At 61.7% G+C, this 114908-nt stretch carries 103 protein-coding genes, 15 pseudogenes and 1 CRISPR repeat array; of the genes and pseudogenes, 47 read left to right on the top strand and 71 right to left on the bottom strand.

The genetic code is table 11. The features are described from left to right. The first annotated feature begins 220 nt into the window (after nt 1-220). Together ACRY_RS18570 and tnpA (ACRY_RS01355) are read left to right on the top strand one after the other, a co-directional pair. Complete coding sequence (locus ACRY_RS18570; RefSeq protein ID WP_081432831.1) at nt 221-472, top strand: abortive infection family protein; 252 nt, start codon at nt 221-223, stop codon at nt 470-472. Nucleotides 473-825: 353 nt separating this feature from the next. After that, nucleotides 826-1098 (top strand): annotated as a pseudogene (gene tnpA, locus ACRY_RS01355) (IS66 family insertion sequence element accessory protein TnpA); the annotation flags it as partial. 240 nt (nt 1099-1338) lie between these two features. Here the strand turns inward: tnpA (ACRY_RS01355) and ACRY_RS01350 are convergent. Continuing rightward, nucleotides 1339-2388, bottom strand: a pseudogene (locus ACRY_RS01350) (IS110 family transposase). 72 nt (nt 2389-2460) lie between these two features. Between ACRY_RS01350 and ACRY_RS01345 the strand changes: the two are divergent. Beyond that, nucleotides 2461-3222, top strand: a pseudogene (locus ACRY_RS01345) (IS3 family transposase); the annotation flags it as partial. A 23-nt stretch (nt 3223-3245) separates the two neighbouring features. On the opposite strand, the gene ACRY_RS01340 reads toward ACRY_RS01345, so the two are convergent. Together ACRY_RS01340 and ACRY_RS01335 are read right to left on the bottom strand one after the other, a co-directional pair. Then, complete coding sequence (locus ACRY_RS01340; protein WP_043508908.1) at nt 3246-5318, bottom strand: recombinase family protein; 2073 nt, start codon at nt 5316-5318, stop codon at nt 3246-3248. After that, on the bottom strand, nt 5308-5502 hold the full coding sequence (locus ACRY_RS01335) for a hypothetical protein (protein WP_043508907.1): 195 nt from the start codon (nt 5500-5502) through the stop codon (nt 5308-5310). Before ACRY_RS01335 ends, ACRY_RS01340 begins: the two co-directional genes overlap by 11 nt. A 345-nt stretch (nt 5503-5847) precedes the next feature. On the opposite strand from ACRY_RS01335, the pseudogene ACRY_RS20535 reads away from it, so the two are divergent. Then, nucleotides 5848-5988, top strand: a pseudogene (locus tag ACRY_RS20535) (integrase core domain-containing protein); the annotation flags it as partial. 73 nt (nt 5989-6061) lie between these two features. Here ACRY_RS20535 and ACRY_RS01330 read toward each other — a convergent pair. Then, nucleotides 6062-7139, bottom strand: a pseudogene (locus tag ACRY_RS01330) (IS5 family transposase). Between the two features lie 339 nt (nt 7140-7478). On the opposite strand from ACRY_RS01330, the pseudogene ACRY_RS01325 reads away from it, so the two are divergent. From ACRY_RS01325 to ACRY_RS01315, 3 genes and pseudogenes are all read left to right on the top strand, one after another. Next, nucleotides 7479-8006, top strand: a pseudogene (locus ACRY_RS01325) (transposase); the annotation flags it as partial. A gap of 968 nt (nt 8007-8974) precedes the next feature. Next, nucleotides 8975-10198, top strand: a complete 1224-nt coding sequence (locus tag ACRY_RS01320; protein ID WP_011930658.1) for an IS256 family transposase — start codon at nt 8975-8977, stop codon at nt 10196-10198. Between the two features lie 40 nt (nt 10199-10238). After that, nucleotides 10239-10655: pseudogene (locus tag ACRY_RS01315) on the top strand (IS1634 family transposase); the annotation flags it as partial. A gap of 211 nt (nt 10656-10866) precedes the next feature. Here ACRY_RS01315 and ACRY_RS01310 read toward each other — a convergent pair. Beyond that, nucleotides 10867-11733 carry a MipA/OmpV family protein gene (locus ACRY_RS01310; RefSeq protein ID WP_011930660.1) on the bottom strand — a complete coding sequence of 289 codons (867 nt, stop codon included), beginning with the start codon at nt 11731-11733 and terminating at the stop codon, nt 10867-10869. Nucleotides 11734-12323: 590 nt separating this feature from the next. Here ACRY_RS01310 and ACRY_RS01305 point away from each other — a divergent pair. The 3 genes and pseudogenes from ACRY_RS01305 to ACRY_RS18545 all read left to right on the top strand — a co-directional run. Continuing rightward, nucleotides 12324-13952 carry an FMN-binding glutamate synthase family protein gene (locus ACRY_RS01305; RefSeq protein ID WP_011930661.1) on the top strand — a complete coding sequence of 543 codons (1629 nt, stop codon included), beginning with the start codon at nt 12324-12326 and terminating at the stop codon, nt 13950-13952. A gap of 13 nt (nt 13953-13965) precedes the next feature. Beyond that, nucleotides 13966-15681, top strand: a complete 1716-nt coding sequence (locus ACRY_RS01300; protein ID WP_011930662.1) for a ubiquinone-dependent pyruvate dehydrogenase — start codon at nt 13966-13968, stop codon at nt 15679-15681. A 169-nt stretch (nt 15682-15850) separates the two neighbouring features. Then, nucleotides 15851-16099, top strand: a pseudogene (locus tag ACRY_RS18545) (GDP-mannose 4,6-dehydratase); the annotation flags it as partial. A gap of 456 nt (nt 16100-16555) precedes the next feature. Here the strand turns inward: ACRY_RS18545 and ACRY_RS01290 are convergent. Next, entirely contained in the window at nt 16556-16939 is a 384-nt protein-coding gene (locus ACRY_RS01290; protein ID WP_043508904.1) for a hypothetical protein, read from the bottom strand. A 466-nt stretch (nt 16940-17405) separates the two neighbouring features. Between ACRY_RS01290 and ACRY_RS18540 the strand changes: the two genes are divergently transcribed. Beyond that, complete coding sequence (locus tag ACRY_RS18540; RefSeq protein ID WP_231295208.1) at nt 17406-17819, top strand: WGR domain-containing protein; 414 nt, start codon at nt 17406-17408, stop codon at nt 17817-17819. A 587-nt stretch (nt 17820-18406) separates the two neighbouring features. Here ACRY_RS18540 and ACRY_RS01280 read toward each other — a convergent pair. From ACRY_RS01280 to ACRY_RS19850, 5 genes and pseudogenes are all read right to left on the bottom strand, one after another. Continuing rightward, the gene (locus ACRY_RS01280; RefSeq protein WP_011930665.1) at nt 18407-20086 is read right to left on the bottom strand and encodes an IS1634 family transposase; all 1680 of its coding nucleotides are present in this window, start codon (nt 20084-20086) and stop codon (nt 18407-18409) included. A 275-nt stretch (nt 20087-20361) separates the two neighbouring features. After that, on the bottom strand, nt 20362-20955 hold the full coding sequence (locus tag ACRY_RS01275) for a DUF2867 domain-containing protein (RefSeq protein ID WP_081432826.1): 594 nt from the start codon (nt 20953-20955) through the stop codon (nt 20362-20364). Nucleotides 20956-21160: 205 nt separating this feature from the next. Beyond that, on the bottom strand, nt 21161-21553 hold the full coding sequence (locus ACRY_RS01270; RefSeq protein ID WP_011930667.1) for a TetR family transcriptional regulator: 393 nt from the start codon (nt 21551-21553) through the stop codon (nt 21161-21163). 210 nt (nt 21554-21763) lie between these two features. Next, nucleotides 21764-24208, bottom strand: a complete 2445-nt coding sequence (locus tag ACRY_RS01265; RefSeq protein ID WP_043508901.1) for a phosphoketolase — start codon at nt 24206-24208, stop codon at nt 21764-21766. 155 nt (nt 24209-24363) lie between these two features. Then, nucleotides 24364-24500, bottom strand: a pseudogene (locus tag ACRY_RS19850) (IS5/IS1182 family transposase); the annotation flags it as partial. 75 nt (nt 24501-24575) lie between these two features. On the opposite strand from ACRY_RS19850, the pseudogene ACRY_RS18530 reads away from it, so the two are divergent. Then, nucleotides 24576-24762, top strand: a pseudogene (locus tag ACRY_RS18530) (IS110 family transposase); the annotation flags it as partial. A 35-nt stretch (nt 24763-24797) separates the two neighbouring features. Here the strand turns inward: ACRY_RS18530 and ACRY_RS01260 are convergent. The 5 genes and pseudogenes from ACRY_RS01260 to ACRY_RS01245 form a co-directional block, all read right to left on the bottom strand. Further along, a pseudogene (locus tag ACRY_RS01260) lies at nt 24798-25041 on the bottom strand (IS3 family transposase); the annotation flags it as partial. 166 nt (nt 25042-25207) lie between these two features. After that, nucleotides 25208-25486, bottom strand: a pseudogene (locus ACRY_RS01255) (ATP-binding protein); the annotation flags it as partial. Further along, nucleotides 25462-25617: a hypothetical protein gene (locus ACRY_RS19460; protein WP_155856303.1), complete on the bottom strand. Its 156-nt coding sequence runs from the start codon at nt 25615-25617 to the stop codon at nt 25462-25464. The pseudogene ACRY_RS01255 and the gene ACRY_RS19460, both read right to left, overlap by 25 nt. A gap of 9 nt (nt 25618-25626) precedes the next feature. After that, a complete protein-coding gene (locus ACRY_RS01250) occupies nt 25627-26775 on the bottom strand; it encodes a type II toxin-antitoxin system HipA family toxin (RefSeq protein WP_011930671.1) in 1149 nt (382 codons plus the stop codon). Next, the gene (locus ACRY_RS01245; protein ID WP_011930672.1) at nt 26772-27038 is read right to left on the bottom strand and encodes a helix-turn-helix domain-containing protein; all 267 of its coding nucleotides are present in this window, start codon (nt 27036-27038) and stop codon (nt 26772-26774) included. The genes ACRY_RS01250 and ACRY_RS01245 overlap by 4 nt, the downstream gene beginning before the upstream one ends. A 276-nt stretch (nt 27039-27314) precedes the next feature. On the opposite strand from ACRY_RS01245, the gene ACRY_RS19455 reads away from it, so the two are divergent. After that, nucleotides 27315-27452 (top strand): hypothetical protein, encoded by a 138-nt coding sequence (locus ACRY_RS19455; protein ID WP_155856302.1) that lies wholly within the window; start codon nt 27315-27317, stop codon nt 27450-27452. Between the two features lie 644 nt (nt 27453-28096). Beyond that, a complete protein-coding gene (locus tag ACRY_RS01240; protein WP_043508900.1) occupies nt 28097-30721 on the top strand; it encodes a sigma factor-like helix-turn-helix DNA-binding protein in 2625 nt (874 codons plus the stop codon). 3 nt (nt 30722-30724) lie between these two features. Here the strand turns inward: ACRY_RS01240 and ACRY_RS01235 are convergent, their stop codons facing one another. The 7 genes from ACRY_RS01235 to ACRY_RS01210 all read right to left on the bottom strand — a co-directional run bounded on the left by ACRY_RS01235 (nt 30725) and on the right by ACRY_RS01210 (nt 37746). After that, nucleotides 30725-31246, bottom strand: coding sequence for an RES family NAD+ phosphorylase (locus ACRY_RS01235; protein WP_011930675.1), 522 nt, complete (start codon nt 31244-31246; stop codon nt 30725-30727). Then, nucleotides 31243-31596: an MbcA/ParS/Xre antitoxin family protein gene (locus ACRY_RS01230; RefSeq protein ID WP_011930676.1), complete on the bottom strand. Its 354-nt coding sequence runs from the start codon at nt 31594-31596 to the stop codon at nt 31243-31245. Before ACRY_RS01230 ends, ACRY_RS01235 begins: the two co-directional genes overlap by 4 nt. A gap of 153 nt (nt 31597-31749) precedes the next feature. Next, nucleotides 31750-33225, bottom strand: coding sequence for an AAA family ATPase (locus ACRY_RS01225; RefSeq protein WP_011930677.1), 1476 nt, complete (start codon nt 33223-33225; stop codon nt 31750-31752). Between the two features lie 380 nt (nt 33226-33605). Beyond that, nucleotides 33606-34706 carry a His-Xaa-Ser system radical SAM maturase HxsC gene (hxsC, locus tag ACRY_RS18520; RefSeq protein WP_231295215.1) on the bottom strand — a complete coding sequence of 367 codons (1101 nt, stop codon included), beginning with the start codon at nt 34704-34706 and terminating at the stop codon, nt 33606-33608. A 68-nt stretch (nt 34707-34774) separates the two neighbouring features. Continuing rightward, nucleotides 34775-36181: a His-Xaa-Ser system radical SAM maturase HxsB gene (gene hxsB, locus ACRY_RS01215; protein ID WP_155856313.1), complete on the bottom strand. Its 1407-nt coding sequence runs from the start codon at nt 36179-36181 to the stop codon at nt 34775-34777. A gap of 371 nt (nt 36182-36552) precedes the next feature. Next, nucleotides 36553-36843, bottom strand: coding sequence for a His-Xaa-Ser repeat protein HxsA2 (gene hxsA2 / locus ACRY_RS19450; protein ID WP_155856300.1), 291 nt, complete (start codon nt 36841-36843; stop codon nt 36553-36555). A 345-nt stretch (nt 36844-37188) separates the two neighbouring features. Then, nucleotides 37189-37746 (bottom strand): nucleoside 2-deoxyribosyltransferase, encoded by a 558-nt coding sequence (locus tag ACRY_RS01210; RefSeq protein ID WP_011930680.1) that lies wholly within the window; start codon nt 37744-37746, stop codon nt 37189-37191. A 240-nt stretch (nt 37747-37986) separates the two neighbouring features. Here ACRY_RS01210 and ACRY_RS18065 point away from each other — a divergent pair, with 240 nt between their 5' ends. Together ACRY_RS18065 and ACRY_RS18515 are read left to right on the top strand one after the other, a co-directional pair. Then, nucleotides 37987-38544, top strand: a complete 558-nt coding sequence (locus ACRY_RS18065; RefSeq protein ID WP_011930681.1) for a hypothetical protein — start codon at nt 37987-37989, stop codon at nt 38542-38544. Between the two features lie 161 nt (nt 38545-38705). Beyond that, a complete protein-coding gene (locus tag ACRY_RS18515) occupies nt 38706-39152 on the top strand; it encodes a hypothetical protein (RefSeq protein WP_011930682.1) in 447 nt (148 codons plus the stop codon). Nucleotides 39153-39205: 53 nt separating this feature from the next. Here ACRY_RS18515 and ACRY_RS01195 read toward each other — a convergent pair whose 3' ends face one another. Further along, nucleotides 39206-40369 carry a hypothetical protein gene (locus tag ACRY_RS01195; RefSeq protein ID WP_011930683.1) on the bottom strand — a complete coding sequence of 388 codons (1164 nt, stop codon included), beginning with the start codon at nt 40367-40369 and terminating at the stop codon, nt 39206-39208. A gap of 140 nt (nt 40370-40509) precedes the next feature. Here ACRY_RS01195 and ACRY_RS01190 point away from each other — a divergent pair, with 140 nt between their 5' ends. From ACRY_RS01190 to ACRY_RS18505, 8 genes are all read left to right on the top strand, one after another. Then, on the top strand, nt 40510-41616 hold the full coding sequence (locus ACRY_RS01190) for a hypothetical protein (RefSeq protein ID WP_011930684.1): 1107 nt from the start codon (nt 40510-40512) through the stop codon (nt 41614-41616). A 148-nt stretch (nt 41617-41764) separates the two neighbouring features. Then, nucleotides 41765-43006 carry a Fic family protein gene (locus ACRY_RS01185; RefSeq protein ID WP_011930685.1) on the top strand — a complete coding sequence of 414 codons (1242 nt, stop codon included), beginning with the start codon at nt 41765-41767 and terminating at the stop codon, nt 43004-43006. Between the two features lie 140 nt (nt 43007-43146). Then, entirely contained in the window at nt 43147-43794 is a 648-nt protein-coding gene (locus ACRY_RS19445) for a hypothetical protein (protein WP_043508896.1), read from the top strand. Nucleotides 43795-43992: 198 nt separating this feature from the next. Then, nucleotides 43993-44232, top strand: coding sequence for a hypothetical protein (locus ACRY_RS01175; RefSeq protein WP_011930687.1), 240 nt, complete (start codon nt 43993-43995; stop codon nt 44230-44232). A gap of 93 nt (nt 44233-44325) precedes the next feature. Then, complete coding sequence (locus tag ACRY_RS19440) at nt 44326-44490, top strand: hypothetical protein (RefSeq protein ID WP_155856299.1); 165 nt, start codon at nt 44326-44328, stop codon at nt 44488-44490. A gap of 108 nt (nt 44491-44598) precedes the next feature. Continuing rightward, a complete protein-coding gene (locus ACRY_RS01170; protein ID WP_043508894.1) occupies nt 44599-45348 on the top strand; it encodes a nucleotidyl transferase AbiEii/AbiGii toxin family protein in 750 nt (249 codons plus the stop codon). Continuing rightward, the gene (locus ACRY_RS01165) at nt 45345-46070 is read left to right on the top strand and encodes a hypothetical protein (RefSeq protein ID WP_043508892.1); all 726 of its coding nucleotides are present in this window, start codon (nt 45345-45347) and stop codon (nt 46068-46070) included. The genes ACRY_RS01170 and ACRY_RS01165 overlap by 4 nt, the downstream gene beginning before the upstream one ends. A 115-nt stretch (nt 46071-46185) precedes the next feature. Beyond that, nucleotides 46186-46587: a helix-turn-helix transcriptional regulator gene (locus ACRY_RS18505; RefSeq protein WP_011930690.1), complete on the top strand. Its 402-nt coding sequence runs from the start codon at nt 46186-46188 to the stop codon at nt 46585-46587. Between the two features lie 9 nt (nt 46588-46596). On the opposite strand, the gene ACRY_RS18055 is transcribed toward ACRY_RS18505, so the two are convergent. Then, a complete protein-coding gene (locus ACRY_RS18055; RefSeq protein ID WP_011930691.1) occupies nt 46597-47202 on the bottom strand; it encodes a restriction endonuclease in 606 nt (201 codons plus the stop codon). Between the two features lie 8 nt (nt 47203-47210). Further along, a complete protein-coding gene (locus tag ACRY_RS19845; protein WP_043508891.1) occupies nt 47211-47498 on the bottom strand; it encodes a hypothetical protein in 288 nt (95 codons plus the stop codon). A gap of 87 nt (nt 47499-47585) precedes the next feature. Between ACRY_RS19845 and ACRY_RS19435 the strand changes: the two are divergent. Then, nucleotides 47586-47723, top strand: a pseudogene (locus ACRY_RS19435) (IS256 family transposase); the annotation flags it as partial. 168 nt (nt 47724-47891) lie between these two features. Here the strand turns inward: ACRY_RS19435 and ACRY_RS01145 are convergent. The 6 genes and pseudogenes from ACRY_RS01145 to ACRY_RS01120 all read right to left on the bottom strand — a co-directional run bounded on the left by ACRY_RS01145 (nt 47892) and on the right by ACRY_RS01120 (nt 53902). After that, complete coding sequence (locus ACRY_RS01145; RefSeq protein ID WP_011930693.1) at nt 47892-49385, bottom strand: sodium:solute symporter family protein; 1494 nt, start codon at nt 49383-49385, stop codon at nt 47892-47894. Between the two features lie 10 nt (nt 49386-49395). Then, complete coding sequence (locus ACRY_RS01140; protein WP_043508890.1) at nt 49396-49605, bottom strand: hypothetical protein; 210 nt, start codon at nt 49603-49605, stop codon at nt 49396-49398. Continuing rightward, a pseudogene (locus tag ACRY_RS20530) lies at nt 49602-50766 on the bottom strand (ArgE/DapE family deacylase). The gene ACRY_RS01140 and the pseudogene ACRY_RS20530 overlap by 4 nt, the downstream one beginning before the upstream one ends. 248 nt (nt 50767-51014) lie before the next feature. Continuing rightward, nucleotides 51015-51764, bottom strand: a complete 750-nt coding sequence (locus tag ACRY_RS01130) for an NUDIX hydrolase (protein ID WP_011930694.1) — start codon at nt 51762-51764, stop codon at nt 51015-51017. Nucleotides 51765-51780: 16 nt separating this feature from the next. Beyond that, nucleotides 51781-53091, bottom strand: a complete 1311-nt coding sequence (locus ACRY_RS01125) for an ArgE/DapE family deacylase (protein ID WP_011930695.1) — start codon at nt 53089-53091, stop codon at nt 51781-51783. A 16-nt stretch (nt 53092-53107) separates the two neighbouring features. Beyond that, nucleotides 53108-53902, bottom strand: coding sequence for an ATP-binding cassette domain-containing protein (locus ACRY_RS01120; protein WP_050751067.1), 795 nt, complete (start codon nt 53900-53902; stop codon nt 53108-53110). Between the two features lie 261 nt (nt 53903-54163). Between ACRY_RS01120 and ACRY_RS01115 the strand changes: the two genes are divergently transcribed. Continuing rightward, on the top strand, nt 54164-54973 hold the full coding sequence (locus ACRY_RS01115) for an IclR family transcriptional regulator (protein ID WP_011930697.1): 810 nt from the start codon (nt 54164-54166) through the stop codon (nt 54971-54973). A 184-nt stretch (nt 54974-55157) separates the two neighbouring features. Here ACRY_RS01115 and ACRY_RS01110 read toward each other — a convergent pair whose 3' ends face one another. The 6 genes and pseudogenes from ACRY_RS01110 to ACRY_RS18495 form a co-directional block, all read right to left on the bottom strand. Beyond that, a complete protein-coding gene (locus ACRY_RS01110) occupies nt 55158-55424 on the bottom strand; it encodes a DUF4031 domain-containing protein (RefSeq protein WP_331271356.1) in 267 nt (88 codons plus the stop codon). 200 nt (nt 55425-55624) lie between these two features. Then, nucleotides 55625-56341, bottom strand: coding sequence for a metallophosphoesterase (locus tag ACRY_RS01105; RefSeq protein ID WP_011930699.1), 717 nt, complete (start codon nt 56339-56341; stop codon nt 55625-55627). Further along, on the bottom strand, nt 56338-57150 hold the full coding sequence (locus tag ACRY_RS01100) for a metallophosphoesterase (RefSeq protein ID WP_011930700.1): 813 nt from the start codon (nt 57148-57150) through the stop codon (nt 56338-56340). Before ACRY_RS01100 ends, ACRY_RS01105 begins: the two co-directional genes overlap by 4 nt. A 181-nt stretch (nt 57151-57331) precedes the next feature. Next, nucleotides 57332-57967 (bottom strand): nucleotidyl transferase AbiEii/AbiGii toxin family protein, encoded by a 636-nt coding sequence (locus ACRY_RS01095; protein WP_231295214.1) that lies wholly within the window; start codon nt 57965-57967, stop codon nt 57332-57334. A 56-nt stretch (nt 57968-58023) separates the two neighbouring features. Further along, a complete protein-coding gene (locus ACRY_RS01090) occupies nt 58024-58413 on the bottom strand; it encodes a hypothetical protein (protein ID WP_011930702.1) in 390 nt (129 codons plus the stop codon). A 35-nt stretch (nt 58414-58448) separates the two neighbouring features. Beyond that, nucleotides 58449-58970 (bottom strand): annotated as a pseudogene (locus ACRY_RS18495) (transposase); the annotation flags it as partial. 94 nt (nt 58971-59064) lie between these two features. Here ACRY_RS18495 and ACRY_RS01080 point away from each other — a divergent pair. After that, nucleotides 59065-59574: a recombinase family protein gene (locus ACRY_RS01080; RefSeq protein WP_043508886.1), complete on the top strand. Its 510-nt coding sequence runs from the start codon at nt 59065-59067 to the stop codon at nt 59572-59574. Nucleotides 59575-59677: 103 nt separating this feature from the next. Continuing rightward, nucleotides 59678-60523: a DMT family transporter gene (locus ACRY_RS01075; protein WP_011930705.1), complete on the top strand. Its 846-nt coding sequence runs from the start codon at nt 59678-59680 to the stop codon at nt 60521-60523. Nucleotides 60524-60529: 6 nt separating this feature from the next. On the opposite strand, the gene ACRY_RS01070 is transcribed toward ACRY_RS01075, so the two are convergent. Further along, nucleotides 60530-61138, bottom strand: coding sequence for a LysE family translocator (locus tag ACRY_RS01070; RefSeq protein ID WP_231295212.1), 609 nt, complete (start codon nt 61136-61138; stop codon nt 60530-60532). Nucleotides 61139-61336: 198 nt separating this feature from the next. Next, nucleotides 61337-61837 (bottom strand): hypothetical protein, encoded by a 501-nt coding sequence (locus ACRY_RS01065; protein ID WP_011930707.1) that lies wholly within the window; start codon nt 61835-61837, stop codon nt 61337-61339. Between the two features lie 702 nt (nt 61838-62539). Here ACRY_RS01065 and ACRY_RS18490 point away from each other — a divergent pair. Continuing rightward, a complete protein-coding gene (locus ACRY_RS18490; protein ID WP_011930708.1) occupies nt 62540-63505 on the top strand; it encodes a sensor domain-containing diguanylate cyclase in 966 nt (321 codons plus the stop codon). Between the two features lie 445 nt (nt 63506-63950). Here ACRY_RS18490 and ACRY_RS01055 read toward each other — a convergent pair whose 3' ends face one another. The 4 genes from ACRY_RS01055 to ACRY_RS01045 form a co-directional block, all read right to left on the bottom strand. Beyond that, nucleotides 63951-64967 carry an IS1595-like element ISAcr1 family transposase gene (locus tag ACRY_RS01055; RefSeq protein ID WP_007421341.1) on the bottom strand — a complete coding sequence of 339 codons (1017 nt, stop codon included), beginning with the start codon at nt 64965-64967 and terminating at the stop codon, nt 63951-63953. Nucleotides 64968-65203: 236 nt separating this feature from the next. Continuing rightward, nucleotides 65204-65446 (bottom strand): hypothetical protein, encoded by a 243-nt coding sequence (locus ACRY_RS19430; protein WP_155856297.1) that lies wholly within the window; start codon nt 65444-65446, stop codon nt 65204-65206. Nucleotides 65447-66017: 571 nt separating this feature from the next. Next, entirely contained in the window at nt 66018-66563 is a 546-nt protein-coding gene (locus ACRY_RS01050) for a cytochrome b (RefSeq protein WP_011930709.1), read from the bottom strand. Beyond that, complete coding sequence (locus ACRY_RS01045; RefSeq protein ID WP_231295211.1) at nt 66556-67149, bottom strand: YceI family protein; 594 nt, start codon at nt 67147-67149, stop codon at nt 66556-66558. Before ACRY_RS01045 ends, ACRY_RS01050 begins: the two co-directional genes overlap by 8 nt. Nucleotides 67150-67541: 392 nt before the next feature. Between ACRY_RS01045 and ACRY_RS19425 the strand changes: the two genes are divergently transcribed. The 3 genes from ACRY_RS19425 to ACRY_RS18475 are packed head-to-tail and all read left to right on the top strand — an operon-like array spanning nt 67542 to nt 68585. Continuing rightward, on the top strand, nt 67542-67931 hold the full coding sequence (locus ACRY_RS19425) for a hypothetical protein (RefSeq protein ID WP_155856296.1): 390 nt from the start codon (nt 67542-67544) through the stop codon (nt 67929-67931). 22 nt (nt 67932-67953) lie between these two features. Further along, entirely contained in the window at nt 67954-68241 is a 288-nt protein-coding gene (locus ACRY_RS19420) for a hypothetical protein (protein ID WP_043508881.1), read from the top strand. Nucleotides 68242-68252: 11 nt separating this feature from the next. Next, the gene (locus ACRY_RS18475) at nt 68253-68585 is read left to right on the top strand and encodes a hypothetical protein (protein WP_011930712.1); all 333 of its coding nucleotides are present in this window, start codon (nt 68253-68255) and stop codon (nt 68583-68585) included. 3 nt (nt 68586-68588) lie between these two features. On the opposite strand, the gene ACRY_RS18470 is transcribed toward ACRY_RS18475, so the two are convergent. The 7 genes from ACRY_RS18470 to ACRY_RS01010 all read right to left on the bottom strand — a co-directional run bounded on the left by ACRY_RS18470 (nt 68589) and on the right by ACRY_RS01010 (nt 73288). After that, nucleotides 68589-68735, bottom strand: a complete 147-nt coding sequence (locus ACRY_RS18470) for an MbcA/ParS/Xre antitoxin family protein (protein ID WP_331271359.1) — start codon at nt 68733-68735, stop codon at nt 68589-68591. A gap of 177 nt (nt 68736-68912) precedes the next feature. Beyond that, nucleotides 68913-69464 carry a hypothetical protein gene (locus tag ACRY_RS01035; protein ID WP_011930713.1) on the bottom strand — a complete coding sequence of 184 codons (552 nt, stop codon included), beginning with the start codon at nt 69462-69464 and terminating at the stop codon, nt 68913-68915. Further along, nucleotides 69464-70462 carry a Holliday junction branch migration DNA helicase RuvB gene (ruvB, locus tag ACRY_RS01030; RefSeq protein WP_081432825.1) on the bottom strand — a complete coding sequence of 333 codons (999 nt, stop codon included), beginning with the start codon at nt 70460-70462 and terminating at the stop codon, nt 69464-69466. The genes ACRY_RS01035 and ruvB overlap by 1 nt, the downstream gene beginning before the upstream one ends. Further along, the gene (gene ruvA / locus ACRY_RS01025) at nt 70459-71079 is read right to left on the bottom strand and encodes a Holliday junction branch migration protein RuvA (protein ID WP_011930715.1); all 621 of its coding nucleotides are present in this window, start codon (nt 71077-71079) and stop codon (nt 70459-70461) included. The genes ruvB and ruvA overlap by 4 nt, the downstream gene beginning before the upstream one ends. A 150-nt stretch (nt 71080-71229) precedes the next feature. Continuing rightward, a complete protein-coding gene (locus ACRY_RS01020) occupies nt 71230-71412 on the bottom strand; it encodes a hypothetical protein (RefSeq protein WP_043508880.1) in 183 nt (60 codons plus the stop codon). A gap of 53 nt (nt 71413-71465) precedes the next feature. Further along, complete coding sequence (locus ACRY_RS01015; RefSeq protein ID WP_011930716.1) at nt 71466-72665, bottom strand: RNA-guided endonuclease InsQ/TnpB family protein; 1200 nt, start codon at nt 72663-72665, stop codon at nt 71466-71468. Beyond that, a complete protein-coding gene (locus ACRY_RS01010) occupies nt 72659-73288 on the bottom strand; it encodes an IS607 family transposase (RefSeq protein ID WP_043508878.1) in 630 nt (209 codons plus the stop codon). Before ACRY_RS01010 ends, ACRY_RS01015 begins: the two co-directional genes overlap by 7 nt. Nucleotides 73289-73487: 199 nt before the next feature. On the opposite strand from ACRY_RS01010, the gene ACRY_RS01005 reads away from it, so the two are divergent. From ACRY_RS01005 to ACRY_RS00995, 3 genes are all read left to right on the top strand, one after another. Next, nucleotides 73488-73901 (top strand): hypothetical protein, encoded by a 414-nt coding sequence (locus ACRY_RS01005; RefSeq protein ID WP_011930718.1) that lies wholly within the window; start codon nt 73488-73490, stop codon nt 73899-73901. Further along, a complete protein-coding gene (locus tag ACRY_RS01000; protein ID WP_011930719.1) occupies nt 73898-74722 on the top strand; it encodes a hypothetical protein in 825 nt (274 codons plus the stop codon). The genes ACRY_RS01005 and ACRY_RS01000 overlap by 4 nt, the downstream gene beginning before the upstream one ends. Nucleotides 74723-74796: 74 nt before the next feature. Then, entirely contained in the window at nt 74797-76797 is a 2001-nt protein-coding gene (locus tag ACRY_RS00995; RefSeq protein ID WP_043508877.1) for a replication initiation protein, read from the top strand. Nucleotides 76798-77385: 588 nt separating this feature from the next. Beyond that, a CRISPR array of direct repeats spans nt 77386-79793; the repeat unit is 29 nt; unit sequence CGGTTCATCCCCGCGCCTGCGGGGAACAC. A 49-nt stretch (nt 79794-79842) separates the two neighbouring features. Here ACRY_RS00995 and cas2e read toward each other — a convergent pair. From cas2e to ACRY_RS00955, 9 genes are all read right to left on the bottom strand, one after another. Then, nucleotides 79843-80169, bottom strand: coding sequence for a type I-E CRISPR-associated endoribonuclease Cas2e (gene cas2e, locus ACRY_RS18465; protein WP_081432824.1), 327 nt, complete (start codon nt 80167-80169; stop codon nt 79843-79845). Then, nucleotides 80150-81112: a type I-E CRISPR-associated endonuclease Cas1e gene (cas1e, locus tag ACRY_RS18460; RefSeq protein WP_007424557.1), complete on the bottom strand. Its 963-nt coding sequence runs from the start codon at nt 81110-81112 to the stop codon at nt 80150-80152. Before cas1e ends, cas2e begins: the two co-directional genes overlap by 20 nt. After that, entirely contained in the window at nt 81105-81782 is a 678-nt protein-coding gene (gene cas6e, locus ACRY_RS00985; protein ID WP_011930721.1) for a type I-E CRISPR-associated protein Cas6/Cse3/CasE, read from the bottom strand. Before cas6e ends, cas1e begins: the two co-directional genes overlap by 8 nt. Nucleotides 81783-81787: 5 nt before the next feature. After that, the gene (gene cas5e, locus ACRY_RS00980) at nt 81788-82537 is read right to left on the bottom strand and encodes a type I-E CRISPR-associated protein Cas5/CasD (RefSeq protein WP_011930722.1); all 750 of its coding nucleotides are present in this window, start codon (nt 82535-82537) and stop codon (nt 81788-81790) included. Nucleotide 82538: 1 nt separating this feature from the next. Then, on the bottom strand, nt 82539-83651 hold the full coding sequence (gene cas7e, locus ACRY_RS00975) for a type I-E CRISPR-associated protein Cas7/Cse4/CasC (RefSeq protein WP_011930723.1): 1113 nt from the start codon (nt 83649-83651) through the stop codon (nt 82539-82541). Then, entirely contained in the window at nt 83651-84190 is a 540-nt protein-coding gene (gene casB / locus ACRY_RS00970) for a type I-E CRISPR-associated protein Cse2/CasB (protein WP_011930724.1), read from the bottom strand. Before casB ends, cas7e begins: the two co-directional genes overlap by 1 nt. After that, nucleotides 84187-85776: a type I-E CRISPR-associated protein Cse1/CasA gene (gene casA, locus ACRY_RS00965; RefSeq protein WP_011930725.1), complete on the bottom strand. Its 1590-nt coding sequence runs from the start codon at nt 85774-85776 to the stop codon at nt 84187-84189. Before casA ends, casB begins: the two co-directional genes overlap by 4 nt. Nucleotides 85777-86066: 290 nt before the next feature. Beyond that, nucleotides 86067-88745 (bottom strand): CRISPR-associated helicase/endonuclease Cas3, encoded by a 2679-nt coding sequence (locus ACRY_RS00960; protein WP_011930726.1) that lies wholly within the window; start codon nt 88743-88745, stop codon nt 86067-86069. Nucleotides 88746-88818: 73 nt separating this feature from the next. After that, entirely contained in the window at nt 88819-89142 is a 324-nt protein-coding gene (locus ACRY_RS00955) for a hypothetical protein (RefSeq protein WP_043508875.1), read from the bottom strand. Between the two features lie 171 nt (nt 89143-89313). Here ACRY_RS00955 and ACRY_RS00950 point away from each other — a divergent pair, with 171 nt between their 5' ends. Both ACRY_RS00950 and ACRY_RS20030 read left to right on the top strand, forming a co-directional pair. Then, on the top strand, nt 89314-89583 hold the full coding sequence (locus tag ACRY_RS00950) for a hypothetical protein (RefSeq protein WP_011930728.1): 270 nt from the start codon (nt 89314-89316) through the stop codon (nt 89581-89583). A 305-nt stretch (nt 89584-89888) separates the two neighbouring features. Next, nucleotides 89889-90278, top strand: coding sequence for a hypothetical protein (locus ACRY_RS20030; RefSeq protein ID WP_011930729.1), 390 nt, complete (start codon nt 89889-89891; stop codon nt 90276-90278). A gap of 384 nt (nt 90279-90662) precedes the next feature. Here the strand turns inward: ACRY_RS20030 and ACRY_RS00940 are convergent, their stop codons facing one another. Together ACRY_RS00940 and ACRY_RS00935 are read right to left on the bottom strand one after the other, a co-directional pair. Next, a complete protein-coding gene (locus ACRY_RS00940; RefSeq protein WP_011930730.1) occupies nt 90663-91715 on the bottom strand; it encodes an NAD(P)H-dependent flavin oxidoreductase in 1053 nt (350 codons plus the stop codon). Next, nucleotides 91712-92899: a YbfB/YjiJ family MFS transporter gene (locus tag ACRY_RS00935; RefSeq protein ID WP_011930731.1), complete on the bottom strand. Its 1188-nt coding sequence runs from the start codon at nt 92897-92899 to the stop codon at nt 91712-91714. Before ACRY_RS00935 ends, ACRY_RS00940 begins: the two co-directional genes overlap by 4 nt. A gap of 108 nt (nt 92900-93007) precedes the next feature. Here ACRY_RS00935 and ACRY_RS00930 point away from each other — a divergent pair, with 108 nt between their 5' ends. The 5 genes from ACRY_RS00930 to ACRY_RS00915 all read left to right on the top strand — a co-directional run bounded on the left by ACRY_RS00930 (nt 93008) and on the right by ACRY_RS00915 (nt 96882). Beyond that, on the top strand, nt 93008-93874 hold the full coding sequence (locus ACRY_RS00930; RefSeq protein WP_043508932.1) for a LysR family transcriptional regulator: 867 nt from the start codon (nt 93008-93010) through the stop codon (nt 93872-93874). A gap of 232 nt (nt 93875-94106) precedes the next feature. Next, nucleotides 94107-94319 carry a hypothetical protein gene (locus tag ACRY_RS18450; RefSeq protein ID WP_081432823.1) on the top strand — a complete coding sequence of 71 codons (213 nt, stop codon included), beginning with the start codon at nt 94107-94109 and terminating at the stop codon, nt 94317-94319. A 182-nt stretch (nt 94320-94501) separates the two neighbouring features. Next, the gene (gene repC, locus ACRY_RS00925; protein WP_011930733.1) at nt 94502-95893 is read left to right on the top strand and encodes a plasmid replication protein RepC; all 1392 of its coding nucleotides are present in this window, start codon (nt 94502-94504) and stop codon (nt 95891-95893) included. A gap of 401 nt (nt 95894-96294) precedes the next feature. Next, complete coding sequence (locus ACRY_RS00920; protein ID WP_043508872.1) at nt 96295-96534, top strand: hypothetical protein; 240 nt, start codon at nt 96295-96297, stop codon at nt 96532-96534. A 30-nt stretch (nt 96535-96564) separates the two neighbouring features. Next, nucleotides 96565-96882, top strand: a complete 318-nt coding sequence (locus ACRY_RS00915) for a hypothetical protein (protein WP_011930734.1) — start codon at nt 96565-96567, stop codon at nt 96880-96882. Nucleotides 96883-97199: 317 nt separating this feature from the next. On the opposite strand, the gene ACRY_RS00910 is transcribed toward ACRY_RS00915, so the two are convergent. The 5 genes from ACRY_RS00910 to tnpA (ACRY_RS00890) all read right to left on the bottom strand — a co-directional run bounded on the left by ACRY_RS00910 (nt 97200) and on the right by tnpA (ACRY_RS00890) (nt 102437). Continuing rightward, complete coding sequence (locus tag ACRY_RS00910) at nt 97200-97964, bottom strand: ABC transporter ATP-binding protein (RefSeq protein ID WP_011930735.1); 765 nt, start codon at nt 97962-97964, stop codon at nt 97200-97202. Then, complete coding sequence (locus ACRY_RS00905) at nt 97957-99099, bottom strand: ABC transporter permease (protein WP_011930736.1); 1143 nt, start codon at nt 99097-99099, stop codon at nt 97957-97959. Before ACRY_RS00905 ends, ACRY_RS00910 begins: the two co-directional genes overlap by 8 nt. Next, nucleotides 99096-100352, bottom strand: coding sequence for an efflux RND transporter periplasmic adaptor subunit (locus ACRY_RS00900; protein ID WP_011930737.1), 1257 nt, complete (start codon nt 100350-100352; stop codon nt 99096-99098). Before ACRY_RS00900 ends, ACRY_RS00905 begins: the two co-directional genes overlap by 4 nt. A gap of 293 nt (nt 100353-100645) precedes the next feature. Then, nucleotides 100646-101560: a hypothetical protein gene (locus ACRY_RS18445; RefSeq protein WP_155856295.1), complete on the bottom strand. Its 915-nt coding sequence runs from the start codon at nt 101558-101560 to the stop codon at nt 100646-100648. Nucleotides 101561-102020: 460 nt separating this feature from the next. Continuing rightward, nucleotides 102021-102437 (bottom strand): IS200/IS605 family transposase, encoded by a 417-nt coding sequence (gene tnpA, locus ACRY_RS00890; protein ID WP_011930739.1) that lies wholly within the window; start codon nt 102435-102437, stop codon nt 102021-102023. A gap of 35 nt (nt 102438-102472) precedes the next feature. Between tnpA (ACRY_RS00890) and ACRY_RS00885 the strand changes: the two genes are divergently transcribed. Beyond that, a complete protein-coding gene (locus ACRY_RS00885; RefSeq protein ID WP_043508870.1) occupies nt 102473-102820 on the top strand; it encodes a helix-turn-helix domain-containing protein in 348 nt (115 codons plus the stop codon). 62 nt (nt 102821-102882) lie between these two features. Here the strand turns inward: ACRY_RS00885 and istB are convergent, their stop codons facing one another. Both istB and istA read right to left on the bottom strand, forming a co-directional pair. Then, nucleotides 102883-103758, bottom strand: coding sequence for an IS21-like element helper ATPase IstB (istB, locus tag ACRY_RS00880; RefSeq protein ID WP_011930741.1), 876 nt, complete (start codon nt 103756-103758; stop codon nt 102883-102885). Then, complete coding sequence (gene istA / locus ACRY_RS00875; protein WP_013640087.1) at nt 103755-105257, bottom strand: IS21 family transposase; 1503 nt, start codon at nt 105255-105257, stop codon at nt 103755-103757. Before istA ends, istB begins: the two co-directional genes overlap by 4 nt. 150 nt (nt 105258-105407) lie before the next feature. Here istA and ACRY_RS00870 point away from each other — a divergent pair, with 150 nt between their 5' ends. Beyond that, nucleotides 105408-106331 carry an RNA-guided endonuclease InsQ/TnpB family protein gene (locus ACRY_RS00870; protein ID WP_011930743.1) on the top strand — a complete coding sequence of 308 codons (924 nt, stop codon included), beginning with the start codon at nt 105408-105410 and terminating at the stop codon, nt 106329-106331. Here the strand turns inward: ACRY_RS00870 and ACRY_RS18440 are convergent. Continuing rightward, a complete protein-coding gene (locus ACRY_RS18440; protein WP_011930744.1) occupies nt 106232-106966 on the bottom strand; it encodes an SOS response-associated peptidase in 735 nt (244 codons plus the stop codon). The genes ACRY_RS00870 and ACRY_RS18440 overlap by 100 nt on opposite strands. Further along, nucleotides 106959-109055, bottom strand: coding sequence for an ATP-dependent helicase (locus ACRY_RS00865; protein WP_043508926.1), 2097 nt, complete (start codon nt 109053-109055; stop codon nt 106959-106961). The genes ACRY_RS18440 and ACRY_RS00865 overlap by 8 nt, the downstream gene beginning before the upstream one ends. A gap of 349 nt (nt 109056-109404) precedes the next feature. Between ACRY_RS00865 and ACRY_RS18435 the strand changes: the two genes are divergently transcribed. Genes ACRY_RS18435 through ACRY_RS00850 form a run of 3 tightly spaced genes read left to right on the top strand, consistent with a single transcriptional unit; the run spans nt 109405 to nt 114867 of the window. Beyond that, the gene (locus ACRY_RS18435; RefSeq protein WP_231295219.1) at nt 109405-110184 is read left to right on the top strand and encodes an ImuA family protein; all 780 of its coding nucleotides are present in this window, start codon (nt 109405-109407) and stop codon (nt 110182-110184) included. Next, the gene (locus ACRY_RS00855) at nt 110159-111622 is read left to right on the top strand and encodes a Y-family DNA polymerase (RefSeq protein ID WP_419465240.1); all 1464 of its coding nucleotides are present in this window, start codon (nt 110159-110161) and stop codon (nt 111620-111622) included. The genes ACRY_RS18435 and ACRY_RS00855 overlap by 26 nt, the downstream gene beginning before the upstream one ends. Then, a complete protein-coding gene (locus ACRY_RS00850; protein ID WP_011930747.1) occupies nt 111619-114867 on the top strand; it encodes an error-prone DNA polymerase in 3249 nt (1082 codons plus the stop codon). The genes ACRY_RS00855 and ACRY_RS00850 overlap by 4 nt, the downstream gene beginning before the upstream one ends. The last annotated feature ends 41 nt before the right edge of the window (nt 114868-114908 follow it).

The following is a 114908-nucleotide window of genomic DNA, read 5'->3' as shown; positions in this document are numbered from 1 at the left end:
CGCCAGACACATTGAGTGTTTCTGATAGATTTGCCCTGCCGTGGTGCCAATACTTTCCGAGATGCGAATCCTGATCTGATTGGCTGCGGCGGTGGAGCTGTCCATCATTAAAGAGAGCCGCAGCGTACTCTATGTCGCTATGGCGTAGGAGTACCGTCCATCTTCGTCGTTCCCGACCCATAAGCGTATATTTTCTGCTTTTGGTTGGCGACTCCAGTAGATGCGTGCTCAGCTCTCGCGCCGCCGGTCGAGAACGTCGGGCTGCGCAGCGAGACGGACACTGGCGGAGCTCTGGAAGATAGCAACTGAGCAGATAGGGCTGCGACCTGTCGATTGGGACAATAAGGACCTGAAGAAGATCGCGTCTGGCTTGAACAACATCGTCGACGGCATCGCTCACTTACGCAATGCCAAAAGCGGCGCGCACGGCAAGTCGGAAGAACAAAGGCGAAGTATCACGATTAAGCCGTGACATGCCAGGCTAGCTATCCACTCCGTACACACCGTTTCAGCATACGTTCTGGAGCTAATTGAGTAATTGGCGGGCGCTGAGCCCACACCAGCTTGAACCTGCGAATGGCCGCTTAAGCGATGGGTAGTTCTGTCTCCAGATGACTTGGTTGGGTCGGTTTCTGCTGTCAACATTAGGGAGCTATTAAGCTTTTTAACGACCTGAAGAACCCGCTCCGCAGCCTGAAGGGGTAGGCATCAGCTTCGCCATTCTAATTTGCTACAGAAAGTCCATCACAAGGGTTGCGAATGGTCTGAGCCCGTGGATTTCCTCCAGGAATGAGTAGAGTCCGCCCCATCAGGGAGACGGACGAGATGAAGAGCAGTCGGTTTAGCGAGGAACAGATCATCGGCATCCTCAAAGAGCAGGAGTCGGGGATGTCGACGGCGGAGGTCTGCCGTCGACACGGGATCAGTTCGGCGACGTTTTACAAGTGGAAGGCCAAATTCGGCGGGTTGGAAGTCTCGGACGCCCGGCGGCTCAAACAGCTGGAAGACGAGAACGCTCGGCTCAAGCGGCTGTTGGCGGACGCCGTGCTGGACAACGCCATGCTCAAGGAAATTGCGTCAAAAACGTATGGCCCGCCCCGTCTGCAAGTGGTATTTTCGATGAACTGACCAGTCTGCGTCAACGTATCCGGCCTCGGAGCAAGCTCCCGGCCAAGATGGAGATCCGCGCGATCCGGTCCTCATAAAATTCACGGCATCAAGCGCGCCATTTTTTGAAGCAGGTTCCCGAAGCGCCGGTCGACTGTCAGGCCATCTTCATTCCACCACCCGCAAACATCATGACCGGCGATCAAGTTAGCGAGATCATTAGCCGGCTAATCATGCCATCCCTGATGCGGACTTGGCATCAAACGTGCCGCCGTTTCTCAGTACCGCCCAAGCGATCCGCGCCAGCTTGTTGGCCAGTGCGACAACCACTGCATTCTTGTGGACCCGAGCGGTGAGCCCGCGCAGCTAGCCGCCGAGCGGCGTTGAGCTGGTCAACAGACTGGGAAGAGCGGCGCGAGCACCATGGATCAGCAGCTTGCGCAGATACTTGTTGCCGCGCTTGCTGATCCCGACCAGCCGCGGTCGGCCTCCTGTCGTGATCTGCCGCGGCACCAGACCAAGCCAGGCAGCAAGATCGCGGCCCCGGCTGAACGTCTCACCGTTGCCGATCGCGGCAATCAGCGCGGTCGCGTTCATCACGCCGATCCCGGGAATGCTGATCAGCCGGCGTGCCGCTTCGTCCTCGCGCGTGCGAGCGACAAATTCGTCCTCAAAAGCGGTGATCCGCCGATCCAGCTCACGCCATTCGGCCCGCATGTCGGCAATCAGCGCCCGCAGCCGCGGCGTCAATGTCGCCGGTGGCTCGGCTTCATCGCCATCGAACATCTCGATCAGGGACCGCTCGAGCTTGCTCCGCCCCTGCGGCACCGTAACCCCGCGCTCCAACAGGATCGCTCGCAGCTGGTTGATCAGCGCCGTCCGTTCACCGACCAGCCGGTCACGCGCCCGATGCAGGGTCTGCATGTCAAGCTGCTCCTCCGTTTTCATGGACACAAAACGCATCGTCGGCCGTGTTGCCGCCTCCGCAATCGCCTCGGCATCGCGATCATCGTTCTTCTGCGCCTTCACATAAGGGCGCACGTATTCCGGCGACATCAGCCGGACGTCGTGTCCCTGCGCCGCGAGAAGACGGGCAAGATGATGAGCGCCGCAGCACGCCTCCATCGCTATCACGCAAGGCGGCAACTCCTTCGTGAACGTCACCACGGTCTCCGGTCGCATCCGCCGCCGTTTGATCACCGCACCAGTCCCATCCAGTCCCGCAAGGCTGCAGCTGTTCTTGCCCAGATCAATCCCTAAAACCGCGATCTCTGTCTTCATTGCCTGCCTCCCTTTCTTCCGTTGGCCCCCGGCAGATTACTCTACAAGGGGGAAAGGGGCGGGCCATTCCATAAAATTCTAGCGCCCAGCCATAAGCGGGAGGCGGTAGCTCATCTTCAGAGCCTGTTCGAGGTGAGCCAACGCCGGGCCTGCGATGCGCTGGGCGTGGATCGGACCACGGTGCGGTATCAAAGCCGCCGCCCGGATGATGCGGAGGCTCGCGAACGCATTCGCGTGCTTGCGGGCGAGCGCCGTCGATTTGGCTATCGGCGCCTGCACTGGCTGCTCAGCCGCGAAGGAATTTCCATGAACCACAAGAAGTTTCGGCGCCTTTACCGCGAAGAACGCCTTCAGGTTCGCCGTCGCGGCGGGCGAAAGCGGGCCTTGGGCACACGATCTCCGATGACCATTCCGCAGGGCTGCAATCAGCGCTGGTCGCTGGATTTCGTCTCCGACGCCCTGACATGTGGGCGCAGGTTTCGCATCTTCGCCGTCGTGGACGATTTCAGCCGCGAATGCGTTCGCTTGATCGCCGACACGTCAATTTCGGGCGCCCGGCTGGCACGCGAGTTGGATATGGCGATCACTGAGCGCGGGGCGCGCCCGCTCATGGTGGTCAGCGACGACGGCACTGAGCTCACCAGCATGTCGATCCTGCGCTGGTCGAAAGAGCGGAACGTGGAATGGCATTACATCGCGCCCGGCAAGCCCCAGCAAAACGGGTTCGTCGAGAGCTTCAACGCCCGGCTCCGGGACGAGTGTCTGAACGAGACCTTGTTCACGAGCCTGCCTCAAGCGAGGTCCGTGCTGGCCGCCTGGCGTCACGACTACAATCCTGTTTCATAAGACCCATTTGTCTATGTTGTTGAGAGGGATAGGTTTTTCTGATCGGGGTGTGATCCCGCGGGGTGTTTGGGGTTCTGCCGTGCGCGATGAGTGATCTGCGCGGCGGCTGGCTTGGCGAGTTCGGACCGGCGGAAGATCCACGGGCCGTCGGGCAAAGGGTGGTCGCCCTCGATCACTCCGGCCTCGGCGGCGAGCCTGAGGGTCTTGGGCGCCACGCCAAGGAGGCGTGCGGCATCGGTAAGGTTGAGCTGAGGTTCGATGCCGTCGGGCGCGGGGCGGAAGACCTGGATCTTGTGATGCGAACGGAGGGCTGTGACCCGCTCGCGGGTCCAGCGGTTGCCATGGCCGGTCAGCAGGCGGTTCCGATTGAGGATGCCAGCAATCAGGTCGTCGGAGGCGATGAGCGCGAGATGGCGCACCGCGGCGATGATCTCGGAGGCCGTGCTGTTGCGCTGTCCGCGGCGCCGCGTCGGCAGGCGAAGCTCTGTGTGGGCACCGCCAATCCAGTGGACCAGCAGAACGATCTCGGAGGCTGTGTCATCGATATCGGCAACCACTTCATGGATGACGGTGCGGACGATACGCTTCTTGAGCCGGGAATCCGTTGTCGGCGCCGCCCAGACCGCCCGAAGGTTCGTACCAAGCCTGGCGGCGTCGAGCACCGCCAGGGAAGACGAATTTGGGGCGGCGGCATCGTGCTCGGCAATCCTTGCCTCGACCTCGGCGGCCTGCGCGAGGGCGCGGTTCCATCGCGTCTCCAGCTCCGCGGCAACAAGCCGGTTCGCAGGATCAGCGGCGTCATATTGCCGGAATGCCCGATCGGCCTGGTAGCGGGCCGCTTCGAGATCGCGCACCAGAGCCTCGCGCACCTGGTCTCGCCGGCCGGCAGCTTGCGCCTCTGCGGCGGCGGCGGCGGCGATGGCGCCGGGTTCCACGACCCGCAGCAATGCCTCCTCGATGGCGTCGTCGACCCGCAGGCCGCCGAAAGCGATGCAGCGCGGCTCGCCATTGTCGAGCAGGCCCCGCCAGCAGGAATAGCGGGGGATATTGTGATTGGTCCCAGTATAACGGACCGTCAGCTTGCGGCCACAGCGCCGGCAACGCAGCAGGCCGGCCAGCAAAGCATCGCCATGCTTGGGCGCTCCGTGATGCCGGCTCGCAGGGATGTTGTCGCTGACCATCGTGCGGATCGCCTCTGCCCGTTCCCAACTAACATAGCCTTCATGCGCCCCTGGCTTCAGCGCCAGCCAGTCGCCGCGCCGCTTGCGACGACTGCTGGATCGCGGAACGATCGCGTCGTGCCGCGGCGTCACGCGAGTCTTACCATAGGCGTAGGCGCCGCCGTAGACCGGGTTCTCGATCATGCGGTGGATGGTGGCGTAGGTCGGCCTGCGCCAGACCACATCGCCATTGGCGCGTCGGGCCGGCAGATCCAGACTGTGCTCCAGGAACCAGAGCAGAGCCTGTCGGGCGCTGCCGAGCTCAGCCACCTTGTCGAAGACGAGAGTAATGGCCTCCTGCACGCGGCGATCGGGGTCCTTCTCCAGCCTGTCGCCGGCCTTCATGAAGCCGACCGGGGCAGCGACGAGCAACTCGCCGCGGCGGGCCTTCTCGTATCGGGCCGACAGCGAGCGCTGCCGCAGAAGATCGAGCTCGTACTCGTTGAGGCTGCCCTTCAGGCCGAGAAGCAAACGGTCGTTGCTCTGGCGTGGCGCATAGACCGTCTCCTGGTCGATCAGGACGGTGTCGACGACCCGGCACATCTCGATCAACTGCTGCCAGTCGCGGCTGTTGCGGGCGAAGCGGGAGACCTCGCGCGCCGCAACTGCACCGACTTTCCCCAGGCAAACCTCGGCCACCATCCGGTCGAAGCCGGCCCGTGTAACGCCGCCCGCCGCCGAGCGGCCAAGATCATCGTCGATGGTCTCGATGGAGGACCAGCCGAGCACCGTGAGCCGGTCGCGCATCGCATATTGCAGGGCGCTGCTCTCGCGGTTGTGCAGCACCTGATGCGCCGAGGATTGCCGCACATAGAGGAGCGCTTTGCGCTCCAGATGATGCGGTCCGATCTTCTCATGCATCATGTCCCGCGTCCTTCCGTTGGCGGGCCGCGTCGATGGCGTGGTCGAGGATCAAGCGGGCCATCAACTCGGTCAGCGTCAGCCGCACCTCGTCGGGCAAGCTCTGCCATTGCGGCGTCGGGAACCGCTCGGGATCCGATGGCGGGTCGAAGAGGTCGGGTTGCTGGGGTGTCGGTCGGCGCGGCATGGGTGTCTCCGGGAATCGCCTTTGGGGACTCCGATGCTGCGCCCGAATGTCTCGATCCCGATGACCCCCCACAAACCTCCGCCGCGTCGCTCAGCAATGCCGCCAAGGCTGCCAACGCCGCAGCCGACGCGATTGGGACAGGCCGGAGCCGCCAGGACTGACTGATGGCCCGGTCGAACATCCACGCCGGAACCTCCAGCCGCCGTTCGGAACCAATGCCCGTCAGGCTACAGCGAAACGCCGCCCAGCCGGCCTTCTCGATGACCTCGTGAACATGCACCTGTCGACCCGTCCAAGGGTGCCAACGATAGAGAAGTTCACGCTCTTCCGTCCTGTGGGCGTGCTGCGATCGAGTTGTATAATCATCACCGCCCCCATTCGAGCCTGGGCAACAAAACCCCGGCAGAGGTGGACACCCGTATTTACCCTTGCGGATTGAGCGGTTTGTTGGATCTGAATCTTGATGCGGCGCTCTGGGCCGTTTGAAGGGCCTTATTTGACCGTCGGCGTGGGTCGCGGAGGCCGCGATCGGGGCCGCAATCCCGAGGTCTGGACGGATTCATCCCATGGCTCGGCCGCGTTCATGGAAGATGAGCCGGTCGAAGTTGTAGGCGATATTGGCCAGGATGAGTTTCGCCTCGGCCCGCGCGATGCCGATGGTGCGGATGAACAGGCCGAACCTGTTCTTCTGGTGGGCGAAGACGTGTTCGACATGGGCACGGATCGACGATTTCGCGGCATTGGCCCGCGCGATATTGTGCGGCATCGGCTTGCCCGCCGGCTTGCGCCTGTGGATGCGGCTGACCAGCATCCTTGAAGCCAGCCATTTCTCATTCTTCTGCGAGCGATAGGCACTGTCGGCCCAGACCTCCGAGGAGGTGTTGTCCGTCGTCACCAACCGCGGCAGCACCCGGCCATCCGCATGGGATGCCGACGTCACCGCACTCTCCCGGATGAAGCCGAAGCGTCGGTCGATCGCGATGTGGGATTTGTAGCCGAACACCGGCAGCGCAATCTGGGGCAGTGGCGTGCCGTCCGGCCGATACCGGATCTTGCCGCCGATCTTGAGCGTCCACCGCGTCCGTGTCTTTTTGCGCTGCCTTGTGGGGCTCGTCCGGCCAGATCTCACGCGCTGTCTTGCCGGCCTTGATCGCTTCCTTCTCTGCGTCCGTGTTCCGCTGCTTCGGCGCCGGCACCAGCGACGCATCGACGATCTGGCCCGACATCGGGATGTAGCCCTTCTTCTGCAACTGCCAGTCGAACGCCTTCATCACCCGCTTCAGCGTGCCGGTCTCGGTCAGTTTGTTACGGAACAGCCGGATCGTGTTCTCATCCGGCGTCGGCCCGCCAAGATCAAAGCGCAGGAAGCGCATCCAGGACAGGCGGTCCCGGATCATGAACTCCATCCTGGCATCGCTCAGATTGTGCTGGGCCTGAAGGATCAGCGCCTTGAACATCGAAACAGGGTCGAAGGGCGGGCGGCCACCCCTGGCTCCGTCGCCATAGCCCAGCCCTTCAACCAGCCAGCCACGGAAATGCTCGAAATCGACCGTCGCTTCCAGAACCTCCAGCGGGTCCCCGGTCTTGCTCAGACGCTCAAGATGCTCCGAAAGCCCGAACAGCGACCACGCCTCCATCCACACGCCTCCAATTCACGACCGCCTCAGTGAATCACGAATTCAACAACACTCACAGGGTTAATGCGGGTGTCCAGGTGGCGGGAAAAATCATCGGCGCGCCGGGTTGGGGGTTAACCCCCAACCCGGCTGTTGCACCTACGCCCAATCGTGGGCATCACTTGGGGATGAGACTCTACTCGTGAATGGCGGGAACTTGGGGCTCAGACCAGCACACGCGCGCCGATCCTGTTCGAGACGCGGCTCAATGCCCGCTGGTCGCTTGACTTCGTGCACGACCAGTTCGCCTGCAGCTGTCGGTTCCGCGTGCTGAACATCGTCGAGCGCCGGGTCATGACCAGCACCACGGCGCGCGCGCAACAGGCTCCGGGAGAGAAAATCCGGCGGTTCAAAGAGTTCAATGATGGCGCAGCAAGCTGGGACCGCGTCGAGCGGATCATCGCCCGCGTCGAGGCCTGGCCGCTGGGGGGCGATACCCGCTTCATCGTCACCAGCCTGAAGGCTGGTTCCCCGCGCACCCTGTATCAAGAGATCTACTGCGCGCGCGGCCAGGCCGAGAACCATATCAAGGCGTGGAAGACCAATCTTGCGGCCGACCGGACCTCGTGCTCGCGGGCCAGCGCCAACCAGATGCGCCTGTTTCTGCATATCGGCGCCTACTGGCTGATGTGGAGTTTTCGCTCCCTGATGCCGCGTCGGTCGCGCTGGCGTGGTATCCAGTTCAATACCCTGCACCTGCGCCTGATCAAACTCGCCGTCCGCCTCGAAACCCTGAAACGCTCGATCCGCATGCATCTGCCGCGCTCAATGCCGGACCAGGCAATCCTCGGCTATGCCCCGGCCAGACTGCCCAGGCTGGTCAGCTGATCCCAGGGGCGTTTGCCCCGTCCGGTCCCGATCTCTGCCACATCCAACGCCAACACATCGTAGAGCCCACCAAAAACAGCCAGGTTCGGCCGGTAAGCCATCACGCCCGCACGATGTCAGGTTGCACAGCACGCCTGAGAAAAATCAGAGGAAATGCGCTCGCGAATAGTCCCGGTTAGTGCCGGGCAAACTGCCCATAAATGACATGATAAGAAGATATCTTGGATTATGGTGAATTATCAACATGATAGGGGCGTTACAGCGCGATAAAACCGACAACATTGAATGCTGTAAATCACCAATAATCCACCAAAAATTACCCAATATTTAACATGGGAATAGAGGCTGCCAGCCGTTCTGAGCCAGCAGCACTTTCGCAATAGCGTCATGCGATAAATCACCAATATTGGTGAAATATCGGCATAAAACAGGATTCAATGTGGGTTCAAATTGTCCTGCCGGACTAACGACATACAGAACAACACTATCTGTCGAAACTAGACGCAGTAACGGGGGTAAGGAGTGGTGAGGAATGGGTGGCGGAAGAGGTGGTGGGTTGGGTGGAAATGGGGTTGGTGTTGGTAGTGGGGTAAGCGGTGGTGTTGGAGCGGGGGTGGCGGGCGAGCGGGGTGGTGGGAAAGCGGCGGTGTTGGAGCGGGGTGGCGGGCGAGCGGGGTGGTGGGAAAACGGCGGTGTTGGAGCGGGGGTGGCGGGCGAGCGGGGTGGTGGGAAAGCGGCGGTGTTGGAGCGGGGTGGCGGGCGAGCGGGATGGTGGGAAAACGGCGGTGTTGGAGCGGGGGTGGCGGATGAGATCGCCGGGTGGCGGGCAAGCGGCTGGTCGGGCGCGGATGACGGATGAGATCGCCGGGTCGCGGGCAAGCGACGGTGGTCGGGCGCGGATGACGGATGAGAGGCAGTGTCCTGAATTTCGTGTGTGAGTGGCATAGCGGGTAGAAAGGAAGACCCATATGGCACGACGGACGGCACCGGCGATCCCGGACGATTTGCTGGACCAGCTTCTGGCTGGTGGTGACGCGGCGGCAGCGCTGAATTCTGGAGACCTGGTGAACGCGCTGAAGAAAGCCCTGGCGGAGCGGGTCTTGAGCGCGGAGATGGATTACCATCTGAGTGACGAAGCGGAGGCGGAGAACAGCCGCAACGGCTACGGCCGCAAGTCGGTGTTGACCGGCACGGGAAAGATCGAGATCGCGATCCCGCGAGACCGTGCGGGTAGCTTCGATCCGCAACTGATCGCCAAATACCAGCGCCGGTTTCCGGGCTTCGATGACAAGATCATCTCGATGTATGCGCGGGGGATGCGCATCCGGGAGATCGCGGAACATCTGCGCGAGATTTACGGCATGGATGCCTCGGCGGAACTGATCAGCACGATCACGGATGCCGTGCTGGACGAGGTGACGGCCTGGCAGCAGCGGCCGCTGGATCCGGTCTATCCGCTGGTATTCTTCGATGCCATCAGGGAGAAGATCCGCGACGAGGGCGTGGTCCGCAACAAGGCGATCCATATCGCGCTGGGGGTTATGGCCGACGGGACGAAGGTCGAACTCGGGATGTGGATCGAGCAGAACGAAGGCGCCAAATTCTGGCTGCGCGTGATGAACGAGCTGAAGAACCGCGGCGTCGAGGACATCCTGCTGGCGGTGGTCGATGGCCTCAAGGGGTTCCCGGAGGCGATCACGGCCGTCTTTCCCGAGACGATCGTGCAGACCTGCATCGTCCATCTGCTCCGGAATTCGATGGATTTCGTGTCCTACAAGGACCGCAAGGCGGTCGCCACCGCCCTCAAGGACATCTACCGGGCCGTTGATGCCAGGGCCGCCGAGGCCGCTTTCGCCGCCTTCGAGGCCGGTCCATGGGGCCAGAAATACCCCGCCATCGGCCAGAGCTGGCGCCGGGTATGGCAGGAAGTCATCCCTTTCTTCGGCTTTCCGGGCGACGTTCGTCGGATCATTTATACAACGAACGCCATAGAAGCTTTGAATTCCAAGCTGCGCCGTGCCATCCGCGCGCGCGGCCATTTCCCCAGCGATGAGGCCGCGGCCAGGCTGCTCTATCTGATCCTGAACCGATCCGAAAAAGAGTGGGTGATGCCACCTCGAGAATGGGCTATGGCAAAGGCTCAGTTCGCCGTCATCTTCGGCGACCGCTTTGTAAGGGCCCTGGCGGCCTGATGTTCAACCGCCGCCCATACACGGAATTCCTGACACTGCCGAGGCCCGCTTCGATGGCCTCAGCGTGCTCAGGACCAACGCAAGGGTCACGCCCCTGCAGGCCGTGATCCGGTATCGCGACCTGCTCGAGGTCGAGGCCCTGTTCCGCGCCGCCAAGGCCAGCTTCGATACAAGGCCGATCTTTCACCAGGCTGACGCCGCGATCCGCGGCCACGTTTTCTGTTCCTTCCTGGCCCTGACACTCGCCAAGGAACTGAACCGCCTGTGCGGCGCCAGGGGCTTCCAGCCCGAATGGCAGAAGTTGCTGAACGATCTCGACAGGCTCCAGCAGGCAACCATCGAAAAGGGCGGCAAGGTCATCACCACGAGGACCCACGTCACCGGCCAGGTCGGCAATGTCTTCAAGGCCGCCAGCATCGCGCTGCCCCACAACATCAGCGAACACCCCGCAGACTGAAGCCGCGGCCGCGCGCCGCCGACCCAACACCCCAAAAATGTAGTGGCAGCACCCGCTCACGGGCAAATAAACTATTGATATCGCCAGCCTTTATAAAACCCACTGTCCAAGTGGGGCCAGAATACTTCCGACATCTTCCAAGCCCTCCGAGGAGACTTGAATCAAAACCACCGTGGTCATGGCAATAGGTACGGAACCTAGGGAGCGTCGATCAGAACTTGTACAGCGCCGAAAGGGAGACGACGCCTTCGTTTACGGTCTGCGTGATCGGGCTCTTCGCCGCGCTGCCGAGCAGCCGCTCATAGGCTGCGTTGAGGTTGATGATGACATGCGGGGTGACGAAATAATTTGCCGATATCCCAATGCCCGCCGAGCGGAAGCCGCCATGGGCGTGGTAATAATGGTATTTCGAGCTTGCTGCTTGGGCGTGGCTGACGCCGAAATAGGTGTTCATGTAGCGCGCGTCGGCCAGGGTGACGGTGGGGCCGAGGAACCATGAAAATGTTTTCGAGCTGCCGGGCATCGGCATGTAGGCGCCGACATCACCGATATAGCCAAAGGATGCGCCGAATTGCTTACGGATGTCGACGCGGATGGTCAGCGGAAAGCCCTCCGTGAGTACCGTAGTCGCGAAAACCTTGAGCTCTGGCGCCGGATGGATGGTCCCGAGACCGTTCAGCGCCTCGCCGTCGACATGGGGGGAGCGGCCGAGATCGTAGGAAATCGCGGTGCCGAAGCTGATATGGCGGAAGCTGAATAGGTTCACGCCCAGCCCCTCCCCGGTGGAGAGGAAGAAGCGATTCTTGTAGCGGATATCGATGCCGGGGCCGCCCTGGATCCGGTAGCGATTAAGGCCGGGCGCGGCGGGGGCGAACTGTGTGCCCAGCCCGAGCTCGACCTGCCAGGTCGGGATTTTCGGCTCGAACAGGCGCTGGAGTTGGATGCCCGAGGAGTATTGCCATTCGGCGAGTGGCGAAGGCGTCTGCGCCCTCGCGGGGGTGGCACTGCATGTGACGGCAAAGGGAGCAAGGAGCCAGATAGGTTTCCGGGAACCGAGTAATTCTGAAAACCTGTTCATATGTTCTCCGCCTAGTTGTTGTCACAGGCCGAAGACATGGCGTTATGAATTATGCAATGCAATGACGAAAATCAATTTTCTGTGGAGTTTTACCCTGCGTGCGGCACCGGTTTTTGCGCCTATGCAACAAAACGAAAGCCACGTCATATTTATAATTGAGGCTCTATCATAAATAATTGTTATTGAACTGTTTTGATTGATTTTCTGATGTCCGGACCCTGAAATTTGTTGCTGAATTTCAAGGATGAGCAGGCCGCCAAACAACCGATTTCACTAATGTCTGGGTTCGGTGCCACACAGCTACCTGAACGAGCGGTTCCATATCGATGTCAGATCGTCCGGCTATGGAGTCTCGTTTAGCTCCGCAATCACTATCCCGCCCTTCTTCGGCGTCTATATGAATTTGCTGGCGCATATCATGGCGCTGCGAGCTATTCCGACCGTCCTGTCTTTCGTCCGTGCCATCACGTTTTCGGCAGCCTGCCAGATATCATGCCCCGACGCCGCGATGAGACCGGTCAATCCGCACCGCGCAACTTGAACGGGGACGACCGTCTTCCAATCCTTAATCCTAGACTCGGAAAGAATTCATGCTTGATCTGTTGAAGAGGGCGATCATTCCGCTGGCGGCGCTCGTACTGTCGGTGATCCTGTTGGTGAAATCGTGGATCTGGTTGGGCCTGCTGTGCCTCGCCATAGTCGCGCTCGGCATCCACGACTTCACGCAGCGCCGCTGGACGATAACGCGGAACTTCCCAGTTGCCGGTCGCATCCGCTGGCTGTTCTACCAGCTTCGCCCTTACCTACGTGCGTACATTGTCGAGGACGATCTGCACGGCACGCCGTATTCGTTCGAGGCGCGCAACCTCGTCCATCTACGGGCTCGGGGAGAAACCGATACCCACCCGTTCGGGACAGAGCGCGATGTCGGCGCCAAGGAACATCACTGGATCAGTCATTCGATCGCTCCAGAGTCCGAGCCAGACGAAAGTCCGAGGGTCCTGGTTGGTAACGAGCAGTGCAACCGCCCCTATTCCGCATCCGTCCTCAATATCAGCGCGATGAGCTTCGGCGCGCTGTCGGCGAACGCGGTGCGCGCTCTCAATCTCGGTGCAAAGCGTGGCGGCTTCTATCATGATACAGGCGAAGGCGGCCTCTCGGATTATCACCTCGAGCATGGCGGCGATCTGGTCTGGGAACTTGGCTCGGGCTATTTCGGCGCGCGCGATGCGAATGGCTGCTTCGATCCTGAAAAATTCCGCGATACCGCCGCGCATGACGCGGTGAAGATGACCGAGATCAAGTTGAGCCAAGGTGCGAAACCCGGCCATGGCGGCCTGCTGCCCGCCGCCAAGGTGACCTCAGAAATCGCTCGCGTGCGCCAGGTTCCCGAACATAAGGACTGCCTCTCGCCGCGCGGGCACTCGGCGTTCTCGACACCGATCGAAATGATGGAATTCGTCGCCCTCATGCGCGAGCTCTCGGGCGGCAAGCCGGTCGGCCTGAAGCTCTGCATCGGCCAGCCGCACGAGCCCTTTGCGATGGTGAAGGCGATGCTCGAAACCGGGATCAGGCCCGATTTCATCGTGGTCGACGGCGCCGAGGGCGGCACCGGCGCCGCCCCGCTGGAACTGTCGGACTGGGTGGGGATGCCGCTGCTCGAGGGACTGGTGCTGATGCGCAACGCGCTGGTGGGCGCCGGGCTGAAGGACGAGGTCCGGCTGGCTGCCAGCGGCAAGGTCTATTCCGGCATGGGCCTCGCCCGGAACATCTCCCTCGGTGCCGACTGGTGCAACGCTGCCCGCGCCTTCATGTTCTCTATCGGCTGCATCCAGGCCCAGCGCTGCCATCTCGGGACCTGCCCGACCGGCGTGACCAGCCAGAGCCCGGGACGCCAGCGCGGGCTGATCCCAGAGGTGCAGGGCGAACGCGCGGCCCGCTTCCACGCCCACACACTGAAGGCTCTGTCGGAAATCGTTGCGTCCGTCGGGTTCAAGCACCCGACCGATCTGCAGCCGCATCACATCATGCACCGCATCGGCCCCGAAAAGGCCGCACCGATCGACGAGATCCACACCTTCCTGCCGAAAGGCATCCTGCGCGATGCCCCGGACGAGACGATCTACGCGGACTGGTGGCGCGCGGCGCGGGCAGACAGTTTCCGCCCCGCCATCGACCTGATCAGGATCCGTGCCTCGGCGCGCGGCACGGCACACTAACCCGGGAGATTTCATGGCCAGCACCGTAGCGGAAATCATCGTCGATACGCTTTGCCAAGCCGGCGCCCGCCGCTGCTGGGGCATCGTCGGCGACACGATCAATCATTTCACCGATGCCGTCCGGAAATCGGACCTCCGCTGGGTCCATGTCCGCCACGAGGAAGCCGGCGCCCTCGCCGCCGGCGGCGAGGGCTACTTGACCGGCGAGCTCGCCGTCTGCGCTGGCACGTGCGGGCCCGGCAGCCTGCATTTCGTCAACGGCATCTTCGAATCCCACCGCAACGGCGCACCGGTCGTGCTGATCGCCTCCGACGTGGCCCGTGCCGAGGCGGGGCTGCGCTTTCCCCAGGAAGTTGACCAGCGGAAGATCTACGAACAGGCCAGCGTCTTCTGCGAATATGTGAGTCACCCGGACCAGGCGCGGCGGATCACGACGCTCGCGGCCCAGGCGGCGCTCACGCGGGGCGGGGTTGCCGTGGTGATCGTGAACGGCGACATGTTCACTGAAACGACGGATGACAGGCTTGAATGGCGAGTCCACCGGCCATCCTCCGTGCTGCGCCCGTCAGACGACGAGCTCGACGCCCTCGCCCGCGATCTCGACAGCGCGGCCCGCGTCACGATCTATGCCGGCATCGGCGCGCGCGGCGCGGCGGCCCGAGTCGTGCAGCTTGCCGGCCTACTGAAGGCGCCGATCGTCCATACCAGCCGCGCCAAGGAATTTATCGAGCCGAACAATCCGTTCAACATCGGCATGACCGGCATTCTCGGCAATCGCGCCGGCGTCGAAGCGATCGATGCGGCCGATATCATGCTCTGCCTCGGCACCGATTTCGCGTGGACGCAGTTCTATCCCGACGCCCGTTACGTGATCCAGATCGACAGCGACCCGACGCACCTCGGACGGCGCGCGCCGATCCGGACAGGGCTGGTCGGCGATGTCGGCGCGACGATCGAGGCCCTGCTGCCCCGGCTAAAGACGAGGAGCGACAGCGCTCATCTCGACAGGTCGCTTAAGCGCTGGGCCGCGGATCGCGAGGGTTACGCAAAATTGGCCTGCGCGCACGACGACGCGCTGATCCATCCGCAGACCGTCGCTCAGACGCTCGACACGCTGGCCGCGGACGACGCGATCTTCACCGCTGACGGCGGTTCCCCGATGGTATGGCTGCTCCGCCATGTCACCGCAAACGGCCGCCGTAGCTTCCTGACCAGCCTCCTGCATGGCACCATGGCGAACGCCTACCCGCAGGCGATGGGCATGGCGGCCGCCTTTCCAGGCCGCCAGGTCATCGCCATGTGCGGCGACGGCGGCATGACCATGCTGATGGGCGACCTGCTGACGCTGGTGCAGGAAAAGTTGCCAATCAAACTGCTGGTCTTCAACAATGGCTCGCTGGGTTTCGTCGAGATGGAGCAGAGGGTAGAAGGTCTAATCGATTCCTTCACGGAGTTGAAGAACCCGGATTTTGCGAAACTCGCGGAGGTTTGCGGCATCAGCGGCTGGCGCGTGGACACCGGCCCCGAGCTCGAGCCAGCGATGCGGCGCTGGCTGGCCGCCGAGGGCCCTGCCTTGCTTGATGTCCATGTGAACCGGGTCGAACTGGTCATGCCACCGAAAGTAGAGATCGGCCAGGTCGCCTCGACTGCCCTGTTCGGCGTAAGAGCGGTGCTCGACGGACGTTCGCGGGAAGTTGTTCAGCTACTGCGCGACAATTTTCTCCGCTGACAGATGGGCTGGCGCAGCTTGGAATTCGGGGGGGCTATGGTGTGGCGCAGATAATCCGCCGGACTTTACCGGTGAGGAAAAGAACTGGGTGACATCCTGCCGGACCCGACACCAGCTCTGGGCGACGGCGGGGTATTTCTGACCACATGGGCTGGCTTCGCAGGACGAACTGGGGCATCCGCGTCATCATCTGATCCGCGCCAACATCGCCGATGCCGCGGTGATGCGGACCGGCTTCGAGGCCCACCAACCCGACATCGTGATGCATCTCGCCGCCGAATCCCATGTCGACCGGACGATCGACGGGCCGCGCGATTTCATCGACACCAACATCACCGGCACCTTCGTCCTGATCGAGAAGAGCGTTGCCGTGATCGCCACGCGCGGTTGCGCGATGGCGCACCTGGTTACCGAGGAACGTGTGGCGGGGAAGGGGGGCTGCGCCTCGACAACGCATGAGCCCTGTACCCCGATCGAGTGCGGCTTCGCCTCGAGCCGGCGGCAGGCCGGGTGGTCTTTGTGCACGAGGAGGAATAGCGCCTTGCAAGGCTGGCGGCCGCGCTGCAAACGCGGCCTCCGTCCGGCCATGCTGCCACACCGCGCGACACCGTTCTGGCGCCCACCCCGATTGCGGAGACGGAGATACGGATGCCGGCCGCGCCATCAGCCATCGCAGCCGCCGATCGCTTGCCGGGACCTGATAGCGGCCGGCAAGCTGGACATTCCCGGCATCGGCCACTTTGCCGCCACCATCCACTCCAGTCGCGACAACCTGAGGGGCGAGCCCGAGGGCGTCCTGCTCGTCCATGGCTTCAGCGATGGTGCTTCATCCCGCCGCCTGGGCACCGCGGCCTCCAATTTCAGGACGTGGCACTCAGGCGATATCACTCGCGCCACCCGTCAGGCCGCCGGGCTTCGGTACTCTGGTCTTGACCAGGAGCTGGACGAGCGGCGGGCACGTGCCAAAGCCGCACAACAAAGCCGTATGGAGCGCCGGTGCGCCGCAATCTCGAGGATGGATCGCCGGCCAGTCCGGCTGCGCCTCGACGAGACGGCTGGGGCCGCCGATCGGATGAAACAGCAACGCCTCCAGCGCCGCGTCCGTCATCTCAGCCGCGAGCGGCCAGCTCAGCCCGGCATGCTCGACCGGCTTGAGATAATCGCTCGCCGTGCTCTGCCCGACGCCGAGGCTCGCGGCGATCTTCCGTGTCGACAATCCGCCGGCATGCAGCCGCTGCGCTTCTCTGATGTTCCGCATCGTAAGTCTCTTCATGGGGCAGCCCGCTCACCAAATTAGCGCTACGAAGTTCCATAAGATATATTCTGCGACTTCCATATTCGCATTGAATTTGTGAAATCTGAAGCCCGCAGCTCGAAGATGATTTTAAGCCGGCGAGCTTGCCAATACGGGCCACGTCCCTGATCCTCCGCCTATACGCGAGGCAGTTTCCCACACCTGCTGACGTAAAGCCCTGCAAAGTGCGTCTGCGTGGCTGGCGGTGCTATCTCGGTGGCGTAAGTTTTCAACACTGGTACGGCTTCGTGCCGACAGGCCGCGATCATCGGGCCGACAGTGAGGCCGTTCTCGAGCCGTCCGGCCGATGCCTTGGCCGGCCTCGGGTGACCCGGATCTCGCCATTAAATCTGGAGAGCGGATAGAATAAAATCCGTCTGCCGGTCGTTTACGGGATTCGCTTGAAAAGTGGTCGTGCTAGACTCTTTTCATGTCGATTTTGTCACGCCAGGAGATCCGGACGCAGCGGACACCATCTGCACCGGCCGTGCCACCGGTGGTCAAACGCCGCCCGCGCATGCCATCTGTACCCAGCCCTACCGCCGTTCAGCTTCCTTTGTTTCCCGACGTCGTTGACCTCGTGCGCATCCGGCCCGCGATGAATGAGCGCCGCTACTACAGAATCGAGGTTTTGACCGACCTGTTTGGTACAATCGGAATCCTGCGCTGTTGGGGGCGTATCGGCATCTCGTCGAGAAGCCGCTTCGATCCTGCGCCCGATCTCGGGACTGCTCTGGATCGCCTCGCCGATCTCGCTCGGGCGAAACGTGAGCGTGGTTATCAGGATCAGGTGGCCCGTCGCGCTATGCATATCGTTTCAAGAGATCCCGACTTTCCGGACTGATCAGCCAGATGCCAGGCCCGGCATGGCGCCAATCTCATGTGTGGCTGGCTGACGCACCCGGTTGCAGGCTAGGTTGGGCGCTTGAAGTGGCCGCGGGGGTCGCGTTGGGCAGGCAGACAGTCTGCTCTTGAGGGCAATCGCCGTCCACTCCGCCACCTCAGCTGGAGAACTAGGGCCGGCACGACTGTTGATTTCCGCAGAGACACGAGAGGGCAATTTTCCACACATGGCGTAATCGCGGGCGTTCTCCTGCCTTGGGGATGCTTTCTTTCTCTCGAAGCCGAAATTTTGGGAGCGGTATTGGCCAGTGCCGGGGCCGCAGTGCTGGCCAGGCTGCTGGTCTCCGACGATGTCGCGGCGGGGCGCATCGCTCTCGGAGGACCGCTGTCAGCGCCGCCAGCAGAACGCCGGGCACTGTAAAGCTCCCGCCGGCTTGTCGGGGCGAAGGTGCGCGCTTTCCCGGACGTCGTGGAGAAAACGTTCCCAGACCCCAGTTAAACAGCGGGTTTTCCTAAGCAATTGAAAAGGCGTGTGAAATCTGGCGTGCGCCGGAGCTGTGGCACTACAGGGCGGAATGCGCAGCCGGATCAGGTTACGGCTTGCTGGGGGGTCTGCAGACGGGGCGGCAGGGCGATGCGGGCGGCTTTGAAGGCTGTGGCCGCCGCAACGCCGGCTTCGGTGCGCAGCTGCCAGCGCTTGCCGTTCTGACTGATTTCGCCGTGCTGCAGTCTGTCGAGATCACGAAGGAGATCGGCCCATTCGACGCGCTTGCCGGCCCGGCGGAGTTTTTCGTCGAGCGCCTGGTGCAGGATCAGCGCGAGAAAAGAACAGAACACATGGCCGCGGATGGCGGCGGCGGAGGAATGGTAGATTGGCCGGGTGCGCATCGTCGCCTTCGCCACACGGAACAGCTGTTCGACATTCTGCAGGTCCCGGTAGCGGAGCACCGCCTGCAGCGGCGAGATCCTGGCATTGGAGCGCAGCACGAAGACGCCGTCGAAGCGGGCTTCCTCGGCGAGCTTGCCGGCGTCGATCTCGAACAGCTTGCTCTTGCGGCCGGGCTTTGCGTCGCTGACTGGGCGCAGGAAGCGGCGATAGGCGGAGTTGCCGATCAGCGCCTTGTCGCCTCGCGTCAGCTGACGATCGAGGGCGGCGACCACCTGGCGCCTGGTCTCGGCCTCTTCGATGGCCACCGCCTCGTTGCGGCAGACGATGTAATGCTTGCCCGCGACTTTGACCTCCTTGATGAAGAGCTGGGTCTCGTCGCCACCGGCGCGCTCGAGGCAGAGCGGGATGTAGGGGCGCTCATCGGCCAGCACCACCTCGCGGACGATGCGGTCGGTGCGTTCCCTTGCGCCGAGGACGTATTCCAGTCCGCGCTCCTCCAGCGCGGCGATCGTCGCGGCGCTGATCATGCCGCGATCGGCGACAACGCAGACCCGGGTGATGCCGAAGCGCGACCGCAGGCGGTCGATCACCGGCACCAGTACCGAGACATCGGCGGTGTTGCCCGGCCACATCTCGGTGCAGATCGGCCGGCCGTCCTGATCGATCACCACGCCCAGGATCATCTGCGCGAGCTGTGGGCGGTAATCCTTGGAGTGGCCCCGCGCGCCCAGCGTCTCGCCGTCGGCACCTTCGAAATACAGCGAGGTGGTGTCCATGAACACGACCGAGAGGTCGGTGAACAGATCATGCTGTCGGGCGAAGAGCCGCTCTTCCACCAGATCCTTCACCGTCCGCGGTGCAAAGGGCGTGGCATCCCCCTGTTCCTCGTCCGGCAGCTCTTCGCCGAGCCAGGCCATGGCGCGGTAGAGGTGATGCAGGCCGAGCTCCTCGGTGCCGGGAATGTCGTAATCCTCGAGCCATTTGTCGCAGGCGCGATCCGAGCCCGAGACCATGATCCGGTGGAGCACGGTGGCGAACACCGCGCGCTCGACCGGGAACTCGAACTGCCGCCCGGCCAGCAGCTCCTCGAACACCGCAGCGATCCCGCTCTCCTGCCACAGTCGGCCGAACAGCAATGGCGCGCCGAACCGGCGCATGCTCAGCGTGGTCGCCTCATTCTCGATGGCGGAGAGCAGCATCATCTGCTCGCAATGGCGGGCGCCGGAGGTGAGGAGCCTCGCGAGCTGGCCGCTTGCTTCGAGTTCGTCCATCCGGCCGATGGTCAGCCGCACAACCTGGCGGACCTTGCCATCGACCCGCTTGTTCTCGACGATCTGCAGGTAGCGACGGCCACCTGATGGTTTGATGCGGAAGAACATGACCCCGACTCCGGACACCACGCTACGGAGCCGATGCAAGCAAGATCAACACACAATCGCGCGATACGTGGCACTACGTTTTTGAAAACTCTTCAAACGGCTCCGAAAAAACCGTTATCTTCCAATCCTCTATCGTGCCATTACCGTATCGTTCCGGGTTCCACTGTTGAAGTCGGGCCAGACAGGGCATTTCTGCCGCCTGCGTGACGCGGGTGCGTCGGTTCCGACGCACATTCGGAAATAATCGCCGAGAAAATGCAACCGCCCCTGAAGGGTCAGCGTGCAAGAAAACGTTCGAGATTGCTGCGGACGACAAGGCGGTGGAACGGGGCGATCGTCATCAGATACACGCGGCCCGGCTGATTATGGCAGCGCACGGCCGTGGTCATGATAAGATCGCGCTTCCCCTCGTCCGTCGTGACCCGTATCAGGACCGAGGCTCTGAAATCGAGGTGCCGGTCGTCTTCCCCCAGCACAAGCTCCCGCTCCGAACGCGACAGGACCGGAAAGAACGCCACGGTCGCGAGACCTTCGGACTCGGCATCCTGCCGTATCCGCCGAGAGGACTTTACTCCACCCAACGAAACGATAGCGTCGCGGAGGCGGAGCAACGCCTGAAACCAGGCTGGTGGGTGTTCCAGCGCCTCGCGCGCTAAGGTGTCGATATCACTGGGAGCCCAATCGGAAAGCGTGATGGCATAGGCGTCGACCAGATCGGCACCGATAAACCAGTCCGCAATTGCGCTCTCAGAGGGAGGGCTGATGAGGTGTGCCTTCTTGCCAGGCGCTCGACGCAAGCCGGGCGCAGAAGGCAGATGCGAAGAAGATAGCACGGGAATCTCGCCAGGAATACTGAGGGCAGTGATCATATCAACTACACCCCTGCCCGACCGAGTTCTAACTCGGGCACACCGACGAGCGATGCCAGTATCTGCTAGATCGCGACAATTCTGGCCAGCCAACGCCATTGAACCGATGCCGAGCGTGCGACGGCCATTTTTCGATGTGGTTCCGCGACGAGTTTCGGGAACAGGTGGCTGCCACGCAGGCCCGTGCCCCCGGTGACAAGTACTCTCATTGTGATTGTACATTCGATTTGGATTTCAGGATGGACCGAAAGGCGCCCTGGCGCTTTTGCTCGAGGACGGCAGCGGTGGGCGTCGACAGCTTGCGGAGCGACGCGGTGCCACAAAGAAGCGATGCCGCTTTCGTCGACGTCCACATGATATCGGGAGCCGCATCGACTTTTTGCGTGAGGCTCCCTTCACCGGCAATTGCTGCAACACACGCAGTCAGGAGCGTGAAAGCCTCTTCAGCGGTAGGAATGTCGGCGCTGCCAATGTGATGGTAGAGTGTCGGTGCTGTCACCTTCGCGATCGCGCAGACATCGCGCGTCGAGAACTCTGGCTCGCCTTCCTCCTCCAGGACCTTCAAGGTTGCATTTGGCAGAGTGGCGCCGGCATTCATGCCGCATGAAATAGCATTGCTATACCTAAGTTTCTATAGCGACGCTATATTGCAGCTGAAGACTTGCGGAAGATCCGATGAGGCCAGCTATCAAGAGCCTTTAAACCGTTCCCGTAAGAACCAGACGCCCATAGGCGTTCGCCTCGGAATTGCCGCGATATCAACCGTGCGCCACTTTCGGGCAGCCGGAATCCCGAACACGGCACCCCATTAAGATCGTCCTTCGGAGTCTGCTTTCGGCCAAATCCAGTCGGAGATGTGTTTTGGATCGGTTCCGAATTCGTGAGCGTGCTGAACACAGGCTTGTCGCCGTTCCAGCAAGACCTCAAGTACATCGGAGGAGGAGTCACGGAAGCGTGGGATCCGGCTGATAGCGTCGATCGCCAGACTGAAGCGGTCAGTCCGATTGCGGATGGCGAGCTCGAGGGGTGTATCGATGTTGCCTTTTTCACCGTAACCGCAAACGTGGATGTTGTGTTGGGCGGGCCGGCGATAAGTCAGCCGGTGGATGAGCCACGGATAAGAATGAAAGTTGAAGATTACCGGCTTTGTCGCGGTGAACAGCTCCTCGAATTCACTGTCGGTCAGACCGTGTGGATGCTCCCAGTTCGGGACCAATCTGAACAAATCGACGCAATTTACAAACCTGATTTTGATGTCAGGTAGATGTGTACGCAGGAGGGCGGTCGCTGCCAGTGCCTCCACAGTCGGCACGTCACCGCAACTTGCCATCACGACATCTGGCTCTTGCCCGTGGTCGTTGCTTGCCCAATCCCAGATGCCCGCACCCTTGGCGCAATGGGCGATTGCGGCGTCCATGTTGAGATACTGGAGGTGTATCTGCTTGTCGGAGACGATGACATTGACATAATTCTGACTACGCAGACAGTGATCAGCCACAGATAACAGGCAGTTTGCATCCGGTGGCAGATAGATGCGAACAACATCTGGATTTTTGTTGGCCACGACATCAAGAAACCCAGGATCCTGATGGGTAAACCCGTTATGATCTTGCCGCCACACCAGTGCTGTGATTAGAATGTTGAGCGATGATATCGGCACTCGCCACGCTAGCTCGTTACATTTCTCGAGCCATTTGGCATGCTGGTTGAACATCGAGTCGATCACATGCACGAAGGGTTCGTAACTGTTGATCAGGCCGTGGCGCCCACTCAGCAGATAGCCTTCAAGCCAACCTTCGACGGTGTGCTCGCTGAGCATTTCCATGACCCGCCCAGCCACTGCAAGATTGCCTCCGTCCTCGTCTTCTGGAAAATGGGCGCCAAGCCAAGATTTCTTGCCGGCCGTATAGATCGAATCAAGCTTGTTCGACTGCGTCTCGTCGGGGCCAAATATGCGAAAATTATCATGATTTTCACGGATGATTTCACGCAGAAACGGACCGAGTGTCGGCACGTTGCCTGCTCTCCTCACTCCTGGATGATCAACATCAACTTGAAAGGAGCGAAAGTCAGGCAGATTGAGCGGACGCCGAATGGTCCCGCCATTGGCTGCTGGATTGGCGCTCATTCGCCGCAAACCCTTTGGGGCCAGTGCCCTCAACTCTGGAATGATCCGACCATCCCCGTCGAAGTGGATTTCCGGTCGATAACTGCGCATCCAGTCTTCCAGGAGCTTCAGATGGTCCGGATTACAGGGGACATCGGCTATCGGGATCTGATGGGCGCGCCAGGATCCTTCGAGGTAATGGTTGTCCACTAGCCGCGGCCCGGTCCAGCCCTTTGGGCTACGTAGCACGATGACCGGCCACCGTGGCCGGAATGCTTTGCCAGTCCGCCGCGCCTCGCCCTGCGCCGCGCGAATCTCGTGCACACAATGCTCCATTGTTGCCGCCATCGCCTGATGCATGCTGGCTCGATCGCTACCCTCGACGAAATAGGGGGTGTAGCCGTAGCCGACAAATAGCGCCTCCAGTTCCTCGTGGCTGATCCGAGCGAGGATCGTCGGATTGTTGATCTTGTATCCATTGAGATGTAGCACCGGCAGTACCGCTCCGTCTGTTATCGGGTTGAGGAACTTGTTGCCGTGCCAACTTGTCGCCAGGGGGCCGGTTTCCGCTTCACCATCACCGACCATTACCAGCGTGATCAGATCCGGATTGTCGAACACAGTGCCAAAGGCGTGCGATAGGCTGTAACCCAGTTCACCGCCTTCATGAATGCTTCCAGGTGTCTCGGGGGTCGCGTGGCTGCCAATTCCACCGGGAAACGAAAACTGGTTGAAGAAACGCCTCAGGCCGGCGAGATCTTCGCTGATCTCAGGATAAATCTCCGAATAGGTTCCTTCGAGATAGGCTTGCGACAGCACCGCCGGCGCTCCGTGCCCTGGTCCCGAAATATACATTGCGTCCAGGTCATATTTGCAGATCAGCCGATTGAAATGGATGTAAGTGAAACACTGCCCGGCGTCCGAGCCCCAATGGCCGAGCAGTCGCGCCTTCACGTGTTCGGGCTGGAGCGTTGTCCGTAACAGCGGATTGTCCCGCAGATACAGCATGCCGAGGCAGAGATAGAGACTGATATCCCAGTAGGCATCAAGTCTTTCGAGTTCGTCCGGGTTCAGTGGCGTACCGTGGATTGTCGCACGCGCCGGACCGTATGGCGAGATGGCCTCGATGTCGCCGTCCGTCAACATCGGATTTTTCAAGCGCATCGTTCTGAATCTCCCTTTGATTAAGTTAATATGACCTGAGGTGACCGGAACTTGTAGTCAAGGTGGGCCGAGGTAAACCTTGAAGTGAACAACATGATTCTGGTTGCTTCTTTTAGAGTCCATTTCGAATCGGATATTCAACGAGCGAGTAGTCTCAGCGGAGCACGCTGGAAGCGGCGTAGAGGAAGGCTTCAATGCTTACCGCGAAGTCTTTTGCCAGTAGCGTGTTAAGAGTCATCCACGCGAAGAGCCGCTCGACATGCGGCGATCGCGATCCGGCGGTTCGATCTGTCAAATTGGGTCGCGATGCGAGCGGGTTATCCGCTTGTTGGAGCTCAGGGAGGCAATCATGGCGCACTACGCAGGACTGGACGTTTCGGACAAAGACACCGCCATTCACGTTGTGGAGAATGGGAAGCTGGTCTGGCGGGGCAAGAGGGCCAGCGAGCCGGAGGTGCTTGCCGCGGGCCCTGCACCGGCATGCGCCCGAACTCGTCCGGGTCGGGCTCGAGATCAGACAGTTGGTGCCGTTGCTCTAACATTCGCTCAAGGATCTCGGTTTTCCGGTGATCTTGAGGGCGCGGGCTTCGCGGCGCAGGTCCTGCACCTCGCCGGTGGTCGCAGCACGGGCGGTGTCACCGGCCAGGCGCCGCTTGCCGGCTTCCATGAACTCTCCTTCGACCGGAGTAAGACAAGCTCTGGGCAATGCCTTCCTTGCGGCACTGCTCGGCAACACTGTCCTCGCCGCGCAGGCCATCCAGTACGATGCAGATTGTCAAACGGCACTGAATTGGGGCCCGGGATCGGCGTGGAATAGGGACCCACCTGTTGCTTGGTTTTGGGGCTTGTCCAGATAGCGAACAGGAGGGACCCGCGCGTGTTGCGGAGTGCCTTTGTGAGCGACGGAGCGACGCGCGCGGGAGGTTGCCTGTTTGCCCATCTGGGCAAGTCCCGGGGGTGGGGTCTGGGGAGGGAGTTTGATCAGGCGCGGTTTTTGAAGCGCCAGCTGTCGTTGCCGGTTTCGATGATTTCGCAGTGGTGCGTGAGGCGATCGAGGAGTGCGGTGGTCATCTTGGCATCGCCGAAGACGCTGGGCCACTCGCCGAAGGCGAGGTTGGTGGTGACGATGATCGAGGTGCGCTCGTAGAGGCGGCTGATAAGATGGAAGAGGAGCTGGCCGCCGGTCTGGGCGAAGGGGAGATAGCCGAGTTCGTCGAGGACGAGGAAGTAGAGCCTCATTGCGAAATCGGCGAGCCGTCCATGGTGCGGCCGAGCGCATCCGGCTCCGGGCGGGCTTCGTCCTCGGCATCCATATTGGCGATCACCGTCGCACAGCGACGTCGTATCGCTTTGGCTGCCACCCCGAGGATGAAATGATCTCCGGCCGGCATTGCCCGAACCTAATCAACCGCCTGATCGAGCATGGATGGAAGGGCCGTTGCCATCTGGATCACCCGCCGGACAACGGCGCCGGCGCTGAGACCTGATTCCTCCGCCATCCGACGCCAGTGCAAATGATTGATGTATTGGCCGCGGTTCTTGCCGCCGATGTCCTGAGGGAGATTCTGGGTAACCTCGGACCACGCATCGCCGGCCATCAGATCGTAAAGTGGCGAGAGCCGGGCACGCCCAGTCAACATGATCGAATAGTTCTTCGCATGGGAATCGACGTTCGTGATCAGCACGTTGAAGATAACCGCATCGAGAAGCCTGATCGTATCGCGCGCCGTCATGAAAGTCCTGACGGTCCGGAAGAGGTCGGCCAGTCCTGGCCCAAGGATACCCGTTCTGTTGTGCTGGTACTTCGACGCCGGAGGTAGCGACAGTGCCTGGCAGAAATCTTCCTGGTGTAGCCGGCGCCACACGCCGCCACGCTGGATCCGGTCATAGCGCTCAACCAGAAGATAGGAGCGCTTGCCGGCCTGGCCGGTGGTGACGTCGGCCACATCGAGCCCAACCCGTCGTGCCAGAACCATGCAGAGTGCCTCGTTCTGAACGCTGCCTGGCAGTCTTCGGTTGTTGGGCTTGATGATGTGGGTTGACGGCGCCCCGTTTAGCGGAAGCGCAATATCGTTGTCATTGAGAACGACGGGCAATTTCTCCTGCGCGCCGGGCAGGCTCATCGAGACGCCGTCATCTCCCGACAGCAACGGCCGGCGCGGTAAATCTTCGATGAGCCGCTCCAGCGCGTCCTGACCGGCGATCGTCATATAATGGCGCCCCTCGCGGCTGCGAGGCTGACCAATGCTCAACGCGCCCGCGGTGTCCCTGCCGACGACCATGAGGAGGCTGAGAATATCGCCGGTGGCTATTCCGGACCGCCTCGCGATCGTACTGATGGCATCGCCTTCTGGCAGCAGGTTTGCCAGCCATGGCATGATGACATGGTGCTCCACCGCTGGGCGGCCAAGCGGCATGGTGAGTGAGATCTGGAAGCTGCCTGTCCGTGACAGCCAGCTCTCGTCATAGGTGAAGCAAGAGCCCCTGGTGTCCGTATGGATCATACCAACCAGCAGGGTCTCATAGAAAACCGGCGTGTGGTCGCTCATAAGTCGACCTCAGGAAGGTCGAGCTCTTGCTCACCCCGCCGCTCTGTTGACGCGCCCCGCGCCCCAGTGTCGGCAAGCTCGATCCCCACGGCGTTGGCAGCGGCGAGTGCCTTGCCCAGCTGGCAGGTTGTCTTCCCGGCCTCGAGATCCACGATGAACCGCTCGCCGGAATTGATCGCCAGCGCCAACTGGCGCTGTGTCAGCCCCAGTGATTTCCTGCGTGCCTGGACCAGCGCACCAAAAGCTTGGGCGTCTTTGATCATTACATTAATCCGTCATACCGATCGGTAAGATAAATGACCTTGGAAGGGTGTTCAATCGCAATTCTGCCCGATCGGTATGAAATTCGACAAACCCGGGCAGGGCGGTTTTGCTTTTACCGTTCGGGAAGCCATAGGGTTAGGCGCGCGATGTTCCGGCGATGCGCCGCCGGAGCAGATCCGATCTGGTTCGTCCAAGCAATCGAGTAGGTTTTCCATCATCTCCGGGTCGTTACGCCGGTCGGACCAGTCGAAGATCCGTTGCTCCATCGGGCCTAGATGAGCCGCATCGAAGACAAGGTGCTCTGGGACGGCAACACGACCACCTCCGATTTTGAACACCAAGATCTGGGCGACAAAGCAGCGCGTCAAATCGATGAGTTCAATGCCAATGCCCGCGCGACTGGTCTGGACTGATGGCCATGATCGTGCGCCGGGCGGTTTTCGACACGCCGATCGGGTGCATGGTCGAGATGCAAGGGGGGCGGTGGTGAAAGCGGTGACCGATTCTTCGGTCGTCGGACCGTCGCGGGCTTCGCCGAAAGCGATCAGGCCGGGCTTTCGACGCATCGCGTCGGCGATGGAGGCTGCCCAATACTGTTGTCTTGCCTGAGCCGGTCGGATCAGAGTCCTATTAGTCTTGATCATAGATGATTCCACTGTATATGGCTTCGGAATCATGAAAAGTGTGAATTGAGCAGATAATTCTATATTTCCACCGCCGTTTCAAAATTATGTTGGCCACACAAACTGGTTTTATGATTCAAGGCATGCAGTACGTTTGTGTCTTAATTCGTCCCGCTTCGAACGTTTGAAGCATTGCATTCAGGAATTTCATAATTTCTTACGGGGATCAGAAAAGTATTTCTATAGAACATCGTGAACTAAGCCACCTAATATACTACCAAATCTAGATCGATATTGTATCGATTGTGAGTCATCTGAATTTCAATATTTAAATCAGATTTTCCGAAAATGCAGTCGCGTATTTGTTGATATAAATGCATTCTATATATATTCTATTTTTATCCCAACTCCAGAGGGTCAGCAGGCTGAAACACATGAACGCTTCCGGCACGACGCTTCGAGACGCCCTGGACGAGATCGAGCTGGCCCGACCGACCGCCCAGGCGGTTTCGGAGAATCCCGACAGTCCGCTGATGACCATGAGCGTCGCGAACGTACTCGACCTCAGAAACGCGCTGCTGAGCCGGGAGGTCTCCTTCAGAGGCTTCTCCGTGCCGATCCTCAAGCAGATCTTCAGCCACCTCGACGAGGCGGGTTACTCGCATGCCGGTGCGGCCCGGGCCCAGATGAATGCGCGCCAGCAAGACGACGCGCGCGTCGCGGCTCTCGCGGCGGTTTTCCGCGTGCTTGCCCTTGTTCCCTTCCCCGAAGCGCTGCTGGAGGCGGACCCCGCTATCCGGCTGCGCCGGATCCTCGAGGATTTCGTCGCGGCACGGGACAGCAAGGATGACTGGCGGGCTGGCGTCCACACGCTGGCCGACCTGCTCTCGGACTGGAAAGGGATCATGACCCGCCTCCAGCAAGCCGACAATTTCGGGGCCAAAAGCACGACAGACCTCAAGTTGCTGGTCGACGGCGCGCTCCTGCGCGCGACCGAGGCCGTGGCCAGCGTTGTCAGCAAGAAGGATGTCGCCACCGAACGGCTGAACCTTGCCGGCATCCTGGCCGGCGACATTCCGGTTCCGCTGCAGCACATGATCGGGCGCGCCGACCTCGACAAGGTCCGCGACGCGCTCCCAGCCTTCCTCGCTGAACCCGCGCATCACCTTCTCGGTGGCAGCCACGGGCGGAAGAACCGCGCAACCGAGCTTCCCGGCTTCCCCGGCGTCATCATGCGCAATGAGAAGCAGGCGCAGATCCTGGCCATGCGCTACGGCTTCTTCGACAAGCCGGCGACGCTCGATGTCGTGTCCAATACCGTCGGGATCACCAAGGAGCGCGTGCGCCAGATCGAGGTGGAGGCGGTCAAGCATCTCGGCCGCGAGCCTTCGCGGCAGAAGGTCGAGCCGATCATCGAGGCGCATCTGCCTCAACTGATCGAGATCCTGACCGACGGAACCGGCTACCTGCCCGATGAGGCATCCGGCGAGATCAACCGCAAGGCGATGATCGCCCACGGCGTGCCGGGAACCGTGGTACTGGGCCTCGAGGCCCTGTTCCCGAGCGCGTCGGACCTGGCCAACCGTTACGGCACCAGGCAAGGCAATGGCTGGCTGCTTGGCCTCGACGACAAGGCACGCGGGCGGGCCCAGGCGACCAGCAAGCTGCTGTCGACCAGGCTGCGCGGCCGGCGCAACGCCATCCTGGTGTCCGACGCCATGGAGGCGGCCGGCGCAACGACGAGCGAGATCAGTGCTGCCGTCGCCATGGTTCCCGGCGCCGCGATCGTCGGCCGCCACATCATCCGGGACATCGACCAGCTCAACGAGCGCCGCGCCTATCAGCTCTATGACCTCGCGATCAAGCTGGACGACGGCGCGCCGTTCGACCTGACGCGCCTGTGCGAGGCTTATGCGGCGGCCACGCCGGAAGAGAACAACATGCCCAACTGCGTCCCGCGCGCCATTGCCGGGGCGAAGGGCATGTTCCTCAATGTGATCGACCGGATCTGGTTCCCGCTACAGGAGAAGCTGCCTGAACGCCCGGCCGGGCACGCCCCCCTGCCCTACACGATCCGGCCGGACATGTCGCAGACCTCCATCTGGCGGCGGCCGTTCGGCGAGAACACGGTTGCCCATTTCCTGCATGGCCAGATCACCCGCCACGGCCCCATCCGCACGCTGGATCTCGCGGAACTCACCCTGCCCGAGAACTACGGCTCGCGCAGCGAGACGCTCAGCGGTGCCCAGCCGATCATGAAGATGAACCCGAACTTCGTGCACCTGTCGCCGGGGATCTACGGGCTCGTCGAGCAACTGCCGAAGCTGACCGACCCGCGGCGGGCACTTCCGGAGGTGCTCCTCGCCGACCGGATCGTCCGGGCATACACCGATGCCAGGCGCGTATCGCCGGCCGCGGCGCGGATCTACCCGATCTGGGACATGGCGTTCGAATACCGGCTGGCCCGCTGGGCGGCCGAACACGCCAACAAGAAGGTCGCGGGAGCCCTTTTCGACGTGGTCGATCCGCGGATGTGGCCGATCGCGGAGGACGAAATCACGCGGTGGCAGGCGGTCAAGGCCGAGATGTCCGATCGCAAGCAGCATCACCAGACCGAGCAGCCGGACGAATATGCCCTGCCGCCGGCGGACCGGTTCCTCGCCTCCATGATCACCCTATGGTGGATGGGGGAGATATCCTGGACGCTGATCGGACGGACCACCAACCAGCGCGATATGCACACGCCGGCCTCTCACCTGGCGCTCCTCGCGCGCTTCGGCCTGGCCCGCGCACCGAAGCACTGGCAGGACCGCCATCTGCCGACCGCCGACCTGCGGCCGACGCTGGAGGCAGTGATCCGCGATGCGGTGCACGCTGATGGCATCAGCTGGCGTAATCCGGAGATGCGAGCCCTGCTTTCGCGTGATGCGGGGCCCGGGGGCTGGGTCGACAACGATGCCGTGAGCCGTGCGCTTCAGCGGCCAGGTGACCCGCAGCTCTCGGTTTACGGCCGGACCAAGGTGCGACGGGGACGCGTGCTGCAGCCGGTTAACGGCTGACGGTCAGGCGGGAAGAGGGGGCACGGCGAGCCGTCCCTGGTCGTCAATCAACACAAGCCGAGACGGTGTTGATGAGCCCCACTTCCAAAGCACGAGGTTAAGGTCACTCGGTGTAGCCCCCGCCACGTAGCTTGGAACCAGCAGCGCGCAATAGTTCTTGGCAATCAGACGGCTCGCAAAGACCTGCGTTTGCGACTGCTTGCCGGCCTTCATCTCATCGCGCCATGTTTGAGAGGCAAGAGTCCCCGGCGAGAACCCCTCGGCTTCGACGGCAGATACATCACGAGCGTCGAAGACACGCTCGATCTCGGCGTCGTATGAAACGAGTGTGGTCGGCTGTAATGCACCGGCCTGGTTGGCTTCGCGCAAAGCCGTCATAACTGAAATGGAACAGTAAATCGCAGGAACGCCACGCGGATTGAATCTACCGCCGTAAAGACGCGCTCCTTCACCAGACATGGGGTCGGCTGCATAAATCGGATTGATTGCCCGGTAGAGAAGCCCTTTGTAGGAAGCGGCCGTCAAGCGTGAATACCGGCGTCCACGGCATCAAGATATTCGAGCACTTCATTGGCTCGGCCATGCATGACCAACTGCATTGGTGTTTGCCCCGAAAAGCCGGGAAGAGGCTGTGAGCGGTACCAGGCGTAGGCCATCAGGAGTGATCCGAACCGTGGTGTAGACTTGTTCAGGATCTCCACCATTTCACGCAGACGGCGCTGGGTTCTGTCAGATTGGACCCGATTGGCGCGCTGCACAGCATCACGTCCGAGACCCGCCGAGCGGGCGACGTCTTCGCTCGACGTTTTCAACTCCTTCGCAATCTTCTGCGGCGCGAAGTAGCCATGATCAGAGAACTGCAAGATATTGAACATGTGTCACCTAATCGACCGCGGGTTCTGACGCTAAATAGCGTCAATCGCCGTGGCTTTCAAGGCCGCAAACCTGCGTTCCGACCGCCAGCCGACTTGACGCCGAATGGTCGCGTGGTCGTTCTGTCAAAGCCAGGTTTTGAGCTGGTCAAACTCTCAATGCCGGCTGGCTGACCGGTCCCGCTGACGCAGCCAGTGCTCCAGCACCGTCTGGAGCTGCCGGACGGATCCACCGCCCCAGATCCCGGTGATCGCCTCGATCTCATCGAGGCCGAGAGGCTCGATCATCGCAGCTCCTGGACCGCGCTCGGCCACGACCTGCCGGAGCAGCGCCTTCACCAGGTGGGGACCGTGTTCGGCAGACGGATCGGCAATGCGGCTCACCATCCGGAACCGGTCACGGATCGCGGGCGGCAGGTCCTTCGTGGAGTTGGCCGTGGCCAGCCAGTTCACATGTCGCAGGTCGATCGGGGCCTCGACATGCGGGTCGTACCAGCCGGACGCCTGCTTGCGGTCCATCATGCCCAGCAGCACGTCGAGCAGGTTGCCGTTGTAGCGGCTGGTGCCGGCCTTCTCGATCTCGTCGAGGATGATCACCGGATTGGCGATCTGGTGCGAGGCGATCAGGCTCAGCGGCAGCGACGGCGAGGTGGTGGACCATTTCCGGGAGGCGCCGCGGAACGAGACGGAGTCGGTATCGCCGCCACACGGATATTTCAGGTAGGGGATCTCCAGCACCAGGCAGGCCGCCTCGACGAAGCTGGTCTTGCCGACCCCCGGGTTGCCGACCAGGATCCGGGGCGTCCATGCGACGTGATCGCGCGTCGTCAGGTCCCAGTAGAGATCGTCGATCGCGGTGGCGGCATGAGGGAAGTCGGCCACCATCCGCTCGCGGAACGTATCCAGGCGGTTCGAGCGGAACAGCGGAAGCGGCTTCTGCACCAGGCTGGTCACTGCCTTGTCCGCCCGCTTCGCGCTGTCATTGTCGCTGTTGCCGATCTCGCGCACAACGATGACGCCCGTGGCGACATCCCGCCTGGGGTCGGTCGCGCCTGCAGCCACCTCCGCCGGTGCGACTGCATCGTCGCTCGTGTCCAGCTCGGCGACGCGCTGGTTCCAGTGGAACGGCAGCGCTCGCCATATGTCCTCACCGAAGATCTCGAGGCCGACCTCCTCGGTGAGCCCCATCCACGCGAGCAACATCTCGAGCGTCTCGCAGCGGGTCTTCAGCGGCAGCGAGCGGAACTCCATGCCGAACAGTAGTTTGACCGCGCCGTGCAGGTTCAGGGCCCCCGGCGGCAGGCCGGCCGGGATCAGCCGGCGCACGGCGTCATGCACGCGCCCGGCCTGCTCGCGGTCGAGCCCGGTGGGCTGGATGATGGCAAGGATCGCGGGCGCGATGATGTTGCGGGCCGCCCAGTTCGAGACCCGGTCATTCATGCCGGGCGCCGGGACAATCGGTGGCGCGGGTGGATCTTCGAGCCCCCAGTCGCCGCGGGTGCCTGCCACCGGTGTACCGCCACGCCCGCGGCGCAGGGGCACATGAAGCTCGCCAGCGTCGTCGAAAACGCCAATACCATCTTCCAGCAAGCCGCTGATATCGTCGGTCGGATTGCCGGAAGCCTTGGTCATCTAATTCTGCCCGTCAGTTTTGATCGGGCGCATGCCGAATGCAGCGCCACGCCGCGAATCAAACAGACGGCCAAGGCGAAAGCAAGCGAACAAGCGGTCGCGCGCGCCCGTTGCCGGGGTATAGTGATGTCCCACTTGGGAACCACTTATGACAACAGGTAAGAGTCGCTGCCCCACCTAGATGCGCATGACGCTCAGATTCCGACCTCGGCAGCGGTTCACGGAAGAGCAGATTATTAGCGTTATCCAAATCGTGAGGAGCGGTCGGAACTAAGTGATCGTGTCGACGCATCTATTATTACAGCAAGGATTGAACCGCCGATCGGTGTTGAAATGAACTGGTTTAGAATCGCGTCCTATCGCCGGTGCAGGGTGCCAATTCACAATTTGATCGGCCGCACCTTACGCCCTACCGCTTTACGACCACTCGAAAAAAAGCCAGGGCAATCCCCACGCTTCGCACACTCTTCGCACTCCGGAAGAAATCCATTTTTCCAATCAGAAATCGACTGAACGGAAGCCGGCCAAACTGGTCGAGGAAGGAGGCATAATGGTAAATTGTAGACAGAGACGCGGATACCTGCGCTTTGTAAGATCAAGACCGCCTCGGCGAGTTGGGCGGCATATTCAGTTGGCTCGATCCAGAGTTGATCCTGATTGGCTATAGCAAAGCCTGTTTGTTCGAGTCCCATTAGCGCTACGTGATCTACGAACGGGAGATTCCGTCCCAGCCAGATTGCCGTCTCGACCAATCGAGGTACGCTAAGCGCATGCAGAACAACCCGCACCTCCACGCGCTGTCCCTGATCCTTGAGGCGAAGGATACCCATGACCGTCTCATCGAAGGCGCCCATACTTTGCACGATATAGTCATGGAGATGTCCGGCAGCCGCGTATATCGGGATGCCTGCGGTCAGGCTCGGATGCCGAAGGGCGGCCCAGGCTACGGCGATTGGGGGCTTTGCAAATGCCCGCCCATTTGTCAGTACGTGGAGTGCGACCGATGGAAGTTGATCTTTAGCCAAGGATAATAAGTTGATAAATCGCTCCCAATCGGTCATCGGCTCTCCCCCGGTGAACCCTAGAGACCGAGGTTGCGGGTTAAGGAGTGGGAAACACTCTGCAATTTCGTCGATGATCCAACCGTCTGAGACATTCCGTGGCGGCTGTGAGCACATCAAGCACCAGTGATTGCACCGCTCTGTTACAAGAAATGCATTATGCTGTGACGCTCTGCGATAAAGGGTGCGGATATGATTCGTATTTGGGTGGACGCGAAGGATGTCACCATCAGACAGATAATCGAAGCGGCCGTCGAGGAGTATGAGTTGGTCAAAGCCAGTCGCCTTATCGGTGGATAACCCAATGCCGACGGCTGACTTAAAACCGGACCTCTTTGCGTTTTCCGCATCATCAACCGAGCGAATTAACGCTGCATCGGCTGGACCTTGGGCGCAAGATGCAGGATCTTGTACCCTCACGATGAAGCGGTTAGCGGATACGTTACTCCAACATATTGTAATTGCCCGCCCGGCGAGAGCCAGTGGTGTCACGACGCCCACCCCCGCAATATCGCCGCATCATCTGGCGACTTTTCCAAGAGATTCGCCAGAAAGCCAATGATGCGCTTTTGGCGGCCGCAGAATTCCGAAAACCGCTTAATGCCAACCGGATCGCCCTGCGTGGCATGATGATAAACCGGATCGGCCCCACAGTGCGGCTCAAACGCGCAGGATGAACATTGTGGCGCAGACTGCGTTAAGGACCGACTCGCCAGATCAATCAACTTCTCGGACAGTGCCAATTTCGCGTAGTCGGCGGAGGCAAGATTGCCAAGCTTGAATGTTCTGTCGCCCATTTCCGCCAACATACGTCCCTCGTCGGACGCGAATACGTCTCCATCATAATTATATACCAAGGTGCCTAAGCCGGCCCCCATCGGGCTGCGTAGATCGACGTAGCCATCTGCGCGGTCAGTAAGCATACGTCGCAAGAGCAGCGACGCATAAAACTCTGGAAAGCGGCGGCCCGATTTATTGATTTCGAGGATGTATTTTAGCCCACGCACATAAAATCGAAACCAAGCCTCGCCGTCATATTTGGAGAACTGCCGGGTTTTCATAGCAAATCCATACGGGGAAAGTGGGCGCAAAAATATTCCCTCTAGTCCGAGTGCCAAATACTCATCGATTATCTCTTCAGCACGATCCAAGCTTGCTTCAGTCGTTGTCATCAGCGCGCCAACTCGGTCCCGTCCGAGCACGCCCTGTGCTCGCTGGATGTTACGCACGGCAAGCTCATGGCTATTCCCGCCGGGGCGGGGACGATTCCGATTGTGTAGATCCGCGGGACCATCGAGTGAAGTTGAAATTAGAACCGACCGCTGCTTGCAAAAGTCGAGGATGTCATCGTCTAGCATCGCAAGGTTCGACGCAATCACGAATTGCACGCTTTTGCCGAGGCTGACGGCCTCCTTGCTCGCCACGTCTACTACTCGCTGAATAAGATCGAAATTGAGTAAGGGTTCCCCTCCTTGGAATTCTATCTTGAGGCTGTCGCCTGGCGTCGACATAGCCACGTCGATCGCTCGCATCGCGGTTTCATCCGACATGTCAAACTGGTTTCGATCGGAACTCTGACGCGAGACCTGGCAGTACGGGCACGAGTGCTCGCAACGCAATGTCACGACAAAGATGTGTAGGGGCGTGGGGTTACGAAGAAAAGCCAAGCGACTCCGGAGGCGTAGGGCAAGGAGTTCGAGGGGCGCCCGTTCGCTCCCAACAGAAACAAGTAATTTTTCCCTAGCACGCTCGAACAGTCCATCTCCCGGCTTTAGATCGAGTGAAACTAACCGACTCATTTCATTATCTGTGGCAAACATAAGCTCGCCAACAAAATTCGAAATTATAACAACGTCATCCGAGATACGTTCAAACCGAAACGGCAGAAGCCGCATTGCCCGCGGATCTGGTTCAAAGGCTTCAGGCTTGAGAAAACTAGCCACAATATTTCTCTACCTACTTTTGTCCTGATTTCTTTGAATCGGCTATAGCGCCGAATGCGAGCGCCAAGATCAAATTGCGAACAGGCTCTGTCTCCCGCGAGATCTTAGCCCGAAGATTTTCGTCAGTGACAAGGTCCAAGAACCTTCGACGAATGAATTCACTGTCGTACGTCGTGTCAGGCGGGGATATTAAATGGCATTTATAAAGCCCAGCGTCTTGCTCTATCTTGCAGGAAGCAATTCCAATTAGTCGGTAGGCGGCTTCTTGGAGGGGACCCAACTCCTGTGTCGACGTGCTAAACGCGACAATTACGTCGGGCACTTCAATAGCTGCTTGAGTAATGCGATGCGTGTGAGCTATGCGACGAGTGAGAATAATGTTCTGCCATGACAATACGACCGTCAGGAGCACGATCAACAGTGAAGCTGAGAAGATCCTGTCCGACCGAGACGAAGGTATTCGGTTCGCCGGTTTGTACTCCCGGATTCACGTCATTTGCGTTGTCGCTGGGCAATGTATTCGACTTGGGTCCCGCGACAGCGCCCGGAATAACAGCCGTAATTGCCGCAAGGGCCGCGGCCAGACTCAAAATTTTCGGGGATCCAGCGCCCATCTTAGGTTAAACTCCATGCGCAAAGGTCAAAAGATATAAGCTCCCGGGAGAGGCTGGCGGCCCTCTCAATATTCCGAACATAGATTACCGAGTGCTCTATGCCAATATCGAATTGGCGTCGTTAAATCGAACAAATCAGGTGCTAATCGCCGTACGGAGTTGAAAGTTCCCCCTCACGCGAATGCCTGGACAACGCCTTTAGTTCGTTGAGTGCCAACCACGGACGCTTAGCATGCACCATTCGATGGCAGTTCGCAAAGAGCAGAGCAAGGTCCCCGCGCGCGCCCGTTGCCCACAATATATTGCGCATATCCAGAACAAGATGAGAACATGTGGTGATCTGTGTCAGGCGAGATGGGCGGCTGCCGCGCGGAGCGCGGAGAGGAAGTCGGGGTGAACGCGCTCGCCGACGACCGAGCAGGTGAGCATCAGGTTGTCGACCTCGCCGAAATCCTCGACCATCATGCCATCGCGGTCCCGGGTGATGCCGTCCTGCACCGAGAATGGTGCGCAATGCCAGTTCGAGATCTTCTCGCGGGTCGTCCTCAGGTCTGAGGTGTACGCGAAGACCGGGAGGCCGAGGCCATAGGCCATCCCCATCTCCCACGCTGTGCCGTTATCCGCGCCCGGGCTGCGGAAGGGGTCGATGTTCGCAAGCACCGCGTCGCAGGTGCGGAGGCGATCGGCATTCGCTCGAAAGATCGCCCGCGCGACCTCTGAAGGTGGCTGGCCGGCGCGCAGCATCGTGTCGATGCCGGCGACCATATCATTGTCCGCCGGGTAGACGCCCGTCACGCCGTGCGCGGCGCAGAGCTGGATGAGGTGCGCACCATGGGTGTCGGAATCGGCCCGGAAGACGTCAGGGCCGGCGAGATAGACGCGGGGCTTGTCGCTCCTCATCATGCCGCCTGCGCCTCGGCCACGGTCTCATGTGTGATGGCCTCCTCCCCGCTGACATGCTCGAAGGGGAGCCAGCCCCGGCTGAGGGGCTCGTGAGGGATGGCGAACGGCATTGCTTGGCACCTCTCCAGCGCAGGAGAACCGGGTGTCGGGCATTATGGGCGGCGGGCCGACAAAAATCAATCAGACATTGAAAAATAGCCGTTATTTTCTATAGCATGAAAAAGCCACCGGAGACCCATCATGCCCAACTATTACAGCACCGTCGCCGTTCATGAGCCGCTGCCGCTGGCTTTGCTTTCCACGTTGGAGCGCGAGATCCTGGGCGCCGCCTTTCAGGATGCACAGCCGGACGGTGAGTTGATTCATCTGTTTGCCAGCGAGACGGCCGGGGGTTTCCTGGAGATGCGTCTCTCGGAGTTGCGCAAGGCATTCGAGAACCTTCCGGACAGGGCCACCGGTGTCGGCCGCACCCTCGCCGCTCCACTGGAAGCCGCGGCGGCTGGGGGCAGCGGCGACGATGACATGGTCACGGTCGATATCGACGAGGACGCGTGGCTGTCGGTGCTGCAGGACATCTCCGCGCGCATGCCCCAGCAGATGATCCGGGTCACGGCGGCCTGGACCTGCAGCAAGCCTGAGCCGCAGGCCACTGGCGGCAGCGCGATGCTGGTCACGCCGAAGTCGATCTTCCGCGGCAGCACGGACAGCCTGATGGCGCAGTTCATTGACGAGGCCAGCCAGGAGATCGGACATCTTGACGAGGTCACGCCGGAGCCGGGGCCCGAGCCGCAGCCGTGACCCCGGCTTTCGCCCGGCCGCACCTCGCCCGTGCCATCGCCGCGGTGGCAGCGTCAGGGCGGGGCCCGTGGCAGACTGGTGCCCCTGCATTTCTGCTGGGTAGGCACGGGAGTCTCTCACGGCTCGAAATTGGCGAGGCGCACGCGGCCTCTGCGGAGCGGATGCTGCGGCCCCTTTTACGGCAGGTGGAAGATGCGAAGGTTCTCTCGTCGGATGCCTGCGGGGCGGAGGGGATTTCCATCTGCCTCACCGATGCTCGTGACACCGAGACAGGGGCACCCTTCATTGCATGCCGCTTAAACGAGGGGGGCGTCGTCGCCGTTTCAGGTTACGGCATGATTTTCGTCGCTCCTCCGTGGCGGGGCCTGGGTCTCGGCGCCGAACTCTCCCTCTATTCCAGGATGCTGGAGGATGATGACGGGCATGGAGCGCACCTCTACTCTCCGGGCGGCCTGGCTGCGGCCATCAGCGGCTATGAGCTCGGGTGCCGGATCGGCGCTGATCTCGGCTATCATGACCGGCTGGCCGATGTCATGATCGATGCTGGCCTGATGCGCAGGCGCTACGGGCTTGATCGGCCACGCGGATCGCCATCACCGGAGGCGTAGACGCCTCGGCTGCGACTGCATGAGGGGACAGGCCGGAGGGCCTGCGCGCCTTCTCACCCCGGAGATGGCCCGGGCCCCTGCGCATCTTCATCGGACGGCCCGCGTGTCGGGCCCGTCACAACCTCTTCAAGAGCGGCCACTCCGTCGAAATTCGGCGCCTCCCGGACGAAGTATCGCATCTCGTCATGGCGGAGCTCCAAAAGCGTGTCGCCAGCCCTCCCCCCGGCTGCCTCATCGGCGCGCTCAATGCCGTGGACGCCGGCAAAGCCGAAGAGCCCTGGCGCGGCATCGACCAGCCATCGGCCGCCATTTTCCTCGACGTCCGGATGCACTGCGGTGGCGAGCGAATGGTAGACCGCGCCGGGCAGGCGGGCGAGCTGGGCGCGAAGACGCTCCATGGTCGCCTCGTCGACCGTGAAGCCGGCATCCTCGAGGACCTTCCACGGCTGGCAGCCGCTGGCGATGTGGGTAGCCAGGAGCCGGTTGCCGTCCCACAGGCCATAGCTCCGTTCGGAGCGCATAAGCTGCCCGACGAGCCAGCCGGCTGCCTCGGGCGGGATCATCCGCCGATCGAGGTCGCCATGATCGAGGAGGAGCCCCACGACCGCGTCCTGCATCACCTCGGTCGCAATGCCGGGTCTTGGCAGCCGGCCGAAATGCAACTCCCGGCAGGGCGCGTTGGCCGGGATCTTCCAGAACTCCCACCCACGCGGCTGGATGAGCGAGGCGACGCGGTCGGGGGAGAGGATGCCGGGACTCTGGGCGGCTGGATCGAGGACATGGATTCCCCGAGCGTCCGCGTGGGTCGCGAGGATCCAGTGCTTCATGCCGAAGAAGAGGCACCTAAGCATGGCCATGTTGCCGGCCTTCAGCCAGCCGATCAGGTCTTCCATCCGGCCCGGCCCCGCACCGTCTGCGGTCGGCGGCATCCGCTCGTGCGGGATGCCATAGAGATCGAGGCCGCGCTTCATCTCGATCTCTGTCGTCCCGGTCCGGGGGCTGGTCCCCATCATGCCGGCGATGACCTCGGGATGGAGGCGCGGCGGATCGGGCTCGCCAGCAAGGAGGATGCTGGAAAGCATGCGCACGCAGGTCGATCCGCAGGTGAAGCCGTTCGGCTGCCGCATGTGGTGCCACACATAGTGCTCGCGATCGGCCGCTTCCGGGCGGGCCTGGCTGGTTTGGCCGGACTGGCCGGACTGACTTTGACCGCTCATTGATTCATCTCCGGGTTTCCCGGCCAGAATACATTCTGAATGTGCAAAAAACGAAGATGAAACTTCATAATTCCTCACCAAAATTGTATTGTAAGTGCGGTGAGCGCGCCGCTCTATCGAGTATGGTCGGGAGATGTCGAATGCTTCTGTGTGATCAGGTCGTCGCGATGAGAAACAGGATCCTCGCTGTCCCGGGAGCGCTGCAAGCGGCGACTTCCTCGATCCAGCGGATCGTCTCGGTCGCGGACACGCTGCCCTCGGCGCCGCGCTTCATCCTGGCCAACGACGTGACGGAGGCGTTGATCACCAGCTCGATCGACTACCCCGAGGCGCTCACCGGCTGCATCGATGCGATCCGGATTCCGTGGCGGTGCGCCTGGTTCGAGTGGGATGACGATTTTGCCCGGGATACCTGGCGGCGGGCGCATGTCCGCCAGCGGGTTCAGGATGACAATTTCATGCCGAAGCGGGTCGGCTTCATCGTCGAGACCGACGAAGGCGGTCGGAGAGGCGAGATTTCCGTGCTCTGGCCGGTGCCGGAGTCCGACGGCAAGGGCGGCCTGACAAGCAACTACGACGGCATGGTGATGTCGAACCTGCCCACGGTCCACTTCGACCTCGACCGGCAGGATCTCGACGCTCGGGTCATGGTCGGAGCCGCTTCCCTCGAGCGTGCAACCGGGATTCCCATCCCGGAGATCGGGTTCAACAATGAGCTTGAACCAGGGCGAGCTCGCTACCTCGACCGGATTCGAGCCACGATGATGATGGACTGGAGCAATTCCGGGGTCGCCAAGCTCATTACTCATCTGGGCCACTACAATCCGGTCGAATTCGTCTCGAACGCCGTCGCGGACATCTGGTCGGAGTACTGCATGCTGGTCCCCGCCGCGGCGATGATGAATGCCCGGCAGGCGGTGCGCACGGCCCCGGTCGACCGCACCCGGCTCAACAAGGCCCGGCTGAAGTCAGGCCGGAGTCCCCTGCTCGATCACCAGGTCGTGTCGATGAACGTCTCGCCGGAGGAGCGTGCCGAGCGCCGGCGGGTGGCCGCAGGTGGTGCGGCACGTCCGCGCGCGACGCACTGGGTGCGCGGCCATCTGGTCCATCGTGGCGGGACGATCTTCTGGCGCCGGCCACATATCCGCATGGGGGTTGGCGACGTACCGGTCGGGCGGACGGTCCGGGTGCACGGACAGCCGGAGATTCGACCCGAGGTGGACGACATGCCGGCGCCTGGCCAGTGAGCGTCCGAAATCGAGTGTCTGTTGCGGTCAAAAGTTCGGACATCTTAGCGGCCGAATTTATTCCAAAAAATAAAATATAATAGTAATATGCAGGGAATTATGATATCCAGTCTTGGACAATAGACCGGACATATTATGGGTCAAAAAGATGCGTGAATTTCCTGGTTCCCTGACCTTGATGCCGGAAGAGGGGCGCGCAGGTTATGGCCACCTGCTCGACCTGTCCTTCAGCCTCGCGGCGGAGTCGGCGGAGCTTGGCGGGATGATGCGGGCTCCGACAAGACGCGCCATCGCGCGGCTCGTTCGGGCGATGGACTGCTACTACAGCAACCTGATCGAGGGGCGTGAGGCGCGCCCGAAAGACATCCAGCGCGCACTGTCGGAGAATTACTCGTCTGATCCGGCCGTCCGGGACAAGCAGGTGGAGGCGCGTGCGCACATCAAGGTCCAGGAACGGATCGATGATGGAGCCTATGATCGCCTTGGTCTCGGCACGGAGTTGATCAGGTCGATCCACAAGGACTTCTACCTGCACATGCCGGAATCGTTCAGGTCAGTGGAGCTGAACGGAGTTCGGCACCGCGTCGTGCCGGGCGAGTTCCGGAACCTGTATGTGGTGGTGGGACGTCACGAGGCGGTCGCGCCGGAGATGGTGCCTGGGTTCATGGCACATTTCGAGGCCGGCTATAGAGGCGTCGGACCCGCCTTCTCCCTGATCGCCGCAGCGGCCTCACATCACCGGCTGGCCTGGATCCATCCCTTCCTCGACGGGAATGGCCGCACCGCGCGCCTCTACACCCATGCCTGGTTCAGGCGCTTCACGAAGGGAGCGGATCTCTGGTCGGTGTCGCGGGGCCTAGCCAGGACGCTCGGTGATTACCGCTCCAAGCTGGCGCGGGCCGACTATCCGCCACAGGGGGGCACCGATGGCCGCGGCACGCTATCCGCGTCTGGCCTCGCGGAGTTCTGCGCGTATTTCCTCGAGACTGCTCTCGATCAGGTCCGGTTCATGCGTGACATGCTGGCTCCGGACACCCTGCTTCCGCGGCTCAGGCTGTTCGTCCAGCATGAGGCCGAGGCCGGGCGCCTCGATCCCCGGGCGTTCGCCATTCTCGAGCTGGCCTATCTGCGTGGGCATGTGCCGAAGGGGGAAGTCGAGACCTTGCTTGGCGTGTCCGAACGGCACGCGCGCCGCATCGTCACGCCGCTGGTTGAGCAGGGCCTCCTTGAATCCGAAGGTCGATCGGCCCCCTTCACGATAGGCTTTCCGCTGGAGGAGGCAGATCTCGTCTTCCCGCGCCTGTTCCAGATGCCGGCAGCTGCTACTCAGGCCAAATTCCTTGATGCTGTCCGCTCGGATGATGCGGTGGATGACATGCCGGCGCCCTGAAGGCGCGCCGATCTTAATCTCGAATCAAGACATCGAGAGCACTTTCAAGCGAATGCCTCTGCCCCGGGGAGTCCCGTGGCCGGCTTGTTGGTTACGCGGTTGGTCAACAAGCTACGTGAAGCATTTGAAGGAGTGCCACGATGAATCTCGGCCAGATAATCGGCGGGCGGGACGACCGGCAGGCAATGCGCATCGGGGCCGCCGCAAGCGCCTTGTTCAGAGGAATGAACGCCGCCCCCGGCGATGCCGAATCCTTCATCCGTCGGATCCAGGAAAGGGATCCCGGCGGCAGATCGGATCAGGCTGTTGCTCGCAAGGTCGCCGCCCAGGTCATCCGTTCTCTTTTGCTGCCGATCTGCCGGCAGGAGGACTGGCTTGTCCGGGGAGCCCTTCTCGACATGGAGGCCGCGCTCGGGACAGGTGATCGGGACAGGATCGCTTGCGAGGGGGCGGCGTGCGCCGCAATCTCCGGAAAGCTCTGGACACACTGCGAAAATCCGACTCCTCGCGAAAGGTTGGCATTTCGGGCGCTGTCGATCGCCGCTCAGGCACGAGAGCCTGGCCTGACAGAGTTCATGGAGTCGGTCGGGCGTTTCGTCGTCGCCGCGGCCAGGATCCAGCGCGCGGTGACGGTTGACGAAGCGGGGCGTCTGCAACACAGGGCCTTCAAGCGCGCCGCGGGGATCTATCTCGAGGTTTTGCAACATCAGCCAGCCAGGAATGACCGCTCGGCGACGGCAGAGACGCGGGCGGTGGGCGATCCGGTCGAGGCTCCGTCCGCCCCCTGATTCAGGCGGAGACCGCGCCCCGGGTCCGAACGCCCGAAATGCCGGCGCCCCGAAGCTGCTGTCTCGGCGAGTCGATCCGCTCTGTCGGGCGGTGGCTGCACCTCTCAATTTTATTGAACTGATATGTCTGGGGTTGTATTGCTATATCAGGCATTCAATCGCCGCCGGCGACCACTGCGGTAGGCTCTGGAGCACATCATGCTGCAATTCGAGTTGCGCGCCTTTCCGAATGAGGCGATGGGCCCCGAGGACAGAACTTTCGTCCAGGCGCCAAGCGATCAGGCCATCCGGGCGCGGGCGGGCCGGCTCGCCGTCAGGATCAACGGACCAGTCGATATCGCGCGTGCTGGTGGGGCCGACTGGAACGACCGCTACCTGACCACCGCCAACCCCAGCGAATACCACGCCGCCGGCTATCGCTTCGAGCGGCTGACATAGAAACCGGACGGGCGACGGCAGCGGTCCGGCATCCCGCAGCTTGTTGGTTTCACATCGCGCCCACCAGAATCGGAACAACGAGCGGAGGCTACCGTGACCCTGAGACGATCGGGCTGGCTCGCGCCGGCCGAAATCTGGCTCCTGAAAAAGCTGATCCGGATCGATCGCCGCCTGCACGGTGCTGTCCGGATCGGGCTGACCCGCCGCGTTCGCCCCATCGCCGCTCCACCAGCCTCGGCCGTAGCCTCGGTTGATTAAGCTGAAAAGGGGCATAAAATGACTGTTTCCAGCTTAATCAGGGGTACCCCGAACGATGCCGACGTCGCGCGGGAACTGCTTCAATACGAGGTTGTGCGGAGCATATTCGTGAAATCGACCGAGCGGGAGATCGCGCTGAAAGGTGGATTTGCCATGCGCGCGCTGTTCGGGAGCGCACGGCACACCAAGGACATCGACCTGCAGCACGATGCGCGGCGGGCCAACCTGGCGCGCACCCAGACGCTGATCCGGTCGGCCATCCGCAACGCCGTAGCCACGGGCATTCTCGAAGACGTCCGGATCAGCGAGCCGAAGCAAACCGACACCGTGGCGCGGTGGAAGATCGGCGGCCGGACTGTCGGAGGTTCTCAGGTCGCGCTCACCATCGAAGTGTCGCGCCGGCCGATGCCGGGGGATGATTGCCTGACCAGGATGGAGATGCAGCCACCGGCCGAAATCGGCGGCGCCCTCGTGATGGTCGACACCTATTCCGCGGATGCCATGGCCGGAGCCAAGACAATCGCGCTGCTCAGCGAGAACCGGCTGGCGCCGCGTGACCTGTGGGACCTCGACATCCTCATCACCATGCGGGCGGAGCCACCGCCGCACATGATCGATCACCTGCGCACCGAGCGTGCCCGGCAGGCGCTGTTCGATAAGCTGGACACCATGAGCTGGAAGCTCTTCCGCGAGGAGGTGCTGCCGACCCTGCCGGCCGGCGTGGCGGAGGCGTTGGACCGGGATGCGTTCGAGGAGATGAAGGTCCGGGTCGCGCTCGCCGTCGAGAAATGGCTGGCCGACGGAGACCGGAGCCCCGATCGCCGGCCGGATAACCAGGAGCCAGGCCCGACACCATGAGCACGGTCATCCGCGCGATCGAGCTCCTCCGGGGGCTCGGGGTTCCGCGCGTCATCACGCGCCGCGGGCTCGAAGATCTCTTCGCGGGTGGTGGCATCATGCTGTCGACGAGCGGATACCGCCGGCTCGTGGGCGACCTTGCGGATGCCCGGTGCATCTGGCCAGTCAACCGCCGGCTCTACCTGAACCGCGAGGCATCCCCGGCGGCCGGGCCGGACGAGGCGGCCGAACACCTCGAGCCGGGGGCCATCGTGTCTCTGCAGCGCGTCCTCGGCGCGCACGGCATCCTGAACAACCCCTCCGCCTATGTCACCGCGGTCGTGCCGCTCAGGACCGGCCATCCGCCGCCAACCCTTGGGCACCGCGCGACCGAGGCCGGCGTGTTCGTCTTCAAGGGGATCCCCGCCGCGGTGCTCGCGGCTGGTGAGGAAGAGGACCGTCTGGAGGCCCTCAACCGGCCATTCCCCGGACGCATGCCGATCGCAACGCCCGAGAAGGCGCTCATCGACTGGATCTACCTCGGCAGCTCGCCCCGATCCGACATGCTCCTCCCGCCGATCCACGACATCGACCTCGAAACACTGGACCGGGAGCGGCTGGGCCGCCTGGCGAAGGCGGCCGGGCCGGCCGTCGAAGCCGCCGTGTCCGCGTGGATGGAGAAGGCAGACCAGCATGTCCACTACGACGACCGGGAGGATGACGGGCCAATACCGGGGTTCTGATTGCGGGGATTTCGGATCACAAGCATCCCGGCGCTTGTGATTGCATATACGTCGAGACGTATATCATATCATATACGTCTCGACGTATTTTCAGCCGTGAGATGGAGGCTGCGCGATGATCGACCAAGAGAGCTCTGCAGATCTACTGATCCACTTCGGGCAGCTGATCCGGAAAGTCCGCATCTCTTTCGGTGTCCGTCAAGCCGACCTGGCGGCCATGGTTGGAACACGCCAGGCAACAATATCCGAACTTGAGCGCGGCCGGCTGAACATCCACCTCGATCTGGCCCTGAACCTGATGCGGCATCTCGGCATCGAAATCAGGGAGCCGGAAGCGCACAGCGACGATGCGCAGATTACAGAGGAGGCCATGAGCGTGCCGGATATCGACAACATCATACCGCCGCCTTCGCGACGTACGCCGTGCAATCCAGAAGCTGGGCTGCCCACCTCTTCTGCACCCTCAGACCAGAATGGAGACCCGGCCGATGACCCGCCGGCCGAACCGGCGCCCTGATCCGGGCGCTCAGCGAAACGCGGCGGCGTCGTTCTCGCCCACCTGGACCAGGGTCGTCCCCGTCTTGCCGGCGAGTGCGTGCGCGGCGCGCGTGAATCCGCGGCAGGCCATGACCGCGGTGCGACCCGCGCCGTAGAACGACGCGGCGCTATGGGCCTCCTGCACCGCCTTCACGCCGACCGGCTGGGCGTAGCGCTTGCACTGGACGACCATGACCTCGCCGCCGCGGCGGGCGATGATGTCGGCCCCGAAATCCCCGGACGCCCGGGTCGTCTCGGTCTTCCAGCCATAGTGCTCGAGCAGGAAGGCACAGAAATGCTCGTACTGGACCGGCGATAGCGAGAGCGGGTCACTGCCGCCGATGCGCAGCATCGCCTCGCGGTAGGCGCGCCGCCGGCGCCGGCGGATCTGGAATGCCAGCACGAGCAGGCCGACGATGATGAGCAGCGCGACCATGGCGGGCAGTTCGAGCCCCCGGAGAACGGCACCAAACTGCTCACCATCATGCTGAATGGCAGCAAGCACCTTGCCGGCCATCGCCAGGGCGACAAGGCCGGCAAGGGCCGCGAACGGCTCGGATCCTGAACGGCGGCGACGGGAGCGCGATCTGGCCATGGCCCAACCTAGCCGGAGGCCATGTCGGGCGAAAGGAGCGCGGCCCTGCTCGATGACGCATCGATCGCGACGCCGTGCGGGAACTCCTCGATGAAGCGGATGACCGCTGCGGTCGGGATGACCAGCCGGTCCTGGCCGTCCGGGCAGAAGGCGTTCCGTCCGGTCGCGAGCAGCCAGGCATGGTCGCCGAATTCCGGCCAGTCCTCGGTGAAGAGGAGGCCGCGCGCGCGGGAAAGCCCGTCGATGTTCGTCAGCCAGAACCGGACCTGGCCGCCGCTCTCGCTCCTTACCGCCACCAGGTCGCCAGCCTCGCTCGCGGCCGTGAAGCGTCGGAAGCTCTCGAGGCTCTGCGCGGCGGACGGATCGGGGGGACGGGCAGACGGGCGAAACCAAAGCTGCTCTATCTGATCCTGAACCGCTCTGACAAAGAGTGGGTGATGCCGCCTCGAGAATGGGCTATGGCAAAGGCGCATTTCGCCGTCGTCTTTGGCGATCACATCGTAAGAGCTTTGGCGGCCTGACGTTCAACCACCACCCATACGCGGAATACCTGACACTGCCCTTGCTCCGAGGCCGGATAGGTTCACGCAGACTGCTCAGTGCCCGATAGGTCAAAACAGCTTGCAGTGGGGCGGGCCTACGTTCCACCAAATGCGCGCACACCACTGCTTTTGCTATTATTTCCCAGTCTATCTCACGTTAGCCGCAACGCTTACATCCTGGCCGGCCACATCCCCAAAGAGACCTCGCACGCGCCGCTCCTCTTCCGGCGTGTGCGGAAAGATGTAGGCGCAGGCGACATAAACCGCGAAATTGACGGCAAGGGCGACGAAGCCCGAGGTGAGCCCCCAGAGCGGTCCTACATAAGCCGGGTAGTGCAGCGTCAGCACCACCGCGAGCACGAAGCCGACGATCGTGCCAGCATAGGCACCGGCCCGGTTGCCGCGCAGCCAGAAGATACCGAGGAATTGCGGCACTGCGAGCTGGATGATGCCCTGGTATCCGATGACCGCGACGTTGAAGAGCTGCGGAATCTTCATCGTGGCGATCCAGGCCCCCAGCAAGGTGATCGCCACCATGCCGATCTTGGCGGCTAGCACCTTCTGCTTCTCGTCGAGATTCGTGAAATCTCCGATGATGTCATTGGCGATCTGCGCCCCGGTGGACTGGATGTTACCGTCGATATTGCCCATCGTTGAGGCCAGGATGATGATCCCGGCAATCGAGAGCAGCACCAGCCCGCCCGCCTGCTGGTTAACGATGAACCACACCGCGTCCGGCGCCTTCGCCACCGCGGGAATCGTGGAGGCAAGCATCGCGAGGATCAGCACCGCCGCGCCGAAGATCAGCGAGATCGGCGCCGAGATCGCCGCCGCCTTCTTCATCGCGCCGACACTGTCCGCCGTGAACAGCCGCACGAAAATCCCCGGCCAGCACCAGCCGCCCAGCGCGCTTGTGAAGATCAGCGCGAACACGTAGAGGGGCCCCTGCTTCGAGCCGAAGCCGGGAATTTCGAACAGATGGTCCGGCAGGGCGGCGAAGGAGGCATGGCGATCGATCATCAGCCAGCCGATCAGCCCGATTAGCAGCAGGCTGCCGCCGATATACGAGACCACGCCCTGCAGCATGTCCGAGATCACCACGCCGCGCATGCCCATTTGCACCGTCCAGAACTGGCGGATCACCATGAGTATGACGCCGAGAATCACCGCCACGTCGAAATCGATCTTCTTCAGCGCCATGTAGTAGAACATCATCCCCAGCGCCTTCATGCCGAGGATGATCCACGGAAACTGCGACACGATGCCGATGACGCCGATCATCAGCCGCAGGTTCTTGCTGTCATAGCGCAGCGCGAACAGGTCGGGCTGGGTATAGAGGTTGAACTCCTTGCCCCAGAGCCAGACCCGGTTCGAGATCACGTACATCACGACGATGGTCAGCAGGCTGTACATCAGCAGGTAGAAGCTGATCACGCCGGCCGTGGCCGCGAGGCCGCCGAACGCGATGAAGATCGCCCCCGGATACCAGGTGTTAAGGAACGACATCGACTGGAAGAACGCGCCGAACGAGCGACCGGCGACGGCATAATCGCCGAAATCGCGGTCGCGCCGGAACGAGATCTGCAGGTAGATGACGATGATTGCGAAAAAGAGGGCGAGCCCCCCGAATGTGATGAGCATGCGCCGGACCTCAGGCTTTCACGCGTTCGGCGGCGAGGATGCTGAGCGTGACGAACGCGCCGCAGAACACGAAATAGATGATCGAGAACGGCAGCCCGGGCGTCGCCCCGCGCCCGCTGAACGCAAGATAGATCGGCGGCGTGCAGCAAAGAATGAAGTCGAGCAGAAACCAGAGCTTGATGAAGCCTGGCATCGACCGTGCAAGTTCCTTGTCGTTCATGAGCCTTCCCGTTTTCCTGTTGAGCACACGATGCCGCGCCGGAGTTGGGCAGCCGTCTCCAGCCCGGGCCATCGGGCAATGAACAAAGCCATAGCCGTGGTGATGCGTTTCAGGGATGCGAGACTGACCGCCTCGTCTATGCCGTGAATGTCTCGCGATATCGGCCCGTAGCAGAGGGTCGGTATGCGGTCGTAGAGAGCGTAGGCCCGGGCATCGAGATACCCCGCGCTCATGAAGCTCTCCAGCCTCTCGCCTGTCGCGTCGTGATGCGATTCCGCGAGCATGTCCTCCGCCGCGCTCCCCGGCACCAGCTCGGCACCGACGAAGTCCAGTCCCTGCCCTCGATCTTGCTGAGATTTAGATTGATCGGATGCGCCTCGTCCTCGAAATGCCGGTGTTCGTCCGTGCGCGCGTTCCACTCGGCCTCGAGCGGCCGTACGTGACCGACCAGGCGATACGCCGTATCGATTGCGTTGGTGCCGGACGCCATCGCCCGCGCATGCGCCGGCATGCCCCTGATCTCGATTTCGAACCATAGCATGCCGACATTGGCGCACCAGCTTTTCGTCTTCCGGTTCGGGAATCAGAGCTCCGTCGGCTCTATAACTGCGAAGATGCCCCATTAATGCGCCATTGCCGGTCGATTCCTCTTCGACAGCGGACTGCAAGTAGATGGTCGCCGCCAGCTGGTATCCCTCGCGCCGTAGTGCGTCCAGCGCGAAGATGTTGGCCGCTTTGCCCACCTTCATGTCTGCGCTACCTCGCCCGAAAAACCAACCGTCGTGCACAACCGGCTCGAATGGCGGGTCTGCCCTCACGTCGATCGCCCCTGCCGGAACAACATCAACGCGCCCCTGAAGGATGAGCGACCGTCCGGCCACCTGCTGCGGACGATGAATGCCACGGCGATAAGGGCTTTAGCATGTCCTCGCTGAAGCGTCCGTCGTCGGGATGGCGAGCAACGGCGTCTTTATCGATGTTGAAACGCTCCATCGCATCTCCGCCATCTCGTAACTCTTGGAAGACAAAGTCCTGCACGCCGAGTTCTGCGCCGCGAGTGGACTGGAAGCGGATTAGGCCCGCAGTGAGAGCAAGCCGTCTTTGGAAGCCCGCATCTACGGCCTTAATGATGCGACTAGCGCCCTCTTTGTCGAGAGACATACCGCTGACGCCCTCCCTGTTCATCTTGTCACAATTCGGAAGATTGCGATCACTTTACCAGTCTGCTGACGATCCAATGAATTGGAGCCGGTGTCAATCGTTGATCTATTGTGTCATACCATGACACAACTTCAACCCACCTCCCTTCCGAACGTACCGATCGTTCATTCGGTCGTGCGCGTGGTTGATCGTGTCAATTGGCGTCAAATTGCTCGATCCCTCTTGGATTGGATCCAGCGTCGGGTCGTTTAGACCAAGTGACGGACGAAGCGGCTTCGATGCATGCGGTAGATGGGCGCGGGCACGCCCGGCTTGAGTTCGGGATCGTCGGCGAGACGTCTTTGCAGTTCGTCGAGCATGGTCAAGGTGATCGCGGGGACATCCGCCCTCTTCGCCTCATCGATTGGCAGCCAGACGAGCTCTTCGAGTTCGCCGCTCGGCCCGCCGCCGGGTAGCTCGACGACCACATCATGACGAAAAGCGGCAAGGAAGCGCGTGTCGAAGCGGCGCACCCGGCCCGGGGGCGTGATCGCGCGGCCCACGAACCGAAGCCGGTCGAGAGCGGGCTTCACCCCCTGCGCCGCGAAGTCCCTCCAAGCTGTGATCGCAGTCTGAAACACCTCGGCCCGCCCGAGCAGCATTCCCGCCTCCTCATAGGCTTCCCGTATAGCCGAGAGGGCGACGGCCTGGGCGAGCGCCGAGGTCGCCCTGTAGCCACTTCCGGCGATGCGACTTTCCTCCTGCGGATGGAGCGGAGCGGCGACAGCGACCCTCCCGTCACTGAGATCGGTCCGGCCGCCAGGGAAGACGAACTTCCCCGGCATAAAGGCATGGCCGCGATGACGGCGCCCGAGCAGGATCCGAGCCGTGCTGCCGTGACCGTCGAGCAGGATCAACGTCGCCGCATTTCGGGGGCGCAACGGGCCGATGCCCAAGGCGAAGTCCTTCGCCTCGATACGATCTACCTCCGCCCGGCTCATGCCATCCGAAAGCGCCATCTGCTCTACCTCCCGCTCAACCGCCATGGCATCGGGGCCATGTCTTGATCGGCTCCACGCCGCACCATTCGGCAACAAAAAGCGCCATGGTGCCGGTGATGCGCTTCAGCGAGGCGATACTGACGCGCTCATCGAAGCCGTGGATGTTTTCGGAGATCGGCCCATAGCAGAGGGCCGGAATCTTGTCGTAGAGCGCGTAGACGCGTGTATCGAGATATCCCGGCGTCATGAAGCTCTGCAGCGGCTTTCCTGTCGAACCTTCATGAGCGCGCGCAAGAACGGCTTCTGCCTCGGTCCCGGGGGCTTGGACATAGCCCTCGGCGTGGAAGCCGTTGAACGTGACGCTCGGCGGGTTGTTGCCCATGAATGCGTCGGAACGAGCGAAGGCCGCCACGCGGTCGCTGATCTCCTTGGACGCTTCGGCGGCATTCACGCCTGGGTAGAGACCGATGCGGCAATCGATCCGGCACCAGCACGGCACCGAGGACGCCCAATCGCCGCCTTCGATCTTGCCGATATTCAGGTTGATGGGATGTTCGACGTCGGCGAAGTGCTCGCGACCGGTCTTGGCGTCGTTCCATTCCTGCTCCAGCTTCCGCAGCTCACTGATGACGCGATAGGCCGCGTCGATAGCGTTGGCGCCGTTGCCCATCTCTCGGACGTGCACCGGCCGGCCGCGGACCTCGACCCGGAACCAAAGGACGCCGACATTGGCGCGCACCAGCATCTCTTCCTCTGGCTCGGGAATGAGCACGGCATCGGCCTTGTAGCCGCGCAGGTGCGTCATGAGCGCGCCGTTGCCTGTGGACTCCTCCTCAACCACCGACTGGACGTAGACCGTCGCAGCCGGCTGAAGGCCAATGCGCCGCAACGCGTCCAGGCAGAAGAAGTTGGCGGCATGGCCCGCCTTCATGTCGGCGCCACCGCGGCCATAGAGCCAGTCGCCCTCGACGACCGGGTTGAAGGCCCCGTTGGTCCACATCTCCGCGGGCCCGGGTGGCACGACGTCGACATGAGCCTGGAGGATCAGCGACTTACCTTTCTCCTCCTGGGGATAATGGATGCCAACGACGATCGGCGCATCGGAGTGCTGTTCCGACCACGGGCTGCCGCCAGGGTGGGCGGCGATCGCGTCACGATCCATCGCAAATCGATCCATGGCGAAGCCGCGCTCCCGCAGCGCGCGGAAGACGAAATCCTGGCACGCATGTTCGGCGCCGCGCACCGAGGCAAAGCGGATCAACTCCTCGGTAAAGGCGATCTGCTCTGCGAAACCGGACTCGACGGAGGCTAGGATCTTCTCGCGCAATGCAGGATCGAGGGACATGATGGTGATCTCCGGACTAGGGTTCTTGTTGGTCAGTTGCCGACGCGCCGTCCGCTGGGCACGGCGGCGAGCAATTCACGGGTGTATTCATGTTGGGAAGCGGCGAAGATTGAAACGCCTCCCCGGCTTCGACGACCTTGCCGGGGTGAATCACGACGATGCGGTCGCAAATCTCAGCGGCGACCCGCAGATCATCCGTGACGAGGAGGATCGTGAGGCTCTGCCGGCTCTGAATGTCCTTAATCAGCTTCAAAATTTGGGCTCGCACTGAGGCGTCGAGCGCTATGACGGTCTCATCCACCACCAGGACGTCGGGTTCAAGCGCGGGCGCGCGGGCGATGCCGACGCGCTGGCCTGCTGAGAGCTCGTTCCGGTAGCAGTCGATCGCTCGCCCGGGAAGGCCGACCGACGCCACCATCTCTCGCGCCTTTTGCAACGTAGTGTGCCGGGAAACGCTATGGGCGACCGGCCCGCCCGCAATAACGCGGGCGACAATCTGCCGTGGATTGTGCGAGGCGAATGGCTCCGGGAAAGCCATCTGGATGTGCTTGCGTTGCCGACGAACTTCCGAGGCACTGAGTACAGACAGAATCAAATCACCGAGCGCGATCCGACCACCATTGGGCTCGATCGACCGCATGCAGCAGCGCGCGGCGGTCGACTTGCCGGATCGGGACTCACTGACGATGCCCAGTGTCTCGCCGCGGCTCAGCGAGAAGGAAACGCCAGCGGCGGTGCGGACTTCGTGCTCGACTCCAAAAAAGCCGCGCTTCCGATAAACCTTCCGCAGTCCTTTGACGCTCAGAGCCACGACCTCGTCCGAGAGGAGCGGCAGTTTTTTAGCTCTTGAGAGCGAACGACCGTCGAAGACCACCCAAGTAGAAATGCTATGGCGGTCGAGCGTCGATTGAACATGGAATCCCCATTTTTGGTGCCGGTACTTCCGACTTGGGCGGGACTTTAAGAAAGCATTTCATGTGTGTCAACAGATGATATTTAGTATCATCACGTGACATTTTTGAATCCGCGATTTTCGGCTATGGCTCGCGTTCATTAGGCAGCGGGATCATCTATGGCCGAGGACATTGAGCGCGATTTGAAGCCGAAACCCGGCGTGCCGCTGGTGCGTGCGCTCGATCGCGGCATCGCGCTATTGAGAGCTTTTTCTCTGACGAAGCCAAGGCAGACCCTTACTGAGCTCACTAAGGCAGCCGAGCTGGACAAAGGCACGACGCGGCGCCTGCTTCAGACGTTGATTATTGCAGGTCTGGTCGACCATGATGAGAGAAGCGGCCTATACGCCCTCAGCGTAGGCGTTTTGGAGATCGCGTCGGCAGTCCACACCGGGAGGGAGCTTCGAGAGGTCGCGGCGCCATACCTGAGCGACATCGCAGAGCTGTGTCACATGACGACGTTCTTGTGGGTGCACCATGACGGAATGGCGGTTTGCACGGAGCGTGTCCGATCTGCACAGCCCAGCATCGATGCCCCTTGGTTCGGAGTTGGTGCACGCACGCCGCTCAACTGTGGCGCCGGACCGCGTGTTCTGCTCGCCAACATAACCCCTGAAGAGCGCGAAAGCGCGCTCCGCAAACCCTTGGTGGCACGGACCCCCGTCAGTCAAACCGATCCGGATGAACTCAGGCAGGCGGCGGAACGCATCCGGGCTGCAGGCTATGAACTCGCTGTCGACGACTTCGTCCCCGGCCTAGCCGCCATCGGTGTCCCGGTGTTCGATCGCTCAGGCGCCTTTGCAGGGTCGATCAGCATCACGAGCCTGACCAGTCAGATCGTCGACAACGGGAAACCGCGCTTCTTGGCGGAGCTGCAGAAGGCAGCGCTTGAGATTGGCCGCAAGCTGATCGAACCTCATCGCCTGTGACCGCCCTCCATTGAGTGGTCCGGAATCTGTTTTAGATTTGGGCCGGGGGGAGAACTGGAATGACGAGGAACGTATGGCCCGCCCCATCTGCGAGCTGATTTGCCTTTGCGACTTTAGGGAGTTTAGGGAGTTTAGGGCGGTTTAGACGTGTCTCCGGGCGAAGACTTAGACGGCGGTCAGATCATCAGACGTTGGCTGCTTGCCGCCAGGCCCTTTGGCGTATCGCCTCGATCGTCGCGAGCTTCGCCTGATCACCCCGCTGTCGTGCCACGTGCTCAACCGGGCCAAACCGGTCGGTCAGGATCGCATCGGCGGCGATTGCCTGGGCCTTCTTTCCGAGACTTATGTCGAAGTGGACCCAGGATGCCTTGGGCGGCTGCTGCAGCCACTTCCTCTGAACGCCTATACGGTCGGCCATGGCGAGCAGCTCATCGAGCGTGTCCGCCCACATGTGGCACATGACCATGCGGCCGAACGGGTGGCGGACATCGTCAACGAAAACGGCTATTCGGGCGTTCCTCAAGCTCCGCCATGGAAGTTGGCTTCAGAGCGCATATGTCAGATTACAAAAACAGTATCCTTGATACAATACAAATAGGAACGGCACCTATCTGGATAGATTCCGACGCTCAGGCCATCTCCAGTATGCGGTTATTCACCCTCCTTCCAGAGCCACGGCTCGGCGATGTCCAGCCCCCGGACGGGGATGCCGTCGGCCGTTTGCCCCACATAGCTGTGGTGGTGATGACCATGGACGACGAGGCCGGCGCCCATCTCGCGCGCGAGCTCGTCGATCGCTGCAAAGCCGTGCCGGTGAGAGGTCGGGGCGTCGTGTGTGGCCAGAATCGCGGCCCTGATACGCCGCAGCGCCTCATGGTCTTCCGGGAAGATGGTCGCCCTCGATGACCGCGGTACGCCCCCTTTGAACCGGTCGGCCCGTGCGGTCTGCTTGATCATCTCCTGCCTGGTCCGGAATTTCGGCGGATCGTCATGATCGCCACCGAATTTCGGGTACCAGACCTTTGCCGCGTAGACGCCACCAAGACCCGCGACGATCTCCCCGTCGAGCTCCGCCCATTTCCCGCCCAGGTCGCCATCCGGGTGGCTCTCCACCAGAAACTCGTATTCGGCGATGCTGTCGACGTCGTGGTTGCCGATGATCCAGCGCCATCTCGGGACCAGGTCCCAGACTGAGGCGAGCTTCTGGCGCAGCGGCACGTCCAGGCCGCAATCGCCGAGGATCACGACCGCGGCCGGCCGGTGTTCCAGGACCGCGCGAACCAGCGGACGCCACTCCCCGTGAGGATCGCCGTAAAACAGGATGCCGCCAAGGGGCGCCGCTTTGGTAGGCCCTGTCATGCGACTCATGGCGATTGCCCGACATCGATCGCCAGGGCCGGGTTGAATGACCGGTTCTCGAGCTCACCGCCATAAACATAGCCGTGCGGGTTGCAGATCACCCGCGTCCGGCCAGCCTGGTAATCGAAGCTGTCGTGGGTATGGCCGTGCACCCAGAGATCGGGGCCAAGATCCAGCAAGTCGTCGCAATTTGAGGCGAAGCACGGCGTCATCGGGTCGTTCAGGTAGCGCTGGGCGACCGACCGGATCGAAGGGCAGTGATGAGTGACAACGACCGTCGGCCCGTCGAGCCGCCTCCCAAGCTCCCGTTTGATGAAAGCGCGGGAGGCCGAGAACCAGCGCATCATGTCCACCGGCCTGATGGCGAACAGGGACGGGTCCTCGCTGATGATCTCGGTGAAGTCGGACAGGCCACGGCGGCCATATTCGGCATGGCGTCCAGGCTCGCAGAAAAGCCCGAAATCCACCCAGAGCGTCGCACCGATAAACCGGACTCGCTCTCCGCGAACGGGGATCTCCACGACGTCGTTCTCGAGCACAAAGGTGTTCCCGTCCTCGAGCGCGGCCTGCTTCATCAGTGAGATTCCCCGGGGCACGGTCTGCAGCGCTCCGTAGTGCTCATGGTTGCCGGCAACCATAACGATCGGCAGGTGGGCTCCGATCAAGCGGCGAGTCGTGGCCACCGCGTGCCTCGCGTGATCGACATCTCCCGCAATGACGGCGATATCGGCATGCTCCGGTGGCGTGAGCCCTCCGATCGGGGCCTTGCCCCGGCGGAACTCTGCATGGATGTCGGAAAAAATCCAGAGCCTGGCCACCTGAAGCCACCCCTATTCAATTCGCCACGCACCCTGCGGGCGCATCGCCAGATTACAATATCAGAACACGTTATTCAAATATTTTGCTATGTGCAAAAGGTGGTTGGCATAAATTTCTTCGACGCAGGTTTGATGAGAAGCCCGCGCGATCTTTGGTATCTATGGCGGGACCCGCCTCCGCTCATGGTCGGCCCGTCCGGGCGACATTCAAGGTTGGGCCCACCATGAGCTGGTTTTCTGCCCACGCGATAGCCTCTGTGAGTTTCGGCTTTGCACTGGTGATCAACGCATCCCAGACACCCAGCGCGGCTTTGGACCGCGATAGATTTTTCAGACCCGTTTCGACGCCGCTCACCTTTGAGCCAAGGAGAGACACGACCTGTGCCGCCGGAAAGACATCAGGAGTGGCGCTGGACACCGCCCACCAATCATAAAGATCCCGCGCCGTGAGTGAGGCGCCGCGGTAGAAGAGCTTCTTCGCCAGGACCTCGGCGACCGGCTCCAGGGCGAACGGTACCCCTGGGTACGACTCATCGGCAAGGCCCAGCAAAGACATCCCCACAATGAAGTCGATCTCACCCTCAGGAAGTTTGATCTTCAGGAAATTCGATGCCTCTTCGTATAGTGGGAACCTGCCTGCATCATCATGCAGCCGAGGCGTCAGAAAGCCGATCCACTGCGCGTCATGGATGAAAAGGTCGATGTCGTGGCTGATCCTGTGCTCATACGCGAGCATCAGTCGCGTCCCGCCACCGAGCAGGGGCTTCATTTCGACGCCTGCCCGTCGCTCGGCTCCAGCGACCAGTTCCGCAGCCACTCTGGCGAGTTCCCTCCAGGAGCCGCTTGCGCAGAAGGACCTGATATCGGCACCGCTCACAGGATTTCACGCATGAGATGCTCCCATCCGGGACAACAGGGCATGCCGTCCGCCAGGCTCTCCAGGTAGAGGGCATTGGCTGTAGCCGGGGTTCCACCGGCCTCGGACGTGGCGCGAAGGATCAGGTCTGGATCGTGCTCGCTGAAGACGCCGGCAACGAGTGCGCGGGCATGGCTGTCGCCGATCGCCGACAAATGACCTGTTTCCAAAGCCACAGCGATCTGGCCAGCACTCACCCGTGCCGCCGTCGAGACGCTCAGATGTCCGGACAGCATCGACAGGGCCGACATGTCGAATACCCCTTCAAAAAAAGCGCGCCGTCGCAAACGAACCGGCACCACGGGAGATTGTCTGCGCGGCCTGAACATAACACGAACGGTGCCCAAGACGGAACCTCCGTGCTGTGCATTGCCTGGTTGGTTCAGGCCACCTTTTGCGAATAGCCCACCATTTCAGGGTTCAGGCGACGGATCAACCGCATCTTGAGCTTCGGGCGCACCTTCTCGGAGCGGAACACCTGCTTCCCGCATGCGGTCGACCAGCCTGTTGCAGCGAGCCGCGACGGCGCGGGCATCCGCCGCGCGGAACAGATGTTCACGGCGGTGCCAGTCCGGATCCTCGGCGCCGTGACCACCGCTGGCGCCACCATGCCCTCGATCACCACCCGCGTACCGCCAGCCAGACGAACCTCGAGCCGACCCTGGTTGCGCGGCGCCGCAACAGACGCCCGATCCGTATCCTCAGGCCCCGCAATCATCGCAGCGGCCGACAACTCCGGCGACATACGAACCGGCAGGAATTGCGCAGGTGCCGAAGCCAAACTCAATTCGCCAGCACGCACCAGACGGCGCCAGTTCCATAGCTGACCACGTGATATGTCATGCCGCCGCGCAACTTCCGCAAACACCGCACCAGGCGCCTCCGCTTGCGCCACAGTCCGTAGCTTGTCCTCATCACGTCAGCGACGCCGGCGCTCAATTCCCGTGATGATCTCCATCCAAACTCCCGCTCATAGCGTCGCCCTTACAGGCGCATTTATGAGCGCATCACTCCATCATCGACAGGCGGCATTCGGCGGATGGTTACAGAAGGTCAGCGGGGCAAAGCGTGGCCGGCAAGAATTGGCACGCCTGCTCGATCACCTGCGTGCCGGTGACGTGGTGACGGTCACGCGCCTGGACCGGCTTGCCCGCTCCACGCGCGATCTGCTGGATATTGCCGAGCGTATCAAAGAGGCTGGCGCCAGCTTGCGCTCACTGGCCGAGCCGTGGGCCGATACCACGACGCCGGCCGGCCGCATGGTGCTCACCGTGTTCGCCGGCATGGCCGATTTCGAGCGGTCCCTTATTGTCGAACGCACCAGCACCGGCAGGATCGCAGCCAAGGCGCGCGGTGTGCGTTTTGGGCCGCAGCCTGCTCTCGCGACCGACCAGATCGCTCATGCCCGTCAGCTCATCGAGGCGGACGGCAAATCCGTGGCCGAGGTTGCCCGCTTGCTGGGCGTCCACCGGGCCACCCTCTACCGGGCCTTGGAGAAACGCCAATAGCGCGGCCGCCATCGCGGCACTCGATGCCGCCAGCGCCTAAACCCTCGACCCTGCGCCGATTCCATGGTGATGCTCCTCCGAACCAACGGAGCATCATCATGCCATGACGATCCCGCCCTGGGCGATAACGGCGGTCCTGGCGGGCGCCGCGCTGCACGCCGCCTGGAATGTCGCCATTCGCGGCGGCGCCGACCGCCGCAGCGCGACAATCGGTCTCATCCTGGGCGGCGCCGTCATTGCCGGTGCCACGCTGCCCTTCCTGCCACGGCCCCGCGCCGCCGCCTGGCCGCATCTGCTGGCGACGGCACTGCTGCACATCGTCTATTTCAACCTCGTCGCCGAAGCCTATGCGCGCGGCGCCGTCAGCCTCATCTATCCGGTAATGCGCGGCACCGCCCCGGCGCTGACCGCGCTGATCGCCACAATCTTCCTCGGCGAAACCCTCGGCGGCGCCGGCTGGTGCGGCCTGCTGCTCATCTCGGCAGGCGTCGGCCTGCTCGCCCGCCGGCGCGGCGAGGCGGGGGAAGGCCGCGCCCTGATGCTCGCCCTGGCGAATGCCATTATCATCGCCCTCTACACCGCCAATGATGGCGTCGGCGTCCGCCTTTCCGAAGCCCCCCTCGCCTATGCGCTATGGACCTTCGTGCTTCCCGCCATCCCGGCGATCCTCATCCTCGCCCGCTTCAGCCCCACCCGCCTGCGCGCGGCCCTGAAACCGGGCCCGCTTCTGCGCGGCTTCGGCGGCGGCGCCTGCTCCATCGCCTCCTACGCCCTGGCCCTCTGGGCAATGACCCAGGCCCCGATCGGCGCCATCGCCGCCCTGCGCGAAACCGCCCTGCTGTTCGGCGTGCTCTTCGCCTGGTGGTTCCTGCATGAACGCCCGGGAAGCCGCGGCCTCACCGCCATCGCCATCATCGCGGCGGGTGCCACCGTGCTCCGCCTGGGGTGAGCGCCCTCACACGCCCGATTTCACACTCGCGACGACGATATCCGCCCCGATCCCGAACAAAACCATCCCTACCACCCGCTCGATCCAAACGCCCGCCCGCCGATAAGCCACCTGCGCCCGAGGCCGCGAAAACAACATGGCCACCAGAATATACCAGGCCGCCTCCTGCGCGCCGACGATCGCCGTCGCCGCCAGCCGCACCCAGAGCGGCGCCGAGGCCGGCAGCAGCGCCACGAAAATACTGGTGAAGAAGACCACGATCTTCAGATTGCCCAGATTGAGCACCGCTCCGGTCAAAATCCCGCGCGTCAGCCCCGCCGGCCGCGCTGAAACTGCGCCCGTCTCGGCCGAACCCGGCTTGGCCCGCGACGCTCCGACCCCGAGCCAGATCAAATACAGCCCGCCGACGATCTGCATCGCCCGGTAAAGCGATGCATACCGTGCCATCGCCATCGCCAGCGCAATGCCGAAACACGCCGCCGCCGCCGCCCGGCTCACCATCAGAAACGCCGGCCCGGGGCATACGATCCCCACGAAATACGCCAGCGCCAACCCGGCTAAGGACAGGGCGCAGGACCGGGAGGGGCTGTTCGATTTTCGAAAATCTTCAATCACGAAACGTCGCGGGTTGAACGTCGCGCATGATAGAGGACGTTATCATGCGCAATATAGCGCAAGCGACAATCGGACGCATCTGCTCAATACCGATCAGATCGTGGCTATAAATCCGACCGTGAGTCGCCCGGCGTTGAAAAAAAAACGTGCTCTAGGTTAGTAAATTCGACGACGCTCTGCGCCGCGGTGCCGTGCAAATCAGTGAATCATACCCTTTGTCAGCTTGAGAAGCTCCATCAGAACTTCAAGAACGCGCTGCAGCCACTTTGGAAGTTTCTTGATTTGTCTCTCAATGCTTCCTTTCACCGTCTCGATGTCATCAACAGCGCCGGGCGCGGTCGGATCACCCTCCTGGACACCTGCAAATCGCTCTTCCACGCTCGCGACGACCTTGCGGCTCTCTTCAGGCAACAGGCGGCGATAACGGAAGGCCACATAAAGCATTTCTGTTTCAAGCACATCAAATGCCACCTTGCTCAGAAGGTCATCATCGTCAGGAATAAGGTCTTCCATCGTCGCCCATATTGGCCCCTGCTCCATGGCTGACCGAATTGCCTTGGCCGATTCAACAACCCACACCTGACGGAAATCTTCACCGCGCCAAGCCGCCACGGCGATCAGTGTGTCAAGGAATGCCCGAAGAGCCGAGGCAAAGCTCTGTGAGGGAGAAGGTAATGGAGGCGGCATAATGCCCGACATGGCGTCTTCTCTTGACTAAAATCTTCTCTTAAATTCGCCTTTCGAAACAAACAATATCGACATTTTGGATAACCTCAACCCTCATCCCTCACCATATCGCGCCGCCGGTAAGACGACTCACATGAACCCCGGGCGACCATAACGGACGCAAGATGGTGACCTGCCAGGATAATTTACTCCGTTTGGGATTAGTGTCCGGCCTTGGTTGAGGGACGGACAGATGAATCTGCCTGGCGTAATGCCGATGGACGTGGAGCCCCTGGATGGGAACAGAGCCGTTACAGGCTGACGCCGCTAAATGATTACCAGGTTACGGCTCAGCATCGGCCGGCCTTTTTTGAACCATTGATGAGTGCAAGGGTTTTGTCAGGCAGCCGGAAGCCATCTCTCGGGTGCCGGCAGCGCACAGGCGCTGGTCCGTTGGGCAGACATTTGCGCGAACCCATAGCCCGAACCTACGGTTGATTTTTGGATAACTCTTGACCTTACACGTGCATTTGGTAATCTTTCTTTACACAAATGTCATCTAGCAGCTCAGATACGTCCAATAGCCACACGTAATAACCTCCAAGAAGAGAATTTTCTTGGAATCGTGAAATGGCAAACAAAAAAGTAAACTGGTCTACGAATTGATATGAGCCTTAACGTGAAAAGTGATACTTCAATAAATTCTGAAGTATCGTCTAAATGTGGTAAAATACAATGGATATTACAAAAGTATTGGAAAATGTTGATAAAAATCAAATTCATAAAATAATAAATTATTTACCAATTCCAATTTTCATAATAGCTTCAAATTATCGATTCGTTTCTGTAAATAAACCTATGTGTAACTTTTTTGATTGTACAATCGAAGCGTTTCTCAGAAAAACTGATGATTTTATAATTCCCAAGAAGAATATCGACGCCTCCCGTAAGATTACGGATGAAATATTTTCGAGCGGCCAGCCGTATGAAGACGAGGAGATTTTAACCGATGGCAGGGGTGAGCAACATATTTTTTTGATCTACAAGCGATTGATTCACCTACAACAGGCTGGGTACGAAACTCCATTTGTCATCACTGTCTTGATGGATGTAACCCGGTTTCGTGAAGCCGAAAAAAATGCCACGCACCGCGCCCTCCATGACACGCTGACCGGCCTGGCCAACCGAAGCCATCTTAACCAGCGCCTTAAGGAGGCTGTCACCGTTTCCACTGCCAATGCGCAGGGGTTTGCGATCTTGCTTCTGGACCTCGATGGCTTCAAATCGATCAACGATAGGTTTGGTCATCAGGCCGGCGACCAAATCTTGTGTGTCGTTGCCAAAAGGCTGACGGACACCATTCGTAGAAACGACGTTGTGGCTCGGCTTGGCGGCGACGAATTTTGTATCGTCCAAGCCAACGTCGACCATCCTGACCAGGCACACGAATTGGCCGACCGTGTTGTACATGCGGTCAGCAGACCCATCCCGTTCGGCTCCATCGAACTTACTATCTCTGCATCTGTCGGGATCGCTCTTTTCCCGGAAGACGGTGATGGACCAGACGCACTGTTACGGAAGGCTGACCTAGGGCTTTATCAAGTGAAGGGGAATGGTCGAGCAGGCTATCTTCGGCACGCTTTAGACGCACGCTCATTGCAGTCCGACGGCAGGAACCACGCGACAAATGAGTGGAATTGAATGATGAAGGGCCATGGTTGAAAGAGGTGATGAGGTCTGAGAAGGCAGCGTTCTGGTGTGGATCGAGGCTCGGGCATCTGAGGCTGCGGCCCGGTAAGATAGAGGACGCTTCGCGTGGCCTGGCGCTGTGCAACTCGCTCGGAAAATATGCTACATACCGAGCGAGAAAGGAAAGCTGCCCGTAATGCTGGACCTGCCGATTCCAAACGACGCGACGAAGCTCTGGCTGCGATCCGGCTGGTCGCGGTTTAATCGTACTGATGGCTGTGAGATCACTCTCAATTGGACCAAAGTTGGCTTTCGCTGGCAGGCTATGGTGCCAAATTTCCATAATAGTAAAAGAAGTGGATGGATTATATTAAAAGATGAAAACGGCATTGTAGACTTTAAAAAATACTCACATGCAATGAGGCTTGTAGAGCAATATATCTTGCCTATCCGGTTGTTACCCACACCCACTAAATGTAGGGTGTGTCCATTCCCCGGAATAAAGCTCGTCAAAGGTTGGTGCGGCTGCCCTACCCGCGATTCCGAGCAGCGAGCGGAACGCGTTGAAGGGATAGAGGCGCCGGTTGAACCGAAACGTGAATTCATTGAGGTAGGCTTGTAGATGTTTGGCGCTGACCCCGTGATGGATGCCGTTGATCCAGGTCTTCAGGTTGGTAAAGACCAAGTGGACGATCGGCAGGAATTCTTCTGCCACCTCCGGGTCGCCGCATTCGGCGATTGCATGGTGGTCGAACCCGCGCCTTCCGAGACCGGCATAGCCGCTCCAGTCGTCGGTAACGATCAGCGATCCGGGAGCAACGGCGTTTTCGACGAATCCGCAGAGCGAATTGGCGCTACGGTCGGGGACAACAGCGAGACGAACGCGTCCCGCGTAGCGACCGTCTTTCCGATTGTCGAGCTTGGTTCCCGGTTTCCGGTGGCGCACCTCCACGGCACAGGCGACGAGAACCTTGTGATGGACACCCCGTCCATCGCCTCGGGTTCGTCCTCCAACCCACGTTTCATCCACTTCGACGTGTTCTTGCGGCGTGTCGCCAATCTTGTCGCGCTCGGGGCGCACCATCCCGGCGCGCAGCTTATGAAGGATGCCGAAGGCGGTCTCGTAGCGCGACAGGCCGAGTTGCCGCTGAAATTGGACGGCCGACATTCCGGGCGTCTGGCTGGCGATCAAGTAAGCCGCCCAGAACCAAGTCGACAGCGGCGTGTGACTGCGTTCCATAACGGTCCCAGCCATCAGGCTTACGTCTTTGCGACAGGCCCGGCAGCGCAGAACGCCCGGGCGCGCCTCGAAACGGAACGGCTCGCCAACGACGCCGCACCTTGGGCAGGCGAACCCTCCATTCCAGCGGGCGCTTTCGAGATAGGCGGCACAGGCCGCGTCGTTCGGGAAAATACGCTGGAATTCCGGCAGAGACTGCGGGAACGGCAGGTCTTCACGGGCCAGGACATCCATGCCCAACACTAGATCTAGTAGGTATGGGAGTCAACCGGATAGGCAAGCAATATATTTCAAAAAATGAGAAAAAATAAATTTATATCATGAAATATATAGATAGTAATATTTTTATTTATTTATATTTTTCAGAAATTATTTCAAATAGATATTGTTATGAGCAATTATCTATCGACAAGATTAAAAAAGATGGAAACTATATAGAATTATATAAATCCACAGTTTATGTGGCCAAATCAAACTTTCTTATGCAGCCGACGTCCGGCTAAAGAAGCTGATTTTCTGGATATATTTGGTCTATTTTCAATGATATTTGTAAGGTTATCGATTATCAAACTATCTTTTGTTTGATTTATACTTACCAGAAGCACTGCAGCTTGCCTCAAATATTCGACAGCCGTAATATATATACTTTTTTCATCGTGACCGAACTCGGACATCGACTTGCCCTCTGTTTGTGAATCTGCCGAATTAATCATTTTGGATTATCCCTATGAAATGACAAATTTCACGCTTACCCACGATATTGCTAAATATCTAAAATCTTTCATTTATGCAACCCATAGTAGCACATTCTTGGTTAGGATGCATTTTGCGAAATCTACAGATCGTAACAAAATATTGCGATATTCCATATTTATCTGATTTATATGGAGAGTTTTTTGCTTCAAACGGCGGGACTTTGGCGAATTTGCACAACCGTTGGCTGTGCCCCCTACTCCGGCTGTTCCTGGGTTTGAGCGAGACGATCTGCGTAGCCGCGGCAGGTATGTCAGCGACGGCAGCAGTCTTGCTCCCAGTGACACGTTCGACTGTATCGAAGACCCCGGCCCGGTAGACGGTTATCGTCTTGCGCAGAAGACACGGCATATGATGAATCGGGACGATCCGTACCTATAAGCATCGGTCGCGCCGGCGGCGCATATACCTCGATGATGATCGTCGCGGGTTTGATCGCGCCGACGAAGCTGGCGTGATGAGGGCCGCAGGTGCCTGCCAACCCCGATTTCACACGGGGGTAGGTGCATCGGGGCCAAGGACGTCGGCGAGTTAGCGGGGCGGCGCGCGCCACATCTGACGCAGGAGGAGGCGACCGCGGCGGTGGTGGCGGATCGCTTGCAGCGCGTGGCCAACAGCGAGCGCGATCAGGATGATTGCCGACCAGCGATGGATAGGCGCCAGAAGGTCGAAAAGATGCGGGTCAGGGCCGATCACCGAGGGAATCGGGATCACGCCGAGAAACAGGGTCGGGAAGCCCGATGGCGCGGAGCAGGCGGTCAGGTAGCCGAGGACCGGGACCGCCAGTAGCAAGCCATAGAGCAGGGCCTGCCCCGCTGCGGCGGCGCGACGCTCGGCGATGGACAGCCCGTCCGCTTCGGCTGGGCGGCCGTGGCGGTTGCGCAAGCCCAGGCGCCACACAACCAGGGCGAAGACGGTCAAGCCGATCGTCTTGTGCAACTGGAAGAGGAGGAACTTCACCAGCAGATCGCGCAGTGGTACTGCGACCATGATCCACGCAATGGCGAAGCCGGTGGCGACGAGGCCAGCGGTCCACCAGTGCAGCCGGCGCTGCGCGGGACGCCAGGCTTCAGCCATGCCCGGACGCCAGGACGAGGATGCGGGCGTGGATGACGATGTGGACCCTGTTATCGATGAAAACCGGGTCGGCGACGATGCCGAACGCCTTGCGGCGGACGGTGCCGGTAATTGTGAAATCATCGATCGTATCACCGGCCGTGGGGTCCGTTGCGGTTTTGACGAGGTGAGCCGCGAGGATCACGGGTCGCGTCACGTCCCGCAGCGTGAGCTGCCCATGGACCGCGTAGTGGCCCGGTGCCGTGGCCGTGACGTTTCCGCTGGTAAACCGGATCTTGCCGTAGCGCGCGACATCGAAGAAATCCGGAGACCGGATCATCGCACTTTCCTGCGCCCAAGGTGTCACGACAGAGGCCGTGGGGATGGTGACGCTCACCCTCGTGCTGGTCGGGTGTGCGGGATCGATCAGCAAGGTGGCATCGAACTGCGCGAAATGGCCACGGGCGCGGAAGAAGCCGAGCGTGCCTACGCTGAAGCGGATGGTGCTGTTCCTCTGGTTGAGGTGATAGAGTTCGGCGGCTCGGGCCGGTGTGAAGGCGCTGAGAGCGAGCAGGGTGACGGCAGTGAGTGAAGGCGCGCGATGCATTCGGCGTGGGCTTCCGTCAACAAATACACCTCTTAAATGAGCCGGATACGGCGCCTGTAAAGATGCGTGGCGGGACGCGCAGGCAAATCCGTCCGTCACGCTACACTCTGTCGGCATTGGGGGGGGATCGAAATAATTAGATAGCATAGCAAAGGATATTGACCAAGAATAGCCGAATAATATAATAACAATGGCAACGACAATTTAGCTATCATAATATGAGACACTTAAAAAATTATGAGAATGACAAGAAATGCAATAATAATATTTTGGCGATTTATAGTTAAATTTTCTTGATTTATGATAAAAAATTGGAAAACGGAGTTTTAATTATGCAAAAATGATAAAATATCAAAATGTTGATTTTTTGAAATAAATTAGGAGTTTTTGCGATGGAACAAATTGAATTGTGGCTGTTAACAACATCTATCGTCTATGTTGTAAACGAAAATTTTTTAAGCAAAAATCTTATTTTTGAAATTGTAAACTATTTTTACAAAAATGGAATTCCAGATATCATTATTATTGATAAATTTGGAAACAATTCAGAACTATGTACAAAGAACAAATATTTTAGATACTTTTCAAAAGATAATCCTATATCTGTAGATGATATTATAAAAACCCCAGAGAATTATTTTTGTATGAATAATATTGTTATTATTATGAATAATCATATATATTATCATTCAGGATATATAAACAGAGATTATTTAGATAATATCATATATGATATGACTAGAATTTTTCAAAGTGACGTTAAATATGTGGATATAGACTGATATCTCACCGACGTAGGGCTTTATGCCGCTGGTAAAGGGGCAGTTTCGGCTTGGGGCCCATACGTACGTCGAGGACCAGGATCCACTCCCGGTCGAACTCAACCATGCCGCCAAGGACGGTCAGCATCAGCCGGCCGTGCGGGGTGGTGGCGTCGGCCCCGCCGACCCCGAGGGATCTGAACCCGGTGCCCTTCTCGGCGAGGAGCCGAGCGCGCCGGCGCCGATATTCAGCATCGATTTCGAAGCGATGGCACAAAAGGAGCAGCCGACTGGCCGGCTGCTCGAATTCCCCGCCTTCGGCCCGGGTTGAGGGAGGGCATCATGAGCCGTTCGACCAGTCCGACCGCGGCACCCGCACTCCGCGGCGTGGGCCCCAACCTGATCCTGAATGGCAACGGCTTCTACGTGTCGTACAACGACTTCGACCGCGGCATTTATGGCGGCGACACAACGGCCCTGGTTCTCGGCCAGATGGAGCGCTTCTTCATTCTGAACGGCGACCACCGTGGCCAGTATGCCCCCCCTGATCGAGCGCGGCTTCGATGCCTGTCTCGCCTATTTCCGGGACAACATGGAGCTCATGAACTTCCGCAGCGACCTGCCGCCCTGCCCCGACACGGCTGGGGAGGCGACGCCGACCCCGTGAAGGGCTGAGCCTCAGATCGAAGCGCGGCGGGCGTCCAGGTAGGCGACGACATCCACGAGTCCCTGCACGGAGGCGAGAAGATCAATCGGGCGGGCCCCGAGGGCGGAGTTCGGCGCGGCTATCCAGTCACGGGCGGAGCGCTCGTCACCGCCGGCGATTGCATCCAGCGACCGGAAGGCCCGTGCCCACTCTCTCCGCTCACAGGCATGGCTTCAGATCCTCTCCGCAAATATTCAGGCTCGGAAAGGTGACGAGGCAAGCGATCGTGCCGAATATCCTTGCATATGCGAGCAAATGCCGCCGCATATTAAAGGTTTTGACGAGGGCAGCCACACTCAGAAGGGCGAGTGATGCTGGGCGACCAACGCCTGACCGGGGTACCGGCTCGCCTCTTCAGCCAATCCCGCCAGACGGCCAAGCCACCCCGACGACACCCTGAGCGCGGTCCGCCACTCGGCCGTCCCGGCTGCCTGGATCAGCAGGTGCACGAGCACCGTACCCGAAGCCTCGTTTGCGCCCCGGATAATCGCAAAGGGCGGGCGGTGGGCAACCAGGCCGGGGCTAGCCTTGAGATCCTGGCTGGCAATCCCATCGGGCATCTCGCGCGGCAAGGCACGGCGCCCCGAGCTGCGCATCATCGTCGCGATGCGCTTGTCGGCGGCATGGAAAACCACTGCGAGGTCGCTGAGGGCTGACGCCGGCATCGCGTCTGAGATCTGCCCGTAGAATTCATCATCGCCGGAAAACAGGATTGCCGCGCCGGCCGGGTGCGCTGGATCGCCCATGTCGATGCCGATCAGAAAGATGTCGTTCTGCACGGTCGTCGTGAACAGCGGCGCGAGCTGATCAACCGTCCCCATCAGCCGTTGGTCGCGACGGTGCTGCATCACCGTGCCTCCACCTCGTAAGCCTTGGGGGTGAGAACCCGGCCGCGGCTGGTCCGCGTGATGATCCCGGATGCCACCAGGAACGGCTCGATCACGTCCTCGATGGTCTCGCGGGCCTCCCCCAGTCCGGTAGCCAGGGTGTCGATCCCGACCGGCCCGCCGCCATGGACGGTGTCGATCCAGTCGATGTAGCGCCGATCCAGCTTGTCGAGGCCGCGCCGGTCGACCGCCAGGCTCGAGAGCGCCATGTCGGCGATCGTGTCCGTGATCGCCACGACGCCCGCCACCACGGCGAAATCGTGCACCCGGCGGAGCAGCCGGTTGGCAATACGCGGCGTGCCGCGCGACCGGCGGGCGATCTCCATGGCCCCCTCCGGCATCATCCCGATACCGAGCATGCCGGCCGAGCGGGTGACGATCCGCACGAGGTCCTCGGGCGAGTAGAATTCCAGCCCAAGATGAATGCCGAACCGGTCGCGCAGCGGCGCCGGCAGCGATCCCGACCGGGTGGTCGCCCCGATCAGGGTGAAGCGCGGCAGGTCGATCCGCACGCTGCGGGCCTGGGGCCCCTCCCCGATCAGGATGTCCAGCGTGAAATCCTCCATCGCGCCGTATAGGATCTCGGCGGCGGCCGGCTGCACCCGGTGAATCTCGTCGATGAACAGCACCTCGTTCGGCTGCATCGTCGTCAGCACCGCGGCGAGATCGGCCGCCCGCTGAACGGCGGGCCCGATGATCGTCTTCAGGTTGCAGTTCATCTCGTGGGCGATGATCTGGGCGATCGTCGTCTTGCCGAGGCCGGGCGGGCCGTTCAGCAGCACGTGATCGAGGCTGACACCGCGGATCAGCGCCGCCCGGATGAATGTGGCCAGGTTCCGCATCGTGTCCGCCTGGCCCACGAAATCGGCGAGCCCCTGCGGGCGGAGCGCCGGCGACATGTCGTCATCCTCCAGCGCGACGGGTGTCCGGACCGGAGTCCGTTCGATCGTGGAACTCATGCCGCCGCTCCCGTGGTCATGCCGGCTGCGGCCTGGAGTGCGCGGGCGACGAGTTCCTGCTCGGTGTCACCGGGCTTCGCGCCGTTGAGTGCGAACTGCGCGGCGGCGCGGGCTGCCGAGGGGGCGTGGCCGAGACGCTGCAGGGACTGGGCGAGCTGATCGGCACTGAGGCCGAGATCGAGGCGGGCGGCCGGGGCGGGCATCTCGGCCGCCAACTTCGCTGCGTGGCTCTCCAGCTCGGAGATCAGCCGCTTCGCCGCGGCCGGGCCGATCCCCTTCACCGCGGTCAACGCCTTCTGGTCTGCCTCGCGGATGGCCCGCCAGAGCTCCTCGGGAGCGAGCTGTGAGAGCAGGTTCAGCGCCGTCGCCGGTCCGACGCCCTGGACGCCGACCAGCTTGCGGAAGGTCTGCAGGTCCGCCGGGGTCGCAAAGCCGTAGAGCGAGATCTCGCTGTCGCTCATCCGGGTCTGGATCAGGATGGTGACCGGGCCCGCCTCGCCCTCGATCATGTCGAGCGTCGCGGACGGCACGTGCACGCCATAACCGACGCCATGCACGTCAATGACGCACTCCTGGTCGCCGATCCGCCGGGGAATTCCCGTAAGCTGGGTGATCATCGCGGTCTCCTTTGCAGCATAATAATATAATTTATGAAAAGTGTTTTCAATTTTATTCGTGCGTCCAGGAGGGGCGGAAACCCACCCCCTGAATACGCTCCTGGTGCTGACGTGCTTGGCGCGATGGTCGGGCGGTGATGTGGCTCAGGCTCAGGTGAATGTGAACTCAGGCTCCGCCTCCGGACGAGCCTGCAGAGCGCCTTCCCAGACCTCGATCTTCAGGTCATCCAAGATGGTGGACACCTCGAGGCTGTCCTCGGGGTCATCAGCCAGATTTTCCGAAATAGACTCCGCGGCTTCGCTTCCGGCGATCTCCGCTGTTTCTGCATCCATGACGGATGACCGCTCTCCAGAACCTACGCAAAACTTCGCATAGCTGATTAGACCTATGCAGCAAGTTTGCTGTCCGGTTCCTGCTTCATCGAGGCTCGTTTCACGCGGGGCTTGCGCACCGCGTCAGAGCGATCCTCTCCACAGGCTGACACCGCGAAGCTCGCGGCCATATTTTCAAGGTTGCGGGCCGCGTTGTGGTCCCGCCCGGCCTCATATCCACATTCATCGCAATGGAACAGTCGCTGCGACAGCGCCAGTTCGGCCTTAACCGAACCGCAGCAAGAACAGGTCTTGCTTGATGGAAACCAACGATCCGCGACGACTACGGCCGCACCATAAAATTTTGCCTTATACTCAAGCTGGCGGCGAAACTCGAAGAAGCCGCCATCCATGATCGAACGGGCGAGGTGGCGGTTTCTGGCCATGCCGCGCACGTTCAGAGCCTCGATGCCGATGCGACGATAGGTCTTGGCCAGCATCGTCGTGGCCTTGTGCGTGGCATCCTTGCGAATGGCCGAGATACGGGCGTGGAGCCGGGCCAGTTTGGCCTTGGCCTTACGCCGGTTGGATGAGCCCTTGCGCTTGCGCGTTAGCGCCCGGCTGGCGCGACGCAGACGCTGGAGCAGGGCCTTATGTGCCTTCGGGCCAGGAATGGCTTCTCCGCGGCTCAGAGTGGCCAGGGTGGTGACGCCCAGATCGACACCGACAGCGGGAAGGGGCTGCACCACGGGCTTGATGTCGTTTGTCTCCACCATGATCGAGGCATACCAACGGTCTGCCTCACGGCTGACGGTGACCCGCTTGAGCTTGCCGGTAAACCGCAGAGCCTCATGCAGCCGAACCCATCCCACTACCGGCAGCTTGATCTTCTCGCCATCGGTGCGGAATGTGCCAGCCTCATTGGCGGCGCAGAAGCTGTCACTAACGCCCTTCTTCTTGAACCTGGGATAGCGACCGCGCTTCTCGAAGAAATTACGGAATGCGCTTCCCAGGTCGATGATGGCCTCTTGTGCCGCGCATTTCGTCACGTCGAACATCCACGGGAATTCTTCCCGCTTTAGGCCGTTCAGCCTGCGCCGCAGGCTGGCATCCGACGGCGCGGGGAGACTTGGGTCATCTTTGCGGGCTGTGAATTGGCGCTGCCACTCCGCCAGAGCCCAATTCCACGCAAAGCGCGCCGTACCGGACGCACGGGCAAAATAGGTCCGCTGTGCGTTCGTCGGGTCCAGGGCGATGCGGTGGGCAATCAGCATGCCGCGGATTCTTCCACGGCACGCTTCACACCGTCCAGCAGCTTCTGGTTCTTGTGTGAGCGTGAGCCATAGAGCCGCGCTGAAAACACTGTGATGATCTCCAGCACGTCCTTGGCGAGGTCTTCCTCGAAGGTCGTATCCTCACCTTGGTTGAGGATCACCACCTCGACGTTTTTGGCCTCGCAGATGGCAAACACCAAATCCGCCCCGAATCGAAGCAGGCGGTCTTTATGAGCGATCACCAATCGGCCCACTGAGCCGTCGATGATGGCTCCAAGCAACTTCTTGAGGCCCTTCTTGCGGTAGTTCATGCCTGACCCAAGGTCGGCGACAATCTCGAATTTCCAGCCCTGACGAGCACAATAGAGTTCGAGCACCTGCTTCTGCCGTTCCAGATCATCCTTCTGGTCGTGGCTTGACACGCGGGCGTAGGCGATGGTGCGGCGGTCGGCCTCGTCTTCCGCATGGAATAGATCCGGCCGGAGTTTTGCGATGTCGTAGCGGCGATGGCCGCCCGCGGTGTGGTCGGCGACCAGCTTTCCTGCTGCCTCCCAGCGCCGCAGGGTTGTGATCGACACACCCAGCATCCGAGCAGCCTCGCCAATGCCAACCAATCCGTTCATTGTGATTAGTATAGTATATAATTGAATAGTATTCAAGAAAACTGTTCAACCCCCAGGTGGGGCGAAGGGCTTCGTCAAGCTCCTCCTGATCCAAGTTTATTCAAGCCACCTGTAATCGACCAACGGGTATTCGCCGCCGGGCGCACCGCAGGGCGCACTATCGCCTGTTGCTTACACATCGCGCACGTATGCTGACCCCATGTCTGCGCGCGCCCGCAAAACCGGTGGCCTTTTGCTCGGGATCCTTCGTGTCGAGGGAGCTCCGGCCCAGACGCGCTATGAACTGTTCCCCGACGAGCAGGGCCTGATCCGCTGGCGGCGCGCGATGCTGCGGCGGAACTGGCGCGAATGGGTCGCGCCGGCGATCGACTCGGCCATCGCGGAAGGTCAGCTTCATGACGTCCGCCTTCTCATCTCCGATCCGGAGATGCTGACCGACCGGCAGGTCGACGAAGTGTCGCTGCTATACAAAATTGCCGTGACTTTTGAAGCTATACCCAATATGACCGTTCTCCGGGATGAGCCTGTCGCCGTGCGTGACCAGCTCAGCCTGTTCGGTGACGAGAGCGAGGCGGTCGAGGCCGATCCGCTCATGGCCGGACCCTCACCATGATCGACGGTCAGGAGCACGACGTGGCGGCAGAGATCCGGATCCCCCTCATCGAGGGCGCCTTCTTCGCCGCGCGCGACCGGCTCGCCTCGGAACTGGCCACCTCCGGCTTTGATCCCCATGTCGCGGCCGCCGGCGCCAACCAGATCGGCGAGGCCATCCTCGAGAGTCCGACCCAGAACGAGGATGCAGCCTGGCTGATCGCCGCGATGGCGCCGGCCGGCATCGCCCGCCGGCTTGCCGGGACTGACGCGCGCAACACCCGTGCCGCCCTGATCCGGGACGGCATCGCGCCGGACATCGCCCGTGCCGTCGTCCAGATCGCCCCCGTCTCGCCGCGCGGCCCGCAGGCGGCCCTTCGTCAGCTCACCCGTGTTGCCGATGCCATGCGTGTCGGCATGGACGCGGTGGTCGAGGCGATGCGCGGCCGCCTGGTCGACAGCCTCGCCGCCCGCGGCATCGTTCCGAAAGTGGCCCGCGAGATTTCGGCAGCACTGCCCAAGGCGGCGATGCGCGCCGATCTGCACCTCTCCGAGGCGATCGCCAACCAGGCCGCCTATGTGCTGGAGACCCATCCGAAGCTGGGCGCCATGTCCGCGGTGCACGGCGTGATCGCCTATCGCCGTCTCGGCGAGTCCGCCGCCATGAACCAGCTGATCCACGACCTGCGCTACGCTCCCGCGGTCGCGGCGGCGCCCGAGCCGATGCCGGCCGGCGTCATGGAAGCGATCGAGCTGTCCCAGCGCGCCGTCGATGCCAATCTCGCCAACGCCAACCGGGTCTACGTCGAGGCACTCGACGACAGCCCGAAGCCGGGGAGCTGACGATGGTAAAGTCTGCCGTCGTCCAGATTGCCAGGCCAGCCCCGGCACGCCGTCGCTCAGGATTGCGCCTGAGGATGCTCGGTCGAACGATTGCCAACGAGTATTTCTACCGGGGTGGCAGCGCCGCGCGGCGCGGTCCGACCGGTGCGGATGTTGCGAGCCGGCGCATATCGCCGGACGAGTGGCACGACTACACCCTGGCCATCTCCTGCGCCCGCCGTGCCATGAGCAAGTTGAAGCGTGATGCGATCATGGCATCGCGTCGTCATGATCGGCCAGATGATGACGACCTGGTGGAGATGATCGAGAAGCGCCGCCACCTCCGCGCCGAGGTAAAAAAGCGCATCGGAGCCGGCTTGGTACTCGAGCCTGACATCTCGTGCGGCGCTTTCGTTGACGGCGTTAAGCTGCGTGGCTTCCGATCCAGTCTCGATCCGATCCTCAAGCTGTTTGTTTCGAAGCTCTGCAAGGGACGATACACGCGTCGGGGCAGCAGACTGCCGTCAATCTCGTCGAGTCGTGACAAGGCGAGCATCTTCCCGTGCCCGAGCAAGGCCCTCGCGCTCGACGACGAATATGTCACATTCAATCCCATGATGCGTGGCGTGTTCAGGGTCGATCTCGACAGGGATTTTGCTTCAACGGAAGAATGTCAGGAGAAAATCCGCGAACTGAGGCTTCCCGCGCCGAACATCATCACCGGGGTTTCCACCAGCGGTGGCAAGCTGCGCAGGCCGCACGTCTACTTCGTCGTAAAGCACAGCGTGTGCTTTACAGGAAATGGGCGGAATGGGGCGAAAGCCCTCTTCAAGCTGATCGGCACGATCCTGACCGAGCGCCTGGCCCCGCTTGGAGCCGACCGCTTCGCTACCAACACCCTGCGCGGCAAGAACCCGCTCTGTGAGAGATTGACGACTGCTGTCGTCTACAGTGAGCCGTATAGTCTCGGGTTCGATCCGCACGGTTGCGAGAGTCTCGCCGACCTGCTCGATCTCGGCCAATATCGAGGAAAGTTTTCGAATTTCGGCGCTGCCGAGGATATGCTCCTGCGCGATGGCCGCCGGGGCTCGAACGCGGTCTTCAGGACCGTAGGCCGGCTGTGCGCACGGCTCGTCCATGAATTTCATCCGGAATCCCCGCGCCGGTCGGCCCGCTACCGGGCAAATCTCGTCGGCACGGACCACGCCCTCGAGGACTTCGAGGATGCTGTCCTGCGCGGCGCGCAGCAGTACTTCGAAGACTGCGAGCAGCTGCGCAGACAGTGCGCCAAGAGTGCTCGCTACTTCTTCACCCGGTACGACGCGCGGATCGCATCGGCCAATCGCCGGCGTGGCGCCATGGCCGCCGAGCCGGAGTATCTCGCCGCGCTCTCCAAGCGCGAGAAGCAGCAGGCGGGGGGTCGCTACGCGGCGCTGAAGTGCAAGGAGGCGACCCTGATCCGGCTCGCCGTCGCCGCAGAGGAAATCGGCCACCTCGCCGAGGATATCGGAGTGTCTGAGCTCGCGCGCGCCTCCGGTGTCTCCAGGATGACAATCTACCGCCACAGGCACGAGCTCGAGAGAGGGCGTTATCTACTCGCGGAAATGCGGGAAAACGGGGCCGCGCAGGGTGATCACACGATACACGCAGGTCCCACATCCGACTGTAACATCCAGTGCTTGGATAAAAGGGATACGGGTAAATCGGGATCGCTAGAAGAAATGGGCACCCCGGGGGCGGAACATCCGGAGGGCGTCACCCAGTCCAGGCGTCAGTTCATAAAGCGTCGTGGCTCGCGATTTATGGGATCTAAAAGCGGAAAAGTCCGGGTTCATGCGCTAAATCCCGTATTTATCCTCGAAATTCCCGGTGGATCAGGCGCAAAGCGCCCTCGCATCGTCAGAATTCGTGACGACGTGGACGAACTCGCATATGAAGCCGCGGTCGAGCCCACAATTCGATTTATTGACGATTTCGGCCGCGAGCGTATGGGGAATGAGCCTGTGATTTACGCCCACAACGGCGCTGTCGCATGGAAAAATCCAGATTTTGCTGACAGGCGTAACCTGAATTCCGCCAACAGACGCAGTAGTTGATTTTTTCGGTGCCGTGCAATTTCGCAATCGCCTGCATCGCTGATGCGTGATAAATTCGAATTTCCTGGCAATTCGACGGCGCCGAGACCACTCGAGTCATAGTGACGAATTGATAGATTGGCACCGCATCGACGTTCAGCATGCGATCGACGCCAGAGACAACGAAGCCGTCGAATATCCACCTTATTTCATAATTTGCGACGCCATTATCGATCACATCGTTTATCGATCCGACCGTCCTGAAAATTCCGAATTTTGCGAGCGTGCTCTCTCGGAATCATGACGCTCGTCCGCATGGGAAATTCGGTTCTGGATCTGGATTATGAGCTGGCCCGGGCGGTATGGCTGAGGGGCTTGTCGCCGGGGTCAGGCTTGTCGTCGCCCGCGTCATTCGTGCGCCCGGCCGAGGCGCTCGTCCGCATGGGAAACGCGGTTCGGAAACTGAATTATGTGTGTGGCTCTGTCGTCGCGGCTGAGGGCAGTGTCGTTGCGGGTCAGGCTTGTCGTCGCCTCCGCCACTCTTGCGTCCGGCCCAGGCGATCGTCTGCGCGGAAACGCGGTTCGGCCGTAGAGCGACTGCAGGTCATACGGTTCATCCCCGCGCCTGCGGGGAACACGAAGCTTACCAAGCCTATCGAAGCCCCCGCGTCGGTTCATCCCCGCGCCTGCGGGGAACGCCTCACCGCGCAGGCGACGGGCGTTGTCACGTTCGGTTCATCCCCGCGCCTGCGGGGAACACGAGCGGCTGAGGGCCGTGTCGCCGGTGTCAGGCGGTTCATCCCCGCGCCTGCGGGGAACACGGCGTGAATGCCGGCGCGGAAACGATGCCGGATGGTTCATCCCCGCGCCTGCGGGGAACACCCCGTGAGTGTGCCCGTCTCGCTCACCCAGGACGGTTCATCCCCGCGCCTGCGGGGAACACTGCCCGTCTCGCCGCACCCAATACAACGTAAACGGTTCATCCCCGCGCCTGCGGGGAACACTACCCACGTTGCCGCCGCGAGCGATACGCTGACGGTTCATCCCCGCGCCTGCGGGGACCACGCGGCCACGTTCGGCCCGGTGCAGAACCGCACCGGTTCATCCCCGCGCCTGCGGGGAACACACAACCTTGTGGCCCGGCGGCGCTCGAAGCGCCGGTTCATCCCCGCGCCTGCGGGGAACACTTTATCAGACGCTCGGCGATTACCTGACAATCCGGTTCATCCCCGCGCCTGCGGGGAACACGTCATTTCGCGATCTACGATCCAGACGAACGGCGGTTCATCCCCGCGCCTGCGGGGAACACGCTGCCTGGATTGTCAACCACGATCTGCACGACGGTTCATCCCCGCGCCTGCGGGGAACACCAGGGGCCGGCTTTCTTCCACAGCCCGGCGAGCGGTTCATCCCCGCGCCTGCGGGGAACACTGCACAAGCACTGTGCGCCCGCGAACCGGCGTCGGTTCATCCCCGCGCCTGCGGAGAACACCACAAAGGCGATTTCGCGAGCGTCCGGCGTCGCGGTTCATCCCCGCGCCTGCGGGGAACACCGATCGAGCCAGGTCAGTAATAGCGGGTCCGCCGGTTCATCCCCGCGCCTGCGGGGAACACTAGACGAGAAACAAGACGCAACCGTTGGCGCCCGGTTCATCCCCGCGCCTGCGGGGAACACAACATCGTTGGCGGTGTCGTTAGATCGACGATCGGTTCATCCCCGCGCCTGCGGGGAACACCCTGTCGCGCTCTCTTGCCTCCTCTGGTCTGTCGGTTCATCCCCGCGCCTGCGGGGAACACATTGCGAGCGTGCGCCGTCTGGCAACGATATCCGGTTCATCCCCGCGCCTGCGGGGAACACAATTCGGTGCATCGCCTCTCTGCTGCCTCTGCCGGTTCATCCCCGCGCCTGCGGGGAACACGTGCCCGTGGCATGCGAGCCCGTCCCTTCCGGCGGTTCATCCCCGCGCCTGCGGGGAACACTGGGCTCTGCGAATGACAAACCATCTTCCACCCGGTTCATCCCCGCGCCTGCGGGGAACACGCCCAAATCTCCGACGCCAGGTGCTTGCGCTCCGGTTCATCCCCGCGCCTGCGGGGAACACGCTTTTGCGGCGCGGGGGGACGCCGCGCTTTACGGTTCATCCCCGCGCCTGCGGGGAACACACAACAGTGACCGGGCTCCATCGATTTGACGGCGGTTCATCCCCGCGCCTGCGGGGAACACCACACGCCCACTTTCTGCGCGAGCATCGGCCACGGTTCATCCCCGCGCCTGCGGGGAACACTACTCCAGCCCCCGCCGGTAGCACGTATACCCCGGTTCATCCCCGCGCCTGCGGGGAACACATGGCGGAGCGAGCCGACTCCGGATTGCGACACGGTTCATCCCCGCGCCTGCGGGGAACACGAGCGTATAGAACGCGGCGAATTCCTCATTCGCGGTTCATCCCCGCGCCTGCGGGGAACACAACTGTTCAATCAATTCCGGCTGTTCAAAAAACGGTTCATCCCCGCGCCTGCGGGGAACACCTCTGTGCTAGTTTTTAGATAGACAAGGAGATCGGTTCATCCCCGCGCCTGCGGGGAACACACCTCGCGCTGCATGTCGATCAGGGCGCGAAGCGGTTCATCCCCGCGCCTGCGGGGAACACCGGACGACGGCCACTGGCGACAGATCAATGACCGGTTCATCCCCGCGCCTGCGGGGAACACCTGTTGCCCTTGCGCTTGCGCGCCTTGCGCATCGGTTCATCCCCGCGCCTGCGGGGAACACTTCCAGACTCGGCCCGTCACTTGCCACCACATCGGTTCATCCCCGCGCCTGCGGGGAACACATTCGTCAGCGCCTCCCAGAACGCCATTTTCGCGGTTCATCCCCGCGCCTGCGGGGAACACGCTTTCACCGCTGCGTAGTATTGCGCCGCCGCCGGTTCATCCCCGCGCCTGCGGGGAACACATCAATCCAGCGCTCCATATCCTCCCAGGCGGCGGTTCATCCCCGCGCCTGCGGGGAACACTCTTCCTGTAAAGATCTGATTTAACTAAAGAATTCACAATGTCAAAGAACTACCGACGGTGGCGGGGCTCGCCTGTGTGTAAGGGAGGAGCAGTTTCCGCCTCCTCCGTAAAGGCTACAAGGCAAAATCCATCGAGATCGACAGGCACTCGGCGGTTCTTACCACAGGTGTCGAATTCGAACCCAGCATCGCTTGGAGAAGTCCAGGCGATAATGCCATTGCCGTCACCAATGGCGCCACGGACCTGTTCCCAAAGCATCTCGCGAACCTTGCGCCCATAGTTTCCTACATAAACGCCTGCTCGAACTTCCAAAAGCCAGACACCTAGTCGGCCTCGCAAACGCGGCGGCGCGTTCTCAACCACGATGACCAGCATCACCCGTCGGTTCCGGTGGTGGTATAGCAACGGGCATCGCTTCTTCGGGCGCCTCTGGCACTGCCAAGCCGCCGGCTGCCAACACATCCTCGATAGCGGGAATGATGCGTGCGAGTACATTTGTGCGGCGGAACGCATCGCGGCAGCGCCGCCGGACCGCGCCGACAGGTTCTCCGATCGCCATCCCATCAATCTGTCCACGTCCAGATTGCACTGCCGCCACTACCTTGAATGCCTCCGGCACGACCGTTTCGAACTTGAAGAGATCCGCAATGTCATAAACAAAGCTTTGCGGCTTGCCACTATGTAAAAAGCCGATCGCCGGCGCATACCCGGCGGCCAGGATTGCCGCCTCCGAGATCCCGTATAGGGCAGCTGTCGCAGCAGATAGACAACGATTGACAAGATCAGCACCACCCCAGTTCTGGGGGTCGTAACGCCGCCCGGCCCAGGAGACGCCATGGCGCTGGGCCATCAGCTTATAGAGCTCCCGCACGCGGACGCCCTCAATGCCGCGCAGTTGATCGACAGAGCGGCGTTGAGGCGGCTCCTCCTGAAAACGGATAGAATACATTCTTCGTACGACACGGAGACGAGCCTCATCATCGAGCGCAAGTCGTGCCTGATAGAGTAGCCGGTCGGACCGCGCACCACCCGGCTGGCCGGCAGCGTAGAGGCGCACACCAGCCTCTCCAACCCAGATGAGTAATGTGCCCGCTCGTGCAGCTAGGCAAACAGCGGCATGGCTTACACGTGTGCCTGGCTCCAGCATCAGGCATGTAATGCCGCCGACCGGAATTACGGTCCGAATGCCACGCTGGTCGACGACAACAAAGCTCCCATCGATTACGTCAAGCTGTCCGCGCTCGAGAAACAGGATAGATGAGCGTTCACGAATTGGAATGGGTCGCGGCGGCGGCAGACCCGGCGCCTGATCAGACACGGCGGATCAGCATGAGGCCACAGCCAAAGGCCCGCGCCCGCCCGAAGCCATGGCCAATGGCAGCGATGAAGCGCGCTGGATCGGTGACGCTTAAAACTCCCGCGAAATCAATCTGGCTGAAGGTCAGAGGCTTCTCACCCCTTCCACGCAACACCCGGATTGCCTCGTAGCCATCGCAGGCCGGCTGGCCTTCGATTACGAAACCGTGACGTTCACCCTGGCGGACAAGCCAGGCCGCTCCGGCCTCGGTGACCAGACCCAGGCGATGAGATGCACGCTCGCCCTTAGGATGATGACGAAGGACATCCATCACGACGTCATGACGCTTGCCCCGGCCGGAGCCGGGCTCTCCCCGGCTTACAACCGCGTTCGCACGCAGGGAAAAGCCAAGCCTGTCGCCGGCCGACAACGCCGGTGTGAATTCCTTGCTCTCGACCGTGCAGAGCCCGCCCCCGTCGCCTGGCCGGTCGGGCGAGAGGATAAGAAAATGGCCCGGACGCTCTTCACGCCACAGGAAGTCGCGCTTCCGATCCGCGTCTCCGGCAAAAAGTGACCAGACGAGATGATGCGTCGCCGCAACCCGGGCCGAGCCGTCTTCAGGCACCAGAACCGAAGCGAGGGCCGCGACCGCCTTCTGATCGTGGTTCAAGCGCGCCTTTGACAGCCACATCGTACTCATGACCGGTTCTCCGTTGGAGAAAATGCCTCGATGACCTCTGTGCGCAGGCCGAATTGCCATAGGGTGCGCGAGATCGGGGCATCCCGCCGCTCTTCGCTGCGGAGCAGGTTGTTCGCCCCCTCGTCTCCCACCCATCGGTCGCGCGCCACGAACAGATCCTGGATCGTGCCGGCGAGCGATGGACGGAATTCAGCCTCGGGGCCACTGGCCCATCGCCTGTCCAGGGCCGATGCCGGGCTGTCGGCATCGATGATCTGCGGCGCGAGGGGGAGGCCGAGCGGGCATGCGCGTCGCCCGAGGTAGGGTGTGAAGGCTGGCTGCTTCATCGCGTCGGCTAGATCCTCAAGCGCCCAGCGGGGATCCACCACTGACCGTACCCAGAGTGCTGCAAGATGCCAGGCGCTCACACGGTAGTCACGCCGTGTGAGAATCGTGTCGACGGTATTCGAGTTAAGCTCCTCAGCCCGCGTGCGGAACGTCTGACCACGGGCTGGGCGGCCGACCTGGAGCGTGTGAAAATCGGCAAGCGGGCCCCCTGACGTGCCGCAGAGCAAGGCAAAGCCAAAGTCACGCTCGAGGGCAGCTTGCTCTTCCGCATCTTCCCGCTCAATGCCCAAACATGCTCCCACGAGACCGAGCACGGCCGATCGTGCGGGGCGCGACCAGCTCTCGCGCCGCTCCCCCACGGCAATAGCGCCAAAGGAGGCGATGGGGGCGAACAGGGTGAACGTGAGGAAGCGCTTCACCTCACACTCCTTCGCGGGCGAAGACAATGATGTCAGCCAGAGAGCCCTCGCCACCAACACGCATGACCTTTGTCGCATCGGCCGTCGGCCCGTAAGCCTTGTCGATCGCTTCCCGGAATTCCTCGAGCCGGCCAATCGACGCGTCCATGATATCGCCCCCTTCGACGGGTTTGGCGAAGGCACCCGCAAGAGTTCGCGGCTGCGCCTTTCCGCGCTCGGCGAGGATGTATCCGGCCCGCCCGTGGGCGGCGAAGCTGTTCTGCTTGCCGCTCGGTGCGGTGGTGGCTGCCGCCTCGACAAGAGCAGCAATGGCGGTGGCAGCCAGGTCTCGTGCCTGATCACCGCCGCCCAAGTTCCGGATCAGGAGGTCGATATTGATCGACATGTACGTGTAGAAGACTCCACTGCCGAAGCCGGTCTCTCCGATGAACCCAGCGCCGGCGTCCTCGGACGGTCGCTTCAGATCATCGACAGCCGTGTAGTAGTCGTCGTCCACGCTGATGCGATGGGTGGTGATGGCATGTGCCACCTGTGCGGCGGCTTCACGGTTGAAGGCCGGCTTGTCGGCCAGCATGCGGCCGAAAAGGGCAATATCGGCTGCGGTATCGCTTTCGCGGAGCAGCAGGATTTCGGGCGCTTCCACCTCTTCCTCGCCCTCGGTCTTATTCGCCTTGCCCCTCTTGCCCTTGGCCTTTTCGGGAAGAGGAAGCTCACCGGCAGCATATCGCCGGGCCAGGTCGAAGGCAGCCTTGCGCTCATCGGGCGAAATAAACGCAAGCTGCTGGATGCGCGCCGGCGTTTCGTCCTCGTTCAGCTTGCCGAACTGGCCGGCAACGGCGCGGGCGACGGCGAGCGCCTGAACCTCGGAAACCCCCTCGGCCTGCAGGGTTTTGAGAATCTCCTCCCCGAGGCGCTGCGTGCGCTCTCCCATGTATCCTTTGAGGGCCTCGGAGAATATCGTGGACGTGCGCCAGGCGCGCTTGAGCGCCTGGGAGGACAGGCGAAGGCGCATTGCCCCGCCGACCATGGCGGTTTTCGGGCGCCCAGTGTCATCGCGGTTCATGTTCGAAGGCGGGAAGAAGGTCAGGAGATGGACCTGCAAAAACTGGGTCATCACACGGGCTCCTCGGGGGTATCGGTTGTAGGGGTGGAGGCGATTTCGCTTGCGTTCCAGTAATCGAACACCCAGCGGCGGCGGCGGGTTTCCGACCAGTCCAGCAGGGCGTCAGCCAGGTCACGAACAGGAAGGGACCCGCGTGCTATGGCAACCATCCGGCGAAAGGCGATCAGCTGCTCTTCCGGTTCGTCTACAGCCAGCAGGCGCTTGAAGCGAAGCGGCGAGAGGATGGCCGTTGAAACGTCGTCTGTCTTTTGCGGCCCAAGAACGCGCGCGACCGACCGGGGGGCATTGGGGCCGTCGGGCTCCTTGCTCACGCGGGCCAGTATGGCCGCGGCGAGTGCCACACGGGGAAGATCTTCAGCCGATGTCGCCCCGACGCGGCGGAAGAGCGCGATAGATGCTTCTTCCGTGATTGCTTCGCTGATGGTCGACGCGCGGCGAAGCTTGGCGACCGCAGCACGGTCACCGGGGTAGCCTGCCCGCGGAACGAGATCCCGCCACCAGTCATGGGCGGCCGATCGATAACGGATCATGAAGCCTTTCCTTTCGACTTTTTTTCCTGGGCTGGCAGGGGCATTTCCAGGATCTGGAAAAAGGACTGGCCGTCTTTGCCGTAGCCACTAAGGCCGAGCCCGAGGAAAAAGCGCGCTCTGACCTGCCGAACATTGTTCCTGTCCAGTGGATCAATCGGCACGGTGTCGTCGAAGATGCGCAGCGCGAGACCTCTAAGGCGCGCCTGCCATGCGACCCGTTCTGGCGCCGTATCGTCAAGGCTCATCGCGCGGTGCAAAGCACTGAAGAACGCGCTCTCCGTCTCCAGCCAAACGCGGTCCCCCAGAAGCGCGATCCCATGAGCCGTGGCTTTGACCTTCGCGCCTGGATGATACAGTGCCTGTTGCACAGCCTTGCGGAGCTGGTAGCTGGCCCGCTCGCTGGCACGGACAAGCGATGTGGCTAATGCGTCCAGACGTTCCTGCACCTCCTTCGAGCTCGCCAGGACCAGCGGGACCTCGGTCTCCATGAAGCCTCGCGCCTTCATGTTGTCCGTGTCATAGCCGCCAGCGATAAGGCGGGCACCTTTGGCTTCTTCCGTGCCGCGGTAGCGGTCATTCCGCCAGGTAGAGACGATGGGTGCCGGCCGGCGCAGGCCGTCCGGGCTGCGGAGAACGAGACCAATCCAGTTTCGGTAACCGACTCCACCAGGGTTAGGGTGGACCGATAAAATCTCTTCTCCAGCCTTGTTCTGATAGGTTGGTGTGAGGGGATGTCTCGTTCCCCACCCGACATACTGTGGCCCGTGGGGGCGCTGCCGCCATCCGGTGACAACGCTCGAGTCCAAAGCACCTGTCAGGTCGCAAGGGGCAGGTGAAGGCAGCTGAACGAAGCTGAGCCTGATACGCCGCGGCATACCCCACCAGACTTGCAGGGGGTGGGCGACATCATCTGGCGTTACGACCTCATCGTTCACGGATGTGATCGTTGGCGAGAGCCAAGGAAAGATACGAGGAAAGTCTACCGGCTCGGGCTTTCGTCCGAGCGGCACATTGGCCCAGATGTGGTGCCAGAGAGATCGATGCCGGCCTGGCGCCACCATGGTGACCATCGGTCCCCCTCCCCGCAAGCCTGTACGGTTGCCCCTCCCGCCGGAGGGCGACCATGATTGCAGCGTGTAAAGGGAGATTGCTGCCGCCGGCCTGCCCATCCGCTTGGTGCGTCCCGGATGAACGAGGGGACCGGAATTACCGGCCACCTCGATTAGCAGATTTTCCACGGGCTCTTCATCAGCGTCGAGATCCGCAAGATCTTGCATGAAGCGGGGCCCAGGGCCGTCGAAGCTGAATGCATGGGACAATGGCGCTAAGGCACCGTCCAACTTTTCAGGCGAAGGAGGAGCTTCCCAGGCGTCGAGCCAATCATCCTCATCTGCCGGAGGGCAGGCCGTGGCGATTAGGCCAGCCAGCAATTCCATCGTGGCGAGACGAAAATCGGCGCGCGGCCAGTCGACGGCAATGACTGGGTTCGCGGAAATATCCTCCGTGATGCCCCGAGGGGCGATGACACTTTTCGTCCCGTCCTGACGGACAATGGGGAGCCATGGATTAGTCAAGAGGTTAAACATGAAAGCTTAGACCTCGCGTTTTATTATGTACAAAAGCAAGAATGTATTTCACGGCCACAGGATCACGTCACTGAATATGCCGCGCTATCCGGTATCTCCGTCTCATTCGGTCGCTACGAAAAATAGCTTTTAATGTCGTCTTACACGGCTCGGCCGCTTCGACACAACGGAAATGAAAGATCTTCACACTTTCGTGGTGGTCGAGCAGAAGTTGGCTTTCGCCAACAAAGCCGCCCCGCGCTTGCAGGGAACATTTCTGTGCGAAGACCAATGACAGGTCTTCACGCGGGTCATCCCGCGGATGCGGGAAGCAGTCTCAGGCCATCAACAGCATCGTAGATTGCCGAAACGGGATGGCCATCCGGCTTTTCGCCCTTCAGCATAAGCTGGCCCTCCTGCTTCGTCACCTCGAGAATGGCGAGCAGCATGTGGGGGCTCTCGCGTTCCCAGCGCCCCCATTGGCTCCGCGCCTCGTTCGCCGCTTCGGAATATCCCGCCGGTGGTGGGCAGGCTGCTATCCGATACCGCTGGACCCTCACTTCGGATAACGTCCACGCCTGCCGCAAGTCTCCCGCAAGCCCAGCATAGGGCACCACCTTTCCATCCTTGACGCGAGCCAGGCGAAGCGTTGCCTGCTCGCGCTCCTCAAGTCGGGTCGGTGTCCGGGTTTCCCTGTCCCAGGCACCGGATTGGAGCGTATACCCCTCGTCGAAATCCAGCACGGCGCCGGCCGCAAACGCACGGTGGCTCAGATGCTTTGCCCATGCTCCGTCCGCCGCCATCTTGAGGCCCGGAGGCGTATCCGCCACGTTATCCGCCGCCTCGATCAGGGGGCGCATATCACCGGGTGTGACGAGGTCGGATTTGGCGAATAGCGCCCGGGCGCCGCGCCAGAGCAGCGCCGGATTTCGGTAGACGTTGTTGGTCCGCGGCAGCAGCGGATCAAGCCAGCCCGCGTCGGCATCCATTGATGGCTCAGGCGAGAGGACAACCATTTCAGGGCGGCCGACGACGCGCGTCCCGCGATTGTGGCGCCAAAGCCGCCCAGCTCTCTGGATGAGGCTGTCCACCGGTGCCAGGTCCGTCACCAGCAGGTCGAAATCCAGATCCAGGGACTGCTCGACGACCTGGGTGGCGATCAGGACGCCGGCGCGCGCTTGCCCGACACTCTCCTTGCCGAACCGGCGCAATACCTCCAGCTCTATCGACTGCCGGTCGCAGTGAGCAAAACGGGCGTGAAAGACGATCGGATCAATGTTCTGCATGCGCACCGCCGCGGCGGCTTCGAGCGCATCATCAACGCTGTTTCGGATCCACACTACGGCAGCGCCTAGCCTTGCGGCGTCCACAACCCGGGAAAGGGCCTCCGCCTCGGTGCCTACCCGCGTAATGGTGACTGAACGGGGGAGGCCCGCCCGGACGCCCAGCGAATACTCGGTATGGGCTTCAGACCCCACCATGGTGGCGAGCGGGTAGTGCATCGATGTAACCTGGCGAGGGGCTTCCTGGCCGGCGCCACGGCGGAACGCGTCAGTCAGCGATTGCCGCATCCTCAGCGGGAGAGTGGCGGAAAGCAGTATCGCCGACCCACCCAGTGCGGCATGAAACTCGAGCAGCGCCTGCAATTCGCGATCCATATAGGAATCGAATGCATGTACCTCGTCCACGACAAGAACCTTGCCCTGCAAGCCATGCAGCCGGAGCGGCGCGTGGCGTACGGGCAAGACGGCGAGGAGAGCCTGATCGATGGTGCCTATGCCGACATCGGCAAAGAGGGAACGCCTCCGATCTTCCGCGAGCCAGGCTGCGCACTCCGCCTCTGACGGAATCGCCTCCCCCTCCCGTGGCTCTGAAGCCGAGGAGGGGGAGGCTGATATCAGCGCACGGAAACGAGGATCCAGACCGGCCTTCCCGTGCGTCAGTGCGATCGATGGCCGCGAGCCCTTTTCAAACAGGCGCAGGTAGGTGTCGGTCAGCCTCTGGAACATGGAATTGGCGGTCGCCATGCTCGGCAGGGCAAAGAAGATACCCTTTGCCTCTCCCGATGCCATTATACGGCTGGCAAGCGTAAGGGCCGCCTCGGTTTTCCCGCTGCCGGTCAGGTCTTCGATGATTGCGAGCACTGCCCCCTCCGGCAGCGGCACTGTCTCGGCCCATGATTGTGCCGGAGACGGTGTGTCGACCTTCGGGAACAGTGCGGAGAAGCCAGTGAAAGTGCGCGCCTTGGAGGGGGTCAGTCCGGCGTCCGCACCAGCTTGGGCGGCGCGCGGCAGCGCTACTTCTCGGAAATAATCGTGCGGATCGAGATCGCTGTGGGTCCCATCGCGCGGGAACCAGATTTCGTTTGAGCCAATCCAATCGGCGAGAGTGAGGAAGCCGGCAATTTGCCATTGCATCCGTGCACTGGCCCGCCGGCTTTGAGGTGGTGGCAAGGGAGACGGCTGGAAAAGATCGAGCATCGCCTGAACGAACTCCCGGGCGGCGTCCAGGCATTGGCGGCAAACCGCGGGCTCCAGGTGGTCAGGCACATCGATGGGACGCCCATGATGCCCGGCAATCGTTCGAATGAGACCAGATCGCTTGCTGGGGTGCCACCCGCTCCCTCGCCGACCAAGTGGGAATACCGGGTCAAGCAAACCTTCGTCCGCGAACACCTCAAGGAGTGCCGCAGTCAGTGCATCGTGTCGCGGGCCCGCAACACGACCGGGCCATGGCCCCAGAACCCGGCTCGGCCAAAGATCGGATTCCTGAGCCTGGAACGGGCGGGAGAATTTGCCGATATCGTGGAGCGACAGCAGGAAGTAAACCGTGCGCTTATCGAATTCCTTTAATGGCATTGGCAGGTGTGAACCTGCCGCAGCAACATCAAGTGAGTGCGCCACAATCGGATAAGCAAATAACTTATCCTCACGAGTGTATGATTTGCCCCAAAATGCCAATACATTTTGCCAACTATTAGGCAGTAACACTGTTTCATTTACCCAAGAGTATAAATCACTATTCCATAATAGCTAATATTCTGCTTGGGCTCCAGCGTCATTCTCACCTTTCTCGCCCACCCAACGCCAGCACCCTCTGTGGCGCCGGCCGCGCCTGAACCTGGGGACGCGGGGCGGCCGGCACGACCGGCTCAGGCGCGGCCCGCTTCGAGAAGCTCGACGGTGGAGGTGGCGTCGGAGCGGATGCAAGCCGGCGCCGGGCTTCGAGCGCGGCGTACTCATGCTTCAGCGCCGCCGCGATCACCTCGGCATACGTCGACAGGCCCAGCCGGCATCGCAGATCGTCCAGCTTCCTCAGCGTCGCGATCGAGGTGTCGACCTGCAATCGAATATTCGGAATATCGTCGGTCTGGATGGATTTTTGCATCGAGTGTCCCGCGAAGATCGCTGGTCCGGCATATCGCGCCGGAGGCGAGTAAATCAATAATTTTCACGGCGTGCGTCCGCTCTTGACGCAGAATTTTGTTGAAAATCGAATTTCTTCTTCTAGCTCCGTTCACCGCATTAATTCGTCATTTTTTGTCTCGAAATCACAAATATGTCTGATGAACGACCGCCCCTTTCGCCCACCGAAAAAATTCGCGACCAGCTCAGGGAGGCGCTCGCCGCTGTCAACGGGCTCGAGCTGGAGCACAGCTTTGGGAAGCTGCTCGATGCGCTGCATGAGGCCGCGGTCAACGGCGTTCAGCTGACCGAGGCGCATAACCAGATCATCGGGCTGATCAGGCGGCGGGTCGAGACAACGTGGCCCGAGACCGTGTTTGGCTATCGCGGTGAACTTGAGGCCCCGCCGGATGACGAAGTCTGATGAGCCCGGGCGCTGGCCGCGTTGCTTACGCGCCCACCCGCTAGAGTCACAGGGTGATGACGCGCCCGACTGCGCAATGAACGGCTGAAGGAGGATCCGAGATGGCATACTGGCGACAGCCAAAGGAGTGGGCGGCGCGGATCGTTGAGGTCACGCTCGATGACCTGGCGCGTTACAGCATCCGCCCGCTCACACCGGCATCCTGGGCCCAGCACGGCGAGCACCTGGAGGCGTAGTGAAGGGCTCGGTCTGGCGGATGTTCAGAGGCAAGCCGCGCCGGCGCGGCCACGACATCTGGAGGTCGGATGGCCGATATATGGCCGTCGGTGAGCACAAGCGGGACATCGTGGGTCCGTGGCCGGAGGAGAGCGACGAGCCTGGTATGTCGCCGGGCTGATGCCGGATGCCTGATCCTGTATGCACAAGATCTCCTTGGGCGAGGCCGTGCAGAGTGGTATTTTGTCGAAATGCGTCATCGACACCTCATTCACGAGGAATACACACTGGCGGCGATCGACGACATCATTTCGCGCGGCCGATGGAATGACTGGTCAGAGCTAAGAGACGCGGCGAGAGCCGATCCAAAGGTGCTGGAGCGAATCACTCGTGTCTGCATGGCAAATGTCGGCGACCCATACGCGCAGCGTTATTTTTTCTGGATGAATTATGCCCAAGAGCACCGCTCAGCTGCCTGAATGGGAGCGGGTGCTCTCATCCGCGGCACGATCTCAAGCAGATCACGTTATCACAGATCTCAGGGATCGGTTCGATGCGGTCCTGGAGCAGCTGGAGTCGGTCGCAGGTTAGCAAACAGCGCGCGTCAAACGCCCTGTCCTCATCCTCGGGAGCCCCGACGGTATCGAGACCGGCGTCCGTCAGCTGATCAGGACCGCACCGCTCGAAACGCGCGACTTGTCGTACCTCGGACATTCAATACGCGTGCCGTCAGAAGCAGAGATATTGCGGATCAAGGGGGGGGAGCTCATGGTGTCGAGAGTTCGAACAGGACACCAGAGCTGGCCTGAGTGCCGGCTTCCCCTGCGCCGAGATTGGTCGCCTGCCATTCTCCTTCCGGCCCGTCATGCCAACTGCATCTCGGCGATCAGCTCAGCCATCAATTTTTCCGCTGGAAGGGCGCGGGCACGTGGCGCACCTTGGCCGGCCCAATATGCGCCATAGCCGGACTCACCTGCCGCCTTCGCCACCGCGTGAAGCGCCTTTCCGGCAGAATAGGTAATCGGATAGTCAGGAATCTCGCTGGCTGGAATATCAGAACCCAGCGACGTGAGGCGATTCTCCAAACATCGCGCCGGGCGGCCGGAAATGGCACGAATCATCACTGTATGCTCTGCGGCTTCACTGAATAGCATCGCACGATAGCCTGCATCAGCGGCGGATTCCTGGGCGGCGATGAACGCTGTGCCAAGCTGCGCCGCAGCCGCACCCAGGCGCAGTGCTGCGGCAATGCCGGCACCATCCATAATTCCACCCGCGGCGATGATGGGAATATTCAGCGTCTTCACCAATTGCCGCACAAGTACGAAGATACCGAGTTGTTCGTCCTCCTCGTCAGGATCAAACATGCCGCGATGCCCACCCGCCTCATAACCCTGGGCGACGATAGCGTGAACGCCCGCAGCTGCCGCAAGCCTTGCCTCTCGCCCGTTTGTCGCAGTGCTGAACAGGATTATGCCTGCGTCGCGGAGCGCTTTGATCCACCCAGCATCCGGCAAGCCGAAATGAAAACTGACCACATTAGGTTTCATCTCCAGCAGAACGTCCAACATAGCGCGGTCGAGGAGAAAACTCTTGTAGGGTTCGTGGATCTCAGCAGGGGGTGCCGCGCCGAAGCGGGCAAATTCAGGGCGCAGTCGCTCCAGCCACGCCTGTTCGCGAACCGCTTCCCTCCGCGCAGGTCGATGGCAGAATACATTGACGTTGAATGGCTTTTCCGTGCGTTCGCGGATTGCGGCGATCGCGGTGCGTGCATCCTGCGCCGTCATCGCGCCAACACCGATGGAGCCCATCCCGCCGACGTTGGAAACAGCAGCTGCCAAGTCTGGAGTCGAGGTTCCTGCCATTGGCGCCTGGATGATTGGCCATTCAATTCCAAGTAGTTCATGAATGTTCATTGTATCTTGCCCCCTGCGAGCACATCGATAGCGAAAGCCAGCAACATGGCAACGGCGCCGATGATGAAAAGCTGCCGGTAGTCACCCGTCTGCGCGAAGATATACGAGAGGCCATAGGCCGCCGCTGCCTGAAATGTGGCAAAGCTCACAGTAGCTTTGCTCCAAGCGGCATTTTGCCCGGCCGGATGATGAGCGAGCAGTTCATGCACGCGCCCCAGCACCAGCGGCACGATACCCGGCGTGAACGCGCCAACGACGGCGCTGGAAAGCATTAGCCAAGCCGCCCCTCCACCTAGGGCTGGCAGTAGTACGGCGGCGGCTTCCACGAGATAAGATACCCGCAGAAAGCGCGCAAACCCCAGCCGATCAGCCAAGTGCCCGCTGAGGATCGGCCCGACCACGGCACCCAGGCCGAAAAGCACCCAGTATTCCGCTCCTGTGCGTATGCCATTCCCCAACCCGCGCGCAACGAAATCTACCAAGAACAGCATATGCGGCACCAACCCAACGGCGTTGAGCGCGTATTCGACGTAGAGCGCCCGCAAGGCAACGGTGCCGGGGATTTTATGAGGCTTGCTTCGCGGCACTATTTCCTCAGCTGGCCAACCGACCCAGGAAGCCAGCGTCAGCAACAGGGAGATAGCACCAAGCCCTACCCAGCTCCGTTGCAGCCCTTGGTTCAATAGTAACGGCACGAACGTGCCGGACGCAGCGATTCCCACTCCAACACCCATGAAGATAACACCGCCGGCAAGGCCGCGACGGGACGATGGCAAATGCGGCAATACGGTGGGCGCTGCCAGAACCATCAGCACACCACCTGCAAGACCTGCGCAAAAGCGCCAGACGAAGAACCACGAAAAGCCCAGCGGATAGGCACAGGCGAAGAAGGATGATGTCGCCAGAAACATCATGGTTCTAAGTGCCGAGGGGGCGGTCATTCGCGTCGCAAGTGGCCGCCCGGCCAGCGCCCCCGCCAGATAGCCAGCGAGATTGGCTGCTCCTAGGTATGCCGCGGCTGAAGGCTGGAACCAGTGTGCCCCGATAATGGCGGGTAGCAAGGGCGTATAAGCGAACCGCGCCATGCCAATACCTACGAGGCTCGCGCAGAAACCCGAGAAAATTCCCATCCAGGCCCGGCCTGTCTGGCTTCCGGTCTGATTTCTGACACCTGATACGTCCATAACTCATCCCCTGCGCGTCAAACAGCGGTGAGGTAGTCCGTAATAGTGATCGTGAAAAACGAATTTATAAGATAGAGGAGATCGTATTATATGATATGGGAGGTTGCTGTGGACGCATCCGATCTCAAAATGTTCGAAGCCGTCGCCCGACTGGGCAGCATGAAACGGGCTGCCGCAGAGCTAAATACCGTGCAGTCCAACGTGACGGCCAGGATCAAAGCGCTGGAGAATGATCTCGGCATCTCCTTGTTCCAGCGCCACGCACGCGGTGTCACGATTACCGGGCCAGGCCAGCGAATGCTGCCCTTCGCCGGACAGATAACAAAGTTACTGGCCGATGCCCGGGCGGCTGCGAAGGATGACGGCACGCCAAACGGTCCGCTAAAAATTGGCAGCCTCGAGACGACGACGGCCATGCGCCTCGCCCCGCTGCTCAGCAACTTCACCCTTGCCTACCCCGAAGTCCAGTTGGTCGTGACCACGGGCACGACCGCACAGCTGGTGACGGAGTTGCTCGAATACAGGTTGGATGGCGCTTTCGTTGCAGGGCCGGTGGAGCACCCGGATTTGGACCGGCAGGTAGTTTTCATTGAGGAATTGGTCCTCGTTACCTCGCCCTCCGTCACTGACCCCTCGTCGCTGACGAAGTGTGGCACTTTGCGGACAATCGTTTTCCAATATGGCTGTTCCTATCGACAGAAACTGGAAGCGGTTTTGTCGGGTATGGGGATCGCCAATGCCAGACCACTTGAGCTTGGTTCGCTCGACGCCATGATCGCCTGTGTCTCGGCCGGAGTTGGAGTGACGCTATTGCCCCGGAGGGTCGTTGCCCATGCGGCGAGCGAGGGCAATGTCTCGGCGCATGCATTGCCGCAAATACACGCAAATGTGGAAACGCTCTTCATTCGGCGGAAGGATACCTATGTCTCCAGCGCCATGAGGGCGTTCCTCGAATTATGCGACACTCAGACATAGCTGATCGTCGCCCTAACTGGCTTTCGGCGGACCAGCCCCCCGAGTCGCATGCTATCCGCCATCCCAGGCCGGCCATCTGCGCCGACCGCGACTCGGGAGCGCAAAGAAAAATTTCCGGGAAAAGCGTTTCGAATCAGCCGCTAAGTGCGACTCGGGCGCAAGAATCTGTGGACTCGCTCCGGGAATCTCTGAATGGTGACTGACTAGCCATAGAGATGGTGGAGTGAACAGGATGCCGAACACACGTATTGCCGGCGATGATGCGAGCGCACGCTACAGGCGCAGGCAACGCGCGCGCGGCGCTACAGGTGTGCTCGTCCACCTGCCGAACGAGACGATCAGCCTGATCGACGCCATCAAGGAGCGCAAAGGTCTGCGTAGCCGCGGCCAGGCGCTCCAACTGCTCATCGAGGAATGGAGGGGCGCCCCACCCAGAACCGCCTAGACACGCAAAAGCCCGCCTTGCCGGGCGGGCTTTCACTGATTTCGCTACGGGCTTCAAGAGCCGTTCGGTGATGTCGCAGTCCCGAACATACTCATCGGAAGCCATCCTGCCAAGTGGAAATTGCCGTTTCCGCTCAAGGGAGGGCTTTGCCCGTCGCGATCCGACACTGATGGAGGATCAAGATGGAGAATTTCCGCCCCGAATCGGGGCCGGGTCCCAAACTACGAGGCGTGCGCGGCGCGCGGCGCCTCACGCTCGGGATGGTTGCGACAGAGCGACTCGCCGATGATTTCGGTACGCTGAGCGAGGGTGGCCAGGTCGACCCCGGCCGGGTGCTGGCCGCCTTCAAGGCGGCAGCCCCGTATCTGCGGTTTGGCCCGCGGGTCACGCAGGCGATCGACTGGCTGTTCCGCTTCACCCAGGTGCAGGACTGGCAGGAGGGCGCACGGCCGATTGTCTGGCCGTCGGCGGCGATGCAGATGGAGGCGCTGTGCCTGAGCGAGGCGCAGGTGAAGCGGCTGAACCGGCTGCTCGCTCATCTCGGGCTGATCACCATGCGCGACAGTCCGAACGGCAAGCGCTACGGCCGCCGGGATCCGCGCGGCCGGATCGTCGAGGCGTATGGCTTCGATCTCTCGCCCATTGCGGTCCGCCAGGCCGAGTTCCGGGAGATCGCCGAGCGTGGCCGGGCCCGCTTCGAGGCGCTGAAGCAGCTGCGTCGTCGGGCGACGATCGCCGTGCGCGGGATCCAGCAGATCGTGGAGACGGCGGCAGAGCTCGGGATCGCCGAAGGATGGGTCCGCCAGGCGGATGAGGCGAGGCGCCTGGTCGCGCGGATCCGCCGTATCGAGGAGCTGGACGAGGTGACGCTCGGCGTGACGACGCTGGAAAACCGGCAGGCGGACCTTCGCGGCAGGCTCGAGGCGGCGATGGGCGCGCTGAAAGAGGCCGGCCAGGCTCCTGTCGAATCAACAAATATGAGCCCCAAGGGGCTCACGGATGAGCCTCATATTACACATACAAACCAGACTCTTGATCCTACGGATCACGTATCTGCATCGAGAAAACGTAACTCGACCTCGGGTGGCGCGGGCACGAGCGCTGGAGGCTCGACGAGAACCGGCAGGAATGGGGATGGGAAGGAAGCCGGGCATCGGCCGACCGGCAGTCGGGCAACAAAGCCTGAAATCCCGCCGGACGGCACGGTGTTCCGCATGACGCCGGACGAGCTGGTCAGGCTGGCGCCCCGATTGCGGGCTTACCTGGCGAAATCCTCGCCCGGATGGCCGGAAATCGTGGAGGCGGCCGACTGGCTGCGTCATGACCTCGGCGTCTCGAAGCCGCTATGGGGGGATGCGTGCCTGGCGATGGGGCGCGAGCAGGCGGCCGTGGCACTGGCCATCGTCTCGACCAAGCCGAGCGACCACTTCCGCGGCTCGCCGGGCGGTTATTTCCACGGGATGGTGGCCCGGGCGCGTGCCGGCGAGCTGAACCTGGCGCGGTCGATCTGGGGGATCCGGGCGGCGAGCGGGATGCCGCGGCCGGCGTCGGCGAGTGGCGTGGGGGCTGTCTAGGCATGAAATCTGATGAAGGGGCTCCGCCTGATGTCCCCGGCGGTGCGATTGCGTGCGAGACAGGGTCATGCGAACGGGCATTTCTTGTCCAGATTCTTGGTCGAGGAGAAAGCGCCGTAAGTGCCGCCACTGAACCGGCAGCGATCAGAACAATGGACCGATCATCTCCGACGGCCTCCTGGTCGGCTCGTGATCTACTTGATCCGGGTCAAAAAGCTGAGCCTCGGTTGTTCCACGGCCTAGATGGGCCGGGAGCGCGGACTGGTGGCTTTCGGAAAGAGGGCGTAAGAAGCCGACATCCAGTCACAGCGTGACAGAGGTGCAAATCGCCGCGGCTCTGTATGCGGGGCTTTGAACGACGTATCGAAGCGCCCCCGAGAAACTTCAGGAAAGCATGCAAGATGGTAAAGCGCCGCAAGGAGGAAGAAATCGTCGGTGTGCTCGAGTTCGAAGGCAGGACCGGCGAGGATTCGGAATTTATGAACTGGCTCGCCGAGCACAAGGCGCGGAACGGGGGCAAAATCCGGATGAGCCGGGGTAGCACCGGCGTCCGAGTGGTATTCAGCAAGGCAGCAGACATGGCGTTGTGGCAAGAGCGATCGATGCAAGCGAGCAAGGGGAAGCGATCACCGCGTTCCTGAGCCTCGTTCATACCATGGAGGATATCCGCAGTGACGAAGGAAGAGCTGACCGTCTGGGCATTGGCGAATGGCTGGCGGCTCATCGCAGGCCATCCCAGCCTGACAAAGCCGGGCGCGCCGAACGATCCCATTGTGCGTCTTGTGAGGAAGGCGACGGTAGTCAATCTCGAAGTACGCAAGCCGGCGGGCAAATGGGAGAAAGTGGCTGGTGAGAGCTACGCTGATATCGTGGCAGGCGCGGAAGACGAACTGCCGCGTGGCCTTGGCTTCGAAAAAGTCCCGAGCATCACGCTGCTGATGCAGGAAAATCGCGACGCCATGGTATTCGCACGATTCAGCGGCAGATAGAGCCCCTCTCGAGATCCTGATCACGCGCCTCTGCGTAGCTTGCTGCCGCCTGTTGGCATGCAGATAACCCATCGGCCCGGCAACTGAGATCAAACAATATCAAGGCTTCGACGGCGGTAGTGGGCGCAGAGCCGCCGGGGCGCTTTTGGGTCCCGAATGGGCCAAAAGGCGGAATGGAAGGTTGCGGCTCCCAACCGAAGGAAAGCCGGCATTCAGGCGAGGATCGGCGTTGGCTCAAAGCGACCCAACAAAGACACTGATGTCGAAATTCACCCACCGCGAAAGCGGACGGTCGAAAAGCACCCAACCTCGCCGGGTCAGGAAGCATCACGTCCGAGGCCCGTCATCGATGAGGTGAGGGCCGGATGCCCCGGCAATTCTTCACCTTCGATCCGTCCGTCTCGCATGGCGATCAGCCGATCGAAGCGGTGGAAGATCGATTCATCGTGCGTGACCACGAGCACTGCCGCCAGCTGGTCCTTCGCTATCCGTTCGAGAAGGTTCATCACGCCATCGGCGCGAACTGAGTCCAGGGGCGCGGTCGGCTCATCGGCGAGGATAATGTGCGGACCATTGGCGATTGCGCGAGCGATCGCAACGCGTTGCGCCATGCCGCCGGAAAGCTCTGACGGATAAGCGTGCACCTGGCGCATGTCGAAGTAATCGAGCAACGCCTCGGCACGTTTCCGCGCGTTCGCGTGCCCGGTTCCCGCCAACTCCATCGCCTCCGCGACGTTCTCGGTCGCAGTCAGGAACGGCAGCAGATTGTGTGTCTGGAAGATGAAGCCGATCCTTGTGAGGCGCAGCCGGCGCAGGTCCCGACGCAGGAAGCGGTTCTCGTACACTGGCTCACCGTCAAGCCGCATCCAGCCGCCAGATGGCTCGGTCACGCACCCAATCACGTTGAGCAGCGTGCTCTTCCCGCAACCGGATGGCCCCCGCAAGCCCACCATCTCTCCCGCATGCACCGTGAGTGTGATATCGACCAACGCGTCAACCCGCGTCGCGGCCCGGCCGAAATGCTTGCAGACCCCTCGCAACTCGATGCGCGGCGGGCGCACGGATGACAAGTGCTCATCCATTGGCCAATGCCTCAGCCGCGTTGATCTTGACCGCAGCACGCACGCCGAGCACCGAGCCGGCAAGGCAGACGATGGTAACGATGACCAGGATGATCAGCAGATCCCGTGGCTCAATCTGTACCCGGCGTGGAAAGGTGCCCTTTATCTCCTCCACCAGAGCCAGCCCGATCACGAAGCCGCCGATGCCGAGGACAAGCGCCTGCTGCACGATCATTCCCACAATGACGCGATCCGGTGCGCCGATGAATTTCAGGGTCGCGATTGCACGCAACTTATCCATCGTCAGCGTGTAGATGATCAGCGTGATGATCACAGCCGTGACGGTGACCAGGATGGCCATGAACATCCCAAGTTGACGCTGCATTTTCTCGATTACGAAGGCTGTTAGGTACCGCTCCTCTTCGGTCTCCGGCACTGCCGCCAGGTGCTTCCAGCGGGCGATATCGCGAGCAACTATGGGTGCCGCGGCCCCGGGCGCGAGCCGCACCAGGACGGCATTGATGTCAGTCGTCGTAGGCGGCTTGCGGCCCGATGCCGCCTCGCGGCGCTCCAGCGCCGGAGGTACACCGAATTGCAGCGCCTGTGCGTCGAGCAGCGTCACCCAACCCACCGGATCACCACCTGAGCCCACCATGCCGTGGGTGAGGCCAACGACGGTGTACGGATCGTGGAAGGGTCCAAGCCGCACGGCCTGGCCAAGCTTCAGCCCGGAGGACCCGTCGACGACGAGTTGGTAATGGCTTTCGGTTAGTCCGTGCCCGGCCGTGAGTTTCATGGGGCCACCCGGCCTTCCGATCTCATAGCCCTCCAACAGCAGCCGTACTGGTTTCCCGTCAGCCATGGTCTGTACCGTCTGGTAGGTGACGGCACCGGCCGCGGCCACGCCCGGTATGCGTCGGACTAGCTCGCGGGCATCTCGCGGGATGCGCGAAGGCTCGGCGAACGGCCCAAAGGTCCGCGGCTGAACCACCCACAGGTCGGCCTTGAGAGCGCGCGGCATGCTCAGCGCGTCTGTGACCGCACCCTCGTAGATGCCTGCCATCGCGATCACCACGCCGATCAGCATGCCAACGCCGAGTATAGTCAGGGCGAAGCGAAGTTTGTTGCGCCTTACATCGCGCAGGGCGAGATTCATGATGCAGGCCCTTTTGCCACCTTGGCCGCGCGACCGGCACGAAGTCCGATTGCCGGTCCCGTGACGACCTTCGCGTTCTGGGCCAGGCCGGCTACAACTGGCAGGTCGCCGTCGAGAAGCTCAGGTCCGAACGACACCTGGTGCTGGCGAAGCCGTCCGTCTTGCACCGTCCACACCGTGCCCTTGCCGTCTGCCAGTCCGGTTACGACGGATTGTGGAACCAGGGCCGCCCGTGCGAGCACACCCGTCGTGACGTAGATCTCGGCCTGCTCGGCCAGATGGATGTCCGACGGTAACTTGTCGAAGGCGACGTCCACAAGCCGCTCCTCGTTCGTCGCATTGCTCTGGATCTCGATCCGGGCGACGTGACCGGGAAAGCGTCGACCCGCCTCCGACCGCAGCACGATCTCCGCCTTCTGGCCGACATGCAGGCGCCCGGCGAGCCGTTCGTCGACGTAGCCAACAACCCAGATCGTTCTCGGATCGACCACGGTGAACACCGCTTGCCCAGGAGCCACGCTGGCACCGAGATTGAGATTGCGAGCGACCACCCATCCATCGTAGGGCGCGCGCAGCGTGTAATTGCCGAGCGTGGCCACCTCAAATGCCTCCTGCGCGAGGGCTTCGGCAAGCCCGGCGCGAGCAGTCTCTGCCTCAACCTTGGCAACCTGAAGATTGCCCTCGGCTACCCGCTCGGCAGTGATGTAATTCTGCGCCTCCTCGGCCGAGGCGAAGCCATTGCGACTCAGAGCCTCGCGACGAGTAGCGATTGCCGTGGCATTGGCGAGGTTCGCACTGGCATTAGAAATATCCGCATCGGCCTTGTCAATTGCGGCGCGAGCCTGCTGTACGCCTGCCTTGGCCAGCGCTAGCTGAGCAGCGACATCACGGGCATCGAGTTGCGCAAGAACCTGACCGGCCTTGACGACGTTACCCTCGTTCGCATCAATCCTCGAGATCACTCCAGCGACCTGGAAACCGAGGGCCGATTGCACGTCGGCCCCTATGGCGCCAAGGCCAAATACCTGCTCGACTACGTGTTCGCGTATTGGCGCGACCTGGACGGTGAATGCCCGTGAATAGCCACGCCACAACCATCCGGCGCCGGCGGCGATTACGAGAATGACGATGGCCCCCCCTACGACGCGTCGCCATCGGCTGGGTGGACGTGACGCTTGCTGTTTCTCAACGCCGCTCGAAAGCGGCGAATTATCCGGCCGTGTTTCCGGCGACCGTGGCGGAAGGGTATTCATGGCCTTTTCCTGCCGGCAACCGAGAATGCGGCATACAGGCAACACACGGCGGTGCAACGCCGCCGATCAGGCATCGGCTCTGAACGGAGGCACGCACCCACCAGTCGGGGAAATCTGCATTCCATTTATCCGCGCTCCAAGCCGCACGCATTGATTCGGATCAAGCGCAGATCAGAAAAGCCATTCCGCCGACAGCCGCAGCCGGCCACACCGACAAGAGAGCCTGAAGCCGCTGGCAAACATTACGAAACCAATACTAAATGGTCTCCAAATGGCGCCCCGGGGCAGAGGCTTTATCGGTCTTCGACAATGAGGTGGATCGTGTAATGCGTGCCACCATTCAGGGCTGCTGTGATTTCCGCCATCCCCGCCGTCGAACCTGCCTTTGCGTGGACTTCAACGACGCCGAGCCGCGCGAAGCCCGGTCCGAACGGCTGTGGCGTAAGCACCACGGGCACGCCATTCGCGGAGATCGAGCCAATCGGCTTGCCATCGCTTAAGATATTGAGTGTGCGGTCACCCGTCGACTTCAGACTGAAGGATGAGCGGCATTCATTCGGTAAGGTCGCAAGGAAATCGATTGGCAAGTGCGCTGCATGGCCAGCTCTCACATGCTGCCAGTCTTCGTCTTTTCCTGGGTGGAGCTGATTGTATGCCGCAATGTTGGGCACCGGCTTTTTCGTGATGTGGGCGATCGCAGTCGTCTTACCCGAGAGCGCCCCGGCGTCGACGAACTGGATCGTGATCGGGTAGCTGCCGGCCGTCGTTGGGTTGATTTCGTTTGTGCGCAGGTGAATTGCCTTCAAGCCGGGATTTTCAACGGATCCCGGTGCAATCGGCGCGGCGAAATGGATTGCCACGACACGTGGGTTCGTTGGATCGAGCGCCGTGATGAACTTCGTGGAAATGGCGCCCTGGGACCAGCCTTTCAGCATCACAGCTCCGAGCACGCCGCCGGGTTTCGGAGTGAACGATTTTGGGAAAACGAAGCGGATCGTCGCTCCGGCAGGGATGGAGTAGCCAGGCACACGAGGATCGGAAGATTTGTCGAGAACAAACCACGCTTCGAAGGGCTTACGCGCCGCAAGCCCGGCGCTGACCATTACCTGATATTGCACCGTCGTCGCCGGTGGCTCAGCCTGCGCTGCTGCCGGAACAATCACTGTCGAGAACGCCACTAACGCGGCCCGGAAACTGCCTGCGCTCATCGGTCCCTCCTTCCGAGGATGCGGGCCGGACGCAGCACACCGCAAGTCCAAAAGCCCATAATTTCTTAGCACTCTCAAACTTGGGCGAATTGACCTGAATCAAGCTCTCTGAAGCCTCCGCCACGGTAGTGGCGGGCTATCTGAAATCAGACAGGACAAAATACCCATTCTGGATCACCATGGGTCGCAGTCAGCCACTCTGGCAGACTACCTATGGGCGTGCTATCGCGGCAATGTCGGCTTCCGTGAGCGTGGCCAATACGGCGGAGCGCCCTCGATTGGCGCGAGGCTGACAACTTTTCTCGGCCTGGGGCGACCGCCGGTGAAGTTCAATCATCATGCATCATGGTTCGTCCCCATCGTAACGCTCACCCTTTGCTACCGAACTTGCGGCTAGTGCTCCAACCAGAACCGCGAAGCGATTTGGTTGGTGGTGAAAGCCGCCGCGCGCAAAGCGCGCTCATTCCGGTGCCGCCTGCTGCTCGATGTATTGCTTGATGACGGACAGGGGAGCGCCCCCGCACGAAATCACGCAGTATGACCGGCTCCAAAACACCGGCTTTCGGTAGACCGTGTCCACCTCGGCGGCGAACTCCTTGCGGATCAGCCGGGAGGTTGTTGTCTTGAGGTTATTCACGAACCGGCTGAGGTCGAGGTTCGGCGGTAGGGAGATCAGCAGGTGGACGTGATCCGGTTCACCGTTCACCTCGATCAGTTTGCCGCCCCACCCCTCGCACCGGGCCGCGGCGATCTCACGGAAGCGGCCGAGCATCGGGCCTGTGATGCATTTGCGCCGGTACTTTGTCACAAGAACCAAGTGATAGTTTAGCGCGTAAACACAATGATATAATTTAGAAAATTTAGCTTGTTCTGCCATGTAACCAAGTTTATCATAAGACTATGGCACTTGTCATGCGCCGCGTCACGCTGAAGCTGTATCCTTCCGCCACGCAGGCGACCGAGATGGAGCGCGTCTGCGACCTTCATCGGGCGCTGTACAACGCCGCCCTGCAAGAACGCATTGACGCATGGCGCCTGTCCAAGACCTCCATAGGCTATGCGGCGCAGTGCAAGTCCGTCACCCAGATCAGGCGCGATGACACCGCCTATCTCGGGCTGAATGCGCAGTCCCTGCAGGTCACGCTCAAGCGCCTCGATATGGCTTTCAGCCATTTCTTCCGCCGAGTGAAGGCAGGCGAGACGCCGGGGTTTCCGAGATACAAGGGCCGCGACCGCTTCCCTGGCTGGGGGTACATGTAGCGCGACAATCAGGATGAGAAGCGCGGCGATCAGGATGAGAAAGTGATCGCGACCTCGGAACGTTAATCGGATTGGTTTGATGCTGGCAAGCGTGTTTCGGCGACTTGATTGTCGTGGAGCGACAATCTGATGTTTTCGTTGATTGTCGCGCGTGTGGGTGGGCGTCCTGGTCCGGCTCGTCGTTGGATGGCGGTTTTGCGGCGATAGCTTTCGACGTTCATCTCGAAGATGGTGGCGTGGTGGACGAGGCGGTCGACGGCGGCGAGTGTCATGGCGGGATCTGGGAAGACCTTACCCCACTCACCGAAGGGCTGGTTGGCGGTGATCATCAGGGAGCGACGCTCGTAGCGTGCGCTGATGAGTTCGAAGAGAACCGAGGTTTCGGCCTGATCCTTGGTGACGTAAGCGAGGTCGTCGAGGATCAGCGGGTGGAATTTGTCGAGCTTGGCGATGGTGGCCTCGAGGGCGAGTTCACGACGTGCGATCTGGAGCTTCTGGACGAGGTCGGAGGTGCGGGTGAACAGCACGCGCCAGCCATTCTCGACGAGGGCGAGGCCGATGGCTGCGGCGAGATGGGACTTTCCTCCGCCGGGTGGGCCGAAGGCGAGGAGATTGGCGCCGGTCTCGAGCCATCCGTCGCCGGAGCAGAGGGCGAGGATCTGGGCCTTGGAGATCATCGGCACGGCCTCGAAGGTGAAGGTGGCGATGGTCTTTCCGGGCGGCAGCCTGGCTTCGAGGAGGTGGCGCTCGATGCGCCTGCGGTCGCGCTCGGCGACCTCGTGCTCGGCGAGCGTGGCGAGGAGGCGTGCGGCGGGCCATGCTTCCTTGTCGGCGCGGGCGGCGAAGTCGGGCCAGACCTGCTTGATGGCGGGGAGCCTGAGCTCGTTGAGCAGCAGGGTAAGGCGCTGGGCGTCGACGGTGCGTGCGGTCTCGCTCATGCGGCTGCTCCCTGGAGCAGGATGTCATAGCTGGCGAGCGGCATGGTCGGGATGGTGAGTGCGGGCAGGCTGGCAGGATCGGGTGCGAAGCGCTGGCGGATGGCCTTGAGGTCGGGCTGACGGCCGGCTTTGATATCGGCGGCGAGGACGCTGGCGAGTTCAGCCTCGCAGGCGCGCTCATGGGCGATGGCGAGGAGTTCGACCATGATCCTGCACGCGTCCCTGGGCGGTGTCTGCTCGAGCAGGTGCTCGAAGGTCCGGCGATAGGCATCGCGCGGGAAGAGCTGGTGGCGATAGACGAGATTGAGCAGCGCCATCGGCTTGCGGCGCAGGCTGTGGATGACGTGGCGGTAGTCGACGACGTGGCCGTGCCTGCCATCCGGTTGTGGCCGGCCGCGGGGGAGTGTCATCAGCGGGGTGGCGGCGAGGAACAGCTCGAGCCGGTTGTCATAGAGGCGGACGCGGAGCCGCTGGCCGATCAGGCGGGAGGGGACGGTGTAGAAGACCTTCCTGAGGGTGAAGCCGCCGGAGGAGGTGACGGTGACGACGGTCTCCTCGTAATCGGCGGTGCGCTGATCGGGGAGTTTCTGCAGGGCGGCGCGCTCGGCGTCGATGCGCTCGGCGTGGCGCCGGTTCTGGCGGCCGACGATCTCGGCGATGAAGCGGCGATAGGCTTCGAGATCGACGAAGACTGTGCTGCCACGCAGGAGAAGGGCGTCGCGGACCGCGCGCTTGAGATGGCCGTGGGGGCTTTCGATGGCGCCGTTCTCATGAGCGACACCGCGATTGTTGCGCGACGGGGTCATGCCGTAATGGGTGCAGAGCGCGTCATATCGGCGGGTCAGGTCGGCGACGTTCTCGGCGGTGAGGTTGCGGAAGGCGGCGGAGAGGCTGTCGCTGCGATGTTCGCGCGGGGCGCCGCCCAGAAGCCAGAGGGCGTTCTGAAGCCCCTCGGCGAGGGCGACGTAGCTCTCGCCGCCCAGGATGACATGGGCGTGCTCGAAGCCGGACCAGACCAGGCGGAAGTGATAGAGCCGGTGGTCGAGCGGGGCGCCGGCGACGATGATGCCGAGCTCGTTCATGTCGGTGAAGTCGGACAGGCCCATCGCGCCCGGCTCATGGGTCTGGCGAAAGATGACCTCCTGCTCCGGCCCGTGCAGCGCGCGCCAGGTGCGGATACGCCGCTCGAGCGTCCGCCGGACACCCGGGGCGAGATCGGGATGCCGCCGGCACATCTCCTCGAAGATCGCCACGGCCCTGAGGCCGGGCGCGGCTTCCAGCAGCGGCACCACCTCAGCGTCGAAGATCGTCGCCAGCGGATCCGGGCGGCGCCGGCCGCGCGGCGGCTTCGGCGATGACGGTAAGTGCCGCTCCTGCTCGAGCCGGTAGCCCGCGGCCGTGCTGAAGCCGGCCTTGGCGGCCGCCAGGGCAACGCCGTCTGTCTGTCGATATCTCATGAAAAGCCTCTTCTGGTGATCGTTGATGTGGCGGCCGGGCACGAAGGTCTCCCCGTTGTGACGAGGTATCCTCCGCGGCCCAGACGGCCGCGACCACGGCGGCGCCCTGGCAAGGACGCCGCCCGGCTGGGGAGGCACCGGCTCCGGGCTACGCCCTCCGCCGGTGCCTCCCCAGCCGCATTCTCATCCTGATTGACGCTGGATTCTCAAGTTGATTGTCGCGCGATAGGGTACAAATCCCACGGCGACGGCTTCAGGTTCGAACCTGGCGCGAACTGGCGGCACGGGCGGCTGCGCCTGTCGGGCATCGGCACGATGCGCGCGCGTGGCGAGGCCCGGACACCGGGCCGGGTGGTCTGCGCCGACATTCAGCGCAAGGCGGATGGTTGGTTCCTCTCGCTTGTGGTCGAGTGCGAACCGCACCGCGAGCGGATAGGGGATTCTGTCGTTGGGCTGGATTGGGGTGTCGAGACGATGGCGACGCTCTGCACGGGGCCAATGCAGTTCGCCGAGGTCGAAAACGACCGGCTGCTGGTCAAGGCGCAGGACGGCCTCAAGGTGGCGCAGCGCGAGTTGTCCCGCCCCCTCCGGGGCAAGCGCTCGAAGCGGGCCGCCAGGGCGCGGAAGCTGCTGGCCAGGCGCAGCCGCAAGCTGGCGAACCGGCGGAAGGACCGGAACCACAAGACCACCGCGCGGCTCGTCCGCGACCACGCGGTCATCATCACCGAGGATCTTTCGGTGAAGAACATGACGGCCTCCGCCAAGGGGACGGCGGAGAGGCCGGGCAAGAATGTCCGCCAGAAGGCGGGCCTGAACCGGGCGATCCTTGATACCGCGCCCGGTAGCTGGTTATCCCTCCTGACCTCGAAAGCGGAAGAAGCTGCGGGTCGGGTGATCTTGGTCGATCCACGCAAGCACAGGCCATCGCAGACCGATCCGGTCAGCGGGGCGGTCCGAAAGAAAGCGCTGTCCGAGCGCACTCACATTCTGCCCGATGGGCAGGTGATCGGGCGCGATCAGGCGTCAGCTTGGGTGCTGTGGAACATCGGCCAGCGTATCTTGGGTGAGGAACGGGCCCGGTCCATTGTGACCGAAACCTTCGCCAGAGCCGCGTGAGCGGCTTGGCGGCGGTAGTTCATAATGACGAGTTTGGTACCAGGCAGGGGCCGTTGCAGTCCCGCCGCCTCGGACCACGACGCCCGCATCCAGACGTCCATTTCCTCAGGAGTCGTCAGGATGACGGGCATGGCTTTCGGGTGGATCGGACGGACGATACTGTTTGGTTCAGTCGTGAGAAACCCGAAGAGCCGAAGCTCACCCTCAATCGGGTTTGCCTTCGTGCCTCGTTTGCCGTGCCAAACCGTCCAGAGACCGGCAAACGCGAAGAGCGGCCGGCTCTGGTCGAGAGCGAACCAGACCGGGGTTTTCTTCGGCTTGGTGTCCGCCCATTCGCTGAACGACGTGGCAGGCACGAGGCACCGGTTCTGCGGTGGGAGCCAGCGCCGCCAATGCGGGCTGGTGGTATTGCGGATATTGGTCACCGGCGCGCCGCCCAATTGCGATGGACCTGGCATGCCCCACCGCATCATCGTCAGCTCGCGCTCGCCGTCGGGTGCATTGCGAACCACTGGGGCCAGCGCATCGGGGAAGATAGCAGGAAGGGACGGCAGATTGCCTGTCGTATCGAGCATGGCCCGGGTCAATTCGCGGATTGCCTGCTGCCCTTTCGTGACACTGGAGAGGTTACACATTTTGCGCGCCCGAGCGCCACATGCCGCGTATCCGCGCGCTGAGATCAATGCGTGGCACCGGGCCGATTGATTTGGCGTTGGTGGGGCCAGCGACTGCAGGCGGCCAGTTCGTCATGTCGAACAGATGGACGATGGCATTCGGTATGAACCGTGTGCGCGCGGCGTAGACGTGCCGATCACCATAGGCGGCCTGACCATGCACGAAGAACCGCTGCGGGATCATCAGGTGAAGATCATCCTTGGCCCGCGTCATCGCGACGTAGAGCAGGCGGCGTTCCTCCTCGATTTCTTGCGATTGCCCGGTGCCCAGATCGGAGGGCATGCAGCCGTCCACGACGTTCAGGACGAAGACCGACTGGAATTCCTGGCCCTTGGCGGAATGGATAGTCGAGAGATTGAGGTAGTCCTCGTCGAGGAGCGGTACCCCGGCCTGATCGCTGGTGGCGTCCGGTGGATCGAGCGTCAGTTCGGTCAGGAAGCGTTCACGTGAAGGATAGCCACTGGCGATCTGCTCGAGTTGGATCAGGTCGGCGAGCCGGACGCTAGCATCGTCGTGCATGCGGTCCAGATGCGGCTCGTACCAGCGGCGGATCAACTCAAGTTCGCCGGGCCAGATGGCGGAGCGTGACCGCAGAGTCCGGATGGTTTCGATAAAATGCGTCCAATCGCTGCGGGCACGCGGCGGTGTCGGCGCATCGCCGAGGGCACCGATCGGATCGGCGGCGCCTTGCATGTGATCCATCACTTTTGCGGCTGAGGTCGGACCCACACCAGGCAGTAATTGCATCACCCGGAAGCCCGCGACGCGGTCGCGCGGGTTCTCGGCCCAGCGCAGGACGGCGATGACATCCTTGATATGCGCGGAATCCAGAAATTTCAGTCCACCGAATTTGACGAAGGGGATGTTTCGCCGGGTCAGTTCGACCTCGAGGGCGCCGCTGTGATGCGATGTGCGGAACAGAACGGCCTGCTGTTTGAGCGTCATGCCGGCCTCGCGGTTCTCGAGCACGCGCTCGACGATGAACCGTGCCTGGTCGGCGTCGTCGCGGACATGGACAAGCTGCGGTAGCGTTTCAGTCGTGCGATTGCTCCAAAGGTTTTTCGTGAACCTCTCCTTGGCAAGGCCGATAACCCCGTTTGCCGCGGCAAGGATCGCGGTGGTGGACCGGTAATTCTGTTCCAGCGTGATGATATCAGCCGCCGGGCTGAACGCTCCAGGAAAATCGAGAATGTTGCGCACGGTGGCACCACGGAACGCGTAGATCGATTGTGCGTCGTCGCCTACCACAGTCAGACCGCGACCGCCGGGTTTCAGCGCGAGCAGAATGGAAGATTGCAGCCTGTTGGTGTCCTGATACTCGTCGACCAGGACGTGATCGAAACGCCCGCCGATATCTTCGGCTAAAGCTGGTTCGCTGACCATCTGCGCCCAGTAGAGCAACAGGTCATCGTAATCGAGCACGTTCTGCCGCTGTTTCGCTTCGACGTAAGCACCGAACAGATGTTGCAGTTCGGCCTCCCATGACGAACACCATGGAAAAGTCGTGGGCAGAATATCATCGAGGGACAATTCGGTGTTCACGCAGCGGGAATAGATCGAAAGGCATGTGCTTTTGGTCGGGAACCGTCGTTCAGTCGTCGAGAAACCCAGTTCGTGCCGGACAAGGTTCATCAGATCGGCGGAATCTTCCCGGTCATGGATCGTGAATGCCGGATCCAATCCGATCTGTTCGGCATAGTCCCGCAGCAGCCGAGCCCCGATGCCGTGGAAGGTGCCCGCCCAGGTTAGAGCATCGGTCATTGCCCCTGTCTTCCCGCCCATAGCCTGAACCGAGATGCGTTCAGCGCGGCGGATCATCTCGGCAGCGGCTCGGCGTGAGAAACTCATCAACAGGATGCGGCGAGGATCGACGCCGTTGACGATCAGATGGGCTACCCGATGAGCCAGCGTGCTGGTCTTGCCGGATCCTGCCCCGGCGATCACCAGCAGCGGCGCGCCGATATGCGTTGTCGTGGCGGAATCGATGCCGTGGACGACCGCGCTTCGTTGCTCGACGTTGAGTTTGTCCAGATAGGTCGCGGTGGTCACTTTCGGTCCCTTCACCGTGTTGGAACCGACTATCCGATTTTCCTGTTTTGTTCGCAACTGTTAACCCGTAGACCGGATTGCCCAAGGAGCATGGGCGGGCGCACACCGTTGGTCTCACAAAAAATTTGATAGGTCGGCTCAGTACAGGCGCGCGGCCATTGAACGGTTCATTGTCAGCGAGATGCACGCGCGATCTCATTGTATGACTCGGGGCGCTCCCGCCCGGCATCCTGCATCATAGCGCTGGCGCCCGTTTTCCTGGGTTGACTCTCAGCGAACGATAAGAACAAATAGCGAACATAATCATCTCCCTGAAAGGCTGATCCAGGAAGTGCAACCGACGCCCGCCATGAATGCGTTACGAGAGAAAATCCGGCGGATCGAAGCCGGCAAGAAGCGCACGGCGGCTATTCTGCCGTTCGGGGTGGATGAACTCGACGCGCGGCTGCCCGGTGGCGGGCTAGCCTCGGGGGCACTGCATGAGGTCGCGGGCGGCGGCAACGGGGCGATCGATGGCGCGGCGGCAGCGTTGTTTGCAGCCGGAATCATGGCGAGGACCAGAGGACCGGTGTTGTGGTGCCTGACGCGCCCGGATCTGTTCGCACCCGCCATCGCCCAGGCCGGTCTGTCGGCCGACCGGGTGATCTATGTCGAGGCAGGCGATGAAACATCGGTGCTGACCTGTTTCGAGGAGGGTTTGCGCCATGGTGGGCTGGGCGGCGTGGTCGCTGAGCTTGGCCGGCTTTCGATGACCCATTCACGGCGATTGCAATTGGCTGCGGAAAGTTCCGGCACACCGGGGATCGCGCTGCGACGCTGGCGACGCCAGGCCGATGCCAGTGATTTCGGGCAACCGACCGCCGCAACCACGCGATGGCGGGTGAGCGTCCTGCCCTCGGCGCCGCTACCGGTGCCGGGGATCGGGCGGGCGCGCTGGCATGTCGAGTTGATCCGGTGCCGGGCCGGCGAGAGTGCCGATTTTGAAGTGGAGGCATGCGATGCCCAGGGTCGTCTCGCTGTTTCTGCCGAACTGGCCGATCGATCGATACAATCGGGACCGGCGCGCCTCGGCTCAGCGGCCTGGGCAGCCGGTGTCGGGGCTCGTGGATACCGCACCACCGTCACCTGAGACACCACTGATCCTCGCCGATCGGGACGGCAATCGACGGATCGTTTTCGCAGCCAATGGTGTGGCGCAAGATCTTGGCCTGCGGATCGGCATGGCGGTGGCCCAGGCGCAGGCCCTGATTCCCGGCTTGACGATCAGGGACGCGGAACCGCTGGCGGATGTGGCAGGGCTCGAGCGCCTGGCGCTATGGGCGCTGCACCGCTACGCGCCGATTGTTGCGGCCGATCCGCCGGACGGGCTGGTCATCGATGCGACTGGGGCGGCCCACCTGCGGGGTGGCGAGGCACAGATGCTGCGGGACATGATCGCCCGCTTGGCCGCTGCCGGAGTGACCGCTCGCGCTGCGATGGCGGATAGCTGGGGGGCGGCGCATGCGCTGGCGCGGTTTCTCGCGAACCCGGTGTTCGTCGCGCTGGCAGACCAGTCGCGCGACATCCTGCTCACACTACCAATTGCCGCCTTGCGCTTGCCGACGGAGATGATCACCGGTTTGCGCCGGCTGGGGTTTGAACGGATCGGCGATCTGGCCGATCAACCGCGCGCACCGCTCGCCCTGCGGTTCGGTCCGCAACTGCACCGCAGGCTGGATCAGGCGTTGGGCACTTTGGCCGAGGCGATTGAAGCGGCGCGGTCACCGGATCTGATTGAGGTGCGACAAAATTTCGCCGAACCGATCGGTGCCGCGGAGACCATCGCCCGCTATACCGGGATTCTGGTCACCGAACTTTGCACCATGCTTGAGGCCAAAGGGCTCGGCGCGCGACAACTCGATCTTGTGTTTCATCGGGTCGATGCGCACTCCGAGGCGATCCGCGTCGGCACCGCTTTGCCGGCGCGAAACGCCAAACGCTTGACCCGACTGCTATGCGACAAAATCGAGACGATCGATCCCGGCTTTGGTATCGAGATCATGGCGCTCTGCGCCGCACGGTCCGAACCGTTCGGGCCGAAGCAGTTGACATCGCTGCTCGCGGATGAACCGGAGACCGACATCTCGGATCTGATCGATACCATCGCCAATCGGGTCGGCGGCGACCGGCTGTATCGGTTTGCGCCGGTGGCGAGCGATGTGCCTGAACGATCCTTGAGCCGGATCGCGGCGACCGCGCCGCCGACCAAAATGAACTGGCCGGATCATTGGCCCCGGCCGACGCGCCTGCTGCCAAACCCCGAACCGATCGAGACCGTTGCATTGCTTCCCGACCATCCGCCGGTCAACTTCACGTGGCGCGGCATCCGCCGGCGCGTCAAACGCGCGGACGGACCTGAGCGGGTATTTGGCGAATGGTGGAAACGCGACGCCGAGTTGATCGCAGTGCGGGATTATTTCCGGATCGAGGATGACGCCGGCGAGCGATTCTGGGTGTTCCGGGCGGGGGATGGCGAGGATAACGCCACCGGCTCGCATCGCTGGTTCCTGCACGGGATATTCGGATGAGCACCGATACCGCCTATGTCGAGCTGCACTGCACCTCGCATTTCAGTTTTCTGCGTGGTGCCAGCTCCTGCGACGAGTTATTCGCCCAAGCGGCCCATCTCGGCCTCGAAGCATTGGCCATTACCGATCGCAATACCCTCGCCGGGATCGTGCGCGCCCATGTCGCGGCCAAGGCGAACGACATGCGTCTGATCGTCGGCTGCCGGCTCGACCTGACCGATGGCACGGCGCTGCTGGTCTATCCGACTGACCGCCCGGCCTATGCCCGGCTGTCCCGCCTGCTGTCTTTGGGTAAGCAACGGGGCGGCAAGGCCCAATGCCGTCTCGATTGGTCCGATCTGGTGGCCTATGCCGAGGGTCTGATCGGGGTGCTCGTGCCTGGGGAGGCCGATGACGCCTGCGTGCGCAATCTCCGCCGCCTGGCCCAGTCATTCGGCGATCGCGCCTATCTGGCGCTGACCTTGCGACGCCGGCCCAACGATGCACTGCGGCTATTCGAGCTGTCGAACCTGGCCGCGCGCGCAAAGGTGCCGACCGTGGTGACCAACGACGTGCTGTTCCACGCCAGGGACCGCCGCATTCTGCAGGATGTCGTTACCTGCATCCGTCACGGCTGCACGATAGACGACGCCGGGTTTCGGCGGGAACGCCATGCCGATCGCTATCTGAAACCGCCGGCCGAGATGCACCGGCTCTTCAGCCGTTATCCTGAGGCGCTGGCCCGAACCCAGGAGATTGCGGATCGGTGCCTGTTTTCGCTCGACGAACTCCGATACCAATATCCCGATGAAAACGTGCTCCCCGGTCTCACCACGCAGGAAGCCTTGACACAATTGACCTGGGAAGGTGCCGCGCAACGCTATCCTGCCGGGGTGCCAGCCGAGGTCGTCACCATCCTCAGGCATGAACTCCGCCTGATCGAGACGCTCGACTACGCGCCGTATTTTCTGACGGTGAATTCCATCGTCCGCTTCGCCCGCAGCCAAGGCATTCTCTGCCAGGGACGCGGCTCGGCGGCCAATAGCGCGGTCTGCTTTGTGCTGGGCATCACCTCGATCGATCCGGAGCGCAACGATCTGCTGTTTGAACGATTCATCTCCGAGGAACGGCGCGAACCACCGGATATCGATGTCGATTTCGAACATGAACGCCGAGAGATCGTCATGCAATGGGTGTTTGACACCTATGGCCGCGATCACGCCGCCCTCTGCTCCACCGTGATCCGCTACCGGACCAAAGGGGCGCTGCGCGACGTCGGCAAGGCGCTCGGCCTGCCGGAAGATCTGATCACGGCGCTGAATGCCCAGGTCTGGGGCTGGTCGGAAGGCGGGATCGAACCCAAACACGCCGCGGAACTGCACCTCAACCTCGAAGACCGCCGCCTGAAACTGGCGATCGATCTGGCGCGGGAGTTGATCGGCACGCCGCGTCACCTATCGCAGCATCCCGGCGGTTTCGTGCTTACCCGCGATCGGCTCGATGAGCTGGTGCCGATCGAACCTGCCGCAATGGACAACCGCCAGATCATCGAGTGGGACAAGGACGACATCGATGCCCTGAAATTCATGAAGGTCGATTGCCTGGCTCTGGGCATGCTCTCCTGCATGAAGCGCGGGTTCGACCTTCTTGCCCAGCACAAGGGGATCGAGCTCGATCTCGCCACCATTCCCGCCGAGGATCCGCACACCTATGCGATGATTCGCCGGGCCGATACGCTGGGTACGTTCCAGATCGAAAGCCGCGCGCAGATGGTCATGTTGCCGCGGATGAAACCGCGCACCTTCTACGACCTGGTCATCGAAGTCGCGATCGTGCGGCCTGGTCCGATCCAGGGCGACATGGTGCATCCCTATCTGCGCCGGCGCGAGGGCAAGGAAGCGGTGGTCTATCCCAAGCCGGAGCTTGAAAAAGTCCTCGGCAAAACCCTCGGCGTGCCGCTGTTTCAGGAACAGGCGATGCGTGTGGCAATCGAGTGCGCCGGCTTCACCGCGACCGAGGCGGATCAATTGCGTCGCTCAATGGCAACATTCAAATTCACCGGCGGTGTCTCGCATTTCCGCGACAAGCTGGTGAGCGGCATGGTCGCCAACGGCTACGAGCAGGAATTTGCCGAACGCACCTTCTCGCAACTCGAAGGCTTCGGCAGCTATGGTTTCCCGGAATCCCACGCCGCCTCCTTCGCGCTGATCGCCTACGCATCCTCCTGGCTGAAATGCCACCACCCGGACGTGTTCTGCGCTGCCCTGCTGAATGCACAGCCGATGGGGTTCTATGCGCCAGCGCAGATTGTGCGCGATGCAAAGGACCATGGTGTCGAGATCAGACCGGTCTGCGTCAACGCCTCGCGCTGGGACTGCACGCTGGAGCCGACCCATGACGAAAGCCGGCTCGCCGTTCGTCTGGGTCTGCGCATGGTGAAGGGAGTCGCCAATCCGCACGTTGCAAAAATGATAGCAGCCCGCGCCAACCACCTCTTCGCCTCGGTGGATGATCTCTGGCGCCGCGCTGGCGTCCCGACGGCTGCGCTGGTGCAGATGGCCGAGGCCGATGCGTTCCTGCCATCGTTGAAACTCGCTCGGCGCGATGCACTGTGGGCGATCAAGGCGTTGCGCGACGAGGCGTTGCCGCTGTTCGCGGCCGTCGCCAATCGCACGGAACAGCCGGTTTCAGAACTCCAGGAACCGGTATTTGCCTTGAAACCACTGACTGGGGGCGGCGAGGTGGTCGAGGATTATGTTCATCTGGGCTTATCGCTCCGGTCGCATCCGGTCGCCTATCTGAGAGAGGATCTGCGGCGCGAGAGAATCGTATCCTGCGATCAGGTCATGTCTACGCGAGACGGCAAATTCCTGGAAACCGCCGGGATCGTGCTGGTCCGCCAACGCCCTGGTTCGGCCAGGGGCGTCATGTTCATCACCATCGAAGATGAAACCGGGATCGCCAATCTCGTCATCTGGCCAAATCTCTACGAAAAACAGCGCCTCATCATTCTGTCCTCTGGCATGATCGCGGTTTACGGGCAGATTCAGCGGGAGGGTGAGGTCGTCCATCTCATCGCCCATCGCCTGACCGATATGTCGGCCGCTCTCGCGAGTATTGGAAGGCGGGAAAACGTTTTTCCTATGCCGCGCGGACACTGCGTTGGCCAAGATCCGCGCGATACGCTTGGACGAGCGCCCGGGGATATATTTGTTCCGGATCGACATATCGATGGCATTAAGGTGAAGTCGAGGGATTTCAGGTAATGTGCATCCCGTTTCCGTCGAAGGATCTGACCGGAGTAGGA

Source organism: Acidiphilium cryptum JF-5, from assembly GCF_000016725.1.
GTDB lineage: Bacteria > Pseudomonadota > Alphaproteobacteria > Acetobacterales > Acetobacteraceae > Acidiphilium > Acidiphilium multivorum.
This window is presented reverse-complemented; position numbering and strand designations above follow the sequence as displayed.

Bases quoted from the DNA above. Each gene is read 5' to 3' on its own strand.
- ACRY_RS01075 (WP_011930705.1), top strand. From the start codon at position 59,678: ATGACGATCCCGCCCTGGGCGATAACGGCGGTCCTGGCGGGCGCCGCG.
- ACRY_RS00850 (WP_011930747.1), top strand. From the start codon at position 111,619: ATGAGCACCGATACCGCCTATGTCGAGCTGCACTGCACCTCGCATTTC.
- ACRY_RS01195 (WP_011930683.1), bottom strand. From the start codon at position 40,369: ATGAGCGGTCAAAGTCAGTCCGGCCAGTCCGGCCAAACCAGCCAGGCC.
- ACRY_RS01005 (WP_011930718.1), top strand. From the start codon at position 73,488: ATGTCTGCGCGCGCCCGCAAAACCGGTGGCCTTTTGCTCGGGATCCTT.
- ACRY_RS01175 (WP_011930687.1), top strand. From the start codon at position 43,993: ATGCTGCAATTCGAGTTGCGCGCCTTTCCGAATGAGGCGATGGGCCCC.
- ACRY_RS01275 (WP_081432826.1), bottom strand. From the start codon at position 20,955: ATGATCACTGCCCTCAGTATTCCTGGCGAGATTCCCGTGCTATCTTCT.
- ACRY_RS19445 (WP_043508896.1), top strand. From the start codon at position 43,147: ATGAATCTCGGCCAGATAATCGGCGGGCGGGACGACCGGCAGGCAATG.
- ACRY_RS18490 (WP_011930708.1), top strand. From the start codon at position 62,540: ATGGATATTACAAAAGTATTGGAAAATGTTGATAAAAATCAAATTCAT.
- ACRY_RS01305 (WP_011930661.1), top strand. From the start codon at position 12,324: ATGCTTGATCTGTTGAAGAGGGCGATCATTCCGCTGGCGGCGCTCGTA.
- ruvA (WP_011930715.1), bottom strand. From the start codon at position 71,079: ATGATCACCCAGCTTACGGGAATTCCCCGGCGGATCGGCGACCAGGAG.
- ACRY_RS01000 (WP_011930719.1), top strand. From the start codon at position 73,898: ATGATCGACGGTCAGGAGCACGACGTGGCGGCAGAGATCCGGATCCCC.
- ACRY_RS01010 (WP_043508878.1), bottom strand. From the start codon at position 73,288: ATGAACGGATTGGTTGGCATTGGCGAGGCTGCTCGGATGCTGGGTGTG.
- ACRY_RS20030 (WP_011930729.1), top strand. From the start codon at position 89,889: ATGGCCGATATATGGCCGTCGGTGAGCACAAGCGGGACATCGTGGGTC.
- ACRY_RS01115 (WP_011930697.1), top strand. From the start codon at position 54,164: ATGGCCGAGGACATTGAGCGCGATTTGAAGCCGAAACCCGGCGTGCCG.
- ACRY_RS00920 (WP_043508872.1), top strand. From the start codon at position 96,295: ATGGTAAAGCGCCGCAAGGAGGAAGAAATCGTCGGTGTGCTCGAGTTC.
- ACRY_RS01270 (WP_011930667.1), bottom strand. From the start codon at position 21,553: ATGAATGCCGGCGCCACTCTGCCAAATGCAACCTTGAAGGTCCTGGAG.
- ACRY_RS01065 (WP_011930707.1), bottom strand. From the start codon at position 61,837: ATGTCGGGCATTATGCCGCCTCCATTACCTTCTCCCTCACAGAGCTTT.
- ACRY_RS01190 (WP_011930684.1), top strand. From the start codon at position 40,510: ATGCTTCTGTGTGATCAGGTCGTCGCGATGAGAAACAGGATCCTCGCT.
- ACRY_RS18440 (WP_011930744.1), bottom strand. From the start codon at position 106,966: ATGTGTAACCTCTCCAGTGTCACGAAAGGGCAGCAGGCAATCCGCGAA.
- hxsA2 (WP_155856300.1), bottom strand. From the start codon at position 36,843: ATGGGCGCTGGATCCCCGAAAATTTTGAGTCTGGCCGCGGCCCTTGCG.
- ACRY_RS18435 (WP_231295219.1), top strand. From the start codon at position 109,405: ATGAATGCGTTACGAGAGAAAATCCGGCGGATCGAAGCCGGCAAGAAG.
- ACRY_RS01105 (WP_011930699.1), bottom strand. From the start codon at position 56,341: ATGAGTCGCATGACAGGGCCTACCAAAGCGGCGCCCCTTGGCGGCATC.
- casA (WP_011930725.1), bottom strand. From the start codon at position 85,776: ATGTTTAACCTCTTGACTAATCCATGGCTCCCCATTGTCCGTCAGGAC.
- ACRY_RS01250 (WP_011930671.1), bottom strand. From the start codon at position 26,775: ATGAGCGACCACACGCCGGTTTTCTATGAGACCCTGCTGGTTGGTATG.
- ACRY_RS01080 (WP_043508886.1), top strand. From the start codon at position 59,065: ATGAGCGCATCACTCCATCATCGACAGGCGGCATTCGGCGGATGGTTA.
- cas6e (WP_011930721.1), bottom strand. From the start codon at position 81,782: ATGTGGCTGTCAAAGGCGCGCTTGAACCACGATCAGAAGGCGGTCGCG.
- ACRY_RS01020 (WP_043508880.1), bottom strand. From the start codon at position 71,412: ATGGATGCAGAAACAGCGGAGATCGCCGGAAGCGAAGCCGCGGAGTCT.
- ACRY_RS01265 (WP_043508901.1), bottom strand. From the start codon at position 24,208: ATGTTGACGGACGGCGACATCGAGGCCATCTCGCCATACGGTCCGGCG.
- ACRY_RS18055 (WP_011930691.1), bottom strand. From the start codon at position 47,202: ATGGCCAGATCGCGCTCCCGTCGCCGCCGTTCAGGATCCGAGCCGTTC.
- ACRY_RS01240 (WP_043508900.1), top strand. From the start codon at position 28,097: ATGAACGCTTCCGGCACGACGCTTCGAGACGCCCTGGACGAGATCGAG.
- ACRY_RS01310 (WP_011930660.1), bottom strand. From the start codon at position 11,733: ATGAACAGGTTTTCAGAATTACTCGGTTCCCGGAAACCTATCTGGCTC.
- ACRY_RS01230 (WP_011930676.1), bottom strand. From the start codon at position 31,596: ATGTTCAATATCTTGCAGTTCTCTGATCATGGCTACTTCGCGCCGCAG.
- ACRY_RS01130 (WP_011930694.1), bottom strand. From the start codon at position 51,764: ATGGCGCTTTCGGATGGCATGAGCCGGGCGGAGGTAGATCGTATCGAG.
- ACRY_RS01050 (WP_011930709.1), bottom strand. From the start codon at position 66,563: ATGGCTGAAGCCTGGCGTCCCGCGCAGCGCCGGCTGCACTGGTGGACC.
- ACRY_RS01145 (WP_011930693.1), bottom strand. From the start codon at position 49,385: ATGCTCATCACATTCGGGGGGCTCGCCCTCTTTTTCGCAATCATCGTC.
- ACRY_RS00995 (WP_043508877.1), top strand. From the start codon at position 74,797: ATGCTCGGTCGAACGATTGCCAACGAGTATTTCTACCGGGGTGGCAGC.
- ACRY_RS01340 (WP_043508908.1), bottom strand. From the start codon at position 5,318: ATGATGCATGAGAAGATCGGACCGCATCATCTGGAGCGCAAAGCGCTC.
- ACRY_RS00905 (WP_011930736.1), bottom strand. From the start codon at position 99,099: ATGAATCTCGCCCTGCGCGATGTAAGGCGCAACAAACTTCGCTTCGCC.
- ACRY_RS01055 (WP_007421341.1), bottom strand. From the start codon at position 64,967: ATGGATGTCCTGGCCCGTGAAGACCTGCCGTTCCCGCAGTCTCTGCCG.
- ACRY_RS00910 (WP_011930735.1), bottom strand. From the start codon at position 97,964: ATGGATGAGCACTTGTCATCCGTGCGCCCGCCGCGCATCGAGTTGCGA.
- cas7e (WP_011930723.1), bottom strand. From the start codon at position 83,651: ATGACCCAGTTTTTGCAGGTCCATCTCCTGACCTTCTTCCCGCCTTCG.
- ACRY_RS18570 (WP_081432831.1), top strand. From the start codon at position 221: ATGCGTGCTCAGCTCTCGCGCCGCCGGTCGAGAACGTCGGGCTGCGCA.
- ACRY_RS01125 (WP_011930695.1), bottom strand. From the start codon at position 53,091: ATGTCCCTCGATCCTGCATTGCGCGAGAAGATCCTAGCCTCCGTCGAG.
- hxsB (WP_155856313.1), bottom strand. From the start codon at position 36,181: ATGCGGCTTCTGCCGTTTCGGTTTGAACGTATCTCGGATGACGTTGTT.
- ACRY_RS01290 (WP_043508904.1), bottom strand. From the start codon at position 16,939: ATGCGGAACATCAGAGAAGCGCAGCGGCTGCATGCCGGCGGATTGTCG.
- ACRY_RS18450 (WP_081432823.1), top strand. From the start codon at position 94,107: ATGCCGAACACACGTATTGCCGGCGATGATGCGAGCGCACGCTACAGG.
- ACRY_RS01335 (WP_043508907.1), bottom strand. From the start codon at position 5,502: ATGCCGCGCCGACCGACACCCCAGCAACCCGACCTCTTCGACCCGCCA.
- ACRY_RS00940 (WP_011930730.1), bottom strand. From the start codon at position 91,715: ATGAACATTCATGAACTACTTGGAATTGAATGGCCAATCATCCAGGCG.
- ACRY_RS18475 (WP_011930712.1), top strand. From the start codon at position 68,253: ATGAGCCGTTCGACCAGTCCGACCGCGGCACCCGCACTCCGCGGCGTG.
- istB (WP_011930741.1), bottom strand. From the start codon at position 103,758: ATGAGCGAGACCGCACGCACCGTCGACGCCCAGCGCCTTACCCTGCTG.
- ACRY_RS01165 (WP_043508892.1), top strand. From the start codon at position 45,345: ATGAGCACGGTCATCCGCGCGATCGAGCTCCTCCGGGGGCTCGGGGTT.
- ACRY_RS01320 (WP_011930658.1), top strand. From the start codon at position 8,975: ATGGCACGACGGACGGCACCGGCGATCCCGGACGATTTGCTGGACCAG.
- ACRY_RS19460 (WP_155856303.1), bottom strand. From the start codon at position 25,617: ATGCCGGCCGGAGATCATTTCATCCTCGGGGTGGCAGCCAAAGCGATA.
- ACRY_RS18505 (WP_011930690.1), top strand. From the start codon at position 46,186: ATGATCGACCAAGAGAGCTCTGCAGATCTACTGATCCACTTCGGGCAG.
- ACRY_RS19425 (WP_155856296.1), top strand. From the start codon at position 67,542: ATGGAACAAATTGAATTGTGGCTGTTAACAACATCTATCGTCTATGTT.
- tnpA (WP_011930739.1), bottom strand. From the start codon at position 102,437: ATGGCAGAACAAGCTAAATTTTCTAAATTATATCATTGTGTTTACGCG.
- ACRY_RS01140 (WP_043508890.1), bottom strand. From the start codon at position 49,605: ATGAACGACAAGGAACTTGCACGGTCGATGCCAGGCTTCATCAAGCTC.
- cas2e (WP_081432824.1), bottom strand. From the start codon at position 80,169: ATGCTGGTCATCGTGGTTGAGAACGCGCCGCCGCGTTTGCGAGGCCGA.
- ruvB (WP_081432825.1), bottom strand. From the start codon at position 70,462: ATGAGTTCCACGATCGAACGGACTCCGGTCCGGACACCCGTCGCGCTG.
- ACRY_RS00935 (WP_011930731.1), bottom strand. From the start codon at position 92,899: ATGGACGTATCAGGTGTCAGAAATCAGACCGGAAGCCAGACAGGCCGG.
- ACRY_RS18540 (WP_231295208.1), top strand. From the start codon at position 17,406: ATGTCGATTTTGTCACGCCAGGAGATCCGGACGCAGCGGACACCATCT.
- ACRY_RS19455 (WP_155856302.1), top strand. From the start codon at position 27,315: ATGAGCCGCATCGAAGACAAGGTGCTCTGGGACGGCAACACGACCACC.
- ACRY_RS18515 (WP_011930682.1), top strand. From the start codon at position 38,706: ATGCTGCGGCCCCTTTTACGGCAGGTGGAAGATGCGAAGGTTCTCTCG.
- ACRY_RS19430 (WP_155856297.1), bottom strand. From the start codon at position 65,446: ATGATTAATTCGGCAGATTCACAAACAGAGGGCAAGTCGATGTCCGAG.
- ACRY_RS01280 (WP_011930665.1), bottom strand. From the start codon at position 20,086: ATGTTCTTCCGCATCAAACCATCAGGTGGCCGTCGCTACCTGCAGATC.
- ACRY_RS01015 (WP_011930716.1), bottom strand. From the start codon at position 72,665: ATGCTGATTGCCCACCGCATCGCCCTGGACCCGACGAACGCACAGCGG.
- repC (WP_011930733.1), top strand. From the start codon at position 94,502: ATGGAGAATTTCCGCCCCGAATCGGGGCCGGGTCCCAAACTACGAGGC.
- ACRY_RS01035 (WP_011930713.1), bottom strand. From the start codon at position 69,464: ATGCAGCACCGTCGCGACCAACGGCTGATGGGGACGGTTGATCAGCTC.
- ACRY_RS01300 (WP_011930662.1), top strand. From the start codon at position 13,966: ATGGCCAGCACCGTAGCGGAAATCATCGTCGATACGCTTTGCCAAGCC.
- ACRY_RS00900 (WP_011930737.1), bottom strand. From the start codon at position 100,352: ATGAATACCCTTCCGCCACGGTCGCCGGAAACACGGCCGGATAATTCG.
- ACRY_RS01245 (WP_011930672.1), bottom strand. From the start codon at position 27,038: ATGATCAAAGACGCCCAAGCTTTTGGTGCGCTGGTCCAGGCACGCAGG.
- ACRY_RS01110 (WP_331271356.1), bottom strand. From the start codon at position 55,424: ATGTGGGCGGACACGCTCGATGAGCTGCTCGCCATGGCCGACCGTATA.
- ACRY_RS00950 (WP_011930728.1), top strand. From the start codon at position 89,314: ATGTCTGATGAACGACCGCCCCTTTCGCCCACCGAAAAAATTCGCGAC.
- ACRY_RS18445 (WP_155856295.1), bottom strand. From the start codon at position 101,560: ATGAGCGCAGGCAGTTTCCGGGCCGCGTTAGTGGCGTTCTCGACAGTG.
- ACRY_RS01185 (WP_011930685.1), top strand. From the start codon at position 41,765: ATGCGTGAATTTCCTGGTTCCCTGACCTTGATGCCGGAAGAGGGGCGC.
- casB (WP_011930724.1), bottom strand. From the start codon at position 84,190: ATGATCCGTTATCGATCGGCCGCCCATGACTGGTGGCGGGATCTCGTT.
- ACRY_RS00885 (WP_043508870.1), top strand. From the start codon at position 102,473: ATGCGCCGCGTCACGCTGAAGCTGTATCCTTCCGCCACGCAGGCGACC.
- ACRY_RS01045 (WP_231295211.1), bottom strand. From the start codon at position 67,149: ATGCATCGCGCGCCTTCACTCACTGCCGTCACCCTGCTCGCTCTCAGC.
- ACRY_RS18065 (WP_011930681.1), top strand. From the start codon at position 37,987: ATGCCCAACTATTACAGCACCGTCGCCGTTCATGAGCCGCTGCCGCTG.
- ACRY_RS01225 (WP_011930677.1), bottom strand. From the start codon at position 33,225: ATGACCAAGGCTTCCGGCAATCCGACCGACGATATCAGCGGCTTGCTG.
- ACRY_RS01210 (WP_011930680.1), bottom strand. From the start codon at position 37,746: ATGATGAGGAGCGACAAGCCCCGCGTCTATCTCGCCGGCCCTGACGTC.
- ACRY_RS19420 (WP_043508881.1), top strand. From the start codon at position 67,954: ATGCCGCTGGTAAAGGGGCAGTTTCGGCTTGGGGCCCATACGTACGTC.
- ACRY_RS00955 (WP_043508875.1), bottom strand. From the start codon at position 89,142: ATGCAAAAATCCATCCAGACCGACGATATTCCGAATATTCGATTGCAG.